We start from the raw sequence: 115343 nt of genomic DNA, 5'->3' as shown, positions 1-115343 counted from the left end.
GCCGATCCGTGCCTTCATCGACGATCTCGTCGCCGGTGCCGAAGGTCCGCGCGGGCGCAATTTCAACATGCGCTGGATAGCCTCTCTGGTGGCCGAAACCCATCGCATCATCTCGCGCGGCGGCGTCTTCCTCTATCCGGGCGACGACCGCGACGGCTACGAGCACGGCCGTCTGCGCCACGTCTATGAATGCGCACCGATCGCGATGCTGATCGAGCAGCTCGGCGGCGAGGCCACCGACGGTGCCGATCCCATCATGTCCGCGACACCCGACCGGCTGCATGCCCGCACGCCCTTCGTCTTCGGCTCGGCCAGCAAGGTCGCCCGCGTCGCCGCCTATCACGACTTGCCGCAGGATGAAGCCCACGCGCTCTTCAACACCCGCGGCCTCTTCCGGAGCTAATCCATGTCCAAGAAACACCCCATCATTTCCGTCGTCGGTTCTTCCGGTGCAGGCACCTCGACGGTGAAATCGACCTTCGATCAGATCTTCCGTCGCGAAGGGATTTCCGCGGTCTCGATCGAGGGGGACGCCTTCCACCGCTACAACCGCGCCGACATGAAGGAAGAGCTGCAAAAGCGCTATGACGCGGGCGATCAGGGCTTTTCCCACTTCTCCTATGAAGCCAATGAACTCAGGGAGTTGGAGCGCGTTTTTCGTGAATATGGCGAAACCGGCAAGGGCAAGACCCGCCATTACGTCCATGACGATGCCGAGGCCGAGAAATGGGGCACGCCGCCCGGTCATTTCACCGAATGGAGCGATTTCGAGGACGAATCCGACCTGCTTTTCTACGAAGGTCTGCACGGCTGCGTGGTCAATGACGAGGTGAACCTCTCGGCGCTGGCGGATCTGAAGATCGGCGTGGTTCCGGTGATCAACCTCGAATGGATTCAGAAAATCCATCGCGACCGCGCCTCGCGGGGCTACACGACGGAAGCGGTCACCGACGTGATCCTGCGCCGCATGCATTCCTACGTGAACTGCATCACGCCGCAATTCACCGAGACGGATATCAACTTCCAGCGCGTGCCGGTCGTCGACACCTCGAACCCGTTCGTGGCGCGGTGGATTCCGACGGCGGATGAGAGCCTCGTGGTGATCCGCTTCAAGAACCCGCGCGGCATCGATTTCCCCTATCTCACCTCGATGATCAACGGCTCCTGGATGAGCCGCGCCAACTCGATCGTCATTCCCGGCAACCGTCAGGATCTGGCCATGCAGCTGATCCTCACCCCCCTCATCGAGCGCATCGTGCGTGAATCGAAGCGGGCTTGAGAAGGATGAACAAGGTGATGAAAGACATTCAAATCACTCAAGAAACGCGCATGGCGAATGCGATCCGTGCGCTTGCGATGGATGCGGTGCAAAAGGCCAATTCGGGCCATCCCGGGATGCCGATGGGCATGGCCGATGTGGCAACCGTTCTGTTCAACCGCTTCATCAATATCGATCCCACCGCGCCGAAATGGCCCGACCGCGATCGCTTCGTTCTGTCGGCGGGTCATGGCTCGATGCTGATCTACGCGATCAACCATCTGCTAGGTTATGAAGACATGGGCATGGACCAGATCAAGGCGTTTCGCCAGCTGGGTTCGCGCACTGCTGGCCACCCGGAATACGGTCATGCCGAGGGGATCGAAGTGACCACCGGGCCGCTCGGTCAGGGGATCGCCACCGCAGTCGGCATGGCGATTGCCGAGAAGATGAAGAACGCGCGCTATGGCACTGATCTGGTGGATCATTTCACTTATGTCATCGCGGGCGACGGCTGCCTTATGGAAGGGATCAGCCACGAGGCGATCGACCTCGCGGGGCATCTCGGGCTCGGCAAACTGATCGTGATGTGGGACGACAATTCGATCACTATCGACGGTGACACGGATCTGTCGACCTCGATGGATCAGAAAGCGCGTTTCGCGGCGGCGGGCTGGCACGTGCTCGAATGCGACGGTCATACGCCGACCGAGATCGCCGATGCGATCGAGACTGCCCGTCAGGATCCGCGCCCCTCGATGATCGCCTGCCGCACCATCATCGGCTTCGGCGCGCCGAACAAGCAAGGCGGCCACGATGTCCACGGCGCACCGCTCGGCGACGCGGAAATCGCCGCCGCGCGCAAGCAGCTGCATTGGGATCATCCGCCCTTCGACATCCCTGCGGCGATTTACGACGAATGGGGCCGGATCGCGTCGCGAGGCGCGCGGGCGCGGGCGGAGTGGGAACAGCGGTTGAACACCGCAACCGCCCGCGCCGAATTCCTCGCCGCCGAAGAGGCTGACACCAGCCCTCTGACCGCCGCGATCGCCGCCTACAAGCGCAAGCTGTCGGAGGACAAGCCCAAGGTCGCGACCCGAAAGGCGAGCCAGATGGCGCTGGAAGTGGTCAACGCCACCCTGCCCTTCACCGTCGGCGGCTCGGCCGATCTGACCGGTTCGAACCTGACGAAATCCTCGGGCATGAAATCGATCACGCCCACGGATTTCACCGGCGATTACATCCATTACGGCATTCGCGAGCACGGCATGGCCGCCGCGATGAACGGGATCGTGCTGCATGGCGGGCTGCGGCCCTATGGCGGCACCTTCATGGCCTTCGCCGATTACTGCCGCCCCGCAATTCGTTTGTCGGCGCTGATGGGCGTGCCGACCTGCTATGTCATGACCCATGACTCGATCGGCCTCGGCGAGGACGGTCCCACCCATCAGCCGGTAGAGCATTTGGCCTCGCTCCGAGCCATTCCAAACTTGCTCATCCTCCGGCCGGCTGATGCGGTGGAGACCGCCGAGGCCTGGGAAATCGCCATGACCTCGACGGCCACGCCGACGATGATCGTGGCCTCGCGTCAGGGTCTGCCGACGGTTCGCACCGAACACACGGACGAGAACCTCACCGCCCGCGGCGCTTATCTGCTCCGGGCACCGGAAGCCCGCGACGTGACGCTGATCGCCACCGGGTCCGAGGTCGAGATCGCGATGGCGGCAGCCGACCAGCTGGCCGAGCAAGGGATCAAGGCGGCGGTCGTCTCCGCACCGTGTTTCGAACTCTTCGAGAAACAGGACGCGGCGTATCGCGCCGAGGTTCTGGGTGATGCCCCGCGCGTCGGCTGCGAAGCGGCGATCCGTCAGGGCTGGAATCTCTTCCTGCGCCCCGAGGACCGCTTCGTGGGTATGACCGGCTTCGGGGCCTCGGCCCCTGCCCCGGCGCTCTACAAACACTTCAACATCACGTCCGAAGCGATTGTTTCGGATGCAAAAGAACTGATCTGAAGGACTAACGAGAATGACGGTTAAAGTTGCCATCAACGGGTTTGGACGTATCGGCCGCAACGTGCTGCGCGGGATCATTGAATCGGGTCGCACCGATATCGAAGTGATCGCGATCAACGATCTGGGCCCGGTCGAAACCAACGCCCATCTGCTGCAATTCGACAGCGTCCACGGCCGCTTCCCGCAGGAGGTCACCACCGGCGAGGACTGGATCGACGCAGGCCGCGGCAAGATCAAGGTCACCGCGATCCGCGATCCCAAGGACCTGCCCTGGGGCGACGTGGACATCGCGATGGAATGCACGGGCATCTTCACCGCGCGGGAGAAAGCGGCCTTCCACCTCGAGAACGGCTCGAAGCGCGTGCTGGTCTCCGCCCCGGCAGCCGGTGCCGACAAGACCATCGTCTTCGGCGTCAATGACGGTGCGCTGACCAAGGACGATCTGGTCGTCTCGAACGCGTCCTGCACGACGAACTGCCTCTCGCCGGTCGCCAAGGCGCTCAATGACGCCATCGGCATCTCGAAAGGCTTCATGACGACGATCCACAGCTATACCGGCGACCAGCCGACGCTCGATACGATGCATTCCGACATGTATCGCGCCCGCGCCGCTGCGCTGTCGATGATCCCGACCTCGACCGGCGCTGCGAAGGCCGTTGGCCTCGTGTTGCCGGAGCTCAATGGCAAGCTCGACGGCGTCGCGATCCGCGTGCCGACGCCCAATGTCTCCGTGGTCGATCTGGTCTTCGAGGCCGCGAAGGACACCGCCGTCGAAGAGGTCAACACGGCTATCCGCGCGGCCGCTGACGGCCCGATGAAAGGTATCCTCGGCTATACCGACAAACCCAATGTTTCCAGCGACTTCAACCACGACCCTCACTCGTCGGTCTTCCACATGGACCAGACCAAGGTGATGGACGGCCGGATGGTGCGCATCCTCAGCTGGTACGACAATGAATGGGGCTTCTCCAACCGCATGGCCGATACCGCCGTCGCGATGGGAAAGCTTCTCTAACCGCGGTTCGAACCGTTTGGCCCACAACGTAAGGAACACCTGATATGGCATTGATTACGCTCAGACAATTGCTCGATCACGCCGCGGAATACGGCTACGGCGTGCCGGCGTTCAACATCAACAACATGGAACAGGGTATCGCCATCATGAAGGCGGCGGCGAAATGCGACGCCCCCGTCATCATGCAAGCCTCGCGCGGCGCGCGGAGCTATGCGGGCGACATCATGCTGCGCCACATGATCCAGGCGCTGTCGGAGATGTATCCCGATATCCCGCTGTGCATGCATCAGGACCACGGCAATAACGAGGCCACCTGCCTCACCGCGATCCGCCACGGCTTCACCTCCGTCATGATGGACGGTTCGCTGAAGGAAGACATGAAGACCCCCGCCGATTGGGACTACAATGTCGCGATCACCAAGCGCGTGGCCGACATGGCTCATTGGGTCGGCGCTTCGGTCGAGGGCGAGCTGGGCGTGCTCGGTAATCTCGAGACCGGCGAAGCGGCGGAGGAAGATGGCTCGGGCGCGGTTGGCAAACTCAGCCATGACCAGCTGCTGACCGATCCCGACGAGGCGCTCGATTTCGTCAAGCTGACCAAGGTCGACGCGCTGGCGATCGCCTGCGGCACCAGCCACGGCGCCTACAAGTTCTCGCGCAAGCCCACGGGCGACATCCTCGCGATCAGCCAGATCGAGAAGATCCACGCGAAGATCCCGAACGTCCATCTCGTGATGCACGGCTCGTCCAGCGTTCCGCAATATCTGCAGGACCTGATCAACGAGTCCGGCGGCGAGATGCCCCAGACCTACGGCGTCCCGGTCGAAGAGATCGAGCGCGGCATCAAGTCGGGCGTGCGCAAGGTGAATATCGACACCGACAACCGGATGGCGCTGACGGCTCAGTTCCGCAAGGTCGCGCAGGACAAGCCGACCGAATTCGACCCGCGCAAATTCATGATCCCCGCGATGGAAGAGATGGAGAAGCTCTGCCTCGACCGTTTCCAGCGTTTCGGCACTGCCGGGAATGCCAGCAAGATCAAGGTGATCGACCTCGACGACATGGCCAAGCGCTATGCCGACGGATCGCTCGACCCGGTGATTTCGGCTGCAAAAGCCGCCTGACACACCCGCGATCCCGGCAGTCGAGCGCCCGGGGCCGCAGATATCGGATTTAGGGAGACAAGGAGACCCCGATGAACCAGCATGCAAATCCCGGTAAATACAGCGCCGGCGTCAAAGAGTACCGTGAAACCTACTGGGAACCGAACTACACGCCGAAGGACAGCGACGTGCTCGCCGTCTTCAAGATCACGCCGCAGGCGGGTGTTCCGCGTGAGGAAGCCGCAGCCGCCGTCGCCGCGGAATCCTCGACCGGCACCTGGACCACCGTCTGGACCGATCTTCTGACCGATCTCGACTACTACAAGGGTCGCGCCTATGCGATCGAGGACGTGCCGGGCGACGACGAGAGTTACTACGCTTTCATCGCCTACCCGATGGGCCTGTTCGAGGAAGGCTCGGTCGTCAACGTCTTCACCTCGCTCGTGGGCAACGTGTTCGGCTTCAAGGCCGTCCGCGCGCTGCGCCTTGAAGACGTTCGCTTCCCGCTGTGGTTCGTGACCACCTGCGACGGCCCGCCCCACGGCATTCAGGTCGAGCGCGACAAGCTCGACAAATACGGTCGCCCCTTCCTCGGCTGCACGATCAAGCCGAAGCTGGGTCTGTCGGCGAAGAACTACGGTCGCGCAGTCTATGAGGCGCTGCGGGGCGGTCTCGATTTCACGAAAGATGACGAGAACATCAACTCGCAGCCCTTCATGCGCTGGCGCGACCGTTTCGAGTTCTGTCAGGAAGCGATCGAGAAAGCCGAGCGCGAGACCGGCGAGCGCAAGGGCCACTACCTGAACGTCACCGCGCCGAACATCGAAGAGATGTATAAGCGCGCCGAGTTCGCCAAAGAGATCGGCTCGCCGATCATCATGTCGGACTACCTCACGATGGGCTGGGCCGCGCAGGCCTCGCTGAGCCGCTGGTGCCGCGATAACGGCATGCTGCTGCACGTCCACCGCGCGATGCATGGCGTGATCGACCGCCACCCCAAGCACGGCATCAACTTCCGCGTTCTCGCGAAGATGCTGCGCCTTCTTGGCGGCGACCACCTGCACTCGGGCACCGTCGTCGGCAAGCTCGAAGGCGACCGCGAAGCGACGCTCGGCTGGATCGACCTGATGCGCGACAAATACGTCAAGGAAGACCGCTCGCGCGGCATCTTCTTCGATCAGGACTGGGGCCAGATGCCGGGCGTGCTCCCGGTGGCCTCGGGCGGCATCCACGTGTGGCACATGCCCGCGCTGGTCAACATCTTCGGCGATGACAGCTGCCTTCAGTTCGGCGGCGGCACGCTGGGCCACCCCTGGGGCAACGCAGCCGGCGCAGCGGCAAACCGCGTCGCGGTCGAGGCCTGCGTCAAGGCACGCAACGAGGGTCGCGATCTCGAGAAGGAGTCGAAAGACATCATGACCTCGGCCGCCAAGCACTCGCCCGAACTCAAGATCGCCATGGAGACGTGGAAAGAGATCAAGTTCGAGTTCGACACCGTGGACAAGCTGGACGTGGCGCACCGCTAAGGCGCGCCCCTCCCACCAACGCCTGAGAAAGGACTGACACCATGAGTGAAATGCAAGATTACGGCTCGCGTATTTCGGACCCGAACAGCCGCAAGATGGGCACCTTCTCCTATCTGCCCCAGCTCAACGACGATGAGCTGCGCAAGCAGGTGGAGTACATCGTCTCGAAGGGCTGGAACCCGGCCATCGAGCATACCGAGCCCGAGAATATGCGGTCGAACTTCTGGTATATGTGGAAGCTGCCGATGTTCGGGGAAACCGATGTCGATGCGATCTTCCGCGAGATCGAGATGTGCAAGAAGGCGAACCCGGGCAACCATGTCCGCCTCGTGGGCTACGACAACTTCAAGCAGACGCAGGGCACCTCGATGGTGGTGCACCGCGCCGACATGTCGGCCTCTGCCTGATCTGACACGAGGGGCGGGCTGCCGATCGCGGCGGCCCGCCCTGCCCCATTTTCCTTGGATTTTCCTGCGCGACGGAGAGCCGCCCATGAGCGATATCGACCCAGACCAGTTCCGTGTGAAGACCGAGCCCTATTACCGGCCCGTCGGCAACGAGATCGAGCAATATGCCGCCGCGTATGACGTGCGGATGCCGGTGATGCTCAAGGGCCCCACGGGCTGCGGCAAGTCGCGTTTCGTCGAATATATGGCGTGGAAGCTGCAGCGCCCGCTGATCACCGTGGCCTGCAACGAGGACATGACCGCCTCCGACCTGATCGGGCGGTTCCTCTTGGATATCAACGGCACCAAGTGGCAAGACGGCCCGCTGACCGTGGCCGCGCGGATCGGCGCGATCTGCTATCTCGACGAGGTCGTCGAGGCCCGTCAGGACACCACCGTCGTGATCCACCCGCTGACCGACCACCGCCGCCAGCTCCCGCTGGAAAAGAAGGGCGAGCTGGTCGACGCGCATCCCGATTTTCAGGTCGTGATCTCGTACAACCCCGGCTACCAGTCGATGATGAAGGACCTCAAGCAATCGACCAAGCAGCGCTTCGGCGCGATGAGTTTCGACTACCCGCAGGCCGCGACCGAGGCCGAGATTGTCAGCCACGAGGCCGGGATCGACCTGAAGACTGCCGAACGGCTCGTGCAGGTGGCCGAACGCTCGCGCAACCTCAAGGGCCACGGGCTCGATGAGGGCATGTCGACGCGCCTTCTGGTCTATGCAGGCCAGCTGATCTCGCAGGACATTCCCGCGCCCGCCGCCTGCCAGATGGCGCTGGTGGAGCCGCTGACCGATGACGCGGATATGCGCGACACGTTGCAGGCGGCCGTCCAGACCTTCTTCCCCGAGATCACCGACAGTTCGAAGGTGGCGTAAGGAGCGCGTCCGATGAAGGTCGATCTCGACGATTACGCCGCCGATCTGATCAAATCCGCGCCGGAGCTGGAGGAGACCCTCGACGGGCTCTTCCACGAGGCGGCCCGGATGATGTCGCCCGCCGGGCTGAAGGATTACATGGACGGCGCGAAGGCCATGACCTCGCTCGGCAAGGGGCCGCGCCTGCTGATCTCGTATCTCGACGAGATGCCGCAGGTCGCCAAGGAATGCGGCGAGGACGTGATCCGCGACGTGGTGGGCGCGGTGCTAAAGCTGGCTTCGATGGTGTCGGGCGAAATTCTGGTGCTGATGCTCGACACGCTGCCCGGCGCCGCCAACCGCTTCGGCGATCCGGAACTGCTGCGCGGCTATCTCGCGCTGTTGCACCGTCTGGCCGCCCGCGCGCCGCGGGGCTTGCGTCCGATGTTCGGCGTGCTCGAAGAGCTGCTGAGCAAACTCACGCTTTCGGGCCTACGCCGCTGGGTGGATTTCGGCGCCGAAGCCTATCGCCGCGACCTGCCGAAACAGGCGGATTACTTCGGTCTTGTTTCGGAAGACAGCCGAGCGGTCCTGAAACAGGAACGCCGCGGTACGCTCTTCATCGACAGCCAGCGCCGCTTGAACTTCTACCTCCGCGCCTTCTGGGCCCGCGATTTCTTCCTGCGTCCCTCTGCCGCCGACTTCGAAGGGTTCCGCCCCTTCATCGAGGACGGCGCGCTGCATCTGCCCGATGCCGTGGACGGGATCAACGGTGCCTCCGGCCTCGATCTCTACCGCGCGATGTGCGCCCATATGGCGGCCCATATCGTCTATTCCGATCATGGGCTGGGGCAGGAAGCGCTCAACCCCGCGCAGATCTTCCTGATCGGCATGATCGAGGATGCCCGCGTCGAATATTGCGCGACGCAGGCCTTTCCGGGGCTGCGCGCGATGTTCGACCGGCTGATGCCGGAAACGCCGCAAGGGCAATACGAACACGAGACGATGTATCTGCTGGAAAAGGTGGCCCGCGCGCTCAACACGCCCGGCACCCGCACCGGCGATCTGGAGATCGACAATCTCGTCGAGACCTTCCACGGCGAGATTGCGGGCAATGCGCGCGAGACGATGTTCTCCTGGTCGCTGGGGGTCGAGCTGTTCAACCTGCTCGCGCAGCGCCGCGCGGTGCCGTCCCTTCGCATTCTCGAATCTCTGAAAATTCCGTATCGCGACGACAACCGCTTCATCTGGTCGCTCTCGGATTACGACTGGTCGAACCAGAACGCCTACCAGCCTGCCCAAGGACAAGTGCGCAAGCGCGTGGGCCTGATGGAATTCGTCAACGAGGTCGATGTCGAGACCGCGGGCGACGATGCGCAGGAGGTCTGGGTGCTGTCGTCAGAGCTGTTCCCCTACGAGGATGAAGGCGTCAGCTATAACGAGATGGAGGGCAAGGCCCCGATCTCGGACCCGTTCCATTATGGCGAATGGGATTACAAGGTGCAGCTGATGCGCCCGTCGTGGTCGACCGTCTATGAACACCGCCCGCCGATGGGCGACCCGGACGAGATCGACACGATCCTGACTGCGCATCGCGGCATCCGGCATCGCATCAAACAGATCGTCGACCGGCTGCGCCCGCAGGGTATCTCGCGCCAGCGGCGGCTGGAGGATGGCGACGAGTTGGATATCAACGCCGCCGTCGATGCGATGGTGATGCAGCGGATCGGGATGCAGCCCGACATGCGGATCACAATGCGCAACGTCATCAACCGGCGCGATCTGGCGGTCTGCATCCTGCTCGACCTGTCGGAGAGCACGAACGAAACCGTGCGCGGCTCGGACAAGACCGTGCTGGAGCTGACGCGCGAAGCCTCGGCGCTGGTGGCCTCGGCAATCTCGGGCATTGGCGACCCGTTCGCGATCCACGGCTTTTCCTCGGACGGTCGCCACGACGTGCAATATCAGCGCTTCAAGGATTTCGAGCAGAAGCTCGACCCCGAGGTCAAAGGCCGCCTCGCGGGCATGAAGGGCGGGCTCTCGACCCGGATGGGCGCCGCGATGCGTCATGCCGCCCATCACCTGTCGCTGCGTCCCGAGGCGCATAAGCTGCTACTGATCGTCACCGATGGCGAACCCGCCGATATCGACGAGCGCGACCCGCAATATCTGCGCATGGATGCCAAGAAGGCGGTTGCGGAACTCCAGCAGATCGGCATTAACAGCTATTGTCTGACGCTGGACCCCGAGGCCGACGCCTATGTGTCGCGCATCTTCGGGGCCAACAACTTCACCGTGATCGATCAGGTCGAGCGCCTGCCCGAGAAACTGCCGACCCTGTTCGCGCAACTGACGAAATGATCCCCGGAGGACCCCATGAGCTTTGACCGTTCCATCAAGATCGCGCCCTCGATCCTGTCGGCCGATTTCGCCAACTTCGGCGCCGAGATCCGCGCCATCGAAGATCAGGGGGCCGATTGGGTCCATGTCGACGTGATGGACGGGCATTTCGTGCCGAACCTCACCTTCGGCCCGCCCGCCGTGAAAGCATTCCGCCCGCATGTGAAGACCTTCATGGACGTCCACCTGATGATCGCGCCGGTCGACCCTTACATCGAGGCCTATGCCGAGGCTGGCGCCGACATGATCGTCGCCCATTGGGAGGCCGGTCCGCACCCGCATCGCACGCTGCAGGCGATCAAGGCGCAGGGCGTGAAATGCGGCATATCGCTGAACCCCGGCACGCCCGCGAACGTGATTTCGGAACTGCTCGACCTCGTCGATATGGTTCTGGTGATGAGCGTGAACCCCGGCTTTGGTGGCCAAAAATTCATCCCCGGCAGCGTCAACAAGGTCCGCCAAGTGCGCGAAATGATTGGCGATCGCGAGATTCACATTCAGGTGGATGGCGGCGTCGATCCGACCACGGTCGGCCCGCTGGTCGAAGCCGGTGCGGATTGCTTCGTGGCGGGCTCTGCGGTCTTCAAGGGCGGTTCGGTCGACAAACCCGAGGTCTATGGCGCGAATATGCGCGCGATCCGCGAGGCGGCTCAGGGCGCTCTCAAAGCGGCGCAATGACGGCCGGAACTGCGCGGGGCGGCACGGTCGCATTCTTGTGATCTGATCGCTTGCCCTGCCGCCGCCTCTCGTTCATATTCGTGGAATTGAATACCAGTAAGGGAGGACTGGCATGACTTTCACGCGACGCACCATTCTGCGCGGAGGGCTGGCGATGGGCGCCATGACCGCCCTTCCCCGGCTCAGCTTCGCCGCTCAGACCCTCGAAATGGGGTCGGCCCGGCTCGACACGCTGTCCGATGGCAATCTCGTCCTGCCGCTCAGCTTCGTGAGCGACAATCCCGACGCCAAGCCGATCCTCGAGAGCTACGGCATCACCGGAGACTCGGTCGAGCCACCCTGCAATGTCACGCTCTATCGCGACGGGACCAACACGGTGCTGTTCGACGTGGGCTCGGGCAATGATTTCATGCCCTCGGCGGGCAAGCTGATGGAAGCGATGGATGCGCTCGAAGTCGCGCCCGATGACGTGACCCATGTCGTCTTCACCCACGGCCACCCGGATCACCTCTGGGGCGTGCTCGACGATTTCGACGAGCCGTTCTTCGCCAACGCCCAGCACATGATGGGCAAGGACGAGTTCGAATATTGGCTGAATCCCGAGACGCTCGACACGATCGACGACGGTCGCAAGACCTTCGCGGCCGGCGCGCTGCGGCGCCTCGAAATCCTTGAAGATCAGATCGACACTTTCGGCGATGGCGCGGAAATCCTGCCCGGCATCATGGCGCAGATGACCCCCGGCCATACGCCCGGTCACATGTCCTTCCACGTCAAGAACGGCAACACGCAGGCCTTCATCATCGGCGATGCGATCGTGAACCACTACCTCGCCTTCGCGGCGCCGGGCATGGAGGCGGGCTCGGATCAGAACCCGGAGCTGGGCGCAAAGACCCGCGTGGCGCTGCTGGATCAGCTTGCGACCGATAAGCTGCCGATCATCGGCTATCACCTGCCCGAAGGTGGTCTGGGCCGGGTCGAGCGCGACGGCGACGCCTATCGCTACGTGCCGGAGGTCTGAGGGTGAAAAAACTTCTTTTGACCAGCGTCTTGGCGGGGCTTCTTCATGTAAGCCCCACGCTCGCCTCGGAGGACGTGCCGGACATGTATCCCGGCTCCGTGCTCTATTCGAAACCCTATGAGGTGATCCCCGGCGTCTGGACCTCGATCGGCGCGACCGCACCGCCGACCTATGAGAATGCGGGCCATAACAACAATCTCAGCTTCATCGTCACCGGCGATGGCGTGGTCGTGGTGAATTCCGGCGCGTCCTATCAGCTCGCCCGCGCGCTGCATGATGAGATCAAGGCGGTGACCGATCAGCCGGTGAAGCTGGTGATCAACGAGAACGGTCAGGGCCATGCGATGCTCGGCAATAATTACTGGATCGAACAGGGCGTGCCGGTGCTCGCCCATGTCGATGCGGCGGCCGAGTTCGAGCATGACGCGGGCGGTGCTTTCGAGGCGCTGAAAAATTACGGCAAGGAGACCGCCGAGGGCACCGATCCGAAGCTGCCCACCGAGACCTTTGAGGACAAGCGCGTCATCGAGATGGGCGACATGACCATCGAAGTGATGCATCTCGGCCCTGCGCACAGCCCCGGCGATACGCAGGTCTGGCTGCCCGAACAGAAGTTCATGATCGCAGGCGATATCGCTTTCTCTGAACGGATGCCGCCGATCTTCTCGGGCACCTGCACGAGCTGCTGGATCGAGACCTTCGAAACCAAATTCGCACCGCTGGAGCCCGCCTTTATCATCCCCGGTCACGGCCATCCGACCAATCTCGACAAGGTCACGCGCGGCACGACGGGTTATCTGAAATATCTGCGCGACAAGATCGGTGAGCATATCGACAATGGTGGCGATCTGGCCGAGGCCTACTACGTGGATCAGAGCCCCTACAAAAACCTCGACACGTTCGAGGAACTGGCGACGAAGAACGCGGGCGTCGTCTACGAGGAAATGGAATTCGAATAGGAGGCCTCATGGCTGTCACACCCCCCGTCTGCGATTTCGGCTGGAAGGCTCCGGGCTTCACCCTGCCCGGCACCGATGGCAAGCAATACAGCTTCGATGACATCCGTGGCCCCAAGGGCACGCTCGTGATGTTCATCTGCAACCATTGCCCCTATGTCCAGTCGATCCTCGACCGCATCCTGCGCGATGCAGCCGAGTTGCAGAAGGCGGGGATCGGGGTCGTGGCGATCTCGGCCAACGATGTCGACGACTACCCCGAGGACAGCTTCGAGAACATGGCCAAACTGGCCGAGGAGAAGGGCTTCCCCTTCCCCTATCTCTATGACGAAAGCCAGGCGGTCGCGAAGGCCTACGGTGCCGCCTGCACCCCCGATTTCTTCGGCTTCAACGCCGAGGACGAACTGCAATACCGCGGGCGTCTCGATGCCTCGACCAAGCAGGCGGCTTCGGCAGATGCCAAGCGCGAGCTATACGAGGGCATGATGATGGTCGCGGAAACCGGCGAAGGCCCGCGCGACCAGATCCCGTCGATGGGCTGCTCGATCAAGTGGAAAGCCGCATGAGCGACGCCCCCTCCGTCATCTTCGACCTCGACGGGACGCTGATCGACTCCGTGCCCGCGATCCATGCAGTCTCGAATGCCGTGCTGACCGAGATGGGCTTCGAGCCGCTCTCGCTGCCGATGATCCGCAGCTTCGTCGGCAAGGGCGTGCCCAACCTCGTGCGCCAGTTGCTGATCACTTCGGGCGAAGATCCGGACGGGCCGCTTTTCGCCCGGGTGGAGCATGCCCTGATCGCGCGCTACGAGACGGACGTGGAGGGCAACGTGCCCTATCCCAACGTGATCGCCGCGCTCGACACGCTCAAGGAGATGGGCTGCCGGATGGCCGTGTGCACCAACAAGCCCTTCGCACCCGCCGAGGCCGCTCTGCGCCATGTCGGTCTCTGGGAGTATTTCGAGCTGACGCTGGGCGGGGATTCCATGCCGACCCGCAAGCCCGAGCCGCAGATGCTGCACCATTGCCATCAGGCGCTTGGCGGCGGCGCGATGATCTATGTCGGCGATAGCGAGGTCGATGCGGAGACGGCGGTGAACGCGCAGGCCCCCTTCGCGATCTATTCCGAGGGCTATCGCAAGACGCCGCTGACCGAAGTGCCCCATGACGTGGCCTTCTCGGATTGGGCGATGCTGCCCGGTCTGGTGGAGGGCTGGAAATGGTGAGCGCGCTGATCTTCGACGTCGACGGCACTTTGGCCGAGACCGAAGAAGCGCATCGCCGCGCCTTCAACGAGACCTTCGCGGCACGCGGTGTCGACTGGAACTGGTCGCAGGAAACGTACCGCGAACTTCTGAAGACCACCGGCGGCAAGGAGCGCATGGCGCGCCACCGCGAGGTCATGGGTTTCGGCCCCTCTGATGAAGAGATCGCCGATCTGCACAAGATCAAGACCCGGCGTTATGTCGAGATCATCACCGGCGGCGAGGTGCCGCTGCGCCCCGGCGTGGCGCGGCTGATCGCCAATTCGCGCGACGCGGGATTGAAGCTTGCCATCGCCACGACCACGAACCGGCCCAATGTCGATGCGCTGATCCGCGCGACGCTGGGCGCCGATCCCGATCACCTGTTCGACGCGATCGCAGCCGGAGACGAGGTGGAGGCCAAGAAGCCCGCGCCGGACGTGTTCGAACTGGCGCTGAACCGGTTGCATCTCCCGCCCGAGGCCTGCATCGCTTTCGAGGATAGCGAAATGGGTCTACAATCGGCGCAAGGGGCTGGGCTGCGCGTGCTGATAACCCCTTCGGCCTATACCGACGGGGGCGATTTCTCGAGCGCGGAGTGGGTTCTTCCCGACCTCTCGCATCCCTTACCGCCCGAGATCACGGAAGGGCTGGGACAGAGTGCCGCAATTTCATAAGATTATCCCCGGCACTATCTGCTGGGCAGGTTAACGGAGGCCGCCATGATCAAACCTGACGTCAAAGCGTTTTTCGACACCGCGACTTTCACCGTCTCTTACGTGGTGAAAGATCCGGGCAGCAAATCCTGCGCCGTCGTCGATAGCGTGCTCGATTTCGACTATTCCTCGGGTCGCACGGATACCAAATCCGCCGACGAGGTCATCGCCTATGTGCAAGAGCACGGTCTTGAGGTGGAGTGGATCCTCGAGAGCCACGTCCATGCCGACCACCTCTCCGCCGCGCCCTATATCCAGGAACGCGTCGGCGGCAAGATCGGTATCGGCGACCGCATTCAGGTCGTGCAGGACACGTTCGGCAAGATCTTCAACGAAGGCACCGAATTCCAGCGCGACGGCTCGCAGTTCGACAAGCTCTTCAAGGAAGGCGACACGTTCACCGTGGGCGCGCTTGAAGGCAAGGTTTTGCACACGCCGGGCCACACGCCCGCCTGCCTCACCTACGTGATCGGCGATGCGGCCTTCGTGGGCGATACGCTCTTCATGCCCGATTTCGGCACCGCGCGCTGCGACTTCCCCGGGGGGTCGGCAGAAACGCTCTATTCCTCGATCCAGAAGATCCTCACGCTACCCGACGAAACCCGCATCTTCGTGGGCCACGACTACAAAGCGCCGGGCCGCGACGAATACGCGTGGGAAACCAGCGTCGCCGAGGAAAAGGCCCGCAACATCCATATCGGCGGCGGCAAGTCCGAGGCCGAGTTCGTCAAGATGCGGACCGAGCGCGACGCGACGCTCGCGATGCCGAAGCTGATCATCCCCTCGCTGCAGGTGAACATGCGCGCGGGCCAGATGCCGCCCGCCGATGACGAGGGCAAGACCTATCTCAAGGTTCCGGTGAACGGGCTCTGAGACCATAAGCGAGCGGGCGGGCATGACCCGCCCGTCTCCACCTAAAGGCAGGATAACAGGACAGAATATGGAACTGCGCAAACTTACCGACGAGTTTTCCGTCGCCCCGCAGATCGAACCCGAGGACGTGCCGAAGATCGCCGAAATGGGCTTTCGCACGCTGATCATCAATCGCCCCGACGAAGAGATCGAGGACGCGGATCAACGCTCGGACGCAATTGCGGCGCTGTGCCAGTCGCATGGCCTCACCCCCTATTACCTTCCCTATTATCCCGGCGAACTGAGCCTGGAACTGGTCGACGATTTCGCGACGATCATGGATGCCGCGGAGAAGCCCGCCTTGGGCTATTGCCGCTCGGGCACCCGCTCGTCGCATCTGTGGGGGGTCAGCCAAGCGGGCGAGATGGAGATCGACAAGATCGTCGCCACGGCGGCCGAGGCGGGCTATGACCATTCCTCGCTGGTGCCGGTGATGCAGTATTACGCCAGCCGCCGCGATCAGGCCTGATCCGCGCCTAATCCGAAGACCGAGATGCTCAAACGCTACCTGCCGATCCTTAGCTGGGGGCGCGACTACGATCGCCCGACCTTCGAGGCCGACCTGATCGCGGCTGTGATTGTGACGATCATGCTGATCCCGCAATCGCTCGCCTATTCGCTGCTGGCTGGCATGCCGCCGGAATACGGGCTTTACGCCTCGGTACTGCCACTCTTGATCTACGCAGTCTTCGGCACCTCGCGGCCTCTGGCCGTGGGGCCGGTCGCTGTGATCTCGTTGATGACGGCGGCCGCGGTGGGCAAGGTTGCGGCGCAGGGCACGCCTGAATATATCGCCGCCGCCGTGGCGCTGGCCTTCCTGTCGGGCGTGATGCTTGTGATCATGGGCTTCCTGCGGATGGGCTTCATCACGGCCTTCCTCAGCCACCCGGTTCTGTCGGGCTTCACCTCCGCCGTCGGCATCCTGATCGCTGCGGGTCAGATGAAGCATTTCTTCGGCATTCAGGGTGAAAGCGGCGGGATATTCGACATTCTCGGCGGGCTTTGGGCACATCTCGGGCAGACCAACGGCTACACGGTCGTCATCTCGATCCTGTCGCTGGTCTTTCTGTTCTGGGCGCGGCGTGGGTTGAAACCGCGCCTGCTGAAGGCGGGGCTGTCCGAGCGGCTCGCGGCGATCCTGACCCGCGCGGCCCCCGTCTATGCCGTGGCCGCGACCATCCTGATCACCTGGCTCTTCGGGCTGGAAGGACGCGGCGTCCGCGTGGTGGGCACCGTGCCGCTGGGCTTCCCGACGCCGAGCCTTCCGCCCGCCGATCTCGCACTCTGGAAAGAGCTCTTCGTTCCGGCGCTGTTGATCGCGATCATCGGCTATGTCGAGACGATCTCCGTCGCCCAGACGCTGGCCGCGAAAAAGCGTCAGCGCATCGACCCCGATCAGGAATTCATCGCCCTTGGCGGCGCCTCCATCGGCTCCGCGATCTCGGGGTCCTTCCCGATCACGGGCGGGTTTGCGCGCTCCGTCGTCAGCTTCGAGGCCGGCGCCACAACGCCCGCCGCCGGGGCCTTCACCGCGATCGGCGTGGCGCTCGCGACCTTCACCCTGACCCCTGCCCTCTATTACCTGCCGCAAGCGACGCTCGCGGCGACGATCTTCGTCTCGGTGCTGACGCTGGTCGACACCAAAGCTCTCAAGCGCACGTTCAAATACGCACCGCGCGAAGGCATCGGCATGGCACTGACCGTGCTGGTCACGCTGATCTGGGGCGTCGAGGACGGCATCGCCTTCGGCGTCATCCTCTCGATCGCGCTGCGGCTTTGGGCCAGTTCGCGCCCGCATGTGGCAGAGCTCGGCCAGGTTCCCGGCACCGAGCATTTCCGCAATGTCCAACGCCACCGCGTCAGCTGCGCGCCGGGCATCCTCAGCCTGCGCATCGACGAGAGCCTGTGGTTCCCGAATGCCCGCTTCGTCGAGGAGATGATCTACGACCGCATCGCCAGCGACGAGTCGATCAAGCATGTCGTGCTGAACTGCCCCGCGATCAACCATATCGACATGTCCGCGCTCGAGGCGCTGGAAGAGGTGAACGACCAGCTCAACGATGCGGGCGTGCGGCTGCACCTGTCCGAAGTGAAGGGCCCGGTGATGGACCGGCTCACGCGTTCGGACCTGATCACGCATCTGACCGGGCAGATCTACCTCACCCATTACGACGCGCTGGCGACCCTTGCCCCCGAGACCACCCAAGGTTGCGCGCACGAGAGCCGCATCGAGACCCATCGCTAAACCGTTTCACCACCTAGATCGGCGCCCATGCGGGTTGCCATAACGCCCAGAAAATAGGACATTCGGATATATCTTCCGGAGCGGAGAATTCGCGCGCTGGAATAGTAGTAACGAGCTACGCGACCTACCTAAATGTGAGGTGAAACGCGATGTTATCCTTTTGCGAGGCAGTCTTACGCGCGAAATCGGTGCAGGAGATCTGGTCACGTCACTGCCAAGAAATGGAACGCTACGGGTTCCATCGTTTGATCTATGGCTTCACAAGTTTCCGAAAGGGCAACAATTTCGGCCACGAAGACGATTTGTTGATCCTATCGAACCACCCGAAGGAATATCTCGATATTTTTGTCGGGGAGGGAAAATACCGCAACGCCCCGATGGTTCAGTGGGCGGCGCAGAACGACGGCCCCTGTTCGTGGCGCGTGGTGGCAGACCGTGCGATGCGGGGCGAGCTCACTCCGGGCGAGATCGAAGTCATCGAAATCAACCACCGCTTCGGAATTCGTACGGGCTATTCGATCGGATTTTCCGATCCGCTCTCCTACGCGCGCGGCGCGATCGGCCTCGTCGGTCGGCCGGGGTTGAGCCAGGACGAGATCGACCGGATCTGGCGCGAGAACGAGCGCGAATTGATGGTGATGAACAGCCTCGTACATCTGCGCATCTCCACCATGCCCTATTCCACCGGGCGCCGCCCGCTGACGGATCGGCAACGTGAAGTGCTCGAATGGGTGGCCGAGGGGAAAACGACCGCCGATATCGCGATCATCATGGGGCTGACGCCGTCTACGGTGGAAAAGCACCTGCGGCTTGCGCGCGAAGCGCTCGATGTCGACACCACTGCGCAGGCGGTGATGAAAGCGTCGGTGCAAAAACAGATCTTCCTCAACACTTCGCATACGGCGGCCGCACGTTAAGATCGCCGCGCAACAGTCTGCCGAATAACGAAAAACGCCGCCCCGATCAGGGCGGCGTTTTCCGATTTCAAAGAAGAGGCGCGGGCTTAGTTGCCAGCTGCGGTCTTCGCCACTTCGGCGGCGAAATCTTCTTCTTTCTTCTCGATGCCTTCGCCGACTTCCATCCGGACGAAACCGGTGATTTCGACGCCAGCTTCTTTCGCAGCCTGACCGACGGTGAGGTCGGGGTTGACGACGAATTGCTGGTTCAGCAGCGTAACTTCCGCGGTGAATTTCTTCATGCGGCCTTCGATCATCTTCTCGATCACCTGCTCGGGCTTGCCCGATTCACGTGCGATGTCGATCTGAACCTGCTTTTCCTTCTCGAGGACCGCGGGGTCGAGATCGGCTTCGGACAGCGCGGCCGGGTTGGTCGCGGCGATGTGCATCGCGATCTGCTTGCCGATGCCGTTGTCGGCGCCGTTCAGCGCGACGAGCACACCGATCTTGCCCATACCGTCGGCGGCGGCGTTGTGCACGTAATGCACCAGCGTGTCGCCTTCGAGGATGTGCATGCGGCGCAGGTTCATGTTCTCGCCGATACGCGCGATGGCGTCGGTGATCACGTCTTCGACCTTCTTGCCGTTGAGATGCGCAGCCTTGACGACCTCGACATCTTCACCGGTTTCCAGCGCGACTTCCGCGATGTCCGAGACAAGCTTCTGGAAATCGGCGTTCTTCGCGACGAAGTCGGTTTCCGAGTTCATCTCGATCGCGACGCCCTTGCCGTTGTTCACGGCGACAGCGACGAGACCTTCAGCCGCGACGCGGCCGGATTTCTTCGCGGCTTTCGCGAGGCCCTTGGTGCGCAGCCAGTCAACGGCGGCGTCCATGTCGCCATCGGTCTCGGTCAGCGCTTTTTTCGCGTCCATCATGCCTGCGCCGGTAGCTTCGCGCAGTTCCTTCACCTGAGCGGCGGTAATCGCCATGGTCGGATCTCCTTCAAGAACTCTGCGAGGGCGGGATACCCCGCCCTCATGTCATCTGGGTGACGGTCGTGGCTTACTGAGCCTCAGCCTCGGTCAGCGCCTCTTCCACCGGGGTCTCGGTGAGGGCACCGACGTCCACGCCTGCGGCGCCCATCTGGGCCGACATGCCGTCGAGAGCCGCGCGCGAAGCGAGGTCGCAATAGAGCGCGATGGCGCGCGCCGCGTCATCGTTGCCCGGGATCACGTAATCCACGCCGTTCGGCGGGCAGTTGGTGTCGACCACGGCCACGACCGGGATGCCGAGCTTCTTGGCTTCCGCGATGGCGAGGTCTTCCTTGTTCACGTCGATCACGAACAGCAGGTCCGGCAGACCGCCCATTTCGCGGATACCACCGAGCGACGCCTGAAGCTTCGCCTGGTCACGCTCCATGCCGAGACGCTCTTTCTTGGTCAGGCCTTCAGCGCCTTCCGCGAGCTTCTCGTCAATCTCGTTGAGACGCTTGATCGACTGGGAGACGGTCTTCCAGTTGGTCAGCGTGCCGCCGAGCCAGCGGTGGTTCATGTAATACTGTGCGCATTTCTCAGCGGCTTCAGCGATCGGGCGAGCAGCCTGACGCTTGGTGCCGACGAAAAGAACGCGGCCGTTTTTCGCAACGGTGTCGCGGATGACCTGCAGAGCCTGGTCGAGCATCGGAACGGTCTGCGTCAGATCGATGATGTGGATGCCGTTACGCTCGCCATAGATGTACTGACCCATACGGGGGTTCCAACGCTGCGTCTGGTGGCCAAAGTGAACGCCAGCTTCCAAGAGCTGACGCAGGGAGAATTCAGGAAGCGCCATGTCCAATTCCTTTTCCGGTTTGCGCCTGAGCGGAGGGTCTCAGGGCAGATGCCCCAACCGGTGGACCTTTGAGGATGTCTCCCTCATTGGCCCGCCTCCGCCTGTGAAGTGCGCGCGATATAGACCCATCGCGCAGGCTTGGCAACCCCTACCGGTCACGGGCGTCCCCGGGAAAACCAAGGCGCGCGCCTGCTTCGGCTTGGTGAAAATATCCCGGGGGTGAGGCGGGCTCAGCGGCCTTCCTGTGGAAGGACGCCCGCCGAAAGCCCGAAGCGTAAGCAGAGGGCCGGCGAAGTCAGCGAAGAGGGGCAGCGCCCCTGCCCCGACCGACCCGTCTTACAGCGCCCGGAACCGGTTGCGCTGGCTGCCGGTCCATTCGACCTCGAAGGTCCAGCCCTCTTCGGTCTGGGTCTCGCCGCGGATCACGTTCTGCTCGTGCAGCCAGGCGCGCTTGCGCCCATCCGCGAAACGCAGCGTGATTTCCTCGTGGTAGCGTTCTTCGGAGAGCTTCTCGTCGATCGCCGTCAGAAGGGCGTCGAGTCCGTCCCCGGTCATCGCCGAGATCGCCTGCAGATCGGGCTCGCGGGCTTCCTGCACCATCAGCGCGCGGCGCTGATCGGGCGGGACGGCGTCCATCTTGTTCCAGACCTCGATCAGCGGCACTTCCTTGGCGACGCCGAGCTTGGCGAGAATGTCGTTCACATCCTCCGCCTGCTCCTCGGTCTCGGGATGCGAGATGTCGCGGACATGCAAGATCAGATCGGCTTCGAGCACCTCTTCCAGCGTTGCGCGGAAGGCCGCCACAAGCTGCGTCGGCAGGTCCGAGATGAAGCCCACCGTGTCGGAGAGGATCACCTTGCGGCCCGTGGGCAGCTCCAGCCCGCGCATCGTCGGGTCGAGCGTGGCGAAGAGCATATCCTTCGCCAGAACTTCCGCCCCGGTCACGCGGTTGAACAGCGTGGATTTCCCGGCATTGGTATAGCCCACCAGCGCCACGATCGGGAACGGCACCTTGCGGCGCGCGGCGCGGTGCAGCTCGCGGGTCTTCACGACCTTCGCAAGCTGGCGGCGCAGGCGCACGATCTGCTCGTCGATGGCGCGGCGGTCGGCCTCAATCTGCGTCTCGCCGGGGCCGCCGACGAAACCGAGCCCGCCGCGCTGACGCTCGAGGTGGGTCCAAGCCCGCACCAGCCGCGTGCGCTGATAGCTGAGCGCGGCCAGCTCCACCTGCAGCACACCTTCACGGGTGCGCGCACGGTCGGCGAAGATCTCGAGGATCAACCCGGTCCGGTCGAGGAGCTTCACCCCCCATTCCTTCTCGAGGTTGCGCTGCTGCACGGGCGTCACCGGCCCGTCGATGAAGACGAGATCGATCTCGTTCGCTTCCAGCCGCTCCTTGATCTCGGCGAGCTTGCCCTGGCCGAACAGCTTGCCCGGCTCGGGCTTGCGCAGCTTCACGATCTCCTCGCCGATGACCTGCAGATGCGGCAGGGCCGCGGCCAGCGAGACCGCTTCGGACAGCGCGAATTGGGGCAAGTGCCGTTGGCCCTCTCGCGACGGAATGTCGGGATGGATCACGTAGGCCCGCGTGTCGGGCGTCTCGGTAGAGGTCGTTTCGCTCAAGATATGTATCGCTAAAGCCGCGTGCCGCGACGCTTAGTCGTCGCCTTCGTAAAGCGAAATAGGCTGTCCCGGCATGATCGTCGAGATCGCATGCTTATAGACAAGCTGAGATTGCCCATCGCGGCGCAGAAGCACGCAGAAGTTGTCAAACCAGGTGATGACACCTTGCAGCTTCACCCCGTTGATCAGGAATATCGTGACCGGAACCTTCGTTTTGCGAACGTGATTGAGGAATGCGTCCTGCAGGTTCTGTCTATCGCCAGCCATATTGTTCTTGCCCTTGTTCGTGTCTCGCGTCCGGGTGCCTGCGTCAAAGACACCCATTTGATTCAAGTATGCAGTGCAGAGCGGGAGATTCCAGCCCAAAAAACAGTTTGTTAGGCCCTGAGCCAGAATTTGCGTATCAAATCCGGGATTCAGGAGCGCCAGAACTCGGGGTTGAAGAGCGCGATGATGGCCAGCGTCTCAAGCCGCCCAAGCACCATGGCGAAGGCGAATATCGCCTTGATGGGCTCGCTCAGATGGGCCCAGCTCAGCGGCACATCCGCCGCAATCCCCGCCAGCGGACCGGTATTCGACAGCGCCGCGATCGTCAGAATCGTCGCCGGTTCGAAAGACAGGCCGAACAGCGAGACCGCCATCATCACCCCGCCGATCGAAATCGCGAACAGCATGAACACGATCCAGCTGATATAAGCGCCCTCCCGGCGCAACCGGCGCGCCATCATGCCGCCGCCCGCGATGGAGTTCGGGTAGATCAGCTTGTCGAGCTCGCGCTCGCCGTGGCGCAGCAGCGCATAGACCCGCAGCAGCCGCACGCCGCCCGCCGTCGTCGCGACCCCGCCGCCGATGATCGCAAGCCCCGCGAGGATCAGGCCCGGCGTGCCCAGTCCCGACCAGTCGCGCGCGTCATGCCACGCGGACGATTCGAAGCCGGTTGTGGTCAGGAAGGACAGCGAGGTGAACAGCGAGCCCCAGATCGATTTGAAGATCGCGCCGAAATCGCCCGGCGTGCGCACTTCCAGCGCCGCGATCCAGTGACGGATGAACAGAAACAGCGGCACGAGGATCACCAGCGCCGCGGCCAGACGCAGTTCGGGATCGTCAATCAGCTTCGGCGAGGCGCGTAGCTCGCCCCCGCCCGGCCAGAGCCTGCGCGACAGCGCGGGCAGGAAGAACACGAAGATCACCATCTCGCCCGCCATGCCGGAGCGCGCATTGGCCATCCCGCCCACCGGCGAGATGCCCGAGGTCGACAGCGTCGACATCGCATGGATCAACGCCGTCAGCGACCGGTCCCCCGCCATCAGCAGGCAGACCCACAAGAGCACCGTCAGCCCGGTATAGATCGGGGCGAGCGACACCGCGTAATGGGCAATGCGCTCGGACATCTCCGCGCCGCCATCGGCCGCCGGGGCCGCCGCGGCCGGCGCGCCCGAGGGACCGCCCGAGAAAAACACCTCGAACCCGCCCAGCCGCATCGGCGCCAGCACCGCGATCGCCATCACGAGGATGAAGAACCCACCCATCCACGCGACCAGCCCGCGCCACAGATGGACCGACCCGACGAGCCGGGTGGGCTCGTAGAGCGTGCCGCCCGTGGTCGTGAAGGCCGAAACCATCTCCCACCAGCTGTTGAAGAATGAGGTGTCGCGCACCGCGACATAGAAGGGCACCGCCAGCATCAGCGGCAGCACGGTGAAGGCGGCGAGCATGATCAAAAGGCTCGCCCGCCCCGCGCGCGCAGGCCGCGGGTTCGACCCGTTGGCCAGACCGATCAGGGCCGTCGCGAAGAGGAACAGCGTGGCGGAATAGAAAAACGCCCGCGCCGTGTGGTGATGGTGGGTCAAAAGCGCATGGATCGCAGGCACATACATCGCCAGCGCCGAGACTCCCATCAGGAGGATCGGCAGCGGCAAGGCCTTGATCATGCGTTCCATCCGGAGCGGCCCTTAGAAGAAGTCGATGGAGACCTGCAACAGGCGCTCCACTTCGGGCACATCGGAGGTCAGCGCGAACAGGACCACGATATCGCCTTCTTCGATGCGGGTATTGCCGGTGGGTTTGACGATCTTGTCGCCCTTGCGGATCGCGCCGATCAGCACGCCTTCGGGGAAATCGACATCGCGCACCGCCTTGCCCGACATCGGCGAGGTGCCCATGACCTGCGCCTCGATCGCCTCGCCCTCGGCATCCCCGATCGAGTAGATCGCGCGCACCCGCCCATGCCGGATATGGCGCAGGATCGACGACACGGTCGTCGCGCGCGGGTTGATATAAGCGTCGATGTCGAGCGCCGACAGCAAAGGCGCCAGCGTCGGGTCGTTGATCAGACAGATCGCCATCCGGCAGCCCGCCTGCTTTGCGCGCACCGAGACGAGGATGTTGGTCTTGTCGTCATCGGTGATTGCCAGAACCGCATCGGCGGTGGCGATATTCGCCTCCTCCAGCAACTCCGAGCTCATCCCGTCGCCATTGAGCACGATGGTCCGGTCCAGCGCATCGGCGGCCTTCTCGGCCTGCGCGCGCGAGCGTTCGATGATCTTGGCGCGCACCCGCTCGGTCCGCGCTTCGAGCGCCTTGGCCACGCTGAGACCCACATTCCCGCCGCCGATGATGACGATGCGTTCCTGCTTCTGCGTCGACTTGCCGAAGATATCGAGCGTCCGGTTCACGTCCTCGACATGGGCAAAGACATAGATCTGATCGCCCGCGAAAAGCTGATCGCCCGGCTCGGGCGCAAACAGCCGCCCCTCACGGCGAATGCCGACCACGACCGCCCGCAGCGTCGAGAACAGATCGGTGAGCTGCCGCAGCGGCGTGTCGAGCACCGGGCAATCCGCATCGAGCTCGATCCCCAGAAGCTGCAACTGCTCGTCGAGGAAGCTTTCCGTGTCGAAGGTCGAGGGCGCCGCCAAGCGGCGCAGCGCGGCCTCGGCCACCTCGCGCTCAGGCGAGATGATCACGTCGATCGGCAGGTGATCGCGACGGTAAAGATCGGAATATTGCGGCTGCAGATAGCTTTGCGCCCGGATGCGCGCGATCTTGCGCGTGATCCCGAAGACCGACATCGCGACCTGACAGGTCACCATGTTGACCTCGTCGGAATGGGTCGCGGCGATCATCAGATCGCAGTCGCGCGCGCCGGCCTGCTCGAGAATGTCGGGATGCGAGGCGAACCCCACCACCCCCTGCACGTCGAGCGTATCGGCGGCGCGCCGCACCAGTTCGGGGTTGGAATCCACAACCGTGACGTCGTTGCGTTCGCCCGCCAGATGGCGCGCGATCTGCCAACCGACCTGACCCGCACCGCAGATGATGACCTTCATGGCAAATGCCTCCGCGCCTCACTTGGCCCCTATCTAGGCCGCGTTGCCGGGGGTGGTCAAATGGCAAACGTGCAAGGCGCACGTCGCGGCGAAAACCTAAGCCCCTTCCTCTTGGGTCAAATATCTCGGGGGGCTCCCGCAGGGAGCGGGGGGGCAGAGCCCCCTCTTTATTGATCGACTGTCGCCCTCGGGCAACGGGGGCAGCCCCCCTGCCCGGTTCACCGGAACAGCACCAGCGCCCCGGGCGACCATGCGACGCGGGTGCGGGTGCCGACCTCCAGCACGGGCCGCCCGAAGACGTTGCGCATCGAGATGCGGACCGGCTTTTCGGTCCCGTCCAGGCGCACGTCGTAATAGGTCATGTCGCCGTAATAGACGACTTCGTCGATCGTACCGGGCGCCTCGCGGTCCGAGGCCTGTTGACCTTCGTAAAGAAGCGTTAGGGTTTCCGGCCGGAAGCCCACCGCCGCACCATCACCAGCAGGCGCGCTCGAAATCTGGCCCGGCGCGACTTCGAGCCGACCGAGTCCTGCGACCTCGGCCGTGACCGCGTCGCCCGGCCCGTCCGTCACCGACGCGGGCAGGAAGTTCATCACCCCGATGAAATCGGCCACGCGGCGCGAATTCGGGCGACCATAGAGCACTTCGGGATCGGCGAGCTGGGCGATCTCGCCCTCGAACATCACCGCGATCCGGTCCGACATGACTAGCGCCTCTTCCTGATCGTGGGTCACCAACACGAAGGTAATACCGACCTCGCGCTGCAGCTTGATCAGCTCAACCTGCATCTGCTCGCGGATCTTGCGGTCGAGCGCGGAGAGCGGCTCATCGAGCAACAAAACCTTAGGCTTAAGGATCAGCGCACGGGCCAGTGCCACACGCTGCCGCTGCCCGCCCGAGAGCGCATGAGCCGCGCGGGCGCCATAGCCGGAAAGCCCCACCATCTCGAGCGATTCCTCGACCAGCTTGGCCTTCTCCGATTTCGAGCGAGGATCGCGGCGCAGGCCGAAGCCCACATTCTCGGCCACGCTCAGATGCGGGAAGATCGCATAGGACTGGAACACCATGTTGGTGGGCCGCTTGTTCGGCGGCACGCCCACCATCGTCTTGCCGTCGATCAGCACCGCGCCTGAGGAAATCTCCTCGAACCCCGCGATGGTGCGCAGAAGCGTGGTCTTGCCGCAGCCCGACGGACCGAGTAGCGAGAAGAACTCGCCCGCGCGTATCTCGGCGGTGATGCCGCGCAGCGCGTGATAATCGCCGTAATATTTATGAACGTCCTGAAAGGCGATCATCGGTTTATCGGTCACAGGAAACCTCCGGTATCCTTGGCGCCGGTCCGTTTGACCCCGCGCCGACGGAAGAATTCGGCCACGCTCAGAAGCAGGATCGAGGCCGCGACGAGGCAGGTGCCAAGCGCCATGATGACCGGGATCGCCGACGGGAAACGCAGCTGGGAAAAGATGTAGGTGGGCAGCGTGGGCTGGTTGCCCGCGAGGAAGAAGGCCACGATGAACTCGTCGAGCGAGATCGTGAAGGAGATCAGGAAGGCCGAGATGATGCCGGGCATCACCAGTGGCAGAACGATCAGCCGAAAGGTCGACATGCGGGTTTCGCCCAGATCGACCGCCGCCTCTTCCAGCGACTGATCGAGCGTGGCAAAGGCCGTCTGCAGCACCGCGATCGCATAGGGCAGCGAGATGATCACATGGCCCAAAATCACCGTCGCGATCGACAGGTTCACCTTCAGCACTTCGAGCATCACCAAGAGCAGCGACATCCCCATCAGGATATCGGGCAGCACCATCGGCAGCAGGATCAGCCCCATGATCCCGCCCTTGCCCTTGAAGCGGTAGCGCGTCGAGGCGCGGGCGGCGAAAATCGCAAGGATCGTGGCGCCGGCGGAAGAGGTCAGAGCGATGATCAGCGAATTCGACAGCGCGTGGCGCAGCGTGTCGTTCTCGGCCATCTTCGCGAACCAGTCGGTCGTGAACCCTTTCAGCGGAAAGGCGATAATCGTGCCGTCATTGAAGGCGAATAGCGGCAACAGGAAGATCGGCGCATAGAGGAAGATCAGGTAAGCGATCGCGTAGATCTTGAGGGACGGGATTTTCATGCGCGGCTCACTTTCCGACCTTCAGGAAACGGCGATTGAGCCACAGGAACACCAGCGACAGCGCAGCGACCACCAGAAGCGAGCTGACCGCGATCGCCGAGCCCATGGGCCGGTTGTCCAGCGGCAGCATCTGCGCCTGAATGAGGTTCGCGACCATCGGCATCTTGCCGCCCCCGATCAGCTCGGGCGTAACGTAATCGCCGACCGTCGGGATGAAGACGATCAGGGTCGCGGCCACCACGCCCGGCATCGCCAAGGGCAGCGTCACACGCAGGAAGGTGCGCCAGCGGCTCTCGCCCAAGTCTTGGCCCGCCTCCAGCAGCGACCGGTCGATCTTCTCGAGGCTCACGAAGATCGGCAGGATCGCGAAAGGCGCATAGGCATGAGCCAGCGTCAGCGCGATCGCGCCCACTGAGTTCAGCATCTGCAGCGGGTCCGCGATCAGCCCGTTCGGCCCGATGATCCCGATACTTTCCAGCGCCGAGTTGATGACGCCGTTATAGCCAAGGATCACCTTCCACAGGAACACGCGGATCAGATAGGAGGTCCAGAAGGGAATCGTGATCAGGAAGATCCACCGGGCCTTCTGGTTCGGTGCCAGACCGAAGCTCAGATAATAGGCAATCGGGAAGGCCAGCGCGACCGTGATCAGCGTCACCAACCCTGCCACGAAGAGAGAGCGGACCAGAATCACGCGAAAGATCGGATCGGTCCATGTGGCGATGTAATTCTGCAGGGTGAATTCATGCACCACCGTCAGATAGCCGTCCTGGAAGAAGGAATAGGCGAGGATCGTGACCAGCGGCGCGGCCAGCAAAAGAACGGCATAGAGGAAGGGCGGCGAGATCAACGCATAGCCCTGCGCGGACTCGCTGCGCAGCCAGCTCTCCCCTTTACCCGCCATCCATCTCTCCCGATTTGCACCCGTCTCGGGCGTCGTTGGATGTCACGAAAGCACAAGGTCGCGGGCGTGAAAAGAGGGCAACCGCCCCTACTCGCGTAAGAGCAAGGCAGGTGCCGTAAATTTGTGCACTAAGCTTCGGCGGCGCTGCGTGAGGCTTAGGCCATCAGACGGGCAGATCGTCGGGCATCCGCTCCAGCAGACCCGTCAGCGTGCGCAGCGCCGTGCGGAAGCGCTCCTCCGGCACCGACCCCGCCATCGCGATGCGCACCGCATTGGGCGCCTGCCCGTCCTGCACGACATATTCGTCGGCCGAGCGAAGCAGCACGCCTTCCATCTCCGCCATGCGCGCGAAGGTGGAGCCGCGCCAGCCCATCGGCAGCTTCAGCCAGAGGAAGCTCAGCCCCGGCAGCCAGTTGAAATCTTGACCCGCCAGCGATTGCACCGTCATCTGCAGCCGCCGCCCCATCTCCTCCTGCGCGGCGTAACGCAGGCGCATCGCCTCGCCGCTCTCGAACAGCAGCGCGACCATGTCGGTGATCGGACGCGCGAGACCGAAGAAGCTGTGCTGGGCGGCTAGCCGCCCCACCTCGCCCATGCCCTCGGGCGCGGCCACAATGCCGAAACGCATCCCCGCCGAGATAGTCTTCGACAGGGAGGTGACGTGCCAGCTGCGCTCGGGTGCGATGACGCGGAAGCTCGGCAGGCCGGTGACCGGCGCGGTGTAGCAATCGTCTTCGATGATCTGCAGATCGTGGCGGCGCGCGACCTCGGCCAGCGCTTCACGGCGCGCGGCATCCATCCGCCCCGCCGTCGGGTTCTGCGCATCGGGCGTGATGCAGACGATCTGGCCGCCATGTTTGCGACAGGCCGCGTCGAGCGCATCGGGGATCATGCCCTGCGCGTCAATCGCAACCGGATGCACCTCGGCGCGGTTGAGCCGCGCCGCGTGACGGAAACCGGGATAGGCCAGCTCCTCGATATAGACGCCGGGGCGGTCGCCGCGCAGGCAGGTCTGCATCACGAGGTTGATACCGTTCTGCCCGCCATGGGTCAGCACGAGGTCATCGGCATTGAGCTCCGACGCGAGCGAGCAATCTTTCGGGAACCAGTCCATCACCGCCTCGCGGCAATAGGCGTCGCGGCGCAGACCCGGATATTGCAGATAGGTCTTGCCGATGTCGCGTGCGGCTTCGGTCATCGCCCATTGTAGCGCTTTTGTCTGGCCGACATCGGGCAATTGTGGCGATCTGAGATTGACCAGATCGTCCGGGGTGGCGTCGATATCCTCTCCGGTATGGCGATAAAGGGGCTCGCGTGGGCCGAGTCGCTGCGTTTGTGTCGATACAAAGGTGCCGCGCCCCACCTTGGCCTCCAGCAACCCCTCCTGCGTGGCGATCTGATACCCCCGCGCCACGGTGCCTGGCGTGACCCCCAAGGACCACGCCAAGTCCCTGACAGTAGGCAGTTTTGTGCCAGGCTTGAGATCGCCGCGGCGGATACCTTCGCGCAGCGCGCGGACCAGCGCGAGATATTTCGGGCCGGAGATATGGGCGAGTTCGGGAGACCAGCTTGTATCAGTCACAATATTTCTCTGGTTGCCTAAAAGGAGTCATTGTATCCCTTCTATAGCAACAAAGATCACATTGTATCAATACAGAAAGGCATCGCAATGTTTACCCTGTCGCGGACCCGTCCCGTTCCCGCCCGTCATGGCCGTCTGAGCCTGATCGCGCGCGTTGCGCGCGTCCTCGAAGCGCGCCGTTCGCGGATGGCGCTGGGGAAACTCGATGACCATCTGCTCGAAGATATCGGAATTAGCCGGGAGATTGCCCGGCAAGAAGGGCGCCGCTTCCTGTGACGCGAACGATCCGGGCAATTCCCCTGACCGGAATCGTCTTTTGGCCGGGCCTCAGCGCCCGGCTCTTTTTTTGCCTTTTAGCGGAAGCTCACTCGCTGGACTGCATCTCGGCCGGTGCGGCCCCCGCATTGCGCCGCGACAGATCGGGGCGCAGCGACAGGAGCTCGGCCCGCTGCGCCGCATCGAAACCTGCCAGCATGGCGGTCTCTGGCCGGAAACTCTCGACCCACAAACCTTCGCAAAGCAGCATCTCCGGCGCATCGAGCAGCAGCTGGAGATAGCGCACGCCGCCCTCCGCGTGATCGACCTCGACCCCGTCCAACCCGACAAGCTCCTGTGCCATAACGACATTTCCGCGCAGCGGCGCAAGCAACCGGTGATTGGGCGAGACGCGCAATTCCTGCGCGGGATGCCCCTCGCCAAGCGCGCCCGCGCGAATGCACACCGGGCGCAGCAGCGGATTGAGCGCGAGATCGGTCTCGGTGAAGACGCGCGACCCGATCCAGCGCAGCACCTGAACGCCGGAATCCCGGGTCACGAGCCGGGCGCCGGGCCGCAGATCGCCCGACGCGACGCCCCCGGCCTCGGTCGCCACGCGCGTCTCGGGTGTCACGCAGGGAATGGCCGCGCGAAACGCCGCGATGGAGCCGGAAAACACCGTCTCGCCCGCCGCGTCATAGCCGCTGATATGGCCGTCGGCCTCGTCATGGCTGTCGAATTCGAGACGCAGAGCCTCGGTACGCGCCATCGCGGTGCAGCGCAGGCCCTGAGCCGGCGAATGCGCCAAAATCTCCGCGATATCCGTTGCGCGCATGCTCCGCGTCATCCGATCCTCCTGCCTCCCAACAGTCGAGATCCAGAATGACACGATAGCGACAAAACTCTAAGGCGAAAACGTGTTTTACCACCTCTACGTGTGGAGTAGCGGAAACGAAGTGTTCAAGTCGCGGAAACAACACAAAAAGCGCCGCGCCCGGGGAAACCCCGGACGCGGTCGCAATTTTCGCTCTGGCGCGGCCCCGATAGGGCGCGCGACTTAGCTCATCAGCAGCACGTTCGCTTCGTGCTTCTTCAGCGTCTTGCGCGCCGCGTGATAGGCATCGCGGCCCTTTGCGGTCTGCAGGTCGGGGAAGATCTCGAAGATTTCCTGACGCTGCGAGTTGCCCATGCCACCCAGAGTTTGATCGCCGGGCTGGAAGCTTTCGGTCCAGGAGCCGTTGGCGAGCAGAACTTCGTGACGGTCGAACATGAAATGCAGGTAGCTGGTGCCCAGCGTCTCCACCGTATCCACGCCCTGATTGGCGACGAGATGCTTGGCCGCGACGAGAACCTCATGCTCTTCGAAATAGAGCGCGGTCTTGTCGTTTGCGACGAGCATCCGGTGGTTCGGCGAGACCATCATGTCGCGCTCGGGCAGATCGTTGCCCAGCGAGCCTTTGCGGATCAGCACCGGCTTGAGATGCGGCGCGTGCTGCAGGCGCTCGCGGCTCATCTCGGCGCGGCCCGCCCAGCGAACCACCTGAATGCCGTTATCGCGGGTCAGGACCTTGTCGCCTTCGCGCAGCGTCTCGGCCGGAACCTCGCCGCGCGGCGTCGCGATCAGCGTGCCCGGCGTGAAGCAGGGAATGACATCCTCCATGTTGGAGAATTCGAGCGTGCCGGTGACATTGCCGCTGCCATCGAGGAAGTCGACCGTCCCGGCATAGGTGCTGACACCCGAGACCGGGTCGTAATCGGTGACCGTCGAGTGGACGCGCAGCGGGCCTGCGCCCTGCAGGTCGAGCGTGTCGTAATCGTCGCCACCCTCGCCACCGTCGAGCGTGTCGCCGATGCCGTCCTCGGACGAGCCGACGATGAACAGGTCGCGATCGTCACCGCCATAGACGGTGTCGGCATCCGCGCCGCCATCGAGCGTATCGTTACCTTCGCCACCGTCGAGATGGTCGGCCCCCGCGCCGCCTTCCAGCGTATCCTCGCCCTGCTGACCGTAGAGCACGTCATCGCCCAGACCGCCCATGATGCTGTCATCGCCGGGCTCGCCCGGGTCGTCTTCGACCGGGCAGGTGTCATAGGTCATGTCGGTGATCGAGATCGCCTGATCCGTATCGCCACCGTTCGAGTAGGCGATGGTCAGCTTCGCGGTCGGATCGTTGATCGTGACCTTGACCGAACCGATCTTGTCGTCCTGATTCAGATAGCCGGTATCCTGATCGCCACCGGTGATCGTATAGGTGCCGTCGCCATTGTCGGTGACGGTCTGGTTGCCCTCGGGGTCGATCGTGATGTCGACCGGATTGCCATCGGCATCCACCGCCGAAAGCGTCACGATATCAACGTGATCGTCATAGCTGTCCGAGCGGTCGAGATCGTTGATCCGGAAGCTCAGCCCCTGAACTTCGCCGGTGTAGTCGCTGTTGTCCGACGAGAAGGTCAGAACGGTCGTCGAGGTCGGCGACACGCCGTCCCCGCAATCGCCGCCCGCACCATAGAGTTGCAGCGCCGAGCAGCTGTCGAAGTTCTCACCCGCTTCGGTATATTGCGCGGCGGTGGTCAGCGTCGCCTTCGCCCCGGCATCCTGCGACTGGAAGTCGAAATGGACCTTGGTCTCGCCCAGATCGACGGTTTGATCCTTCACCTCGCCGCAATCGGTCTGGAAATGGCTCCAGTCCACGGTCTCCGAGACCGGATCGCAGGCCGGGCCGCCCGCGGGATCATTGTCGCCATAGATCGTGTCGTTGCCGTCATCGCCTTCGAGCGTGTCGTTGCCGCCCTCGCCGAAGATCAGGTCATTGCCATTGCCACCCTCGACGGAGTCGTCGCCCTGACCGGCATAGACCGTGTCATTGCCGTCGCCCGCGATGATGTAGTCGTCATTCGGCGCGGCGCCCGGAAGGATCGCGTCGTTATTGTCGACCATGTCGCCTTCGGGATCGCCGGTATAGTCGTCATCGATCAGATCGCCGCCGGAGGTGCCTTCGACGATGCCGTCGGGCGCGCTAACGTCGATCGTGACGGTCGCGGTGTCGTAGCCGCCCTGCCCGTCATAGATCTGATAGGTGAAGCTGTCGGTGCCGGAATAGTTGGGATCGGGCGTGTAGGTGATCGTGCCATCGGCATTCACCGTGACCGAGCCATGCGCCGGATCGCTCGCCCAGGTCACCTTGAGCGGATCGCTGTCGGGATCGCTGTCATTCGAGAGCACGGCAATCGTCTGCGCGGTGTTGTACTTCACGTTCGCGCTGTCGTTGACAGCGTTCGGATCGGAGTTCTTGTCGCAATCATCGTCGTCGTGATGATAGTAATAATAAGTCATCCCCAACTCTCCTTTACCGTCCGCTTGGCTCCGTGGCCCCGCGCCGTGTCTTCCCTTTGGCGCAAAGCGGCAGCGCCATGACGTGGCCGGACCCGAAGTCCGAACGTGAATGTCGAGAAGAATTGGCCAGCGTCAGCGCGCGCGGGCGCTGCCAGCAAAGTCGCCGCAGATCGCTCCGCGTCTCCTTTGCCCTAAAGGTCGAGGCCGTTATGGATCGGTCCCCTTGGCAGCGCCGGGCGAGCTCTCTTTCGACAACTCTTCTCTTCGGCCACCCCCATGGCCAAAAGCCCCCCAGCAGGGCTTGGCCTCAATTTGCCCATCTGGTCGCCACAAAGAAAAGGAGAATTTGCCGCTTTCTTGCCTCATTTCGGGGGATTGCTTGGAAAATGAGCACCAATAATCCGAATCGCGAAGTTCCTGTTTTCAAACGACGTTTCGATTTTGCAAAAGATCTACCTATCTTTTCGGCGGAAAACTTGCCAAAGTTTTGCCACATTTAAACTACCGGTTGTGTGGCGATTGGATGACCGGTGTCAGAAGGCGAAAAACTGTTTTCAAATAAGCGACAATACCTGAATCGATTTGTTTCCCGGAGAGGCCCAAATCGCGACCATATTTCTGCCGTGAATATGTCCCAATTGTCCTCAAGATCGCCGCAATGCGGCATCTGGTGCCCGTTTGTTCTGAGAACGAAACGAGATTTCTCCGAATCATCTTTTGATAACCACGTTTCACGATGCCGGGGTCTGCCCCAATTTCGCCCGATTTGGACAGAGGGGCCCCGGACACGGAAAACACCCGCGCAGGACATGGCAAAACGCGCCGGTCGGATCACCGTCGGCGCATGGATCTGTCATTTTCGGAAGGTCTGGTGCCCGAGGTCGGATTCGAACCGACACGCATTGCTGCGGCGGATTTTGAATCCGCTGCGTCTACCATTCCGCCACTCGGGCCCAGTTCGAACCCTCTAGCGCGCAGCCGCGCCCGAGGCAAGTACGCTTAGAGGTTACGCGTTGAAAACGTGTCGCATTGCTTGAGATCGCCGCTCTGATAGCCCCGCTCGAACCAGCGCTGCCGCTGGGCGGAACTGCCATGGGTGAAGCTGTCGGGCATCGGCACCCGGCCCGCCTCGCGCTGCAGCGTATCGTCGCCGATTTGCGCGGCGGCGTTCATCGCCTCCGCGATATCGCCCGGCTCGATCGCGCCGATCTGATCCTCGGCGCGGCGCGCCCAGATCCCCGAGAAGCAATCGGCCTGCAATTCGATCCGCACCGAGAGCGCGTTGGACTGCGCCTCGGAGCTTTGCGCGCGCACTTCATTAACCTTACCGAGAATCCCCAGCTCATCCTGCACGTGATGGGCCACCTCATGCGCGACCACATAGGCGGCGGCGAAATCGCCCCGCGCGCCGAGCTGCTGGCTCAGCGTGTCGAAAAACGCGGTGTCGAGGTAGACCTTCTGATCGCCCGGGCAGTAGAACGGCCCCGTCGCGCCGCTCGCGTTGCCGCAGGGCGATTGCGTGATGCCACTATAGAGGACCAGCACCGCCGGATCGTATTGCCGCCCCAACTCGGATTCGAACACGCCCTGCCAAACCTCCTCGGTATCGGCCAGCGTCACCGAGACGAAATCGCCCATCGCCTTCTCGCGATCGCTCAGCTCACCCGATTGCGTGACCACCTGCCCCGAGCCACCCGATCCGCCGTCAAGCAGCGGCGTCAGATCGATCCCGAGAAAATAGGCCACGACGACGATCGCGACGACGCCCAGGCCGCCGCCACCCAGACGGATCGCGCCGCCCCCTGCCCTGCGCTGGGCGCGCCGGTCCTCGATATTGCGGCTGCCGCGCCGTCCTCGCCATTGCATTCGCGAATGCCTCCCTCGCTTTTATGTGAAGTCTAGCGTGAGGTCGGGAAAAGCAAAGGTGCGACGCGCGTGACTTGACCTTGCGCCCCGCGCGGGAGATGAAGCGAACCGAGCAGCAAGGAAAAGGATGCCGCCATGATCCGCCGCATCTACGACTGGACGATGGCCCGCGCGAGCCACCCGCATGCGATGTGGTATCTCGCCGCTGTCGCCTTCATCGAAGCTTCGGTCTTTCCGATCCCGCCTGACGTGCTGATGATCCCGATGATCCTCGCGCGGCCCTGGGCGGCATGGCGCATCGCGCTGGTGGCGACCCTGTCGTCGGTCGCGGGCGGCTGTCTGGGCTATCTGATCGGCTATGGTTTCATGGATGCGATCGGCAAGCCGGTGCTGGATTTCTACGGCAAAGCCGACGACTTCAACTCGCTCGCCGCCCGGTTCAACGAGATGGGCGGATGGGCTGTGCTGATCGCGGGCGTCACGCCCTTCCCCTATAAGGTGATCACGATCTTCGCCGGCGCCACGAACCTGAGCCCGGTGCTCTTCCTCGGCGTCTCCTTTGTCGCCCGTGCGCTACGCTTCTTCGTGGTCGCGGGGCTCTTGTGGAAATTCGGCGAACCGATCAAAACCTTCATCGAGCGCTGGCTCGGCCCGCTCTTCACCATCTTCGTCATCCTGCTGATCGGCGGGTTCTATCTTCTGAAATATCTCTGAGGCCCCCGATGCAAGACCGCATGCAAACCCTGACCTCCTTCCGCAGCCTCGTGGGCTTCGCCGCCGCGGGCTCCGCCTTCGTGCTCGCCGGGGCCTTCGTCTTTCAGGCGTTCGGCTACGCGCCCTGCCATCTGTGCCTGCTGCAACGCTGGCCGCATCTGGCCGCCGCGATCATCGGGATCGTGATCCTCACCTTCCGCCTGCCCGGCTGGACCGCGCTTCTCGGCATGCTGGCCGCGCTGACCACCTCGGTCATCGGCTTCTATCACTCGGGCGTGGAGCGGAAGATTTTCGAAGGGCCCACCGATTGCACCTCGAGCGCCGTGGACACGACCGTCTCCGCCGCCGATCTGCTCAAGCAAATCAACGACGCCCCGCTGGTGCGCTGCGACGAGATTCCGTGGGACATCTTCGGCATCACCATGGCCAACCTCAACGCGGTCGGCTCGCTCGTGCTGGCAGGCATCTGGCTCTGGGCGTTCCTGAAATCGCGCCGCGCCTGAGCGGGGGCAAAGCCCCTTGCTCCGCCCGGGAAACCGCGCCAAGAACCGCGCATGAGCGAATCCAGACCTGATATTCTGTGCATCGGTTCGGTCCTGTGGGACATCATCGGCCGCGCCTCGGTGCATATGCATGAAGGCTCCGACGTGCCGGGGCGGATCGAACGGCTGCCCGGTGGGGTCGCGATGAATATCGCGATGACCCTGCGCCGCTATGGGCTGAAGCCTGCGGTGCTGACCGCTTTGGGGCGCGACAGTCAGGGCAACGACCTGATCCAATCCGCCGAGGTGCTGGGCGTCGATTGCAACTATCTGTATCGCTCCGACGATCTGCCGACCGACCGCTATATGGCGATCGAAGGCGCGAACGGGCTGATTGCGGCCATCGCGGATGCGCATTCGCTCGAGGCTGCGGGCGAGAAGATCCTCGCACCGCTCGCGGATGGGCGGCTCGGCACGGAAAACGAGCCGTGGACCGGCGCCATCGCGCTCGACGGCAATCTCACCGAGGCGCTTCTCAGCCAGATCGCGCATTCTCCGCTTTTCGCCAAGGCCGATCTGCGCGTGGCCCCCGCCAGCCCCGGCAAGGCGGAACGGCTGACGCCGCTTCTGGCCCATCCGGCGGCGACGCTTTACGTCAATCTCGAAGAGGCGGGCATCCTGTGTCAGGGCAGTTTCGACAGCGCTGAACATGCAGCCGAGACCCTGCTGGAACGCGGAGCTCAACGCGTGCTAGTGACCGATGGCGGCAAGGCGGCCGCCGACGGCAGTGCGGCCGCAGGCAATGTCATCGCCTCGGCCCCGCCCCCCGTCCTCGTGACCCGCGTGACTGGCGCGGGCGATACTTTCATGGCCGCGCATCTCGTGGCCGAACAGCGCGGCGCGGACCGCATGGAGGCGCTCGAGAGCGCCCTGACCGCCGCCGCGCGCTATGTTTCCGGAGAACTCGCCACATGAGCGCCCCCCTCACCTTCGCCGCCGAAGTCGCTAACGCGAAAGCCGAAAACCGTCCCATCGTCGCACTGGAATCGACGATCATCACGCACGGGATGCCCTATCCGCAGAACCTCGAGACCGCGCAGGCGGTCGAGGCCGAGATCCGCAAGGCGGGCGCAGTGCCGGCCACGATCGCGGTGATGGGCGGGAAGATCCATATCGGGCTCGAGCCCGAGGAGCTGGAGGCGCTCGCGCAGACCAAGGACGCGATGAAGGTCAGCCGGGCCGATCTGGCCGTCTGCCTTGCGAAGGGCGCGACGGGCGCCACGACGGTCGCGGCGACCATGATCTGCGCGAACCTCGCGGGCATCGACGTCTTCGCCACCGGCGGGATCGGCGGCGTCCATCGTGGCGCGGAAGACAGTTTCGACATCTCCGCTGACCTTCTGGAACTCGCGCAGACCCCGGTCAGCGTGGTCGCGGCGGGCGCCAAGGCAATCCTCGACCTCCCGAAGACGCTCGAAGTGCTGGAGACTCACGGCGTGCCGGTCATCGCCTATGGGCAAGACGCCTTCCCCGCCTTCTGGTCGCGCAATTCCGGCCTGCCCGCGCCGCTGCGCGCAGACAGCGCAGCCGAGATCGCCAAGTCGCAGCTCGCACGCGCAGCCCTCGGCCTGCCGGGCGGCCAGCTGATCGCGAACCCGATCCCCGCAGAGGCCGAGATCGCCCGCGAGGAAATCGTTCCGGTCATCGAACAGGCGCTGCAAGAGGCCGAGGCGCAGGGCATCGCCGCCAAGGCGGTCACGCCCTTCCTGCTGTCGCGCATTTTCGAGCTGACCGAAGGCCGCTCGCTCGAGGCCAATATCGCCCTCGTTCTGAACAACGCCCGTCTGGCTGCCGCAATCGCGGGCGAAATCATCACAGCGCGGGCCGCCTGATACGCGGCCCATTGCCCATCGTGGCGGCGCTGCCTAGATAGCAGGCAACGCATCGCCACGAGAGGGCGCATCCAGATCATGACAAAAGACGACCCCCATCCGCGCCGCCGCTCGCGCTTTGCCGCGCTGCGTGCCTCCTTCTTTACCGGGTTGATCGTCGTCGCGCCGATCGGTCTGACGATATGGCTCATGTGGACGATGGCCGGCTGGGTCGATGGCTGGGTGCTGCCGCTTGTCCCGCCCGAACTGCGCCCCGAGCGCTATATCGGCATCAATGTGCGCGGGCTCGGCGTCATCATCTTCCTTGTCTTCACCGTGATCGTCGGCTGGCTCGCCAAGGGCTTCTTCGGGCGCACGATGCTGCGCTTCGGCGAGAGCATCGTCGACCGCCTGCCCTTCGTGCGCACGGTCTATAGCGGGCTCAAGCAGATCGCGGAAACGGTGCTCAGCCAGTCCGAAGGCAAGTTCGACCGCGCCTGCATGATCGAATATCCGCGCGAGGGGCTAAAAGCGGTCGCCTTCGTCTCCTCGACCGCGAAAGGCGAGATCGCGGCGAAGGCCGAAGACGACGACCCGCTGATCTCGGTCTTCCTGCCGACGACGCCGAACCCGACCTCGGGCTTCCTGCTGTTTGTCCCGCAATCGCAGGTGACCTATCTCGACATGTCGGTCGAGGATGCGGCGAAGCTGATCATCTCGGCGGGGCTCGTCTATCCGCAGCCGAAAGAGGCGAAGCCCGCGAAGAAAACCAAGGTGAAACTTCAGTCGAACAAGGCCTGAAGATCGGTCGACGCCTCTTTGCCGATCTTGTCGGCATGGGCGTCGAGCCAACGATCCGCCGCCGCCCGGCCCGCCAGTTTCAGCTTCGCGAGCATCCCCCATTCGGGCAGGATCTTCGACTTCGCGCTCAGCTCGCCCATGACGTCGTCATCGGCGATCATATGGATCAGCACATCCTTCATCGCCCCTTCGGGGAGGCGGTCCTCGCGGATCAGCCGATGCACGAAATTGATCGCTCGCAATTCGCGCAACAGCGAGGAGTTGAAGCTGATCTCGTTGACCCGCTCGTCGATCTGCGCGGGCGTTTTCGGGATCTCGTCGCGCCAGAGCGGGTTGATCGAAATCACCACCACGTCGCGCGGATAGGCCGGTTCGAACAGCGGGAAAAGCGGCGGATTGCCGGTATAGCCGCCATCCCAATAGGCCTCCGTCCGGCCCGTCTTCGGGTCGTCGATCTCGACCGCCTGAAAAATCTCCGGCAGACAGGCGGAGGCGAGGATCGCGTCTGCCGTGATCTCTTCACCGGTGAAGACCCGAATCTTGCCGGTGCGCACATTGGTGGCCGAGACATGCAGCCGTGGACCCTCGCTCGCACAGACGTCACGATAGCGAAACCGCTCCACCACCGAACTCAGCGGATTGACGTAGAACGGTCCCGCGTCATAGGGCGAGAAGACCCGCGACATGCCGTCGATGAAAGCCGCGGGCGTGAAGGCGTCGAACCAGCGCGTCAGCGCCTCGGTGCCGGGCAGTTGCGCGGGCATCAGCCGCTCGAGCCGCAGATCGACGCTTTCGGCGACCTGGCTCCAAAGCTCATCCAGAGACGCGCGTGCGCCCTGACGACCGGCACGGGCATAGCCTGCCTTGAACGCAGCTCCGTTCAGTGCCCCGGCCGAGGTGCCCGAGATCGCCGCGTAGTCCAGCCAGTCTTCATCCAGAAAACGGTCGAGAACGCCCCAGGTGAACGCGCCATGCGCGCCCCCACCTTGCAATGCGAGGTTAATACTCTTGCGGTTCATCGGCTCGGCCCTTTCGCTGCCTGCCTCCCTGCCGCAGAGTTATGCTGCATCGCAGCAAAAGCAAGTCCCCTCGCCGAGCGGCGCTCTTAACCTAGCAGATCGTGGCACAATTCGAGCGCAGAAATCAGCGCATCGGCCTCTTCACGGGTGTTGTACATCCCGAAAGACGCGCGCGCCGTGGCCGTGACGCCAAGCCATTCCATCAGCGGACCGGTGCAATGCTGCCCCGCACGCACCGCCACGCCCCGCTTGTCGAGGATGGTCGAGATGTCATGCGGATGGGCCGGACCATTCAGCGTGAGCGAGAAGATCGCGCCCTTATCCGCCGCGGTGCCCTGCTGGTTGAGCCAGTTCAGCCCGTTCAGTTTCTCGGCGGTGTAGTCGCGCAGGTCGCGCTCGTGCTCGGCGATATTCTCCATCCCGATCCCCATCAGGTAATCAAGCGCGACCCCCATGCCGATCTGCTGCACGATGCCGGGCGTGCCCGCCTCGAACTTCATCGGCGGCGTGTTGTAGATCACCGTGTTGCGGGTGACGGTGTCGATCATGTCGCCGCCGCCAAGGAAGGGACGCATCTCCAGCATCCGGTCGCGGCGGATGAAGAGCGCCCCGGAACCGCTTGGTCCGTATAGCTTATGCCCGGTGATGACGTAGAAATCGCAGCCCAGATCGTCGACATCGACGGGGCCATGCACCGCCGCCTGCGAACCATCGACCAGCGTCGCGATCCCGCGCGTCCGTGCAGCCTGCGCGATCGGTTTCACATCGACCCGTGTGCCCAGCACGTTCGACATATGGGTGATCGCGATCAGCTTGGTGCGCGGCGTGATCGCCTCCAGCACCTTCTCGGGCGGCAGCGAGCCATCGGCTTCGGGCTCCACCCAGACCAGCTTAACGCCCTGACGTTCGCGCAGGAAATGCCACGGCACGATATTGGCGTGGTGCTCCATCACCGACAGGATGATCTCGTCGCCCGGCTCGAGGTTCGGCGCACCCCAGGCGTAGCTCACGAGGTTGATCCCCTCGGTCGAGCCGGTGGTGAACACGATCTGCTCTTCATCGGCGACATGCAGGAAGCGCGCGACGATCCCGCGCACGCTCTCGTATTTCTCGGTCGCGATATTGGACAGAGTATGCAGCCCGCGATGCACGTTGGAATAGTCGTGCTCATACATCCGCGTCATCGCGTCGATCACGACGCGCGGCTTTTGCGCCGAGGCCCCGTTATCGAGGTAAACCAAGGGCTTGCCGTTCACTTCTCGCGTCAGGATCGGGAAATCCGCGCGGATTTTTTCGATATCATACATGGAGCACCTCAGAGTGACGCGGGGTCTGCGGGCATTTGCACGAGGCCGGTCGACACCAGCACGATCCCCGCGATCATCGCCGAGCCCAGAAAGGTCAGGATAACCCCGAAGCCGGTCGCCACGGGGTTTTCGAACCCGTGCAGAACCATCGTGAACTGCACCAGCAAATAGAACATCAGCGCCACCAGCAGCACCGACATCAGCGTGGCCGAGATCGGGAAGAAGACCATCAGCACGACCTGAATCATCTGACCGATCATCAGAACGAATTCGATCCAGGTCAGAAGCAGCAGCGCATCCGGGAATTTCCCATGCCCGCCAAAGCGTTGGCCGACGAAAGACATGGCGAAAGCGCCATAGACCAGAAGCGCGCCCTGCAGCCCCACCACGGTCAGCGGCGGCGTCACCGTGCCGATATCCACCTTGGTGATGAAGGAGAACACGAGCTGCGCGAGCGTGCCGAGGATCGCGGTCATCACGACCACCAGAACCATCGCCATGAACCGCGCATTGGCGTTCAGATTCAGCCCGATCAAATCGCGCGCAACCGATTTCGGATCGGTGAAGCTACGGATAAGCCATTCTTTAAGATCGGGCTGCATCAGTTTGTTTTTCCTTCGAATTCTACCACGCGCAACGCTGCGCCCCATAGCAGGACGAAGGCTACCGTCACAAGCGCGGAGACCAGCGAAAGTTCCGCCCCGCGCCCGATGAACCCCGCCACGAGCCCTTGCAGCAGCATCAGCGGCGAGACCGCCAGAAGCGACCAGAACAGCGCGACGCGCGCACCATACCAGCTTCCCTGCCCGCCGAGGAGCCTCAGCACAAGGTGGCTCAGTGCCGCAATCGCGTAGAAGACGGGCACGGTCGCGAGCAGCGCCAGCACCGTGCCCATCATCAGCCCGACCATCGGCTGGTCGGGCATCTCATGGGCAATCCGCGACAGCCGGGGCCACTGCGCGATGAAGATCACGGTCAGCGCCGCAAGCAGGAAGACCAGCGCGCGCGGCTCGGAGGCCGGGCGCGCGAGATGCTCGCGCATCACCACGCGCGGACGCCGATAGCTGCGCCGGATATCGTCTGTCGCGGACATCGCAGCGCCTCAGCCGCGATGGCGTGCAAGCCACCCTTCCAACCGGGTCAGGATCGCATCGCGGAACCGCTCTTCCTCAATCTCTTCAATGGCATCGGCCACAAAGCTCAGAACCAGAAGCGCGGTGGCTTCCTCTTCCGGCACGCCGCGCGAACGCAGGTAGAAAAGCGCAGTCTCGTCGATCGCGCCGGTGGTCGAGCCGTGCGAACACTGCACGTCATCGGCATAGATCTCGAGCTCCGGCTTGGCGAGGAACTGGCTGTTCTCGTCGAGCAGCAGCGACTGGCTGATCTGGTAGCCATCGGTCTTCTGCGCGCCCGGCTTCACGAGGATCTTGCCCTGGAAGATGCCCTCGGCACCGTTCTTCAGCACCTTCTTGAAGACCTGACGGCTCTCGCCGCGCTCGGCCCCGTGCGTGATGAAGACGGTGTCGTCGTGGTGGAACTTGCCGGTCTTGCCATCGCCAAGAGCCGCGCCCGCGACATGGGCATTCGCGTCATCGCCCACGATGTCGATCACGCATTCATTGCGCGTCAGCACCCCGTTCGAGGTCAGCGTGAAGCTCTTGAACAGACCTTCTTCCGCGACGCGGGTGAAGATCGAGGTGATCGCCCGACGCTCATGGTCGCGGCCCTGCACCCGGATGTGGTGGAATTTCGCGCCCTTGGCGACATCTACTTCCATCAGTTTGTTGAAGCGCGCACCTGCCGGGCCGTTCTCCAGAACCGTGATCTCCGCGCCCTCTTCCAGCTTCACGAGATGATGCAGGATCGGGTCGGAAGTCTCTGATTCATGGGTGTAAATCAGGCTCACGGGTTTCTCGGCGGCACCGGTCACGCGGATCAGAACGCCATCGGTCGCCGACGCCGTGTTGAGCGCTGCGAAGGGACGTTTCACCGGGTCCTGACCGTTGGCCTCCAGTGTGCCATAAAGGCTGCTGGCCCAGCTCACGTCGGGCGCATCGGCGAGGCGCAGGATTTCGACGCCGGACATCGACAGATCGTCGGAGGCCTCGGCATCGAACACGCCGTCGCGGAACACGATCTTCAGACGATCGATCTCGCCGAAAATCTCCGGCTCGTCATCGCTGAACGGCGCTGCGGGCACCGGATCGGGCGCGATGAAATCGGTCGGGTTGGTCCAGCGCCAGTATTCGTCGCGACGGCCCGGCAGGCCCATCGCGTTCAGACGGTCCAGCGCGGCGCGGCGTTGCGGCCCGAACCCGTCGGGCAGAGAAACGCGCGCCAGCCGCGTCTCGGCGGGGGTCATTTTCTCGACTGCCGACATTACGCCATCACCTCCGAGATCCCGTGTTTCGCGAGCAGGTCGGCATAGCCGTTCTTCTCGACTTCGAGGGCCAGTTCCGGTCCGCCGGTTTCGATGATGCGGCCATCCGCCATGATGTGGACGACATCGGGTTTGATGTGGTCGAGCAGGCGCTGGTAGTGGGTGATCACGAGGAAGGAACGGCCCTCGTCGCGCAGCGCGTTCACGCCTTCGGCCACCAGACGCATCGCGTCGACATCGAGGCCGGAATCGGTCTCGTCGAGGATGCACATCTTCGGCTCGAGGATCGCCATCTGGAGGATTTCGTTGCGCTTTTTCTCACCGCCCGAGAAGCCGACATTGACCGGGCGCTTGAGCATGTCCGCGTCGATCTTGAGCGATTTCGCCTTGCCGCGCACCAGTTTCAGGAAGTCGCCAGCCGAGATTTCCTCCTCGCCGCGCGCCTTGCGCTGCGCATTGAGCGCGGTGCGCAGGAAGGTCATGTTGCCGACGCCGGGGATTTCCACCGGGTATTGGAACGCGAGGAACAGGCCCGCGGCCGCGCGCTCTTCGGGCTCGGAATCCAGCAGGTCGGTGTCGTTGAGATGCGCCTCGCCTTCGGTGACCTCGTAGCCATCGCGACCCGAGAGCACATAGGACAGCGTGGACTTACCCGAGCCGTTCGGCCCCATGATCGCATGGACCTTCCCGGACTCGACGCTCAGGTTGACGCCCTTGAGGATCTGCTTGTCCTCTTCTTCCAGTTTGACGTGCAGGTTCTTGATATCAAGCATGGTTCTTCCTCAGGATACGGTTACAGCGGTGCCGGAGGCCGACACCATAAGCATGGATTGGCCGACGACCTCGTAGTCGAGATCGACGCCGACAACGGCATTCGCGCCCAGCTCGCGGGCGCGGTCTTCAAGCTCGCCGAGCGCCGTGGCGCGCGCGTCTTGCAATTTGGATTCGTACGCGCCGGAGCGGCCACCGATGATGTCGGTGACTTGCGCGAAGATATCGCGGACGACATTGGCGCCCATGATGGCTTCGCCCACGACGATGCCATGATAGGTCGCGATCGGGCGACCCTCGATGCTGGGGGTGGTGGTGACGATCATGCGCGCCCTCCCGTTTGGCGACCCATGCGGGCCGCGGCGGGCGCGGGCGCGCGAAGGGTCAGAAGCGGATAGTGGTCTCGGCGTAGCGCAGGGTGCGCGGCTCGAATTGCGCGGTCTGCTGCTCCACCCAGTCGGGCGTGAAGGCCAGCGCCGCCATATCCGGTTGCCAGAAGGCGATATTGTGCAGCCCCACGAAGGCCAGCGCGACGCCCAGCAACTGCACCGCCATCAGTTTCACCGAGGCGAGCCGCAGCATCATACCCAGCCCGAAGGCGGTCAGCACTGCCGCAACCACGAGGACCAGATCCGGGTTGGAGCCCACTTTCTCGGCCAGTTCCGGCGTCAGAAAGCGCATTTTCAGCGCGGTGACGACCATCATTCCGATCGCGCCGACCATCAGCGCCGGCAGAACCTTGAAGACGGCCAGCCGCGAGTGACGCGTCTTGGCGATGACCTGACGCAGCATCGCTGAATCGTTGGCCACCCAGGCTTCCTGATCCCCGATATGCAGCTGAATCCGGCCCTTCGCCGATTTCCGCGTTTTCTCGATCCGCGCGAGGCGATCGTTGAAGCTGGCGCTCGATACCGTCATGGCCCTCACCTATCCATTTGGACAGGTTAAGACATGCATAAGAATTATGCCCGAAATGCGGCAGATCCTCGGCAATTTCGATATTTGCGCGCGTGAAGATCACCCGACGCTCCCCTCCAGCGAGATCGCCACAAGGCTTTGAGCTTCCATCGCGAATTCCATCGGCAGCGCCTGAAGGACTTCGCGGCAGAACCCGTTGACCACAAGCGCCACGGCCTCTTCCTCGTCCATCCCGCGGGCGCGGCAATAGAACAGCTGGTCGTCATCAACCTTCGAGGTGGTGGCCTCGTGCTCGACCCGGCTCGAGTTGTTCTTCACCTCGATATAGGGAACTGTGTGCGCGCCGCATTTGTCACCGATCAGCAGCGAGTCACATTGCGTGTAGTTGCGCGAGTCGGTCGCTTTCGGGTGCATCGAGACGAGACCGCGATAGGTGTTCTGCGCCTGACCGGCCGAGATCCCCTTGGACACGATCCGCGAACGGGTGTCCTTGCCCAGATGGATCATCTTGGTGCCGGTGTCCGCCTGCTGCCAGTTATTCGCGATGGCGATCGAGTAAAACTCGCCTTGGCTTTCCTTGCCGCGCAGGATGCAGGACGGGTATTTCCACGTGATCGCGGAGCCGGTTTCGACCTGCGTCCACATCACCTTGGCGCGGTCACCGCGGCAATCGGCACGCTTGGTGACGAAGTTGTAGATGCCGCCCTTGCCGTCTTCATCGCCCGGGAACCAGTTCTGCACCGTGGAATATTTCACCTCGGCGTCTTCCTCGACGATGATCTCGACCACGGCCGCGTGCAGCTGCGCAGTGTCGCGCTTGGGCGCGGTGCAGCCTTCGAGATAGGACACGTAAGAGCCCTTGTCGGCGATGATCAGGGTGCGCTCGAACTGCCCGGTGTTTTCCGCGTTGATGCGGAAATAGGTCGACAGTTCCATCGGGCAGCGCACGCCCGGCGGCACGTAGACGAAGGAGCCGTCCGAGAACACGGCCGAGTTCAGCGCAGCGTAGAAGTTATCCGCCTGCGGCACGACCGAACCGAGATATTTCTTCACCAGCTCCGGGTGTTCCTGGATCGCTTCCGAGATCGAGCAGAAGATCACGCCCGCCTCGGCCAGCTTGTCCTTGAAGGTGGTCCCGACGGAGACGGAGTCGAACACCGCGTCGACGGCGATCTGGCGATCTTCGAGGTTGATGTCTTCCGCGCCTTCGACGCCCGCGAGGATCATCTGTTCCTTCAGCGGAATGCCGAGCTTTTCATAGGTGGCGAGCAGCTTGGGATCGACCTCGTCGAGCGATTTGGGCTTCTCGACCATGCTTTTCGGGCGCGCGTAGTAATACTGGTCCTGAAAGTCGATTTCCGGAACCTTCAGCAGCGCCCAGTTCGGCTTCGGCATATCTTCCCAGCGCGAGAAGGCCTGCAGACGCCATTCGGTCATCCACTCCGGCTCTTTGTTCTTGTCCGAGATGAGGCGGACGATATCCGTGTTCACGCCTTTCGGCGCGTATTCCATCTCGATATCGGTGTCCCAGCCGTATTTGTAGGTGCCCATATTCTGGACGGTCTCGACCGTCTCGCGATCGACGCCTTCACGTACTTCCACCTGATCAACGCCCGCCATATCCGGCTCTCCCATCTCTTACCCGCGCCGTGCGCGGTGTTTCGCTTCGCATTTCAGCCAGTGTTCGGCGAAACGCATGACATCTTCTTCGCGGCTCTGCGGCCCCAGCGAGACCCGCAAGGCCGATCCCGCCTCGGTTTCCGAAAAGCCCATTGCGACCAGCGCAGCCGAGCTTTTGACCTTCCCGCTCGAACAGGCGGAGCCTGCGGAAACCGCGAACCCGCCCAGGTCCATCTGCATCACCTGCGTCTCGCCCTTCCAGCCGGGCGTGATGAAGCAGGAGGTGTTCGGAAGCCTGTGCGATTCATTCCCGACAAAAATAGTCTCGCTTGCCCGATCCGCAATGGCGTTTTCTAGAATGTTTCTAAGTTTTTCGATCTCGCGCCAGATTCCGCCCTCAAGATCACGCGAGGCGGCTTCGGCTGCCGCACCGAAGCCCGCGATGCCGATCAGGTTCTCCGTACCGGCCCGCCGACCCATCTCCTGACCACCACCTTTGAGCTGCGCCGCGATATCCGTGCCGCGCTTCACGATCAGCGCGCCCACGCCTTTCGGCCCGCCCAGCTTATGCGCCGAGACGATGCCGCAGGTGGTGCCGAGCCAGTTGAACGCAAACGGGATCTTGCCGAAACCTTGGGTGAGATCGCTCAGATACAGCCCCTCGGGCAGTTCCTGCACCACGCCGGTCTCGGAATTGGCCAGCTGCAGGGCCGAATTTGCCGGATCGGTGACGGTGATCCGCCCTGCCCGATCGACGGGCAGATCCTCGACGCACCAGCTGCGGATCGCGTCATGCTCGACGCCCGCGCAATGCACCTCGCGCCCGCCAAGCGCCAGCGCCGCCGCCTCGGTCGCGCCGGAGGTGAAGATCACATCCTGCCCCTCGGCCCCCAAAGCCGCGGCAACCTGAGAGCGCGCGCGCTCCATCAGCGCTTTCGCCGCGCGCCCTTCGGAATGGACCGAGGACGGGTTGCCCACCACATCCATCGCTTCGATCATCGCCTGACGGGCTTCTGCCCTCAGCGGCGTTGTCGCGTTCCAATCGAGATAGCTGCGCGCCATGATACGCTCCGCTTGGTTAAATGTCGGATACCTGCGGCGGGGATAGGGCAGCCGCGCCCCAGAAGAAAGGGCGTGCCTTCGACTTGGCAAAAATATCCCCCGCGGAGCGTCCGCGAGTGCCCCTCAAGCCCCGGCGGTCGAACTTACTCGTCGACGACCGAAAACAGGCTCGGCACGGCCGGACAGGGTTTCATGCGGTTCTTCACCACATCGTCCAGCGTCGTCTGGTGCAGGAAGACGAAGACCTGTGCCGACAGGCTCTCCCACAAACGGTTCGCCATCGACTGCGCCCGCGAGCCCGAAATCGCCCCTGACGCACCAGCGCCCACATGCATCGCCGAGACGGTCTCGTCCACGGCCTCGAAGATCTCCGAGATGCGGATTTCCGACGGGCAACGCGCCAGCCGGTAGCCGCCGCCCGGACCGCGCACCGAATTCACCAGCCCCGCCCGGCGCAGCCGCACGAAAAGCTGCTCCAGATAGGGCAGTGAGATATCCTGACGCTCCGACAGCGCCGCCAGAGAGGTCCGGCTGCCTTCGCCCGCCAGCGCCAGATCGACCAGCGCGACCACCGCGTAACGGCCTTTCGTCGACAGTTTCATGCACCCTCCTCGGCCCGAGACCCATCCGAACCCGTATTTAGCCGAAAATCGGCCCGAAAACACCGCCCGCGCTGGAGTGAATCATTGCTAAAGCATTGACGCAAGCGCGAGGGCCGATTACCTCCACCAATGCCCGATCTCCCGGCATGGCGCCGGGGGAGGCTTTCTCCTAGGCCAGCCGCGCCGACCCGTCAAGAAAGGCAGGAGCGCAGGCGCCCAAGGAACCCAGAGCTGGCGCAATAAAAACGAGAGACGATGCCCGAAGTCATTTTTCCCGGTCCCGAAGGTCGCCTCGAGGGGCGCTACCACCCGCAGCCCGCACCCGACGCGCCGATCGCGATCATTCTGCACCCCGATCCGCAGTTCGGCGGCACGATGAACAACCGCGTCGTCTATAACCTGCACTACGCCTTCTACAAAATGGGCTTCACCGTTCTGCGCTTCAACTTCCGGGGCGTGGGCCGCAGCCAGGGCGAATACGATCAGGGCGTGGGCGAATTGTCCGATGCCGCCTCGGCGCTGGACTACCTGCAGACGATGAACCCCAACTCGAAGCATTGCTGGGTCGCGGGCCATTCCTTCGGCGCGTGGATCGGCATGCAGCTTCTGATGCGCCGTCCCGAGATCACTGGGTTTATCTCCGTTGCCCCGCCCGGCCCCTCGTCGCCCGGCCCCGGCAATTACGATTATTCCTTCCTCGCGCCCTGCCCGTCCTCGGGCCTGATCATCAACGGCACGAACGACCGGATCGCGCAGCCCAAAGAGACCGAGCAACTGGTCTCCAAGCTGCAGGAGCAGAAGGGCATCACGATCACCCATGAGGTCATCGAAGGCGCGGATCACTTCTTCAAGAACGAAGAAGCCCATATGCAGCCGATGATCGACACGGTTCAAACCTATGTCCGCCGCCGCCTGACGGAGGGCACGCGCTAATGGCGCTGATCGACGAACTGGCCGAGAAGCTCGCCACCGACACGATGGAGGCGATGCGCAAATACGACGACGATCGCCTCTTCATGGAGGTGAGCAACTATATCGGCACGTCGTCGCCCTCGCTGCAGGAGGCCTTTATCACGGCCTGTCGCCTGCATATGGCCGAGCAACGTGGCCGCGAATTCTTCGAGCGCAAGCTGGTGGAACTGGAAAAGCGGGCGCAGGCAGCGGCGAAGACACCGGATTCCGGGACCGGGTCATGAGCCCGGGGGCCGCGCGCGTCGTTTTCGCAGCAGCCCTCTCCCTCGCCCTGTCGCTGATCATCGCGACAGCCTTTCATGCAAGCCACATGATTTGCGACGGAGAGTGGAGCGGCGCGTCCTCGCGCGGCGAAGCGCTGATCCGGGGCCTGGGCGAATTGCTCGCGAACCCGATGCATATGATCATCGTGGTCGTCCCGCTCTGGCTGGGCTGGACCGGGTTGTTGCTCGCAGCTGCGAACCGCGCGATCCCGCCGGTTCTGGGGATGGGCATCGTCGTCTTCTCGATCCTTGCCACGGTCCTGTTCTACGCTTTCGCGGCACCGAACCTCGACTGTTCCGGCTATACCGACCGCGCGTTGAGCTGGCGCGCCGGCGGTCTCTTCGCCTTCGTGGCGCTGCTTCTGCTTCTGCCCCGGCTCTGGAGACGTACATGACCCGGCTCGATCAGCAATTCACCTTCCTCGCCGAGGCCGAGAAACTGAAATCGGTGACCCGTGCGACGCCGATCCACGACGCCTCGCGCCCCGAAAACTCGGGCGAGCATAGCTGGTCGCTCGCGCTCTATGCGCTGACGCTGGCCGAACAGGCACCCGAAGGCGTCTCGATCGACCGGGTGATCCGCATGCTCCTGCTGCACGATCTGGTCGAGATCGACGTGGGCGATGTGCCGATCCATTCCAAGGGCGGCACGGCGCATGGCGCGGAAGACATCCTGAAAGCAGAAGCCGCCGCCGCCGAACGTATCTTCGGGTTGTTGCCCGGGGATCAGGGAGCGCAAATGCTGGCGCTCTGGCAGGAATTCGAGGCCAACGAGACCCCCGACGCGATCTTCGCGAAATCGCTCGACCGGGTGCAGCCTGTGCTGCTCAACCACCAGTCGGGCGGTGGCTCGTGGATCGATTACGATGTCAGCTTCACCCAACTCGAAGAGCGCATCGGCACCAAGATCGCCCGCGGCGCGCCTGCGGTGTGGGACTGGGTACGGGATCGGGTCGAAGGCTGGTTCGCCGCACGCAGCTAAGCCACACTCGGCCCTTGCCCCCTATTCCGAGGCGTTCCTCCGGGATTTCGCGGAACCTCCGTATACAATCGCATACCGTCTAGCCAAGCGCATCTGAATCGGGTAAGAGGCAGCAAACCGAGGCTTCAACCGAAGAGGGCTGTGCCATGAGCGACAAGAACACTCCTGACATCATTTACACCAAGGTCGACGAGGCCCCGGAACTGGCGAGCGCATCGCTGCTGCCGATCGTGCGCAAATTCGCGCAAGCGGCCGGGATTTCGGTCGGCACCAAGGATATCTCGCTCGCGGGCCGTATCCTCGCCACCTTCCCCGAAGCGCTTACCGAAGAGCAGCGCCAGTCGGACGATCTGGCATGGCTCGGCGATTACGTAAAGACGCCGCAGGCCAACGTCATCAAGCTGCCGAACATCTCGGCCTCGGTGCCGCAGCTCGTCGCCGCCGTGCGCGAACTGCAGGGTCAGGGCTACGCCCTGCCCGACTACCCGGAAGAGCCGAAGACGGATGAGGAAAAAGCCGTCCGCGCGAAATACGACTCGATCAAGGGCTCGGCCGTGAACCCGGTGCTGCGCGAGGGTAACTCGGACCGCCGCGCCGCCGCTGCCGTGAAGAAATTCGCGCAGAACAACCCGCACCGCATGGGCGAGTGGACCGCCGACAGCAAGACCCGCGTGGCGACCATGTCGGAGGGCGATTTCTTCTCGAACGAACTCTCGGCCACCCTGCCGAAAGCGTCCACCGCGAAGATCGTTCTGGAAGGCGCAGATGGCGAGACCGTTCTGAAGGACGGCGTGAGCTATCCCGAAGGCACCGTGGTCGATGCGACCTACATGTCCGCTGACAAGCTCGACGCGTTCCTCGCCGAGGAAATCAAGAAGACCAAGGACGAAGGCGTCCTGTTCTCGCTGCATATGAAAGCGACGATGATGAAGGTCTCCGACCCGATCATCTTCGGTCATGCGGTGAAGGAATGGCTCAAGCCGGTCTTCGAGAAATACGGCGACAAGATGAAGTCGCTCGGCGTCGATCCGGCTTCGGGCATGGGCGATCTGCTGGAGCGCGTCAAAGGCGAGCCGGAAATCCTCGCTGCGATCGAAGAGGTCCGCGACCAGCGCCCGCCGATGTATATGGTGAACTCGGACAAGGGCATCACCAACCTGCACGTGCCCTCCGATGTCATCATCGACGCCTCGATGCCCGCGCTGATCCGCGCCGGCGGCAAAGGCTGGGGCCCGGACAACAAGGAACACGACTGCGTCTGCGTGATCCCGGACAGCTCCTACGCACCGGTCTACGATGCGACGATCGAGTATTTCAAAGCCAACGGCAAACTGAACCCCGCTACCGCGGGCACCGTTCAGAACATCGGCCTGATGGCGCAGAAAGCCGAGGAATACGGCTCGCACCCGACCACCTTCGAGATCCCGACCGACGGCACCGTGAAGATGGTGCTCGACGACGGCACCGTTCTGCATTCGCATGACGTGAAGAAGGGCGACATCTGGCGTTCGGCTTCGGCCCGCAAGGCGCCGATCGAAGACTGGGTGAACCTCGCCATCGACCGTCAGAAAGCAACCGGCTACCGCGCGATCTTCTGGCTCGACGCAAGCCGCGCCCACGATGCGGAGCTGATCTCCTTCGTGAAGCCGATCTTGGAGGCCAAAGGCGTGGCCGACAAGTTCGAGATCATGGCCCCGCGTGAGGCGACGATTGCCTCGCTCGAGACCATCACCAAGGGCGAGAACACGATCGCGATCACCGGCAACGTGCTGCGCGACTACCTGACCGACCTGTTCCCGATCCTCGAGCTGGCCACCTCGGCCAAGATGCTCTCGATCGTGAAGCTGATGCAGGGCGGCGGTCTGTTCGAGACTGGCGCGGGCGGCTCGGCGCCGAAACACGTCCAGCAGCTGGTGGAAGAAAACCACCTGCGTTGGGACTCGCTGGGCGAATTCTGCGCATTGGGCGAGAGCTTCAAGTTCTTCGCCGACCAGACCGACAACGCCAAGGCGCGCGTGCTGGGCGAAACCGTGGAGACCGCGACGCAGGGCATCCTCGACAACGATCGCTCGCCCTCGCGCAAGGTCGGCGAGCCCGACAACCGCGCCAGCCACTACTGGTTCGCCCGTTACTGGGCCGACGCGCTGGCGGCGCAATCGAGCGATGCCGAGCTGGCCGCCGAATTCGCCCCGATCGCCAAGGCGCTGGCCGACGGCGAAGCGAAGATCGTGGCCGAACTGGCAGAGGTTCAGGGCAAGCCCGCCGATATCGGCGGCTACTACCACGCCGATCCGAAAAAGCTCGCAGCGGTGATGCGCCCGAGCGAAACGCTCAACGCCATCATCGGCTGAGAGCACTGAGACAGAAGGGGCGGCGCGGGCCGCCCCTTTCGATTCCCGGCCTCCCCGGAACACAAACCCGTGAATTTTGGAAGGAACGCGCATGACCAAGATCAAGGTAGACAACCCCGTCGTCGAACTCGACGGCGACGAGATGACCCGCATCATCTGGGACTTCATCAAGCAGAAGCTGATCCTGCCCTATCTCGATATCGACCTGAAATATTACGACCTCGGCATCGAGAGCCGCGACGCGACCGACGACCAGATCACCGTCGACGCGGCCGAGGCGATCAAGCAATACGGCGTCGGCGTCAAATGCGCGACGATCACCCCCGACGAGGCGCGGATGGAGGAATTCAACCTCAAGCGCATGTATCGCTCGCCCAACGGCACGATCCGCAACATCCTCGGCGGCGTCATCTTCCGCGAGCCGATCATCTGCAAGAACGTCCCGCGCCTCGTTCCGGGCTGGACCAAGCCGATCGTCGTGGGCCGTCACGCCTATGGCGACCAGTACAAGGCCACCGATTTCCGCTTCCCCGGCAAGGGCACGATCACGCTGAAATTCGTGGGCGACGACGGTGAGGTGATCGAGAAGGAAGTGTTCAAGGCCCCCGACGCAGGCGTCGTGATGGGCATGTACAACCTCGACAAGTCGATCATCGACTTCGCGCGGGCCTCGCTGAACTACGGTCTGCTGAAGGGCTGGCCGGTGTATCTCTCGACCAAGAACACGATCCTCAAGGCCTATGACGGGCGCTTCAAGGATCTCTTCCAACAGGTCTTCGAGGAAGAATTCGCCGAGAAGTTCAAGGAAGCGGGCATCTGGTACGAGCACCGCCTGATCGACGACATGGTGGCGAGCTCGTTGAAATGGTCGGGCGGCTATGTCTGGGCCTGTAAGAACTACGATGGCGACGTGCAGTCGGATACGGTCGCGCAGGGCTTCGGCTCGCTGGGCCTGATGACCTCGATCCTGATGACGCCCGATGGCCAGACGGTGGAAGCCGAGGCCGCCCACGGCACGGTGACGCGTCACTATCGTCAGCACCAGCAGGGCAAGGAGACCTCGACGAACTCCATCGCCTCAATCTTCGCCTGGACCGGTGGCCTGAAGCACCGCGCCAAGCTGGACGGCAACGCGCAGCTTCAGACTTTCGCGGAAACGCTCGAGAAGGTCTGCGTGCAGGCGGTCGAAGACGGTCACATGACCAAGGACCTCGCGCTGCTCGTCGGCCCCGATCAGAAATGGCTGACCACGATGGGCTTCCTCGAGAAGATCGACGAATACCTGAACAAGTCGCTGTCGCTCTGAGCGCTGCGAGATGGACTGAGGAAGGCGGGGGGCTCCCCGCCTTTTTTCGTTTCTGGCGCGGGGCGACCAGCCCCGGGGCTGCGCCCACCCGAGGTCGGGCGCGTCCCTCAATCCTTAGTCGGGCCGGGCGCATCACACGCCCGGCCCTTTCTCTTACCGCATCATGCTCCACGGCTCTGGCGGAGGCTCGGCGGGCCCGAGCCCGATATCTCTGCGCAGATGGTCGCTGAGCTGCTCCGCATCGAGCGGACGCGGCTTGCCGCCACGCGCGATCAGCGCAAACAGTGCCGCACGGAGAACTTTGCCTGCGCCGAATTTGGCGATGGCGGCTTCGATGGTGAACGCGTCGCTCGGACGCTCGAGAGTCTGGATCATGTCATGTCCCGGCGCGGGACTCCGCCCGCAACCGGCCTTTCTTCTACTGATGTGAAAGAAGACCCGACGGGGACCGCGAGAGCGCGGCCAAGATGCGTCGCGACAGGATCGGGACGCGGAAATCGGGTCAGTTTGCGGGAGTGGGGCCTAGGCCCCGGGGCGTATCGGGAGGGTCAGTCCTGGCGTCGTGCGACGCGAGTGGTGACCGAAAAGCCGATACGAGTTTCGCACTGCGATGCGAGGGCTTGGCGATATGACATCATGGCGGCCCTCCTCTTGTCTTGGGCATTGCGAATGGCGCCAATTGGCCCGATCCCGGAAGCGGCGGCAACTCACGCGACTGTGATCCGCAGGTATTGGAGCACCTCTGTTGCCGATGCGCCTCAGTTCTTGCGCTTGACGTTGCCTCGTGGCATCTGAGCGCCATGAGCGAGACCCGTATCCAAGACCCGCACCGCCACACCCTGCCCGAGGACACCCAAGGGCTTCTCACTGGCACCTTGCTGGTGGCGCTGTCGGTGTCGCTGCTGCATGGCGCGGGGCTGTTCACCGGGCAGATCGCGGGCCTGTCGCTGGTGCTGTCTTACGTCACCGGATGGAGCTTCGGCGCGATCTTCTTCACGCTCAACCTGCCCTTCTACTGGCTGGCCTTCCGCCGCATGGGCGCGCGGTTCACGGTGAAGACGGTGCTCTCGGTCGCGCTTCTGTCCGGATTTACCGAAATATTCCCGCATCTTCTGAGCTTCGCCATTCTCCACCCCGGCGCGGCCGCCGTTCTGGCGGGCGTGACCGCAGGCGCGGGCCTTCTGGCGTTGTTCCGCCACGGCGCAAGCCTCGGCGGCGTGGGGATCGTGGCGCTTTATCTGCAGGACAAGACCGGTTTCAAAGCTGGCCGCACGCAGATCCTGTTCGATTGCGGCGTGTTCCTCTTCGCGCTCTTCGTGCTGCCGCTCGACAAGGTGCTGTGGTCGCTGCTGGGCGCGATGGTTCTGAATGTGATCATCCTGATCAACCACCGCCGCGACCGCTATATCGCCACCTGATCGGGGCGTGATCTGCGGGCAACGGGTCCGCGCACCCTGCCCCGACCCTTTCGCGCGATGCAAAGCCGACCTGCGCCCAGCGATTTGGTAGGTCAGCTTTTATGCCCTATTATTAGGTCATGACCACTGACGCACATATCACCGCCGACCAGATCGCAGCCAAAGAGGCGACCCGTCCGCATTACTCGAAGCTCGAGGATCTGCAGGGCCTTGTCGTGGCCGCCGCACAGGCCGCGCTGGGGATTCACCTGCTGCGCGCCGCAGGCCTCGTGACCGGGGGCACCGCAGGAGCCGCGCTGATCCTGTCCTATATCACCGGGTTCAGCTTCGGGGTCGTGTTCTTCGTGATCAACATCCCCTTCTACGCCTTCGCCTATTTCGCGCGCGGCGCAGGCTTCGCGCTGAAAAGCCTCGTGACCGTGACGCTCGTGTCGCTGATGGCCGAGGCGCTCAAACCCGTCCTGCATGTTGCCGAAATCCACCCCGCCGTGGCCGCCGTTCTGTTCGGCATCTCGGCAGGCGTAGGCCTTCTTGGCCTCTTCCGCCACAAGGGCAGCCTCGGCGGCGTCTCCATCGTCGCCGTGATCCTGCAAGACAAGTTCGGCTTCCGCGCTGGCTGGACGCAGCTGATCCACGACCTGTGCCTGTTTGTCATCGCGAGCTTCATCCTTGCGCCGCCGCTGGTGCTCTACTCGCTTCTGGGCGCGCTGGTGCTGAACTTTATCGTCGCGATGAACCACCGTCGCGACTGGTATATCGCCGAGTGATCCGGCAGACTGCCGGACATGTTCAACACCTATCTCTTCCTGCTCATAGCGGTCGCCTTCGAGACCTTCGGCTCGGCCTGTCTGCAGGCGAGCCAGCAATTCTCGCGGTTCTGGCCGACGGTGGGCGTCGCGGTGGGCTTCATCGGCGGGCTCTATTTCTTCACGCTGGTGCTGAAAGTGCTGCCGCTCGGGATCACCTATGCGCTGTGGTCCGGGATCGGCATGGTGCTGATCGCGGGCGTGGGCTGGCTGATGTTCAATCAGCGGCTGGATTTGCCCGCCCTGATCGGGATCGCGCTGATTCTGACGGGGATCATCGTGATCAACCTGTTCTCGAAATCGCATTTCCACTGACGTGATGCCGCATCGCGGCGCGATTGCCGCGCTGGGGGCTAGCCGAGAGGCGATCTTTCCTTTATGGGCGGGGCAACTCAAGAACAGGACGACCTCCCATGGACCTTCGCAACATTGCGATCATCGCTCACGTGGACCACGGCAAGACGACGCTCGTGGACCAGCTTCTGCGCCAATCGGGCGCTTTCCGTGAAAACCAAGCCGTCGCCGAACGCGCGATGGACAGCAACGACATCGAACGCGAACGCGGCATCACCATTCTCGCCAAGGCCACCTCGGTCGAGTGGAAAGGCACCCGCATCAACATCGTCGACACTCCCGGCCACGCCGATTTCGGCGGCGAGGTGGAGCGTATCCTGTCGATGGTGGACGGCGTTGTGCTGCTGGTGGACGCAGCCGAAGGCCCGATGCCGCAGACCAAGTTCGTGACCTCGAAGGCGCTCGCGCTCGGCCTCAAGCCGATCGTCGTGCTCAACAAGGTCGACAAGCCCGCCGCCGAGCCCGATCGCGCGCTCGACGAGGTGTTCGACCTCTTCGCGAACCTCGACGCCGATGAAGAGCAGCTTGACTTCCCGCATCTCTACGCTTCCGGCATCGGCGGCTGGTGCGACGAAGAGCTCGACGGCCCGCGCGAGAACCTTGACGCGCTGTTCGATCTGATCCTGAAGCATGTCGAGCCGCCGAAGCAGGAATTCCGCGCCGACGAGCCCTTCCAGATGCTGGCCACCACGCTCTCGGCCGACCCGTTCATCGGGCGCATCCTCACGGGCCGCATCGAGGCGGGCACGCTGAAGGTCGGCGATCAGCTCAAGGCGCTCTCGCGCAAGGGCGACCGCATCGAAGCCTTCCGCTGCACCAAGATCCTCGCCTTCCGTGGCCTGTCGCAGCAGCCGATCGACGAAGCCGTCGCAGGCGACATCGTCACCGTCGCGGGCATGACCAAGGCGACCGTGGCCGACACGCTCTGTGCGCCCGAAGTCGACACCCCGATCGACGCGCAGCCGATCGATCCGCCGACGATCTCGGTGACCTTCGGCATCAACGACTCGCCGCTCGCCGGTAAGGACGGCTCGAAGGTCCAGTCGCGCATCATTCGCGACCGCCTGATGAAAGAGGCCGAAACCAACGTCGCGATCCGCGTCGAGGACACCCCCGGCGGCGACGCCTTCGTGGTCTCGGGCCGCGGCGAACTTCAGATGGGCGTTCTTATCGAGAACATGCGCCGCGAAGGGTTCGAGCTGTCGATCTCGCGCCCGAAGGTGATCTTCCGCGAGGAAGACGGCCAGCGCATGGAGCCGATCGAGGAAGTCATCATCGACGTGGATGAGGAATATTCCGGCGTCGTGATCGAGAAACTGACCGGCTACCGCAAGGGCGAGCTGGCCGAGATGCGTCCCGCTGAGGGTGGCAAGACCCGCATCGTGGCCCATGTCCCGTCGCGCGGCATGATCGGCTATCAGGGCGAGTTCCTGACCGACACGCGCGGCTCGGGCGTGCTCAACCGCCTGTTCCATGGCTGGACACCTTACAAGGGCCCGATCGACGGCCGCCGTCAGGGCGTGCTGATCTCGATGGAGAATGGCGTATCGGTCGCCTACGCGCTGTGGAACCTCGAAGAACGCGGCAAGCTGTTCATCGGCGCGCAAGAGCAGGTCTATACCGGCATGATCATCGGCGAGCATTCGCGCGAGAACGATCTCGAAGTGAACCCGCTCAAGGGCAAGAAGCTGACCAACGTCCGCGCCTCGGGCACGGATGAAGCGGTTCGCCTGACCCCGCCGACGCGGATGTCGCTCGAGGAAGCCATCGCCTATATCAACGATGACGAACTCGTCGAGGTCACGCCGAAATCGATCCGCCTGCGCAAACTGCACCTCGATCCGCACGAGCGGAAGCGCGCCGCGCGCGAAGCGTGATCGGTTGCGGCCCGCGCCGCACCGGAACACCGCAAGCTGACGTCACGAAGAAGGCCCCGCGCACCCGCCGGGGCCTTCTCCATGATTGCACCCGCCGCTTGCGGCCTTTATAAGGTTCCACAACAATATCTAGAATATCGAGGCGCGCGTGACCGACACTCCTGAACCGCCGGAAACCGAAGAAGAAGGCCCCGGGCGGCCCGCTTATCTCGGCCCCACTGTGTCCATCGCGGACGAGATGAAAACCGCCTATCTCGATTACGCGATGAGCGTGATCGTGAGCCGCGCGATCCCCGATCTGCGCGACGGCCTGAAGCCCGTTCACCGGCGCATTCTCTTCGCGATGCACGAGACCGGGAACACCTTCGACAAGCCCTATCGCAAATCGGCACGTCCGGTCGGCGACGTCATGGGTCAGTATCACCCGCATGGCGACGCCGCGATCTACGACGCGTTGGTGCGGATGGCGCAGCCCTTCTCGATGTCGCTGCCGCTGCTCGACGGTCAGGGCAACTTCGGCTCGATGGATGGCGATAACGCGGCAGCAATGCGCTACACCGAAGTGCGCATGGCGAAACCGGCCAATTACATTCTCGCCGATATCGAGAAAGACACGGTCGATTTCCAGGACAACTACGACGGCAAGCAGGAAGAGCCGACGGTTCTGCCCGCACGCTTCCCGAACATGCTGGTCAACGGCGCGGGCGGTATCGCTGTCGGCATGGCGACCAATATCCCGCCGCATAACCTCGGCGAGGTCTGCGACGCGACGCTGGCGCTGATCGACAACCCGGACATGTCGGACGAGGCGATCATGGAGATCGTCCCCGCTCCCGACTTCCCCACCGGCGGCCTGATCATGGGCCGTGGTGGCGCACGCAAGGCCTACCTTGAAGGTCGTGGCTCGGTCATCATCCGGGCGAAAACCCGCGTCGAGGAAATCCGCAAGGACCGCTTCGCGATCGTGCTGGACGAGATTCCCTATCAGGTGAACAAGGCGGCGATGATCGAAAAGATCGCCGATCTGGTGCGCGAGAAGAAGCTCGAAGGCATCTCGAACATCGCCGACGAATCCGACCGCGTCGGCGTCCGCGTCGTGATCGAGCTGAAGCGCGACGCGACCCCGGATGTGGTGCTCAACCAGCTTTTCCGCTTCACGCAGATGCAGACCTCGTTTGGCTGCAACATGCTGGCGCTGAACGGCGGCCGCCCCGAGCAGCTGACGCTTCGCCAATTCCTCAGCTATTTCATCAGCTTCCGCGAGGAAGTTGTGGCTCGTCGCACCGCGTTCGAGCTGCGCAAAGCGCGCGAGCGCAGCCACGTCCTGTGCGGTCTGGCCGTGGCAGTGTCCAACGTGGACGAAGTCGTCGCCACCATCCGCTCCTCGGCCGATGCGGCAGAGGCCCGCGCCCGCCTGATGGAGCGCCGCTGGCCCGCGCATGACATCGTCGAATATCTCAAGCTGATCGACGATCCGCTGCATCCGGTCAACGACGACGGCACCTACAACCTGTCGGAAACGCAGGCCCGCGCGATCCTCGATCTGCGCCTGCAGCGTCTGACCCAGATCGGGGTGAAGGAAGTCACGGACGAACTCGCCCAACTGGCCGAGAAGATCCGCGAATACCTCGCCATCCTCGCCTCGCGCGAGCGGATCATGGCGATCATCGCCGACGAGCTGCGCGAAGTTCGCGAGCTGTTTGCCGTGCCGCGCCGCACCGAGATCATCGACTGGGCCGGCGACATGGCCGACGAAGACCTGATCGAGCGCGAAGACATGGTCGTGACGGTCACCCAGGGCGGCTACATCAAGCGCACGCCGCTCGCCGATTTCCGCTCGCAGAAGCGCGGCGGCAAGGGGCTGTCGGGTGGCGCGCTGAAGGATGACGATACGGTCACCACGCTGTTCGTCGCCAACACCCATACGCAGCTTCTGTTCTTCACGACCGGCGGCATGGTCTACAAGATGAAGTGCTGGCAGCTGCCGCTCGGCTCGCGCCAATCCAAGGGCAAGGCGATCGTCAACATCCTGCCGATCCCCACCGGCGTCTCAATCGCGGCGATCACGCCGGTCGATCGCGACGAGACGGAATGGGACGACCTGCAGATGGTCTTCGCGACCTCCAAGGGCACCGTGCGCCGCAACCGCCTGTCGGATTTCACCAACGTCATGCGCAACGGCAAGATCGCGATGAAATTCGAGGACGAGAACGAAGGGATGCGCCTGATCAATGCGCGCATCTGTTCCGAGGATGACGACGTGATGCTGGTCACCGCCAGCGGTCGCGCGATCCGCTTCCCGGTGCCGGAAGTGCGCGTGTTCAACTCGCGCAACTCGGTCGGTGTGCGCGGCATCAAGCTGAAGGGCGATGACGAGGTCGTCTCGATGTCGGTCATCCGCCACTTCGAGGCCACTTCGGAAGAGCGCGTGGCCTATCTCAAGCAGCGTCGCCTGATGGCGGGCGTCACCGAGGAAGAGATCGAGCCGGACGAGGACGAGGAAGCCGTGGCCGAAGGTCAGCTTTCGACCGAACGCTACGCCGAGATGTCCGCCGCCGAGGATCTGATCCTGACGATTACGTCCAAGGGCTCCGGCAAGATCTCGTCGTCGCACGACTACCCGACCCGCGGTCGTGGCGGTCAGGGCGTGACGGCGATCGACAAGGCGATGCGGGGCGGCCCGCTGGTGGCCTCCTTCCCGGTCGAGATGAGCGATCAGATCATGCTCGCCACCTCGACGGGTCAGTCGATCCGATGCCCGGTGGAAGACATCTCCTTCCGCTCGCGCTCTGCCGGTGGCGTGCGTGTGTTCAACACCGCCAAGGGCGAGGTCGTGGTCTCGGTCGCGCGGATCGCCGATCAGGGTGAGGACGACGATCTGGAGCCGGACGCCGAAGGGTCGACCGATGCGCCGGACGCGCCGGACACGTCGGGTGACGGCGGCACGCCGGATAGCGAAAGCTGAACCGCCGAGGCTGCTCCCAATTCCGGACGGCTTCGCAAAAAGCAATGAAATCAAGCCCCCGCTCCGCAAGGACGGGGGCTTTTTCTTGTTACAGCACGGATTCGACGTCTGGAACTTCGCCCTACGTGTGGCGCTCTGCAAAGGCTCGAACAAGAAGCTGCTCCGCTACCGATCCACCTTCTGATTGCAGACGCATTCCGATGTTGCGGCCCGGCCACGCGCCGGGCCGTTTCCATTTTTTCTTTCCTCCAATGTCCCGTCTGCGCGGAACCACCCCTGAAGCCACCCGTTGCGGTTGCACTATTAGAAACAGGGAGAGTTTCATGAAAGCCTTTGCAGACAGGCTCGGCCTACGAACCGACCCCACCATTTTTTTCGTATCAGCAGGCTTCACGATCCTCTTCGTGCTCGCGCTTGTCATCTTCCCCGGCCCGATTGGCGATGCGTTCGCCACGGGCCGTTCTTGGATTGTCACCAATCTCGGCTGGTTCTTCATCCTCGGCGTAAACATCTGGCTCGGGTTTCTGATCTGGGCCGCACTCTCGCGCCACGGCCACATCCGGCTGGGTCCGAAGGACAGCCGCCCCGAGTACGGCAACCTGTCGTGGTTCACGATGCTCTTCGCGGGCGGCATCGGCACGGTGCTGATGTTCTGGGGCGTGGCCGAGCCGATCAGCCATTTCTCCAAGCCGCCGCTACCGGGCGTCGCGCCCTATTCCGACGAGGCCGCGAAAGACGCGATCTCTATCGCGGTCTATCACCTCGGCCTGCATACCTGGACGATTTTCACGCTGCCGGGGCTTGGCTTCGCCTATTTCATCAACCGCTACGACCTGCCGGTGCGGGTGTCTTCGGTGTTCTATCCGCTGCTGAAAGAGGGCATCAACGGGCCGATCGGCAAAGCGATCGACATCGCCTCGATCCTCGGCACGCTGTTCGGCGTCGCCGTCTCGCTCGGCCTCGGCTCCAGCCAGATCGCCGCTGGCCTGGACGCGCTTCTGGGTACGGGCGACGGCACGTTCGTCAAGATCGCGATCCTGACGGTGCTGACCGCCGTGGCGATCACCTCGATCGTGGCGGGGCTCGACAAGGGCGTGAAGCTGCTGTCGAACATCAATATCGGCATGGCCGTGGGCCTCATGGTCTTCGTGCTGATCTTCGGCTCGACCCTGTTCCTGCTGCGCGGGATCGTTCAGACCTTCGGGCTCTATTTCGACAACCTGCTGCATCTCGCCTTCTGGAACGACATGCTGGCCAATGAGAACCCCGACACGCCCGGCTGGGGCTGGCAGGGCTCGTGGACCGTGTTCTACTGGGCCTGGACGGTGACTTGGTCGCCCTTCATCGGGTTGTTCGTGGCCCGCATCTCGCGCGGCCGCACGGTGCGCGAATTCGTCTTTGGCGTGCTGCTGGCGCCCTCGCTCTTCACTCTGATCTGGTTCGCGATCTTCGGCTGGCAGGCGATGGAGTTCGACGGCATCGGTCAGGCCGCCCGCGATGCGATGGGCGATCAGGCGGGGCAATTGTCGCAAGCGGTCTCGGATAGCGTTCCGCTCGCGATGTTCGCCTTCTTCGAGCACTTCCCCTTCGTCCATATCGTCCAAGGCATCGCGGTGATCGTGGTCGCGATCTTCTTCGCAACCTCGTCGGACTCGGCGTCCCTCGTGGTCGATATGCTCTGCACCGGCACACCGACGCCGGGCCCGGTCCATCAGCGCGTCTTCTGGGGCGCAGCAGAGGGCCTCGTCGCGGCGATGCTGATCGTGCTCGCAGGCGATGCGGGGCTAACGGCGCTGCAACAGGTCATCACGGTCGTAGGCCTGCCGATCTTCATCCTCGTGTCGATGATGATCCCCTCGATCATAAAGGGCTTCGCGCTGGAGGATATCGACCACGTCTCGATCGGCAAGCGGCCCAAGCTGGACGATTTCTGATCGCGCGATCCCGAGGGCAGACCCTATCGAACGGCCCGGAGTGGAAACGCTCCGGGCCGTTAACCCATTAGAAAGTTTAACCCTTCCTTAAGACCCACCCGCCTGCCAAAAGAGATCAAAGCCGCAGCGGAGCATGGGCCCGAAGCGCAGCCGGCGAAGATCGGCCTTGTTCAGTTACCGCGTCACGAGGTCCGATCATGCGCCACACTCCTGTCTCTGCCCTGCGGGGCGCCGTATTCTGTCTCGCCGCAGCCGTCAGCGCTGCCCCCGCGCTTGCCCAAAGCGCGCTTGGCTTCACCGGGGCCGAACTGACGATCCAAAACACCACCGGCGACTTTGGAGCCGCCCGCGCCGATCTGAGCGCCGATTTCGCCCTGACCCCGGCGCATGGGCTGCAACTCGATCTCGGCGCAAATGATGCCGGTCCGCGCTGGCGCGGCGATCTCGCGGCGCATCTCTACATGGCGCCCACGGAGCGCGCCAAATACGGGCTCTTCGCCGCCGTCTCCGACACCAGCCACGCCAGCCAGACGGCCTATGCGCTCGGCGCCGAAGCGATCTGGGCCGTGGGCACGCGCGGCAGCGTCTCGGCGCGCGGCGGGCTCGGCACCGTCAAACCCGGCAGCAACGATTACGTCTTCGCGGGCCTCGCCGCACGGTGGGACGTCAGCCCGCGCACGACGCTGACCGCAGGGCTTTCCGTCGTCGACATCTCCGAACTTGCCTTCAGCGCCCGCGAGACCATCGCCGCGCTCGGGTTGCGCCACCGGCTGGGCGACGGCCCCGCGATGCTCTTCACCCGCATCGAGCGCGCCCATTTTACCGGCCGCCCCGACAGCCGCGACGAGACGAGTCTCGCCCTCGGCCTCACAGTACGCTTCGGCGCGCGCGGCCACGGCGTGCGCAACCAGAGCTTCGCGCCGATCCGCCCGCTCGACGGCCTCTTCGCGCGCGGTACCTTCGCCCTGAACTGAGCAGCTGCGATCGGCCTTCCCTTTTGCCGCTTTGACCACTACATGAGCGGCCATGACAGAAGAACTACATATCGTCGGCGGTGGCATGGCGGGCTCGGAAGCGGCCTGGCAAGCGGCGAATGCCGGAATCCGCGTGGTGCTGCACGAAATGCGGCCCAAGGTCGAAACCTTTGCGCACCAGACGGGCAACTATGCCGAGATGGTCTGCTCGAACTCGTTCCGCTCGGACGATCACGAGCGCAACGCCGTGGGCCAGCTCCATTGGGAGATGGGGGCTGCGAACGGGCTGATCATGGACACGGCGCGCAAGCATCGACTGCCCGCAGGCGGCGCGCTCGCCGTGGACCGCGAGGCGTTTTCGCAATCCGTGACCGAGGCGCTGCGTGCCCATGAGAATATTTCCTTTACCGAGGAAGAGGTTACGGAGCTTCCTTCAAGTGGCAAATGGATCTTCGCGACCGGCCCGCTGACCTCGGAATCCTTGGGCAAAGCGATCCTGCAAGCCACCGGCGAAGAGCGTCTGGCCTTCTTCGACGCCATCGCCCCCATCGTCTATGCCGACACGATCGACATGTCCGTCGCATGGCGTCAGTCGCGCTACGACAAGGGCGAGACCGAGGAAGAGCGCACGGCCTATATCAACTGCCCGATGACGAAGGACGAATATGAGGCCTTCATCGACGCGCTTCTCGCGGCCGACAAGACCGAGTTCCACGAGGGTGAAACCGCAGGCTATTTCGACGGCTGCCTGCCGATCGAAGTGATGGCAGAACGCGGCCGCGAAACCCTGCGCCACGGGCCGATGAAGCCCGTCGGTCTGACCAACGAACACGATCCGCAGACCAAAGCCTGGGCCGTGGTGCAGCTGCGTCGCGACAACGCGCTTGGCACGCTTTACAATATCGTGGGTTTCCAAACCAAGATGAAGTACGGTGCGCAAGCCGATGTTTTCCGCATGATTCCGGGACTTCAGGATGCCAAATTCGCGCGTCTCGGCGGCATCCACCGCAACACGTTCATCAACTCGCCGACGCTGCTCGATGCGCAGATGCGGCTGAAATCGCACCCGAACCTGCGCTTCGCCGGACAGATCACCGGCGTCGAAGGCTATGTCGAGAGCGCCGCGATGGGGCTGCTGGCCGGCCGTATGGCTGCTGCCGAACTTCAAGGCCGCGAACTGCCGCCGCCGGGACCCGAAACCGCGATGGGGGCGTTGATCACCCACATCACCGGCGGGGCCGAGGCGAAGACGTTCCAACCGATGAACGTCAATTTCGGGCTCTTCCCGCCGATCGACGCCAAGGGCGGGCGGCGTGGCCGCAAAGACCGCTACAAGGCCTATACCGATCGCGCCAAGACGGTCTTCGGCGACTGGCTGGCGCAGCAAGGAGAGACTGTATGAATTACGTTCTGGCCCTGTTTCTGCCGCCGCTTTCTATCGTGCTGATCGGACGCATCTTCCTTGCGATCCTCGTCTTCGTGATCTGGATTCCGGCGATCATCTTCTCGGGCGGGTTGACGCATCCGATGTTCATCGCACTCGCCTGGATCCTGATCTATCAGGCGCATGCGGATCGCCGCGCGGGCGGCTGATTTGGCGGGGTGCGCGCGTCGATGATCACACGCTTCGCCCCCTCGCCAACGGGCCCGCTGCATCTGGGCCATGCCTATAGCGCGATCCTCGCGCATGACATGGCGCGCAAGGCCGGCGGCCAGTTCCTGCTGCGCATCGAAGACATCGACCAAAGCCGCGCGCGACCGCATTGGGAGGAGCAGATCTACGACGATCTGCGCTGGCTCGGGCTGACTTGGGACGGGCCGGTTCTGCGTCAGTCTGACCGCTTGAACATCTATCGCGAAGCCCTTGAAAGACTTTGGGAAAGCGACCTTCTCTTTGCCTGCACCTGCACGCGGCGCGATATTGAGGCGGCAGCCTCCGCACCGCAGGAAGGCGTGCAATACGGGCCCGACGGTCTGATCTATCCGGGCACCTGCCGCGAGCGCGGCGCGCGCCGCCCCGAGGCTCCGCTGCCTGACAGCGCGTTGCGCCTGAACATGACACGCGCCGCCCGCGATATCCGTTTCGAGGAAATCTGCGCACTACACAAAGGCACGCATAACGTCTCCCGCGCCGATCTGATCGACAAGGTGGGCGATGTCGTGCTGGCGCGGCGCGAGATGGGCACGTCCTACCACCTCGCCGTGGTGCTCGACGACGCCGCGCAAGGCATCACCCATGTCACCCGCGGCGCGGATCTGTTCGACGCCACGCAGATCCATGTTCTGCTTCAAACTCTACTTGAACTCCCGACGCCAACCTATTGCCATCACGAGTTAATCCGTGACGATAATGGCAAGCGCCTCGCCAAGCGCGACGACGCCCGCGCCATCGCGAAATACCGCGAGGACGGGGCGAGCCCCGACGACATTCGCCGCATGGTCGGGCTGCCAGCTTCCTCTTGACGGAAATATCCTCCCCGAAGGGCCGGTCTCAATCTTCCATCGGCGTGAGAATTTCGACCTCTTCGCCATCGCGGATCGCCGTATAGAAGCACGACCGGCGATTGGTGTGGCAGGCCGGGCCTTCCTGCTCGACCAACACCAGCAGCGTGTCGCGGTCGCAATCGACCCGCATCTCGCGCAGGCGCTGCACATGACCCGAGGTCTCGCCCTTCACCCAGAACGATTTTCGCGAGCGCGACCAATAGGTTACGCGCCCTGTTTCAAGTGTCTTCGCTACGCTTTCCGCGTTCATCCATGCCATCATCAGGATATCGCCCGAGAGCGCATCCTGCGCGATCGCGGGGATCAAACCGTTGGCGTCATAGGTCAAGCTGGCGGGATCGAATGGCATCGGCTCTTTCCTTCCTGTGGCTCAGGTCCTATCTACGCCGGACGGGCCGAAGGGGAAAGAGATGAGCGACACCGATCTGATCAAGCTCTATTCGCAGCGTATTCTGGCGCTCGCCGCCGATATGCCGGGCACCGATCCGCTCCCCGCGCCCGATGTGACCGTGCGCAAGCGCGCGCCGCTGTGCGGCTCCACGGTCGAGGTTTCTCTGACCTGCACGGACGGCCGCGTCTCGGGCTATAGCCAGACCGTGCATGCCTGCGCGCTGGGTCAGGCCTCGGCTGCGATCTTCGGGGCGCAGGTCGTGGGTCGCACGCGCGACGAGGTCGCGAAGCTGCGCGATCAGCTGGCCGAGATGCTCAAGGGCGGCCCCGTCCCCGATGCGCCTTTCGGCGAATACGAGGTGCTGCAAGCCGCGCGCGACTACCCCAACCGGCATGGCTCGATCCTGCTCGCCCCCGAGGCGACGCTCGAAGCGCTCGAGCAGTGCTGAGCCGCTAACCTCCACCTCTCTCGCGATAAAAAAAAGCCGCCACTCGAAAGAGCGGCGGCTGAAGTTGCGCTTTACGGACAGGCGGGCCTGGGGGACAGGCGAAGCCGCAGGTTTGGGACAGGTGCGGCAGCCAAAAAGCGCGAGGCAGTAACGATGAGACAGGTCGGGCTTAGAGGAGCCCCGGCAGCCAAAGCGCCATGATGAAGCTTGCGCAAAGCGCGATACCCCCCACGGCGTCGGCCAGCAGTGTGCTGTGATTGCGGTCGAGAAGTTCCTTGATTTCCTTGGCCATCTGGCACCTCCAATCCCTCTGTTGCTACTTTGTTCTCACATTTGACGTCGCGTGTAAAGAACTTTTTAGGAACATTTGAGAACACTGGGGGAGAACGTGAGTCGAACGGGGCTCAGCCGATACCGATCAAACGGATCGCGCGGTCCTGTTCCATCAGCCACAGCAGCACCCGCGCCGCCTGTCCGCGCGGGCCGCTCAACTCGGGATCGTCGGACAGGAGCTTGCGCGCATCCGACTGCGCCACCGCCATCAGACCGGCCTGGCGTTCGAGGTCAGCCACGCGAAAGCGCGGCAAGCCCGATTGCGCCGTGCCGATCACATCGCCCGCCCCGCGCATGGCGAGGTCTTCCTCAGCGATGCGGAACCCGTCCTCGCTTTCGCGCAGGATCGACAGGCGGCGTTCGGCCGTCTCGCTCAGGGGCGTCTGGTAGATCATCAGGCAGGTCGAGGCCGCGGCCCCACGCCCGACCCGCCCGCGCAGCTGATGGAGCTGCGCGAGACCGAAGCTCTCGGCCCGCTCGATCACCATGATCGAGGCGTTGGGCACGTTTACGCCCACCTCGATCACCGTCGTCGCGACGAGCACCCGGGTCTGCCCCTTCACGAAGGCCGCCATGGCAGCGTCTTTCTCGGCCGACGGCATCTGGCCGTGAACCAGCCCCACGACATCGTCGCCAAGCGCCGCGCGCAGCGCCAGAAAACGGTCGGTCGCAGAGCTCAGATCGACACGCTCGCTTTCTTCGACCAGCGGGCAGACCCAATAGGCCTGCCGCCCCTCGGCCACCGCTTTGCGCAGATGTTCGACCACCTCGCCCATCCGCTCCATCGCGACGAGCGCGGTCTTGACCGGCGTCCGGCCCGGCGGCTTCTCGTCGAGAAGGCTCACATCCATGTCGCCATATTGCGCCAGTGCGAGCGAGCGCGGGATCGGCGTCGCGGTCATCACCAGCACGTCGACCGCCTGCCCCTTGGCGCCCAACTCCATCCGCTGCGCCACGCCGAAGCGGTGCTGCTCGTCGATCACGGAAAGCCGCAAATCCTGAAATTCCACGTCTTTCTGAAAAACCGCATGGGTCCCGACAAGGATCCCGATCGCGCCCGAGGCCAGATCGGCGAGCTTGCGCGCGCGTTCCGCCCCCTTGTCGCGCCCGGTCAGGATCTCCAGCCGGACGCCCGCCGCCTCGGCCAGCGGCGCCAGACCTTCGAGATGCTGGCGCGCGAGGATTTCCGTGGGCGCCATCATCACGCCCTGCCCGCCAGCCTCTACCGCCGTCAGCAGCGCCATGAAGGCGACCAGCGTTTTGCCCGCGCCGACATCGCCCTGCAGCAGCCGGTTCATCCGCCGCTCGGAGCCCAGATCACCCGCGATCTCGGCAATCGCGCGGGTCTGTGCGCCGGTCGGCTTGTAAGGCAAGCTCGCCAGCACCTGCGCCGAAAGCTTGCCCGTCCCGCGCGTCACGCGGCCCTTCTTGCGCCGCGACTGGCGCCGCGCGAGCGCGAGGGTCATCTGGTGGGCGAAAAGCTCGTCATAGGCGAGACGCGCGCGCGCCGGCGCGGTGGACGAAAGATCGTCAATCTTTTCAGGGTGATGCGCCGCTCGCACCGCGTCCTGCCAATCCGGCCAGCCCTCGCGGCGCTTCAGCGCATCGTCGATCCATTCCGGCAGGTCGGGCGCGCGCGCCAAGGCCCCCTCCGCCGCCTTCGCCATCAGCTTTTGCGTGACGCCCGCGGTGAGCGGATAGACCGGCTCGAACCGGGGCATCTCACCCGCATTTTCGGGCGGCAGGATGTAGTCGGGATGCACGATCTGCGCCTGCCCGTCATATATCTCGAGCTTGCCCGAAATGATCCGCCGCGCCCCGTTGGGCATCTGTTTCGCGAGCCAGTCGCCGCGCGCCCGGAAGAAGACCAGCGTGATATCGCCCTGCGCGTCATGGCACAGAACCCGATCGGGCGCGCCTTGTTTGCGCGCGGGGCTATGAGCGCCGATGGTCACTTCGACGGTGACGGTGGTGCCCGCGGGCACGCCATGCACGGTCGCGACGGGGCGGCGATCGATCACCGAATAGGGCAAGGTGAACAGTACATCGCGCGGGCGGGTGATCCCCAGCCCCTCGAAATGCTTAGCCGTTTTCGGGCCGACGCCCGCAAGACTGTCGAGCTCGGCAAAAAGCTCGAAAAGCTCTGCGGGCCGCGTGCTCATGCGCCCCCCGCGAGCGCGATCCATTCATCCTCGTCGATGACGCGGATGTTCAGCTCGGCCGCTTTCTTGGCTTTCGAGCCCGCGCCGGGCCCTGCGACGAGCAGGTCGGTCTTGGCGCTGACCGAGCCCGAGACCTTGGCGCCAAGCGCCTCGGCCCGCGCTTTCGCCTCAGCCCTGGTCATCTTCTCCAGCGTGCCGGTGAAAACCACCGTGAGGCCCGAAACCGGACTGTCGGATTTCGGCTTCTCGGCCTCCTCGACACTCAGATGCGCGGTGAGGCGGTCGATCGAGGCGCGCTCGGCCTCTTGCTGGAAGGTTGTCACGACGGATGTTGCGAGCGTCTCGCCGACCCCGTCGATCGAGATCAGATCGTCCCATTCCTGGCCCTGCCCGCACTCGGCCTGGGTCATCGCGGTCTCGAACGCCTCCCACGTGCCGTAATGAGTCGCGAGCATTCCGGCGCTGGTTTCGCCGACATGGCGGATGCCGAGCGCGAAGATCAGCCGTTGCAGCGGGATCGTGCGTTTCTCGGCGATCGCGGCAAAGAGGTTGCGCGCGGATTTCTCCCCCCAGCCCTCGCGGTTCTTGAGTTGCTGGAGGCCCTGACCGTAGCGCTCTTCCAGCGTGAAGATGTCGGCGGGCTCCTTGATCCAGCCGTCCTCGTAGAATTGCTCGACCTGTTTCGCGCCGAGCCCTTCAATGTCGAAAGCCGCGCGGGATACGAAATGTTTCAGCTTTTCCACAGCTTGCGCGGGGCAGATCAGCCCCCCCGTGCAGCGGCGCACCGCGTCGCCCTCTTCGCGGATCGCCTCGGATCCACAGCGCGGGCAATGGGTCGGGAAGTCGTAGGGCACCGCATCGTCGGGGCGGCGCGTGAGGTCCACATCGGCGATCTTCGGGATCACGTCCCCCGCGCGATAGACCTGCACCCAATCGCCGATGCGGATATCCTTGCCGCCGCGGATCTCGGCGCCCTTGGAATCGCGCCCGGCGATGTAATCCTCGTTATGCAGCGTCGCGTTCGAGACGACGACGCCGCCCACGGTCACCGGCGTCAGCCGCGCGACCGGCGAGAGCGCCCCGGTGCGACCGACCTGAATGTCGATCCCTTCGAGCTGCGTCCAGGCAAGCTCGGCGGGGAATTTATGCGCGATCGCCCAACGCGGCGTGGTCGAGCGGAAGCCCAGACGCCGCTGCAGCGCGAGGTCGTTCACCTTGTAGACGACGCCGTCGATATCGTAGCCGAGCGTGGCGCGCTTGGCCTCGATCTCGCGGTAATGGCTAAGCATATCGGCGGGGCCGTCGCACAGCTCAGTCATCGGGTTGGTCTGGAAGCCGAGCGATTGCAGCCGCGCGATGGCGTCGATCTGGGTCTCGGCAAGCGGCGCGGCCAGCTCGCCCCAGGCATAGGCGAAGAATTTCAGCGGGCGCGCGGCGGTGACTTTCGGGTCGAGCTGGCGGAGCGATCCGGCGGCGGCGTTGCGTGGATTGGCGAAACGCTTCTCGCCCGCGGCCTCGTTGCGGGTGTTGAGCGCCTCGAAATCGGCGTGGCTCATATAGACCTCGCCGCGGACTTCCAGCACGTCTGGCGCATCCGAGATCGACGTCGGAATATCGTCGATGGTGCGGGCATTTTCGGTGACGTTTTCGCCAACCGCGCCGTCGCCGCGCGTGGCCGCATGGATCAGCTTGCCGTGTTCGTAGCGGATCGACAGCGAGAGACCGTCGATCTTCGGCTCGGCTGTGTAGTTGAGCGGCGCGTCGGATTTCAGACCGAGGAAGCTGCGGATACTCTCGTCGAATTCGGTCACGTCCTCGTCGGAGAACGCGTTGGCGAGGCTCATCATGCGGACGGCATGGGTGATCTTGCCGAAGCCTTCGGCCAGCTGCCCGCCCACCTGTTCGCTGGGCGATTGGTCTGATTTCAGCGCGGGGAATTTCGCCTCGATCGCCGCGAGCCGCTGCTTGAGCGCGTCATACTCCGCATCCGAAATCTCGGGCGCGTCATGGGTGTGATAGGCAGTATTGGCCGCCGCGATCTTCTCGATCAGCTCGGGCAGCTCGGCGCGGGCCTCGGCCTCGCTCAGCGCGTCGATCTCGGTGCGGCTTGGCTCGGACATAAAAAGACCCCCTCGTGCTGACCTTGGTTTAGGCAAGCGCCGAGGGGGCGTAAAGAGCCGTGACGACGGAGATCATCGGCTTGAGGGAAGTCAGGCACCCATAGCGATGCGACGTTCCAACTCGGACGGGTCGGGATCGCGCAGCACATAGCCGCGGCCCCAGACGGTTTCGATGTAATTTTCGCCCTCGGTGGCATCGGCCAGCTTCTTGCGCAGTTTGCAGATGAAGACGTCGATGATCTTCAATTCGGGCTCATCCATGCCGCCATAGAGGTGGTTGAGGAACATCTCCTTCGTCAGGGTCGTGCCCTTCCGGAGGCTGAGCAGTTCGAGCATCTGGTATTCCTTGCCAGTCAGATGCACCGGCTTGCCGTCGACCTCGACCGTCTTCGCATCGAGATTGACCGAGATCTTGCCGGTGCGGATGATCGATTGGGCATGACCTTTGGACCGGCGGATGATCGCGTGAATGCGCGCCACCAATTCCTAGCGATGAAACGGCTTGGTCATGTAGTCATCGGCGCCGAAGCCGAATCCCTTGATCTTGTTCTCGGTGTCGTCCGCGCCGGTGAGAATCAGGATCGGCGTGTCGATCCTGGCCAGACGCAATTGCCGTAGCACCTCGTGCCCGTTCATGTCGGGAAGATTGAGGTCGAGCAGGATCAGATCGTAATCGTAGAGCTTCGCGAGATCGATTCCTTCCTCCCCCAGATCGGTGCAGTAGACGTTGAGATTCGCGTGCGTCAGCATCAATTCGATACTGCGCGACGTCGTCGGGTCGTCTTCCACCAATAAAATCCGCATCCTGGGTTCTCCGCATTAATCCCTCGATCGGGGTCGAGACTTACACCAAATGGTTAACACCGGGTTACCTTGTCACGATTCCGTTACACCGCAATCTAAAGTTGTTTCAACTTCTGGATCGCAGTGACTTTAAGTCCCTGAATCCCGTGCCTTTCGACACCCTCGATCCAGAGATCCAATTCCTCGTCAGAGAGCGCGTAACGCTCCAGAACTTCGTCGCGGGCGATCAACCCATGCGCGACCGCCTGCACGATCACCGCTTTCCGGCTCGCCACCCATCGTCGGGTTTTCGGAGAGGGCAGATCCGCGCGCGTCAGGATCGTGCCGTCGGCGAGGGTCACCGCGCGCGGACCATCGACTTTCTTGAGATACATGGGCTCACCCCTTCAAGCTCTTCACGCCGGCCACACTGGCGCGCGGGGCCTTAACACTGCGTGAAACGCGGGGTTGAGAGTGGGTCGCATTTTCCTATATTGCTGCACGTCTCGTTAAAGGACGCTTCATCATGCCCAAGGATCTGCCGCTCAATTCGCTCGGTTTCGCCAAACCGCCCGCGGACACCCGCGTCGTCGTCGCCATGTCGGGCGGCGTCGATAGCTCGGTCGTGGCCGCCAAACTGGCCGAGGAAGGCTATGACGTGGTGGGCGTGACGCTGCAGCTTTACGACCATGGCGCGGCGCTGGCCAAGAAAGGCGCGTGCTGCGCCGGGCAGGACATCCACGATGCGCGCCGCGTGGCCGAGGAGATGGGCTTCCCGCATTACGTGCTCGATTACGAGAACACCTTCCGCGAGGCGGTGATCGACGAATTCGCCGACGCCTATCTGGGCGGCGCAACGCCGGTGCCCTGCATCCGCTGCAACGAGCGCGTGAAGTTCAAGGACCTGCTGGAGACGGCGAAGGACCTCGACGCCGATTGCATGGCGACGGGCCATTACATCCAGCGCAAGGACGGTGCGGCCGGGCCCGAGCTGCATTGCGCAGCCGATGCGAACCGCGATCAGAGCTATTTCCTGTTCTCGACCACGCCCGAGCAGCTCGATTACCTGCGTTTCCCGCTGGGGCACCTGCCCTCGAAGGATGCGACGCGCGAGCTGGCAGCGAAATACGGGCTGGCGGTGGCCGACAAGCCCGACAGTCAGGATATCTGCTTCGTGCCGAACGGGAATTACGCGAGCGTCATCGAGAAGCTGCGCCCCGGCGCGGCCGATCCCGGCGATATCGTGGATATGGAGGGCAATGTGCTCGGCCAGCATCGCGGCGTGATCCATTACACGATCGGCCAGCGGCGGGGGCTTGGCATCGGCGGTCTCGAAGACCCGCTTTACGTCGTGAAGCTCGATCCGGACACGCGCCACGTGGTCGTCGGCCCGAAAGAGGCGCTCTCCACCCGCACCATCCCGGTGCGCGAGATCAACTGGCTCGGCGACGAGCCCTTCACCTCGCGCAAGGAATGGCATCTGAAGGTCAAGGTCCGCTCGACCCGCCCGCCGCGCGAAGCGATCATCCGACCGATCTCGGAAACCGAGGCGGAAGTCGAGTTGGTCGTGCCGGAGGAAGGCGTCAGCCCCGGTCAGGCCTGCGTGTTCTACGCGCCCGAAGACAGCCGCATCTTCGGCGGTGGCTGGATCTACAAGAAGTAAGCGCCGAACAGGCCCGCAAACAGCACTGCGCGCGGCGAGCCCGTCTAGCTTGCCGCGCCTAACTATCTGTCGGATCACTCAGACCGGCACGTCTCCGAGGCTCACCCCGTGCTTGCCGACCCGAGTCGTCACTTTTTTCCGACCGCCTTGGCGAGCGCTTCGCCCTCTTCGGTGGCCGAGCGCACCGCGCGCTCCGCAATCCCCGTCATCGAGGTCGCGAGCTTCGTCATCTCGGCGGTGTAATCGCTCGCCGTGCGCTGCCAGAATTCGCCCCAGAGGCTCATCGCGCGCATCGGATCGGGCGTTTCCGCCAACTGCGTGACCATCTCCTGATCGCGCTCGAAGCGGGTCTTCAGAAACTCAAGCAGCTCGATATTCTGCGCGATCATCGATTCCATCATCTTGAGCTGCGGTGCCATCACCGAGCTTACCGACCCCATATCAGGCACTGGCATGCAGCCAGCCATGTTCATCCCGGGTGCGGATTTCTTCTGTGCCATGTCAGCCTCCCTTGTGACTGGATGGCGCGAGACTAGCATGGGTCCGGCGCACAGCGTTTGATTTGGAACAATCGCAGCGCGAAAAGCTTGGCTCAAGGCAAATGCCGAAAATTTGGGCCGAGATCGCGCGCCCGCGTATGCATTTCGAGCGTTAGCGTAAGTGAAGGACCGATGGCCGAGCCGCTTCTGATCCCGCGCCCCGAGGGGCTCTACTGCCCTAGCGGCAATTTCTACATCGACCCGAGTCGCCCCGTGGCGCGCGCGCTGATCACGCACGGCCACGCCGATCACGCGCGCGCAGGCCACGGGCATGTGCTGGCCACGCGCCAGACGCTGGAGATCATGGCGATCCGCTATGGCAAGGATTTCGCGGGCCTGCGGCAAGCCAATGAGGGGCCGCTCTCCGTAGGCGGCGTGGATGTCAGCTTTCACCCGGCGGGACATGTGCTGGGCTCGGCGCAGATCGCGATCACGCATCGCGGGCAGCGGATCGTGGCGTCGGGCGATTACGCGCGCGTCTCGAACCCCTCCTGCGCGCCCTTCGAGCCGGTGCCCTGCGATACGTTCATTACCGAGGCGACCTTCGCGCTCCCGGTGTTCAAACATCCCGACCCGGCTGACGAGATGGCCAAGCTGATGGCTTCGATGCGCGCAGCCCCCGAGCGCCCGCATCTGGTGGGTGCCTATGCACTGGGCAAGGCGCAGCGGGTCATCATGCTCGTACGCGCGGCGGGCTATGACGCGCCGATCTACATCCACGGAGCGCTGCAAAAACTCTGCGACTATCACATCGAGCAGGGCATCCCCTTGGGCGATCTGCGCCCCGCCACGATGGACAAGGCCGAGGCGCGGGCGCTGCGCGAGGCGCTGGTGATCGCGCCGCCCTCCGCCTTTTCCTCGCCTTGGGTGCAGCGCTTTGCCGATCCGGTGATCTCTTTTGCCTCGGGCTGGATGCAGATCCGCGCCCGTGCCCGCCAGCGCGGCGTCGAACTACCGCTGGTGATCTCGGACCATATCGACTGGGTGGACCTGACGCGCACCGTGCGCGAGGTCGATCCGTCCGAGCTATGGATCACCCATGGCCGCGAAGAGGCACTGATGCGCTGGGCCGAACTGGAGGGGCGCGTGGCTCGTCCGCTGCACCTCGTGGGCTATGAGGAGGAGCCGGAATGAGAGCCTTCGCGGTCCTTCTCGAACGGCTCGCCTTCACGCCGGGGCGCAATGCCAAGCTCGACGTGCTGGGTGATTACCTGCGCCATGCGCCCGACCCCGAGCGCGGCTATGCGCTGGCGGCGCTGACCGGAGAGCTGGAACTGGGCCGCGCGCAGCCTGCGGTCCTGCGCGCCATGGTGGGCGAGCGCGTCGATCCCGAGCTCTTCGCGCTGTCCTATGACTACGTGGGCGATCTGGCCGAGACGATCGCGCTGATCTGGCCGCAGGAGAACACCGCCCAGGACGTCGATCTGGTCGAGATCGTCGAGACCTTGCAGGACACGCCCAAAACCCGCGTCGGGCCTCTGATCGCGGGTTGGCTGGATCGGCTGGAACCCTCGGAACGCTATGCGCTCTTGAAACTCGCGACCGGGGGGCTGCGCGTGGGCGTCTCGGCGCGGCTCGCGCGGGTGGCGCTGGCCTCGGTCGGCACGCCAGAGCTGGAGGAGATCGAGGAAATCTGGCACGGGCTCTCGCCGCCCTATCAGCCGCTTTTCGACTGGATCGAAGGCGGCGAGAAACCCGAGCGCGCGGGCTTTGCGCCGTTCCGGCCCGTGATGCTCTCGACGCCGACCGATCTCGACGCGCTGACCGATCTGCCGCCGGCCGATTTCGTCGCCGAGTGGAAATGGGACGGCATCCGGGTGCAGGCCGTGGCGGAGGGCGGCGAGCGGCGGCTCTATTCGCGCACCGGCGAGGATATCTCCGGCGCCTTTCCCGATGTGGTCGCGCATATGGCGTTCGAGGGCGCGCTCGATGGCGAGTTGATCGTGCGTCGCGGCGATCAGGTCGCGCCCTTCGGCGATCTGCAAAAGCGGCTGGGGCGGAAGTCTCCGGGCAAGGCGATGCTGGCTTCGCATCCGGCGGCGCTGCGCCTCTACGACATCCTGACCGAAGGCGAGGAGGACCTGCGCCCCCTGCCCTTCGAAACCCGCCGCACGCGGCTGGAGGCCTTCGTTGCCGATCTCAATCCCGAACGGTTCGACGTCTCGGAGTTGCTACCCTTCGAGACGTGGGATGACCTTGCGAGCCTACGCGAAGCGCCGCCCGAAGTGGTCATCGAGGGCGTAATGCTCAAACGCCGCGACACGCCCTATATGGCGGGCCGCCCCAAGGGGCCGTGGTTCAAGTGGAAACGCGATCCGCGCATCATCGATGCGGTGATCCTCTACGCTCAACGAGGGCATGGCAAACGCTCGGGCTTCTATTCCGATTTCACCTTCGGCGTCTGGGACGGTGACCGGCTCGTGCCCGTGGGCAAGGCCTATTCCGGCTTCACCGACGAGGAGCTGCGCAACCTCGACCGTTTCGTGCGCAATCACACCGTGGAACGCTTCGGCCCGGTGCGGTCCCTGTCGCCCGATCTGGTGGTGGAGGTCGCATTCGAGGGGCTCAACCGCTCCACCCGGCACAAATCCGGCGTCGCGATGCGTTTCCCGCGCATCTCGCGCATCCGCTGGGACAAGCCCGCCGCCGAGGCCGACCGGATCGAGACGCTGCGCGCGATGCTGCCCGATGTGACCCAGCCCTAGCGGATCAGCACATACTCCCCCGGCGCGTCGCAAAGCGGGCGATACTTGCGCCCCTTGCCCATGGGCGGCGGCTCGATCTCCTGCCCGTCGCCGGTCTTGCGCAGCCATTTCGCCCACGGCTCCCACCACGACCCTTCGCGCGGCGCACATTCCGCAGCCCAGTCCGACGCGGAGGGGTGCAGCATTCCGGGGCGGTGCTCCATCAAGCGATAGCTCGCGCGCGGTGCACCCGGCGGGCGCACGATCCCGGTATTGTGCCCGCCCGAGACCAACGCGAAGGTGACGGCGCCCGGCAGCGACCATGTCAGCTTGAAGACCGAATGCCACGGCGCGATGTGATCGGTCTGGGTCGCGACGGCGAAAACCGGCGTCTCGATATCCTGCAGGAAGACCGGCGCGCCGCGCGTGTCCATCCGCCCCTCGGCCAGATCGTTGTCGAGGAACAGCCGGCGCAGATATTGCGAATGCATCTTGTAGGGCATCCGCGTCGCGTCGTGGCTCCACGAGGCCATCGCGCCATCCGTCTCGCGCTCGCCCATCAGGTAGGTGTGGACCGCCTGCGACCAGATCAGGTCCTTCGATTTGAGCATGGTGAAAGTGCCCGCCATCGCGGTCTTGTCGAGATAGCCCTCCTCCCACATCATGTCTTCGATCAGGCTGAGCTGGTCTTCGTTGGTGAACAGGCTCAATTCCCCGGCCTCGGTGAAATCGACCTGCGCCGCCAGCATCGTCAGCGAGGCCAGCCGTTCGTCTCCGTCGCGTGCCATCGCCGCCGCCGCGACCGACAGAAGCGTGCCGCCAAGGCAATAGCCCAGCCCGTGAACCTTCTCCGCCCCGGTGATCTCGCAGACCGCATCGAGCGCCGTCATCACGCCCTCTTCGCGGTAATCGTCGAAGCCCAGATCGCGGTCGCCCTCGTCGGGGTTCTTCCACGAGATCGCGAAGACGGTGAAACCTTGCCCCACGAGCCAGCGGATCAACGAATTCGTCTCCTCCAGATCGAGGATGTAATATTTCATGATCCATGCCGGGACGATCAGCAGGGGCACCGAATGGACCTTCGGCGTGCTGGGCTCGTATTGCAGCAGCTCGATCAGATCGTTGCGCAGCACCACCTTGCCCGGCGTCAGCGCCACGTCGGTTCCCGGGATCAACGTGGGCTCCGGCTTGGTGTCGCCGGTCATCACCTTGAACGCATCCTCGCCCCAATAGCGCGCCCCGCGCATGAGGTTCACGCCGCCCTCTTTCAGCGTCTGGGCAAGGACCAGCGGATTGGTCGCGATGAAATTCGTGGGCGACGCCATGTCGAGCCATTGCCGCGCATAGAACTGCATCATCTGTTCATGGCGCGCCTCGACCCCGCGCACATCCGTCGTGGCGTTGTGCCACCATTGCTGGGCATGGAGGAAACTCTGCGCATAGAGGGAATACGGGAACTTCTGCCAGTCGGGCGCAGAGAAGCGGCGGTCCTGCGGCAGCGGGTCGAGCGGCTGCGCGCCCTCGTCGTCGCTCCGGTGCGGCGCCATCTCGCGCATCAGGTGCATCCATTTGCGGCCCGCTTTCCAGCCCAACTCGGCCTGCTTGCCGGGGCTGAGCGCAAGATGGGTCGCCCAATCGGAAAACGCGAGCCCGAGCGAAATCGGAGACAGCCCGCCTTCGGCCCGGCCCATCAGCGCGTGAGACAACCGATCGAGACGTTCGAACGAGGCCAGCGCCGCGCTGTGCTCCTCGGCCTGAGGCGTGTCGGCCTGTGCAGATTTGCCCGCAGCTTTCCCTGCGCCCTTGCGCGTCGGCGTCTTGTCCCCGGCCAGATCCTTCATCCCGCAGCCTCCTAGCGTTGCGATTCCGCGCAGAACTTACCGCATAAACGATGACAGCGGTTTGACCTGACGCAAGAGAACGCGCCCTCGCGACTCTTCACGCAAATAAGAGCCAATCTCACATAGGCGGGAGGCGCATGAAATATCGGAACTGAGGCATTGCTGCATCGGTTCACCCTGCACATCTCGAGACGCAGAGGCAAAGGCGAGATGGCAAACCGGGACACGCCACCCCCGGGGACCGCTGTCCGCTGCCGATGCCCCGCGACATACGGATACGACATACGGAAAGGCCGGGTTTCTCTCTCCACCCTTCCCTCTGCCCGGGTTTCCGGCACGACCTGCTTCCGGGTTCTCCTGTCTCTCTTGCCCGGAAGCAGGCCCTATCACTCCCAACTCCCCGCCCCTCTCGGGCGGGGCTTTTCTTTGCCCGCCTCACCTGCGCGATAGAGCACGCAAGCCTGCGCGCGGCCGCGGGGTGACACCGTGCGCTTGCGTGCTAGCTATGCCCGGTCATGTTGAGCAGGCTTCGAGACAATATCATTCCGCTGACGGTGGCGCTGTCGCTCCTGATGGAGCTGATCGACGCGACCGTGCTGGCGACCGCGATCCCGGTGATCGCGCGGGACCTTTCGGTGCCGGTGCTGTCGCTCAAGATGGCGATGGCGACCTATCTGATCGCGCTCGCCGCTTTCGTGCCGATCTCGGGCTGGATCGCGGACCGGATCGGGGCGCGGCGGACCTTCCTCGCGGCGATGGGCGTGTTTCTCGTGGCCTCGCTACTCTGTGCGATCCAGACGAGCCTGACCGGGCTGGTGCTGGCCCGCGCGTTGCAGGGCATCGGAGCCGCGATGATGAGCCCCGTGGGCCGCCTGATCGTGCTGCGCCACACCTCCAAGGAGGAGATGACCCGCGCGATGGTCTATGTCACCCTGCCCGCGCTGATCGGCCCGGCGCTGGGCCCCTTCGTGGGCGCGACGGTGACGACCTTTCTCGGCTGGCGCTCGATCTTCCTGATGAACTTGCCGCTCGGCGCGCTGGCGATCTGGCTGACGCTGCGCCACATGCCCGCCGACGGCCCGCCCGAGCCGAAGCCGTTCGATTTTCCGGGCTTCCTGCTGTCTGCCGTGGGGCTGGCGGCGGTGATGACTGGCTTCTCCGCGCTGGGCGAGCATATCCTGCCATGGCAGGCCGCCGCGGGCCTTAGCGTTGCGGGTCTGGCGCTGCTCGTCCTCTACTGGCTGCGCGCGCGCAACACAGAGGAGCCGCTTCTCGATCTGCGGCTGTTCCGGCACCGCACCTTCGATGTCTCGATCACCGGCGGGTTGATATTCCGACTGTCGAACGGGGCGATCTCGCTTCTGCTGCCGCTGTTCTTCCAACTGGGCCTCGGTGCCTCGGTGATGGTCTCGGGCGCGCTGACGGGTCTGAACGCGGTGGGCGCGGTCAGCCTGCGGACCTTCGTGCCGCGCATCCTCGACCGGTTCGGCTTCAAATGGGTGATGATCTGGGCGGCGGTGATCCGCGGCGCGACGATCTTCGGCTTCCTCACCGTGACGAGCATCCATGACTGGCAACTGATCCCGCTTCTGCTGATCGGCGGCGCCGCGCAATCGGTCGTCTTCACCGCGATCAACTCCATCGGGTTCGCCGATCTCGATACGCGCGAGATGAGCCCCGCCACCGCCTTCACCGCGATGAGCCGTCAGGTCTCGCTCGCGCTCGGCATCGCGCTGGCGGGCGTGGTGCTGGAACTGACCGCAGGCTCGGCGGCGACCACGACAGGGGCCGAGATGATCCCGATCCACGCCTTCCTCTGGGGCTTTGCGATTGCGGGCGCGACGGGGCCGCTCTCGGCGCTCTATTTCCTGCGCCTGCGCCGGGGCGATGCCGACGGGCTGCGCCGCAAGCGCCGGACGGTGGAGCCCTATGGTTCGGCCAAGGAGCGCTTCCGCGCCCCGCAATCCAAGCAACGCGAACCAGCCGAATGAGCAGTGCTGCACCGGACCCGAAAAATCGGGGATGCGCAGGGCGTTAACCCGGTGTAGCGTGGCGCCATGATCAAGCTCGACCCCCGCGATATCGAAATTCTGCGCGTGCTGGCGCGCGAGGGCCGCATCACCAAGGCGGCGCTGGCCGAGAAGATCAACCTCTCGCCCACGCCCGCCTGGGACCGGCTGAAAAAGCTGGAGAAAGCGGGCCTGATCGCGGGCTATCGCGCGACCTTCAACCTCAAGAAGCTCGGGCCGCATGTGACGCTGTTCGTGGCCGCAGAACTGGCCGATCACACCGCCGCCAGTTTCCAAACCTTCGAGCGTTCACTGGATCAGCACCCCGAGGTCGTGGGCTGCTGGGCTTTGGGGGGCGGCTTCGATTACCTGATGCAGATCGTGACCCGCGATATCGACGCCTATCAGCGGCTGATCGACTCGATGCTGGACGCCCGGATCGGCATCGCGCGCTACTTCACCTATATCGTCACGAAAGAGGTGAAGAACGCCGCCATGCCCCCCTTCGATCTCTTCGCAGACCAAATGGACTGACGGACGGCGCTATTTCAGCCCAAATCCGGGGCCCGCGCAGTCCATTCGGACTATTACCCTGTGAAATCGGGCGCAGAGTGATCTCAACCAAGGAGGTCTCTCATGCTCGATACCGCCATTTCCGCCCGCCCCGATATCGCCGACAAGCGGCTGCTGCGCAGCTTTGCCTATGTGAATGGCCGCTGGATCGCGGGCGAGACGGGCGAGGTCATCCCAGTCACCAACCCCGCCAATGCCGAACGTCTGGGCGATATCACCGCGCTCAACCGCAGCCAGTCGCGCGCGGCGGTCGATGCCGCCCAAGCCGCCTTCCTCGACTGGTCGATGACGCTGCCGCAGGAGCGCTCCGCCATTCTGCGCCGCTGGTTCGACCTGATCATCGAGGCGAAGGACGATCTCGCCCGGATCATGGTGCTCGAACAGGGCAAACCGCTCAGCGAAGCAATGGGCGAGATCGACTACGCGGCGAGCTTCATCGAATATTACGCCGAAGAGGCCAAGCGCCCGAATATCGAGGGCGTCACCTCGCATCTGCACGACGCAGAGGTGGAGCTGTGGCTCGAACCCGTGGGCGTGGTGGGCCTCGTGACGCCGTGGAACTTCCCCGCCGCGATGCTGACGCGCAAGGCCGCCGCCGCCATCGCGGCTGGCTGCACCGTGGTCGCGCACCCCTCGCACGAGACGCCCTATTCGGCGCTGGCGCTGGCGGAACTGGCCGAACGCGCGGGTCTGCCCGCAGGCGTGTTCAACGTGCTGACCGGCCACGCCCCGGAAATCATCGAGCCGTGGTGCGACGACACCCGCGTCCGCGCGCTCTCCTTCACCGGCTCCACCGAAGTGGGCCGCCTGCTCTATCGCCAATCGGCGGAAACCGTGAAGCGGCTCATCCTCGAGCTGGGCGGCCATGCCCCGGTGATCGTCTTCAAGGGCGCCGATCTGGATCAGGCCGTGGAAGAGGTCATCAAGGCGAAATTCGCGACCTCCGGTCAGGACTGCCTCGGCGCGAACCGGATCTATGTCGAGCGCCCCGTCTACGAAGAGTTCTGCCGCCGCTTCACCGAGGCCACGCAGGCACTCACCGTGGGCATCGGCATGGAGGATCCAGATATCGGCCCGCTGATGAACGAAAAGGCGGTGGCCAAGCAAGAAGAGCATGTCGCCGACGCGCTGGCGAAAGGCGCGAAACTCGCCTGCGGCGGCAAGCGGCTCGATCGCGGCCCGCTGTTCTTCGCGCCGACCGTGCTGACCGACGTGCCTGATAACGCAAAGATCATGCACGAAGAGACCTTCGGCCCGGTCGCTCCGATCACCGTCTTCGACACGGAAGAAGAAGTCTTCGCCAAAGCCAACGCGACCGAATACGCGCTGGTGGCTTACGTCCACAGCCAGAACCCGAAACGCATTTACCGCGCCACCCGCGCGCTGCAATTCGGCATGGTCGCGGTCAACCGCACCAAGGTCACCGGCGCGCCGATCCCGTTCGGCGGCATGAAGCAATCCGGCCTCGGCCGCGAAGGCTCGCGTCGCGGAATGGAAGAGTTCATGGAAATCAAATACGTCTGTCGCGACTGGGGTTAACTCCCTCGCCCGCCCGGACGCCCAAGACAAGAAGAAGGAGAGAAAATTGCTGACCAATGACCAACTCGACAAGTGGGATCGCGAAAGCTTCTTCCACCCCTCGACGCATCTCGCCCAGCACGCGCGCGGCGAGTCCCCCAACCGCATCGTCACCGGCGGCAAAGGCGTGTTCATCGAGGATCGCGACGGCAACAAGCTGCTCGACGCCTTCGCGGGCCTCTACTGCGTGAACGTGGGCTACGGGCGCACCGAAATCTCCGAGGCCATCGCCGAGCAGGCGAAAGAACTGGCCTATTACCACGCCTATGTCGGCCACGGCACCGAGGCTTCGATCACGCTGGCACATATGGTCCTCGACCGTGCGCCCGATCACATGTCGAAGGTCTATTTCGGTCTGTCGGGCTCGGATGCGAACGAGACCAACATCAAGCTGGTCTGGTATTACAACAACATCCTGAACCGCCCCGAGAAGAAGAAGATCATCTCGCGCTGGCGCGGCTATCACGGCTCGGGGCTGATGACCGGTTCGCTGACGGGTCTGGAACTGTTCCACAAGAAGTTCGACTTGCCGCTGAGCCAGGTGGTCCACACCGAGGCGCCCTATTACTACCGCCGCCCCGATGAGGCGATGTCGGAAGAGGCCTTCACCGCCTATTGCGCCTCCGAGCTCGAGCAGCTGATCGAACGCGAAGGCCCCGACACCATCGCCGCCTTCATCGGCGAGCCGGTTCTGGGCACCGGCGGCATCGTGCCCCCGCCCGCGGGCTATTGGGAAGCGATCCAGAAGGTGCTGAACAAATACGACATCCTGCTGATCGCCGATGAGGTCGTGACCGGCTTCGGGCGTCTGGGGAGCATGTTCGGCTCGGATCACTACGGCATGAAGCCCGACCTGATCACCATCGCGAAAGGCCTGACCTCGGCCTATGCGCCGCTCTCGGGCACCATCGTGAGCGACAAGATGTGGAAAGTGCTCGAGCAAGGCACCGACGAGAACGGCCCGATCGGCCACGGCTGGACCTACTCGGCGCACCCGATCGGGGCTGCGGCCGGTGTCGCGAACCTCGAGCTGATCGACAAGCTGGGCCTCGTCGAGAATGCGGGCTCGGTCGGCAAATACCTCAACGACCAGATGCGCGCCGCTATCGGCGAGCACGCGAATGTCGGCGATATCCGCGGCGAAGGAATGCTCTGCGCGGTGGAATTCATGGCCGATCGCGACAACCGCAGCTTCTTCGACGCCTCCGACAAGATCGGCGCGAAGATCGCGGGTGCGATGGTCGAGCGTGGCGTGATCGGGCGCGCGATGCCGCAGGGCGACATCCTCGGCCTTGCCCCGCCGCTGTGCCTCACCGAGGCGGAGGCCGACAAGATCGTCGAAGTCACCGCCGATGCCGTGAAATCGGTTCTGGGCTAAGGCCCCTCGGCAGGGGTCGTCTTACGAGGCGATCCCTGCCAGCCATTCGGCAATCGCCGCGCGGCTGTCTGCATCGGGTGAATGGTGACGCACCATGAAATCGTCGAACCAGTCGCGCCGCGCCTCGGGCGTCTGATTATCCGCGGACCAGTCGATCTTTGCGACCATCCGCTCTGCATCGCGATGACAGCGCCCGCAGGATTGCGCGAAAAGCTGCGCCGGATCGGTCTCGGCCAAGGCGGCCCCGGCCCAGATTGTCAGAAAAACAGCCAAAAAGACGCGCATCACGCCCTCCCGAGAAACTCCAGAACCGAACGCGCCGCGCGCAGGCCGGGCGGCTCGCCCCCCTCGCCCAAACGGCGCATCACCTCTTCCATCGCGGCCATCTGCTCATCCCGGGCCGCGTCTTCTTCCAGCAATTCCAGCATCTTCGCCGAGATGTCACGCGGTTTGCAGTCGGGGCCGAGGAATTCCGGGATCACCCGCGTCTCGGAGACCAGATTGACCAGCGTCACCGTGTCGATCTTGAGCATCCGCGAGATCACGTGCCAGGTCAGGAAATTCGCGTCATAGGCGATCACCATCGGCACCCGGTTCGCCGCCAGTTCCAGACTGACCGTGCCCGAGGCCGCCAGCGCGATATCGGCGGCGGCAAAGGCCGCGCGCTTGTCATCGGCATTCTCGACCACGATCGGCGCGACCGGCCAGCGCGCGGTCATCTCGCGCACCATCGGCGCGACGCCCCGCACCGTCGGCAGCACGACACGCAGCCCCGGCTCGCGGTCGCGCAGCTGCATCAGCGCCTCGTCGAAGCGCGCCCCAAGCCGCTTGACCTCGCCGCGCCGCGAGCCCGGCAGACACAGCGCGAGCGGTTGGTCTTCGCCGATCATATGGGTCTCGCGGAAGGCAGCGGCATCGGCCCCGGTCGCGCGCGGTTCGGCCACGACGGGATGGCCCACAAAATCGCAGCTCATCCCGGCGGCTTCCATATAGGGCGGCTCGAAGGGCAGCAGCGCGAGGACATGATCGACCACCTGCGCCATCTTCGTCGCGCGCCCCGGACGCCATGCCCAGACTGAGGGCGCGACATAGTGGATCACCTTGAGATCAGGGCGCTTTTCCTTCACCAGCCGCGCCACGCGGAGGCAGAAATCGGGGCTGTCGATGGTGACCAGAGCCTCGGCGCCGCTTTCGATCACATGTTCCGCGGTCTCGGCGATGCGCCGTTTCAGATGGCGGTATTTCGGCAGGACCTCCATCAGGCCCATGACCGAAAGTTCTTCCATCGGGAAAAGACTGGTGAGCCCCTGCGCGCCCATCTCCTCGCCGCCGATGCCGGACCACTCGACGCCCGGCGCAAGCCCGTTGATCCCCGCCATCAGGGCGCCGCCGAGCTTGTCGCCCGATGCTTCGCCCGCGATGACGTAGAGCCTCATGGCTCTCGCGCCCAGAGAAAGAGGCCCGCGGCCTCGGCGGCCTCGATAACCGCGTCGCGATCAAGAAGCATCACGCCGCCCGCCTCGAAGGCGATTCCCGAGAGGCCGGCCGCGGCGGCGTTCTTGACCGTGTCGACACCAATCGCAGGCAGATCGGCACGACGGTCCTGATCGGGTTTCGGCGCCTTGTAGAAGACCCCTTTCACCGCTTTAAGATCGCCGCGCAAGCCTTTGTGGTGCTGCACGAATTCCAGCATCGCATCGGTACCCGGCAGGGTCTCGACCGCAAGGCAAAGCCCGCGCCCGACGACCGCGCCCTGACCGATATCCGACGCCCCAAGCGCGGCCACGATTTCGGCCCCACGCTCGGCGTCTTCTTCGTCCACGACGGACGGCTTGCCGCACAGTACGCCCGCCTCGGGCAGCAGCGCGGGCGCGATCTCATGCGCGCCCACGACCTCTAGATCGAACTCCTCGAAGACTTCGATCACCGCGCGCAGCGTCGCATCGTCACCTGCCTGCATCGCCATCGCGAGCCGCGGCACCAGCTGCGCCGAGCGGGGATCGAACTGCTCGGGATCGATTGCCGGACGCTGCATCGCGCCTGCGAACACCACCCGCTCGATCCCGCGATCGGCCAGTTCGTCGAGAAACGGCACCAGACGCTCGATCCGAAAGCGCAGATGCTCGCCGTCCAGATCGCAAGGCGCCCCGATCATTTCGCAAACCAGAATATCCGGTGCGGCCTCGGTCAGGATCGCAGGCAGACGGCCAGCCCCGGCGATCAGCGCGGTATGCGTGCCCCCGCTCATTTGCCGGGCGTCAGGAAGCTGCGGTCGGACGGGCCGAGGATGAAATCGAGCACTTCGCGCGCCAATTCGCCCTCGACGCCCTCTTCCGAGAGGGTTCGCGCGCTTTCGCGGAAGCTGCCCTGACCGAGCGCCTCGACGGTTTTACGCAGCGACGTGATTTCCTCGCGCGGCGTGCCACGACGCTTCAGCCCCACGAGGTTGAGCCCTTCGAGCCCCGCGCGCGGTCCCGCGACCAGCGCGTGTGGGATCACATCCGCCGTCACCATCGACAGCGCGCCGATGATCGCGCCGCGTCCGATGCGGACGAATTGGTGCACGCCCGACAGACCGCCGACGATGACGTCATCCTCAAGCTGACAATGCCCCGCGAGCGCTACGGAATTCACAAGGATCACACGGTCGCCGATCTTGCAGTCATGCCCGACATGGCAGGACGACATGAACAGCCCGTCATCACCCACCTGAGTGAGCCCACCGCCGCCGTCCGTCCCGGTGTTCATCGTGACGTATTCGCGGATGCGGTTGCGCTTGCCGATCTTGAGCCGCGTCTTCTCGCCCTTGAATTTGAGATCCTGCGGGATCTGCCCGAGCGAGGCGAAGGGAAAGATCTGCGTCTCCTCGCCGATCTCCGTCGCGCCCTGAAGCACGACATGGCTTTGCAGCGACACCCCCCGGCCCAGCACGACCTCGGGACCGACCACGCAGAACGGGCCGATCCGGCAGTCCGGACCGATCACCGCGCCGGGTTCGATCACCGCGGACGCGTGGATCTGCGCGCTTGGGTCAATGCTCATGCATTCAGCCCTGAAGGTCCATCATGGCGGTGAACTCGGCTTCGGCAGCCAATTCACCATTCACCGTACCCCGGCCTTCGAATTTCCAAATCTTGCCGCCGCCGCGCTTCACGGTGACATGCAGTTCGAGCACGTCGCCCGGCACCACCTTGCGGCGGAACTTGCACTTGTCGATGCCCATGAAATAGGTCAGCAGCGGCTTGTCGATCACGTCGAGCGAAATCCCCACCACCACGGCAGAGGTCTGCGCCATCGCCTCGACGATGGTGACGCCGGGCATGATCGGCTCTTCCGGGAAATGGCCCTGGAAATGCGGCTCGTTCGCGGTGACGTTCTTGATGCCGACAGCGCCCTTGTTCGGGACGATGTCACGCACCTTGTCGATCAGCAGGAACGGATAACGATGCGGAATGATGCGCTTGATGAGCGACAGATCGGCTTCGGTATAGGGGGCGGGTTCGGTCATGAGCTGTCCTCGTTCTTGGGCGCACTGCGCCTGCGGCGGTATCAATTTGCCGCATCACGCGATCATCGCTTTTGGATTGTTGCTAGCAATCGCGGCCCCGCTTGGCAAGCAGCGCGCGTCTGCTATTGCGCTGGTGCGGTGTCGGTCGGCGCAACCTGATTGTTATCTTCGACCGGCAGACCAAGCGGCAGCCCCGGCGCATCTCGTGTCGCGCCGTCGAGCGTGGAATTGCCGCCCGATTTGCCTGCGGAGTTGGGGCTGCTGTCGACAAATACACCCGCCTCGCCGCTTTGATCCGGGTCTGCGCCGCTTGACGATTGGCCCGAAGCGGGCTGGTTCGAACCAGGCTGGTCCGGCGTCGCGGGCGCACCTCGAGCCGCATCCGCCGAGTTCCCGTTCGACGTCGGCGGAACCAAGGGCGTCACGCGCCCGGCCCCGTCCCCGATCTCCTTGTCGACGCGCGCGCCCAGTTCAGCCGTTACATCGGCCTGCGCGAGCCCGCGAATGATCGCGCGGGAATCGAGCACCACGACTGCGCCGCGCGCCTTCAGAACTTCGTCGAGCAGCGGCACCACGGTCTGCACGAAGGTCTGGTGCTCCTGATTCAACTGGCGCTGGATCGCATCGGCCTTGGCCTTCTGGGCCTTGCGGATATCGGTCGCCCGCGTGTCGAAAGCATCGGCGGCTTGCTGGAACTGATCCGAGGGCATCGTCAGCCGCTCCTCGGTGAGCTTGCGCTCTTCCGCCTCGAGTTGACTGGCGATCCGGTCGTTTTCCTTGCGCAGCGCGCTCGAAGCGGACTCGATCTCGGATTGCACCCGCTTGCCCCACAGCGAGTTGTCGTAGAGCCGCTCCCAATCGAGGGTGAGGACCGCGCTCTGCTGGACGCGCGGCCCGGCTGCGGGCGCCTGCGTGTGGGGTGTCTGCACCGCCGATTGCGCGACAGCCGCGCCGGGCCCGAAGGCCAGCGCGGCTGCAATGAAGGAAACGGTGACGCTGCTCAGACGCATCGCGCGCCCTTAGAACTGCGTGGAAAGCGACAGATCGAAGTTCTGCGTCTTGTCGTAGCTTTCTTTTTTGATCGCGCGCGAGAAGTTCAGACGCAGCGGACCGATCGCGGATTTCCAGAAGATCGAGACGCCGACCGCCGAGCGGACATGCATCGAGTCGTCGACTTCGTTGCCGCCGGTCCCGGTCGTGTCGTCCAGACCCCAGACCGAGCCCACGTCCCAAAACACGCCGCCGGTGATGCCGTACTCTTCGGGGAGACCGATCGGGAATTCCGCTTCGACCTTGCCGACCCAATAGTAGTTACCGCCGAGCGCGTCGGTATTGCCCGCATTGAGGTCACGCGGACCGATACCGTAGCTTTCGAAGCCGCGGATCTGGCTGCCCGAGAAGCGTTGCAGGATCGTCGAACCATCCGTGGCATCGACCGCGCCGCCTTCGAGCGAGGCGCGCAACGTCGCTTCCTCGTTGAAGATCTTGCGCTCGCCGACGATCTTCGCAGTGGTCTGGCCGCCTTTCACGTCGCCGCCGACGCCCCAGAACTGCTGATCGACGTTGAACCGCCAGGTGAAGCGCGGGTCGATCTGTTCGCGCGCGGTATCATAGCTGTAGCGCAGGCCCGGGCCGCTGTAACGCTGCGTGCCCTTGTCGGCTTCTTCGTTCAGCAGGATGTCCGAGGAGTCGCTCGGCACGTTGTTCAGCGTGTCTTCGCCGATCTTGTAGCTCACCTGCAGACGGCCGCGCTCGGAGACCGGGAATTCCAGTGCCGGCTCGACGCTGATGCGGCGCGTGTCGTAAGCGGTGTTCGACGCCGAGCTCGAGGTCGCATAGGCGGCCGAGAACTTCAGCGCCACGTCACGTCCGAGGAACGCCGGCTCGATGAACCGGAAGCTGGAGCTGTTATTGTCCTTGGTCGTGCCGATCGACACGCCGAGATACTGCCCGCGACCGAGGAAGTTTTTCTCTTCCAGCGAAGCGTTGAAACCGATCCCGTCCGAATTCGAATAGGAGGCGCCGAAGCCAAGCGAGCCGGTGGGCTGCTCTTCGACATTCACGTCGACGACGACCTGATCGGAGCTCGAGCCCGGCTTCGTGTTCACGTCGACCGACTTGAAGTAGCCGGTGCCGCGGATGCGGTCGGCAGCGTTCGAGATCTCGCGCGGGTTGTAGGGGTCGCCTTCAACCGTCCGGAACTCGCGCCGGACCACCCGGTCGAGCGTCGCGGTGTTGCCCTCGATGTCGATGCGCTGCACGAAGACGCGCGGGCCACGGACCAGCACGAAATCGACATTGACCGACTGCGTGCGCGGGTCTTGGGTGATGCGCGGCTCGACGCGGGCGAATTGAATGCCCTTCTTGATCGCAAGCTGCTCCATCCGGGTCACGGCCAGTTCGATCGCTTTCGGCGAGAAGGTCTGTCCTTGGCGGATCTTGGTGAGCGGCGCGAAATCGTCAGGTGCGACCCCGTCGATCTCGGAAGTCGTGTTGATCGAGTTGAAGTGGTATTTCTGCCCTTCGATGATGTTGAAGGTCATGAAGAACGCATCGCGCTGGCGCGACATCTGCGAGGACACGCCCGTGACCTGCACGTTCTTGTAGCCGCGCGCTTGGTAGAAATCGATCAGCTTCTGACGATCCACCGGGATCCGGTTCGCGTTGAAGGTGTCGTTCTTCACGAAGGTGCGGAAGATCCCCGCCTGCTTCGTCTCGAGCACCTGACGCAGGCGACGGTCCGAATAGGAGCGGTTGCCGGTGAAGGTCACACGCTCGATCGAGGTGACCTTGCCTTCCTTGATCTCGAAGGCGACGTCGACGCGGTTATTGTCGCGGCGAATGACCTTCGGCACCACCCGGGCGGCCATGCGGCCATCCTCGGAATAGGCGCGCGCCAGACGCTGGGCATCGGCTTCGATCTGGGCCGGGTTATAGACGCGGTTCGGCTTCGCCTGAATGATCGTGGCGAGCTGCTCGTCCTTGATGATCTTGTTGCCTTCGAAATTGATCACGCTGATCGTCGGATATTCGGTCACGGCGATCTTGAGCGTGTTGCCCTGCGGCGTGATTGCAACGTTCTCGAACAGGCCGGAATTCGTCAGACGCTGGTAAGCGGCGTTCAGATCGGCGGCGGTCACGGGCTGATTGCGGGCGATTCTGGCGAAGGACAGAATCGTCGCCGCGTCGACGCGCTCGTTACCGGTGATCACCACCTGGGAGAAACTGTATTGCTGCGCTTGAGCGATCACGGGAACCGCAAGGCAACTCATTGCAACTGCTGGAAATACTACGCTGGCCCGCAGTGCCTTTCGCGTCGCACAGAGTCTCAGCATAGTTTGCACGCTCATAGACATCGCCCTCTCCCGCCGGAAGTTCACTTTTTCCCTTTGATAAGGGTCGTACCGAAGGGCGTAAGCGATGTCAAAGCTGGGATGGGGGCTCAGACCCGAGATTTTGTGGAGCGCGATCATCTTGCCACGAAAGAAAGGGCCGCGAAGGCGGCCCCGGGATCGACGATGAACGGGTTTTGCGGGCGTTTCGTGCCCTTTTCGGTCCGGCTCAGATGCGCTGGAAGCTGGAAGCGTCGCCGCCGAGAATGTCGATCAATTGAATGCCGATCAGCGCCGCGCCGAACAGCGCGACCAGAACCGCTGCGATGAACAGCAGCCGGTCCCCGACGATTTCCACCAACGGGCGAAGTTCGCGATAGTGATGCGCGATGATCTCGGACATGAGCGGTCTCCTTCGCGCGATTTGCGCTAAGAGTTCCCTACCCTGTCTTCATGACCGCATTGCGAGGCAATTGTGGCGAAATCTGGGCCGCCACCGCCGTCACGGGCCCCGGCCATTCCCCGCTCAGCAGGTCAGGTCGTTCCAGAGCCCGAAGACCATCAGCGTCAGTACCAGCGCCAGCCCGATCGACATGAAGACATTCATCAGCTGATCGGAGGGCGGCTTGCCCGTGATTGCCTCATAGAGGTGGAACATCAGATGCCCGCCATCGAGCACCGGGATCGGGAAGAGGTTCAGGAAGCCCACCGCCGTCGACAGAACCGCGATGAACCAGATGAAATCGAGCACACCCGATTTCGCAGCCGCCGCCGAGGTCTCGGCAATGCGCAGCGCGCCGGTCAGGTTACAGCTGGAAATCCGCTGCGCGATCATCGCCTGAATGCCCGAGACCGATTGCGTGATGATGCCCCAGGTCTGTCTTGCACCGCCCAGCAGCGCATCGACCGGACCGACCGATTGCGTCACCGGCTCGAACATGAACGAACCCGTCGCCCCGATCAGGAAGCGCGTCTCGAACTGCCCGTCGCCCACCGGCAGATCGGTGCGGCGCGGCGCCAGCGTCACGGAGAAGGTCTCGCCGCCATCGCCCTCGGGCCGCCAGATATCGAGCGAGACCGCCTTGCCCTCGCCCGCCTTCACCGCGTCCTGCAGATCGACGAAGCGATAGACCGGCTTGCCGTCGATCGCGGTGATCACATCGCCCGCGCGCAGCCCGGCATCATAGGCGGCAGAGCCCGGCTGAACGCCTGCAAACCGCGCCGGGAAAAGTTGCGGCCCCGTCGCGTCGGTTTTGCTGCCGTCGCGGGTCACGGTGTAATCGAGCGTCGGCCCTGCGGGCAGCTGATCGACCACATCGGAGAGCGCCTGATAATCCGGCGTAGGCTTGCCCGCCACCGCATCGATTACGTCGCCCTGCTGCAGATCGCCCGAGCCGCCGGGCAGCGCCACGACAGTCTGGATCGCGGGCGTGTCGGTCGCCTGCCCCGTCCAGAGGCTCAGCCCCGCGATCACGCAGATCGACAGGATGAAGTTGAAGACCGGCCCGGCCGCCACGGTGGCCGCGCGTGCCCAAAGCGGCGCGCCATGCATCGTGTGGCGGCGTTCCTCGGGGCTCAGATGGGCCATTTCCTCGGAATCGACCCCGGCAGAGGCCGCATTCGCATCGCCCAGAAACTTGACGTAGCCGCCAAGCGGCACGGCGGCGATCTGCCAGCGCGTGCCATGCTTGTCGACGCGGCTGATCAGCTTCGGCCCGAAGCCGAGCGAGAAGACCTCCGCCTTGATCCCGGAAATCCGCCCGATGATGTAATGGCCGTATTCATGCACCGCGACGATGATCGAGAGCGCGACGACGAAGGCCACCACGGTATAGAGCAGATTGCCGAATTGGGGCAGCAGGTCCAAAACTCAGATCCTTCCGTGTTCACAAATCGCCATCGCGCGCGCCCGCGCTTCGGCGTCGCAGCTCAGAACCATATCGAGGTCTTTTGCGGCGATTCCAAGACCCTGGTCCCGCGACATCTCGCCCAGAACCTTCTCGACCAGCGTGGCCATGTCGAGAAATCCGATCCGACCGGCGATGAACAGATCGAGCGCGACTTCCTTGGCGGCGTTGAACACGGTGCCCGCCAGACCGCCCGTCTCCATCACCTCGCGCGCCAGCCGCAGGGCGGGGAACCGCTCCAGATCCGGGGTGCGGAAATCGAGCTGTCCGATCTTCGCCAAGTCGAGCTTCTCGACCGGCAGAGGTTTACGCGCGGGCCAGTTCAGCGCATAGCCGATCGCGTGGCGCATGTCGGGCACGCCCATATGCGCCATCAGCCCGCCATCGTGGAACCCGACCAGCGAATGGACGATGCTCTGCGGATGGACGAGGACTTCGATCTGCTCCGGCGCGAAGCCGAAGAACTCTTTAGCCTCAATGACTTCCAAAGCTTTGTTAAACATCGACGCGGAGTCGATCGTGATCCGCTGGCCCATGTTCCAGTTCGGATGCGCCGAGGCCTCGGCCACCGTGGCATGGGCGAGTTTCTCCATCGGCCAGTCGCGAAACGCGCCGCCCGAGGCGGTGATGATCACCCGCTCGACCGCGGCGATATCCTCGCCGACGAGGCCTTGGAAAATCGCGGAATGCTCGCTGTCGACCGGCAGGATCGTCGCGCCATGTGCGCGCGCCTCAGCCATCAGCAAGGGGCCCGCGGTCACCAGAGATTCCTTGTTGGCCAGCGCCAGCGTCGCACCTTGCGAGAGCGCCGCAAAGCCGGGCGCGAGCCCCGCCGCGCCGACGATCCCCGACAGGACCCAATCGGCCGGACGATAGGCCGCCTCGATCAGCGCCTGCGGCCCGGCGGCCACCTCGATCCCGGTCCCGGCCAGCGCATCGCGTAGCGCGGGCAGACACTCGTCGAAGGCCGTCACGGCCAGATCGGCCTTCAGCGCCACGGCCTGCTCGGCCAGTCGCGCGACATTGCGGCCTGCGCTCAGCGCGACCACGTCGTAGGCCTCCGCCCCGCCCTGTGCCATCAGCAGATCAAAGCAGCTTTCGCCGATCGAGCCGGTCGCCCCGAAGACCGAAACCTTCCGCATCGTTCAGCCTTCCGTCAGCGGCAGGGTCATCACCTGCGAGATCAGCATCAGGAACACGACCGCGCCGGTCAGCGCGTCGAAGCGGTCCAGCACACCGCCATGGCCCGGGATCAGCGAGGAACTGTCCTTCACGCCGGTCGCGCGCTTGATCGCGCTTTCGGCGATGTCGCCCAGCTGGCCTGCAAAGGCCAGAAGCGGCGAGATCCAGATCATCGCGAGCCCGCCGCCCATCTGGGCGAAGAGAAAGCCCACCAGCGCCGCACCGACCCAGCCGCCGACCGTGCCCGACCATGTCTTCTTCGGGCTGACCTTGGGCCAGAATTTCGGCCCACCCATCGTGCGGCCCACGAAATATCCCATGATATCAGAGACAACGACCACCGCGACGATCCAGGTGATCGCGCCGAGCCCCGCGCCTTCGCGCAGTGCGACAAGCCCATAGCCCGTCAGCATGATCGCCAGCGCATAGCCCGCGCCAAGCCAGCGTCGCCCGGTGCAGATCACCGCCGCCATGATCGGCACGATCAGCAGATAGATCAGCCCATAAGGCTCATGGATGGCGAGGACGAAAGTCAGCGCAGCCGCCGCCACCAGCCCCAGACCGATCGCCTTGCCGGGACGTTCGGGGCGCAGCATCGCGGTGAGTTCCCAGATCATCAGCCCGGTGACGAGCACCGAGAGCGCCGCGAAGACCGGACCGCCCCACCAGATCGCAGCGAGGCCGATCGCGACCATCGCAAGCCCGGAGGCGAGCCGCGGGACGAGATCGCCCCATTTGCCGGACCGCGGCGTCTCCGTCACGAGGCAACCCCGCCGAAGCGCCGCTCGCGCCCGGCAAACCGATCGAGAATGTCGGACAGCTCATCCGGCGTGAAATCGGGCCAGAGCGTCGGCGTGAATTCATATTCCGAATAGGCCGCCTGCCATGGCAGGAAATTCGAGGTCCGCGTCTCGCCCGAGCTGCGGATCACCAGATCGGGGTCGGGCATGCCCGCGCTGTCGAGCCGCGACGAGATCATCGCCTCGTCCACCTCGTCGGCCGTGATCTTGCCCTCGGCGACGTCGCGCGCAATCGACTGCGCTGCGCGTTTCAGCTCGTCGCGCCCACCGTAATTGATCGCAACCGCGAGCGTCAGCTTGGAATTGCCCTTGGTGCGGGTCTCGATCGCGTCCATCGTCTCGCGCAGCAGCGGGTCGAGCGGCGTGCGATCGCCGATGAAGCGCAGCTCGACGCCCTGACGCGACAGCTCCGCCGCCTCGCGTTTGATCATCAGCCGGAACATCTTCATCAACCCGAGAACTTCCTGCGTCGAGCGCTTCCAGTTCTCCGTCGAGAAGGCGTAGATCGTCATGTAGCGGATGCCCAGATCGGGCGCGGCTTGCACGACCTTCTTGATCTGCTCGGCCCCTTTGCGGTGACCGGCAAGACGCGGCCAGCCGCGCTGGGTGGCCCACCGCCCGTTGCCATCCATGATGATCGCGACATGCAGCGGCGCCGGGGCGCCCCCCTCATGCCCCTGCGGGGTCTGGGCGATGTCGGGAATGCTAGGGGCCATCGGCAATGTGATCCTTTTCGCTCAAGACGCAGGGGGGCTGAGGCAAAAGCCTCAGACCTGCATGATCTCGGCTTGCTTGTCTTCGAGCGCCTTGTCGACCTTGGCGATATGCGCGTCGGTCATGTCCTGAACCTCGCTCTCCCAGATCTTCACGTCGTCTTCGGACATGCCGTCGGCCTTGGCCTTCTTGATCTGGTCCATGCCGTCGCGGCGCACGTTGCGGATCGCGACGCGGGCGTGCTCGGCATATTGGGCGGCGACCTTGGTCAGCTCGCGGCGGCGCTCTTCGTTGAGCTCCGGGATCGGCAGCATGATGATCGTGCCATTGGTCTGCGGGTTGATGCCCAGACCGGATTCGCGGATCGCTTTCTCGACCTTGCCGACCATCGACTTGTCCCAGACGTTGATCGTGACCATCCGCGGCTCGGGCACGTTCACGGTACCGACCTGATTGATCGGGGTCATCTGGCCATAGGCTTCGACCTGAACAGGCTCCACCATCGAGGCCGAGGCGCGGCCCGTGCGCAGCGACGCGAATTCATGCTTGAGCGAGCTCATTGCGCCATCCATGCGGCGGGCAAGGTCATCGGTGTCGATCTCGATATCGTCGGACATTGGGTATTTCCCCGTTCTTGTTGAGCCTCGGGCCGAGCTTTAGCGCAGCTCGCAGGCGAAAACTAGCATTTGTGACCGTCGCGCGGCGCTCAGCCCTGCACTTTGGTGTAGGTGCCTTCGCCTGCCAGAATGCCGCGGAAGCCACCCGGCTCGTCAAGCGAGAACACGATGATCGGCTTGTTGTTATCGCGTGCGAGCGCGATTGCCGAGGCATCCATCACGCCGAGGTTCTTTTGCAGAACTTCATCGTAGCTGACGGTGTCGTAACGCTTGGCGTCGTCGAATTTCACCGGGTCCTTGTCATAGACCCCGTCGACCTTGGTGCCCTTGAAGATCGCTTCACAGGACATCTCGTTGGCGCGCAGCGTGGCCGCCGTGTCGGTCGTGAAATAGGGGTTGCCGGTGCCGGCAGCGAAGATGCAGACCCGCTTCTTCTCGAGGTGGCGCACCGCGCGGCGGCGGATATAGGGCTCGCAGACCTGATCCATCGGAATGGCCGAGATCACGCGGGTGAAGACGCCAAGGCCTTCCAGCGCGGACTGCATCGCCAGCGCGTTCATCACCGTCGCGAGCATCCCCATGTAATCGGCCGTCGTGCGCTCCATCCCCTGAGCCGAGCCCGCAAGCCCGCGGAAGATGTTGCCGCCGCCGATCACCATGCAGATCTCGACGCCCAGATCGCGCACCGATTTCACTTCATGCGCTATACGCGAGACGGTCGGCGGATGCAGGCCATAGCCCTGATCGCCCATCAGCGCCTCACCCGAGATCTTCAGTAGCACGCGATTGTATTTGGCCGCGGGATGCGTCTCGGTGCTCATCTGATCCTCCGATGGGCTGTTGTCATTGGCGCGCAAAATGATCCAAATAGAGCCGGGGTTCAACCTCTTGCGAAAGCGTAGAGCCCCGAGCCCGCCAGAAAGCCTGCAAGAGCCGCCGATGCCGACTGCCCTGCCCGACATATCGCCGCGAACGCCCGTGCTGATCGCGGGAGCGACGGCGAGCGGAAAATCGGCGCTGGCGCTGTCGATCGCCGAGGCCGAGGGCGGCGTCGTGATCAATGCCGACGCGCTGCAAGTCTGGTCGTGCTGGCGAGTGCTGAGCGCGCGCCCCTCGCCCGAGGAAGAGGCCCGCGCGCCGCATGCGCTCTACGGTCATCTCGATCCCGGCGCCGACTATTCCGTCGGCCATTGGCTGCGCGACGTCACCCCGTATCTGGAGGCCTTTCACGCAGGCGGGCAGCGCCCGATCATCGTGGGCGGCACCGGGCTCTATTTCACCGCTCTGACGCAAGGCCTGGCGGAAATCCCTGAAACGCCACCGGAAATTCGCGCCGAGGCCGATCATCGGCGGCTCTCGGAGGGCCATGCCGGGATGCTGGAGGAACTCGACGGCGCGACCCGCGCAAAGATCGACGCGCAGAACCCGATGCGAGTGCAGCGCGCGTGGGAGGTGCTGCGTGCCACCGGTGAGGGGCTTGCCGTGTGGCAGGCCCGTACGCCGCCACCGCTCCTGCCGCTCGACACCGTGGCGCCGCTTCACCTCGATCCGGATCGCGACTGGCTGGCAGACCGCATCGACCGTCGCTTCGATCTGATGCTCGAACAGGGCGCGCTCGACGAGGTCCGCGCGGTGGAGCCGATCTGGGATCCGAACGCGCTCTGGGCGAAGGCGATCGGGGCGCCGGAATTGATCGCGCATCTGCATGGCGAGCTCGATCTGAGCGAGGCGCGAGAGCGCGCACAGGCGGCAAGTCGCCAATATGCCAAGCGGCAGCGCACTTGGTTTCGTGGCCGCATGAAGGCGTGGCACAAGATCGCGTAGACTGTGACCCTGCGGCAACTGGGCGCTTGGGCTTCTGTGGAAAATTCCTTGGTCCACGAGAGTGTTGCGGTCTATCCTCCCGCCGACATCGCCTAGGATCAATGCATCGTGAAGCTCTTCTCGACACCGCCCCTTTCGCAGCTCTCGCAGGCCAAAACCGTGAAGCCCGGCGCAGGCGGCACGCCCGGCCCGGCATTGACCGCGACCGACCTGCCGGCTCCCCCGAGCGAGCCGCGGCTGGTGCAGATCGCGCATCTCGCCAAGGGCGGGCGCTGGCGGGTCGAGGCGATGCGCGCCCATTCCGAACCCTGCCTGCTGTGGTTCTCGCGCGGGCAAGGCCGGATCACGCTGGGCGGCGTGACGCGCGGCTACGGCCCAAATAACGCGATCTTCATCCCGCCGGGCGTGATGCACGGCTTCGAGATTTCCAACCAGACCCACGGTCAGGCGCTGTTCTTCGGCCGCGACACCGACATCACTCTGCCGCCTGCCGCCCATCACCTGCGCATCCGCGAAGCTATTGCGCAGGGAGAGATCGGCTCAATCTTGGAGGCGATCCAGCGAGAGAGCGAGAGCACGCGCCCCGCCGCCGACCGCGCGCTGCGCAGCCATCTGGGTCTCTTGAGCGTCTGGCTCGAGCGACAGATCGCAAGCAACGCGAACGAGGCGATCCGCCCGAGCGCTGCGCGCCGTCTGGTCACGCGCTATGCCGTTCTGGTCGAGCGCGAGTATCGCGCGGGCACCCCGGTCGCGGATATCGCGCGCGAACTGGGCGTCACGCCCACGCATCTGTCGCGCGCCTGCCGCGATGCCTGCGGGAAATCGGCGCTGGAGCTGATGCAGGAACGGCGTCTGTATGAAGCGCGCCGCCTGCTGCGCGACACGCCTGTCCCGATCAAGGATATCGCACAGCTTCTGGGCTATCGGAGCCCGGGCTATTTCTCCCGCGCCTTTCAGGCCGGCACCGGCAGCACGCCGAACGCCTTCCGCCGCGCAAGCTGACCCGCGCCGCGACCGACCGCCTGCCCGATCTTCCCCGACCCTAGACACGAAAAAGGGCCGCGCCTTTGCAGACGCGGCCCGGGGTTTGGGGAGGTAAACCCTATCAGAAGAACCCGAGCTTGTTCGGGTTGTAGCTGACCAGCATGTTCTTGGTCTGCTGGTAGTGATCGAGCATCATCTTGTGGGTCTCGCGACCGATGCCCGATTGCTTGTACCCGCCAAAGGCCGCATGGGCCGGATAGGCGTGGTAGTTGTTGACCCAGACGCGCCCGGCCTCGATCCCGCGCCCGAAGCGATAGGCACGCGAGCCGTCACGGGTCCAGACGCCGGCGCCAAGGCCGTACATCGTGTCATTGGCGATCTCGAGCGCCTCGGCCTCGTCCTTGAAGGTCGTGACCGACACCACCGGGCCGAAGATTTCCTCCTGGAAGACCCGCATCTTGTTGTGGCCCTTCAGGATCGTCGGCTGGATGTAGAAGCCGTTCGCCAGATCGCCGTTGAAGCGTGCGGCATCACCGCCGGTCAGCACCTCGGCCCCCTCTTCGCGACCGATGCTCAGATAGGACATGATCTTGTCATGCTGCTCCTGGCTGGCCTGCGCACCGACCATCGTCTCCATCGCGCGGGGATCGCCCTGCTTGATGGCTTCGACGCGGGCGATGCAGCGCTCCATGAACTTCTCGTAGATGTCTTCCTGAATGAGCGCACGGCTCGGGCAGGTGCAGACCTCGCCCTGGTTGAAGGCAAACAGCACGAAGCCCTCGACCGCCTTGTCGAGGAAGGCATCATCTTCGGCCATCACGTCCGAGAAGAAGATGTTGGGCGATTTGCCCCCCAGTTCCAGCGTGACCGGGATCAGGTTCTCGGTTGCGGCCTGCATGATCTTGCGACCCGTCGCGGTGGAGCCGGTAAACGCGATCTTGGCGATGCGCGAGGAACTCGCGAGCGCCGCGCCGACTTCCGCGCCATAGCCGTTGACGATGTTCAGGACGCCATCGGGCAGCAGGTCGGCGATGACTTCCATCACCACGAGGATCGCTGCCGGGGTCTGCTCGGCCGGTTTCAGCACGATGCAGTTGCCCGCCGCCAGAGCCGGCGCCAGTTTCCATGCCGCCATCAGCACCGAGAAGTTCCACGGGATGATCTGGCCGACAACGCCCAGCGGCTCGTGGAAGTGATAGGCGACGGTGTCGTTGTCGATCTCCGACATCGTGCCTTCCTGGCTGCGCAGAACGCCCGCGAAATAGCGGAAATGGTCGACGGCGAGCGGAATGTCGGCCGCCGTGGTCTCGCGGATCGGCTTGCCGTTGTCCCAGGTCTCGGCGGCGGCGATCAGGTCGAGATTTTCCTCGATCCGGTCGGCGATCTTGAGAAGCACGTTCGAGCGCTCGGCAGCCGAGGTCTTGCCCCACGCGTCTTTCGCGGCATGCGCGGCGTCGAGCGCGGCTTCGATATCCTCCGCCGACGAATGGGCGACTTCGCAAACCTTACCGCCGGTGATCGGGGTGATGTTGTCGAAATACTTGCCGTTTTTCGGGGGCACGAATTTGCCGCCGATGAAGTTGTCATAACGGTCGCGGAACGGCGAAACCGAAACGCCCTTGAATTCAGGTGCCATATCGTTGGCCATTGGTCTTCCTCCCAGATTGAACGCAACCGACAGGGCTGCGCGCCATGGAGATCAGACTGCCCAACCGCGCGCCCTGCGCATAGCCGCTCTGCGCTGGTGGAATGCATCATCTGTCTCGCGCCTGAGACAGGTGCAGCCGCAGCATTGAGAATTTGCCGGGGCGCTGAGACTATCGAAGACGGCGTGTGTCGCGCGCGTCAGGAAGCGAAGTTCTGAGACGAGTCGAGATCGCGACGGCAAGTCGTTCAGGACCGCCCAAGCCGGATCAGAAACGCGCCGTCCATCCCAGCGAAACCCCCATCGCCGAACTCTGCCCCGGCTCGTAGACGAGCCCCGCACCGAGCCGACCGATCCCGGCCTTGCGCGAATAGCCGATCTGCAGGTCGGGCTGAGGGGCCGCGCTTTCGATATTCACCGAGGCTGTCGTCATCACGACCTTTTCGGAGCGCGTATTTCCGATGGCTGCGCCCACAGCGGTCGGAACGCTCATCGTCAATTTTCCCGAGGCGAGCGCGATCGGCGTCGAAACCCCGACAGAGATGCGGTCATCCCCGGTCAGAAAACCGGTCTTGCTCAGGCCAATGGCATAGGCGTTCGACCTCAGCCCGCTCCCGGATTGGAGCAAACCGTTCCCGGAGAAGCTGGAGTTGCCATTCGCTGCGGTAAGCTCGAGAGTCGTCCCGTCGCCGAGAGAGACATTCATCCCGAGCTGTACGAAATGGGTATTGCTCGAAAGCCCGCCGCCGAACGCGCCCCCCACCGAGGTGCCCAGGAAACCGCCGTCTTCGTGCAGGTTGCCGACGGTCATCGAAAGCGTGCTGGCGCCGAACCGGGCATTGAGCGAACCGGCGATATATTGCGAGGTAACATCGCCCGCGCCGCCGCCTGCCTGCGAAATCGAGGCCGACACGCCATCGCCGAGACCGATTTCGTAGTGAATCGCGGAGGCGGTGTCGAAAGATTTCAAATAAGGCGCGGCCATCGCGGCACTGTCGACCCATTTCGTTCCGGCAATCGCGGAGCTATCGCCATGCGACAGCGACAGGGTGCCGGTGCCCGCGCTGAAATTGACCGGAGCGGTCGCCCCCATCGCGAAAGTCTCGGTGGAGGCCTGCGCGGCGCGGGCGTCGGCATAGTCGGCCACGAAGCTGCTCGCCGCCACGTGATAGCCGCGATCATAGGCATCCGTGACGATCATCCGCTGATTGGAGAGTGTCGCGCGCAGGGCGCCTGCGACGCCGCGGGTTGCGCTGATCGTGCTCTGGGTGGCCGGCACGGAGGGACCGTCGAGCGAGCTGGTCGTCTCGACTTTCAGCGTTCCGGCCGGTGCCTGAGCCTGCCGGAGATTGAGCTCGCCCCAACCATAGATCGGGTCGATCCCCACCGCACCGAGATCGGTTGCGCTGTTTTCGAGGATCTGCACGATCTGCTGACCGGTGAGCTCGGGGAACTCGCTCTTGAGCACCGCAACCGCGCCGGTGACATAGGGCGTCGCCATCGAGGTCCCGCTCATATAGGCGTAATCGCTTCCAAGATCGCTCGGATAGGTCGAGAGGATATCCACGCCCGGCGCGGCGAGACAGTAATTCATCGCCTCGCCACAGCGGTTGGAAAAACTGGCGATCTGGTGGTTGCTGTCCACGGCCATGACGCCAAGTATCGAGCCTTCCATTTCCGGGAAATACTCCGGCAGGCCCGCCATCAGGCTCGGATTGGCTCCACCGTCATTGCCCGCGGCGAACACGCTGACCATGCCCGCCTTTGCCGCCGCGTCGAGCGAGTCGATGGTGGCCGACCCAAGCTGTTGGCGGATCTGGTCGGCGCTCGAAAACTGGTCGATCGTGAGCGTCTTGTTATTACCGTCGACATAGGCCCAGCTGTTGTTCATCGAGACCGCACCGGCATTGACCGAGCGCGTGACCGCATCGGCGTAGCTGCCCGCAGGCACCGAGCCTCCGACGCCTTGCAGGATCATCAGCTTGGACCCCCAGGCGATCCCCTCGATCCCCTGCCCGTTCTGCACACCGGCAACGATCCCGGCCACATGCGTGCCGTGCCCGTCGGTGTCGGTGACGTCAGAGGTGTTGTCGAAATAGCTGTAGGAGAGCGCGCCATCGATGTTGTCAGCGAGATCGGGATGGGTCACATCCGCGCCGGAGTCGTAGATCGACACGAGCGTTCCCAGCCCATAGGCCCCCTCGGCATAGCGATAGGCTGCCTCGGTCTGCGCAAGGCCGCCGCTTGCATAATACTCGTCGGTCTCGAAACTGCTGACGCTGCCGCCAGTGCCGGTATACGGCGCGTTGCCCGAGGGCGGCGGCTGGGTGTTGCTCGAGGAGCCGGATGAGCTCGAGGACCCGCCTCCTCCTCCCCCCGCAGCGGCGGCCAGCCCCACCACACCAAGGCCAAGGAGCAAGAGCATGCTGTTGGAGCCGGTCACCGATGTCGTGCTGGCCGCGGCAGTGTCCGCAGTATTTCCCGAAGTGGTATCAGGCGAACCGGGCGCGGCGGCGGGAGCCTGCGCGAGACCGTAGGAGACCGTCGTGCGACCCGCGAGCGCGATCCGTTGAGTGAGATCATGTGCATGCACCTGTGTGACGGCAAGCGAGGTCAAAGCCGTCGCCGCCAGAATACGTCCCATCGTCATCAAGATCCCTTTCGCGGAAAAATGCCTGCTTCGCGGAGGTCCGGTCTTCTTTTTGTCTGGATAGCCTCAGCGATACTGTGCTTCTCCCCTTGCTTCAACGACACTTGAGTTAAGCATCGGTTAAACGCGCTGGCATGTGTCGATAGCGACGCAGGGCGCCCTCGGAAAATTCATCAGGGCGCACTTGGAAACGCAGGAGACACGGTGCGAAATCTCAATGTTTCTTGGCCCTACTTCACGAAGTCGCAGATGGTGGGAGGTCGGATGCGCTGCGCCTCGCAAGCATGCCGGTCGCTTCGGATACACGAACAATTGAAACGTCATCGCGGCGCTCGGTCGGGTTGCATCGGCCCCTTTCGGCACAATCTGCAGCGTAGCGAGTCGCGTACCGCGGCGCGCGACGTTGAGCGAACCGCGCGCATCTATGCGAGACGAGGCGGCCAAATGACCCGCGACTGAACCGCTTTGATCTGCGCTCAACCAAGCTCCATCGTTGCGATGGCCTGCAAGGATGCCGTCGTCTTCGGAGCGGTGCCGCGATACATGCGCGCCGTCTCGAAAGCCGGGGTGAAGCCGCAGTCCGACAGACGGGCCCTGAGCATCGCGTTGCTCTCAGGCAGATCGATTGAGACGGGCGCAGTCGGAAAGCGGTGCGCCGCGGCGCGTGCCAGCCGCATTGCATCGTCACTCCGCACGGCAATGATCGGCCCGATCTTGAGCCCCTCGCGACATTGCCGCACGGTCGCGAAGCCTGTGCCATCGCTGAGCCGGACGGTCTGACGGGATGGGCCGGGCGCGAGCCAGCGGCTCAGAAAAGCGTCCCGCCGCACGCCACCTGCCCGCGCATCAAGCGCAATGAGCTGCTCGAGGTCAGCATGCTCGGCCGGCACGATGCCTGTGTCGTCTTCGCGCGAAAGCAAGCCCGTGAGCCGCAAGCTCGCGCCCTGACGTCGGAACCCGGAACGCGCGTAATTGTCCTGCTGCGCGGCCACGCCATCGAGGCCGACGCCGCGATCTCCCGCATGGCGCAGCGCATGTTGCCACAGGGCGAACCCGATGCCCTGCCCCCGGACTTCGGGCTTGCAGATATAGAGACCCAAGAAGGCGTTCTTCTCATCATGATTGACGACTGAGATCGCGGCCACAGGCGCACCATCCACCTCCGCGACGAAGAACCCTTGGGGATCGGCTGCGTAGAAAGCCTCGGCATCCGCGAGGCCGGGATTCCAGCCCTCGGCGGCGGCCCAGTCGAGCACCGTCTCCAGCTCTGACAGATCGGCATGGCGCAGGATCATGCCCCCAAGGCCTCACGCAGGCTCGCAGGGGCGGAGGTGCGGTTTCGCAAGTCGAGCGAGCTGAGGAGGTCGAGAAGGTGGTTTTTCATCAGCTCCTCCGCCAAATCGGCATCGCGTTCCGCAAAGGCGCGCATCAGGGCATGGTGGGCGTGGCTTTCGCACAGGGCCCCGCGCCGGTGCCAATAAAGCGCGATGATCAGCGAAGACCGCGCGACCAGCTGGGTGATGAATTCGGTGATCGTGGCCTGATCGGCAATCCGTGCGATCTCGAGATGGAACTGCCCCGACAGAAAGAGCGCCCGGCCCGCTTCGCCATCGTCGATCGCCGCGTGCTCTTCGTCGATATGACGTTGAAGCGCCGCGAGGTCGTCCTCGGTGATCCGCTCGGCGGCCGAGCGCGCGGTGCGCGGCTCGAGCAGAGCGCGCGCCTCGAACACCTCGCGCGCCTCGCGCACCGTGGGCTGCGCGACATAGGCCCCGCGGTTGCGCTTGAGTTCCACCAGCCGGTCATGGGCCAGCCGCTGCAGCGCGGCGCGGATGATGGTCCGCGAGACACCGTATATCTCCCCCAGCTCCTCTTCCGACAGCTTTGTGCCCGGCATCAGCCGATGCTCGTGAATCGCGAGCGCCAGATCATTGGCGATCGTATCGGGCATCGGGGCGGCGGGGAGCGGGTCGTTCATCTTGAGTTCCTTTCGTTCACACGATGCCCCGGGCGATCCGCGGAGGACAAGCTGGATCGCTTCGATTCGGATTGTATACAATGTTGTGTCGTAATTTTGCGCATGCAGAAAATTTTTCTGCTCAAATTCGAGGCAAGGTCGGATTCACGGCACCGTGAGTTCGGAAAATGATGGCGAGCGGTCCGGTTCGCACCGAAGGCTGAACCCAGATCGAAGGGAAGCGATGCGATGCGAACGGCACATGATCTCGAGCTGGTGAACCTGACGAAGCGCTACGGCGACACGGTCGCGGTGGACGCGATCAACCATGTCTTCGCGCCGGGCAGCTATGTCTGCCTGCTCGGCCCCTCGGGCTGCGGCAAGAGCTCGACGCTGCGGATGATCGCGGGCCATGAAAGCGTGAGCGAAGGCGCGATCCGCCTGAACGGCGTTGATGTCTCCGCCCTGCCCCCGGCCAAGCGCGGCACGGCGATGATGTTTCAGAACTACGCGCTCTTTCCGCACCTTTCGGTCAAGGACAATGTCGCGTTCTCGCTGCGGATGAAGGGCGTCGACAAGACCGCGCGCCATGCCAAGGCGATGGAGCTTCTCGAACTCGTCGATATGGCGCATCTCTCCGAGCGTCTTCCCACGCAGCTCTCCGGCGGGCAGCAGCAACGCGTCGCGCTGGCGCGGGCGCTGGTCACCGAACCGGAAGTGCTGCTGCTCGACGAACCGCTTTCCGCGCTCGACCCCTTCCTGCGGGTGCGGATGCGTGCCGAGCTCAAGCGGCTGCAGCGTGAGCTCGGCATCACTTTCCTTCATGTCACCCACGGGCAGGACGAAGCGCTCGCGCTCGCCGACGAGGTCGTGGTCATGAACAATGCCGTCATCGAACAGGCCGGACCCGCGCGCGAGGTCTTCAACACGCCCCGGACCGAATTCGTGGCGCGCTTCATGGGCGGTCACAACGTGGTCACGCTCGACGGGCAGCTCCATGCGATCCGTTCGGATGCGGTGCGCCTTGGCGCCGAGGGGATGCCCGCGACGGTCAGTGCGATCGAATATCAGGGCGACCGCGTCGCGGTGACGGCCCAGGCCGAGGGCCAAGAGCCGATCATCGCGCTGATGAGCGACGAGGCCTTCTATTCCAACGACATAAACCCGGGCGAGCAAGTGCGTCTTGCTTGGGATGAGGGGCGGCTGCACCGCCTCCGTGCCTGAAATCGACACTCCAACAGAGGGATAAGTGACAATGTCGAAAACCGGTTATACCCGCCGCTCGATTCTCAAAACCGGGGCGGCCGCGCTTGGCGCCTCCGCCCTGCCCGCGCCGATGATCTGGGCGCAGGAAATCAAGAACATCACGCTGCGCCAGTTCGGCACCGGCGTGTCGAACCTCAACGACGTGGCCAACAAGGTGAAGGAAGACCTTGGCTTCACGCTCGAGATGACCGCGCTCGATTCCGACGCGGTGACCCAGCGCGCGGCCACCCAGCCCGACAGCTTCGACATCGCCGATATCGAATACTGGATCTGCAAGAAGGTCTGGCCGACCGGCAACCTGCAGGCGATGGATACCTCGAAGATCAAGAATTACGACAAGATCGTCGGCATCTTCAAATCCGGCAAGCTGACGCCCGAGAGCGTGATCGCCCAAGGCACCGCGCCCTCGACCGTAGGCTTCGTCGAGGGCCCCGGCGGCACCACCTTCGCCGATCAGGAAACCGGCTGGATGACGCTGATCCCGACCATCTACAACGCCGACACGCTGGGCATCCGCCCCGACCTGATCGGTCGCCCGATCGAGAGCTGGACCGAACTTCTGAACCCCGAGTTCAAGGGCAAGGCCTCGATCCTCGACATCTCCTCGATCGGCATCATGGACATGGCCATGGTCTGCGAAGCGATGGGCGAGATCCAGTATGGCGACAAGGGCAACATGACCCGCGAAGAGATCGACAAGACCATGGCGATCTTCACCGAGGCGAAGAAGAACGGCCAGTTCCGCGCCTTCTGGAAGACCTTCGACGAGAGCGTGAACCTGATGGCCTCGGGCGAAGTGGTCATCCAGTCGATGTGGTCGCCCGCGATCACCGCGGTGAAATCGCGCGGCATCGACTGCGTCTACCAGCCCCTGAAAGAGGGCTATCGCAGCTGGGGCGGCGGTCTCGGCCTGTCCAAGTCGCTCTCGGGCATGGAGCTCGATGCGGCCTATGAGTACATCAACTGGTATCTCTCGGGCTGGGTCGGCGGCTACCTGATGCGTCAGGGCTATTACTCGGCCGTGCCGGAAACCTCGAAGGACTTCATGTCCGACAACGAGTGGGGCTACTGGTTCGAAGGCAAGCCGGCGACCGATGTGATCACCAGCCCGACCGGCGACAAGCTGGCCGAAGCCGGCGAGACCCGCGACGGCGGCTCCTTCTACGACCGAATGGGCCATGTCGCGTGCTGGAACGCCGTGATGGACGAGAACCAGTACATGGTTCGCAAGTGGAACGAGTTCATCGCCTCGTGATGACCGTGGTGGGGGGCTATCCGCCCCCCACACCCCCCGAGGATATTTGAGCCAAGTCGAAGGGCAGGATCGCGATGAAAGTGACCCGCGAGACGGTGACGGGATGGTTGCAGGCGGCACCCCTGACGGTGGTGTTGTTGGGCTTTCTGGTCGCGCCGATCATTACCATCGTGATCGTCAGCTTCTGGCAGGCGACCGAATTCTCGATCATCCCCGCCTTCAGTCTTGAGAATTACGAGTTCCTGTTCGGCTCGCCGGTGACCTACAAGGTCTTCGCCGCGACCTTCAAATACGCCTTCCTGACATGGGCGATGACGCTCGCGATCGGCTTCACGGTCGCCTATTACCTCGCCTTTCAAATCCGCAGCCAGACGATGCAGATCGCGCTGTTCCTGCTCTGCACGATCCCGTTCTGGACCTCGAACATCATCCGCATGATCTCATGGATCCCGTTCCTCGGGCGCAACGGGATTGCCAACCAGACGCTGATTTCATGGGGCGTGATCGACCAGCCGCTGGAGTGGCTGCTCTATTCCGATTTCTCGGTGATCCTCGCCTTCGTGCATCTCTACACGCTGTTCATGGTCGTGCCGATCTTCAACACGATGATGCGGATCGACCGCAACCTGATCGAGGCGGCGCGCGACAACGGTGCGAGCGGGTTCCAGACGCTGGTTCATGTGATCATCCCGCTGACCAAACCCGGCATCATGATCGGCACGATCTTCGTGCTGACGCTGGTGATGGGCGACTTCATCACCGTGCGCTTCATGTCAGGGTCGCAGCGGGCCAATGTGGGGCGGCTGATCTCCAACGACATCGCGCTGCTGCAATACCCGTCTGCGGCCGCGACGGCGGTGGTGCTGCTCTGCACCGTGCTGATCGTGATCGGAATCCTGCTGCGCTTCGTCAACATCCGCAAGGAGCTTTGAGCCATGGAGAAACGTCCGCGCAGCTTCTATGTCCTGACCGTCATCTTCGCGCTTTTCGTGCTGTTACTTTACGGGCCGACGATCACGATCGGCATCCTGAGCTTTCAGGGGCCGGAAGGCGGGCTGACCTTCCCGATGCGGGGCGTATCGCTCAACTGGTTCCACGAACTGTTCCAGCAGCAGGCCGTGGGCGATATCTGGGGCGCGTTCCGGCGGTCCTTCATGCTCGGCCTGTTGGTCATGGTGACGACGGTCGTCGTCTCGGTCATGGCGGGCCTCGCATTTCGCAAGAAATTCCCGGGCTCCGGCATCCTCTTCTACCTGACGATCGCCTCGCTGGTGATCCCCTCGATCCTGATCTCTCTGGGCGTGGGGCTGATCTTCAACCAGCTCGGATTGAAGGTGCATTGGGCAACCTCGGGTTTCGGCTCACAGCTGACATGGACGCTGCCCTTCGGCCTGCTGATCATGTTCGCCGTCTTCAACCGGTTCGACAAAAGCTTCGAGGAAGCCGCGCGCGATCAGGGCGCGAGCGCATGGCAGACGATCCGCTTCGTGGTGCTGCCGATCATCGCGCCGTCGCTCATCGGGGTGGCACTGTTCGGCTTCACGCTGAGCTATGATGAATTCGCGCGCACGCTTCTGACGGCGGGCAGCTACAACACGCTTCCGCTCGAGATATTCGGGATGACGACGAATGTGACGACGCCCGTGGTCTATGCCCTGGGCACCCTGACCACGGCGTTTTCACTGCTGATCATCGGGGCGTTCCTGATCGCCGCCTGGGTGATGGCACGGCGGCGCGCCCGGCTTGGCTCGGATGCCGGGAAAGGCGTTTGATCCCAGATGCGCATTCTGTACATCAACCCGAATTCGACGGCGTCGATGACCGATCAGATCGTGGGCATCGCGCGGGCCGCTTTGCCTGACGCCGAGATCGTCGGCTGGACGAATGCGGAGGGGCCACCCGCCATCGAGGGGCCCGAGGATGGCGCGAATGCCGTGATCGGGCTAAAGAAACTGTTGCCCGAGGCGAAGGTGCTTGGCGCCGATCTGATCGTGATCGCCTGTTTCGACGATACCGGGCTTGAGGAGCTGCGCGCCGCCGCGCATTGCCCGGTGATCGGGATCGGTCAGGCCGCCTATGTGATCGGTGCGCTGGCGTTCGGGGCGTTCTCGGTGGTAACGACCTTGCCGGTATCCGTGCCGGTCCTCGAGGAGAATATCGCGCAGTACGGGCTTGCGGGCGCGTGCATCGCGGTGCGCGCGAGTGGGATCCCGGTGCTGGCCGTCGAAGAGGGATCCGAGCCGGTCCGCGCGCGCCTCTCCGAGGAGATCGCCGCAGCCGGGAGAGAGGGCGCGCGCGCGGTCGCGATGGGATGCGCAGGCATGTCGCATCTGCGCGCCGATCTCTTCGAGAGAACCCGCGTTCCGTTGATCGACGGGGTCGTGGCCTCGGCGCATCTGGCGCGCGCGATCAGGGCGACCCTGAGTTGAGAGCAAACGTGTTCCTGAGGCTAGGCACCCTGCCCGTTCCCCTGCCGCTCAGACGCCGAGATTGAGTGCCTTGGCCTTGCGGTAGAAGGTCGCCCGCCCGATGCCGAGATCGCGCGCCGCCGCCGAGACATTGCCGCCGTTGCGGGCCAGTGCGCGGGCCATTTCGGAGCGTTGCGCCTCTTCCAGCCCGTTGCGGATGCCGTGTTCCAGCAGGTCCGACGCCGGAAGCTGGCCGATCTGGCCCGCCTCGATGCCAAGGTGCCGCCGCGCGGCGCGGGTGGCGCCGACGACCAGATCGTCGCGGTCGAGCGCCAGCAGCATCACGCCCTGCGCCCCGGTCTCGCCCGAGCCGGTCGAGAGGATGCGCGCGCCGTCATAGGAGGCGCGGAACAGGTCCGCCTCGATCCGGTGCGCCGCATCCTGCACGGTCAGCGCCACGAGCCGCGCATAGCCCTCGGTCATGTCCGAACGCGCGGAGCTGACATCGATCACCCCCGCCAGATCGCCCTGTGCGCCGAAGATGGGCGAGCCCATGCAGGTCAGCACGGTGTTGCGGGTGCGGAAATGCTGATCGCGCCAGACGGTGACGGGGCGCGCCTCGGCCACGCAGGTGCCGATGCCGTTGGTGCCCTCGACCCCTTCGGACCAGTCCGAACCGGGCGCGAGGTTCGAGGAATGAAAGTCATCGACATCGGCGTCGCGCAGACGTTCATCCAGCACCAGCCCGCCCGCATCGGACAGCAGAACCGTGCAGCCCGCATCGCCTGCCGCGCGCGACAGCCGGTCGAGCACCGGCGAGGCGATCCGCATCATCAGACCCGCCCGCTCGCGGCGCTCGCGCATCTCGGCCTGGGTCAGACGCTCGTTGCGCCCGCCGGTTTCGGGGTCGATGCGATGATGGATCATCGAGCGGCGCCAGCTGGCCGCGAACCCCGCCCGCGTGGCGGATTTCGGCGAAGAGACGACCTCGCGCACGATATCGGCATGTTGGCGCGGAACGCCTGTATGCAGTGACGGCATGCGAAAGCCTCCCTCTCTTGCGCAGCCTATGAAAGCCCAAGCAGGTTAGGCCGATTCGGACCTTACACAACGTAAATTCCCGCTGAGCGGCCCGGCACCTGTCTCGGGGGTGAGACAGTCGCGGCTCAGTCCTCCTCGTGCCGCCGCCCGCGAAATCCTTGGGCGACCACGAATTTCTCCGAGCTGTCCGAGCGCGAAGCCGGTGGTTTCACATTGGCGACCTTGGTGAAGTTTTTCTTCAGGATCGTCATCAGCCCCTGCTCCGCACCGCCTGCGAGGACCTTGGCGACGAAAGTGCCGCCCTCTTCGAGCACGTCGAAGGCGAACTCCGCCGCCGCTTCGCACAGCGTGATGATGCGCAGGTGATCGGTGTTCTGGTGCCCCGAGGACGAGGCCGCCATATCCGACATCACCACATCCGCAGACCCGCCGAGCCATTCCTTGACCTTGTCGTCGGCGCCTTCCTCGAGGAAATCGAGCACATGGATCTCGGCCCCCGGGATCGGATCGACCTCCTGCAGGTCGACGCCCAGAACGGTGCCGACCTTCTTGCCCGATTTCTCGCCCAAGGCGTTCACGCGCTTGACGGCCACCTGACACCAGCCGCCGGGCGCGCAGCCCAGATCGACCACCCGCGCGCCGGGCACGAGAAAGCGATACTTGTCGTCCAGTTCGAGGATCTTGTAGGCCGCGCGTCCGCGATAGCCCTCTTTCTTCGCGCGCTGCACGTAAGGGTCGTTGAGCTGCCGCTCGAGCCAGAGGGTCGAGGACAGCCTGCGCCCCTTCGCCGTCTTCACGCGCACGCGCAGGTCGCGCTGCCCGCGTCCGGAAGTGTTCTTGCCGCTGGGTGTCTTCGCCATCATTTCATCTCTTCTAACACGCCGTCTCCGGCCATTTGCGCATAGAGGAGCCCCTCGCGCAGGCCACGGTCGGCAATGGACATCTGGTCGGTGGGCCAGACCCGCATCAGGGCCTGCAGGATTGCAGCCCCCGACATAATCAAAGTGTGCCGGTCGCGCCCGATCCGCGGATCCGAGCGCCGCCCGGCGGGGCCGAGTTGCAGGAAGGAGCGGATCACCGCGTCGATCTCTCCCGAGGTCATCGTCAGCCCGTCGACCCGGTTGCGGTCGTAACGCTTCAGGTTGAGGTGGCAGGCCGCAACGGTGGTGACGGTGCCCGAGGTGCCGATGATCTGGAACCCGTCCTGCGGGCTGCCCGCCGCATAGGGCGTGAAGTCCGCGAGCTTCTCCTCGAAGAACCAGCTCATCAGCGCAAAGCGCGCGGCATCGTCCTCGACATCGGCGAATTGATCCTTGAGCGTCGCGACCCCCAGCGGCACCGAAATCCAGTCCACCACCCGCGCCGCCGG

109 protein-coding genes, 1 tRNA gene and 1 pseudogene (2 of these 111 cut by a window edge) are annotated in these 115343 nt (G+C 64.0%); 56 read left to right on the top strand and 55 right to left on the bottom strand.

Features of this window, described 5'->3' with window-relative positions; all coding sequences use genetic code 11:
* The 19 genes from BMI88_RS16130 to BMI88_RS16040 all read left to right on the top strand — a co-directional run.
* Window positions 1-403: the 3' portion of a class 1 fructose-bisphosphatase gene (locus tag BMI88_RS16130; protein ID WP_078550362.1), read on the top strand. 593 nt of this gene lie to the left of the window's left edge; 403 of the gene's 996 nt are visible here — the last part of the coding sequence; its start codon lies off the left edge, out of view; the stop codon is at window positions 401-403.
* Between the two features lie 3 nt (window positions 404-406).
* Window positions 407-1279: a phosphoribulokinase gene (locus BMI88_RS16125; protein ID WP_078550360.1), complete on the top strand. Its 873-nt coding sequence runs from the start codon at window positions 407-409 to the stop codon at window positions 1277-1279.
* Between the two features lie 17 nt (window positions 1280-1296).
* A complete protein-coding gene (gene tkt, locus BMI88_RS16120; protein WP_078550713.1) occupies window positions 1297-3270 on the top strand; it encodes a transketolase in 1974 nt (657 codons plus the stop codon).
* Window positions 3271-3283: 13 nt separating this feature from the next.
* Window positions 3284-4285 carry a type I glyceraldehyde-3-phosphate dehydrogenase gene (gap, locus tag BMI88_RS16115; protein WP_078550358.1) on the top strand — a complete coding sequence of 334 codons (1002 nt, stop codon included), beginning with the start codon at window positions 3284-3286 and terminating at the stop codon, window positions 4283-4285.
* 44 nt (window positions 4286-4329) lie between these two features.
* Window positions 4330-5409, top strand: a complete 1080-nt coding sequence (gene fba / locus BMI88_RS16110) for a class II fructose-bisphosphate aldolase (RefSeq protein WP_078540936.1) — start codon at window positions 4330-4332, stop codon at window positions 5407-5409.
* A 71-nt stretch (window positions 5410-5480) separates the two neighbouring features.
* Window positions 5481-6914: a form I ribulose bisphosphate carboxylase large subunit gene (locus BMI88_RS16105; RefSeq protein WP_078540934.1), complete on the top strand. Its 1434-nt coding sequence runs from the start codon at window positions 5481-5483 to the stop codon at window positions 6912-6914.
* A 41-nt stretch (window positions 6915-6955) separates the two neighbouring features.
* Window positions 6956-7321 (top strand): ribulose bisphosphate carboxylase small subunit, encoded by a 366-nt coding sequence (locus tag BMI88_RS16100; RefSeq protein ID WP_078520682.1) that lies wholly within the window; start codon window positions 6956-6958, stop codon window positions 7319-7321.
* An 85-nt stretch (window positions 7322-7406) separates the two neighbouring features.
* Window positions 7407-8243: a CbbQ/NirQ/NorQ/GpvN family protein gene (locus BMI88_RS16095; RefSeq protein ID WP_078550355.1), complete on the top strand. Its 837-nt coding sequence runs from the start codon at window positions 7407-7409 to the stop codon at window positions 8241-8243.
* Window positions 8244-8255: 12 nt separating this feature from the next.
* Window positions 8256-10583 carry a VWA domain-containing protein gene (locus BMI88_RS16090; protein WP_078550352.1) on the top strand — a complete coding sequence of 776 codons (2328 nt, stop codon included), beginning with the start codon at window positions 8256-8258 and terminating at the stop codon, window positions 10581-10583.
* 15 nt (window positions 10584-10598) lie between these two features.
* On the top strand, window positions 10599-11300 hold the full coding sequence (rpe, locus tag BMI88_RS16085; protein WP_078550350.1) for a ribulose-phosphate 3-epimerase: 702 nt from the start codon (window positions 10599-10601) through the stop codon (window positions 11298-11300).
* A 112-nt stretch (window positions 11301-11412) separates the two neighbouring features.
* Window positions 11413-12321 carry an MBL fold metallo-hydrolase gene (locus tag BMI88_RS16080; RefSeq protein WP_078550347.1) on the top strand — a complete coding sequence of 303 codons (909 nt, stop codon included), beginning with the start codon at window positions 11413-11415 and terminating at the stop codon, window positions 12319-12321.
* A gap of 83 nt (window positions 12322-12404) precedes the next feature.
* Window positions 12405-13280 carry an MBL fold metallo-hydrolase gene (locus BMI88_RS16075; RefSeq protein ID WP_078550345.1) on the top strand — a complete coding sequence of 292 codons (876 nt, stop codon included), beginning with the start codon at window positions 12405-12407 and terminating at the stop codon, window positions 13278-13280.
* Between the two features lie 8 nt (window positions 13281-13288).
* Window positions 13289-13843, top strand: coding sequence for a thioredoxin family protein (locus tag BMI88_RS16070; RefSeq protein WP_078550343.1), 555 nt, complete (start codon window positions 13289-13291; stop codon window positions 13841-13843).
* Entirely contained in the window at window positions 13840-14502 is a 663-nt protein-coding gene (locus tag BMI88_RS16065) for a phosphoglycolate phosphatase (protein ID WP_078520689.1), read from the top strand. The genes BMI88_RS16070 and BMI88_RS16065 overlap by 4 nt, the downstream gene beginning before the upstream one ends.
* A complete protein-coding gene (locus BMI88_RS16060) occupies window positions 14496-15197 on the top strand; it encodes an HAD family hydrolase (RefSeq protein WP_078550340.1) in 702 nt (233 codons plus the stop codon). The genes BMI88_RS16065 and BMI88_RS16060 overlap by 7 nt, the downstream gene beginning before the upstream one ends.
* A gap of 48 nt (window positions 15198-15245) precedes the next feature.
* The gene (locus tag BMI88_RS16055; protein ID WP_168174014.1) at window positions 15246-16109 is read left to right on the top strand and encodes an MBL fold metallo-hydrolase; all 864 of its coding nucleotides are present in this window, start codon (window positions 15246-15248) and stop codon (window positions 16107-16109) included.
* 67 nt (window positions 16110-16176) lie between these two features.
* The gene (locus BMI88_RS16050; protein WP_168174006.1) at window positions 16177-16617 is read left to right on the top strand and encodes a TIGR01244 family sulfur transferase; all 441 of its coding nucleotides are present in this window, start codon (window positions 16177-16179) and stop codon (window positions 16615-16617) included.
* Window positions 16618-16641: 24 nt separating this feature from the next.
* The gene (sulP, locus tag BMI88_RS16045; protein ID WP_078550334.1) at window positions 16642-18393 is read left to right on the top strand and encodes a sulfate permease; all 1752 of its coding nucleotides are present in this window, start codon (window positions 16642-16644) and stop codon (window positions 18391-18393) included.
* A gap of 149 nt (window positions 18394-18542) precedes the next feature.
* Window positions 18543-19310, top strand: coding sequence for a LuxR family transcriptional regulator (locus tag BMI88_RS16040; protein ID WP_078550332.1), 768 nt, complete (start codon window positions 18543-18545; stop codon window positions 19308-19310).
* An 86-nt stretch (window positions 19311-19396) separates the two neighbouring features.
* On the opposite strand, the gene tsf is transcribed toward BMI88_RS16040, so the two are convergent.
* The 10 genes from tsf to BMI88_RS15990 form a co-directional block, all read right to left on the bottom strand.
* Window positions 19397-20278: a translation elongation factor Ts gene (tsf, locus tag BMI88_RS16035; protein ID WP_078520695.1), complete on the bottom strand. Its 882-nt coding sequence runs from the start codon at window positions 20276-20278 to the stop codon at window positions 19397-19399.
* 73 nt (window positions 20279-20351) lie between these two features.
* Window positions 20352-21119, bottom strand: coding sequence for a 30S ribosomal protein S2 (rpsB, locus tag BMI88_RS16030; protein WP_078540912.1), 768 nt, complete (start codon window positions 21117-21119; stop codon window positions 20352-20354).
* Window positions 21120-21455: 336 nt separating this feature from the next.
* The gene (hflX, locus tag BMI88_RS16025; protein ID WP_078550330.1) at window positions 21456-22742 is read right to left on the bottom strand and encodes a GTPase HflX; all 1287 of its coding nucleotides are present in this window, start codon (window positions 22740-22742) and stop codon (window positions 21456-21458) included.
* Window positions 22743-22775: 33 nt separating this feature from the next.
* Window positions 22776-23009, bottom strand: a complete 234-nt coding sequence (gene hfq, locus BMI88_RS16020; RefSeq protein ID WP_078521029.1) for an RNA chaperone Hfq — start codon at window positions 23007-23009, stop codon at window positions 22776-22778.
* Between the two features lie 149 nt (window positions 23010-23158).
* Window positions 23159-24673 carry a potassium transporter TrkG gene (locus BMI88_RS16015; RefSeq protein ID WP_347431723.1) on the bottom strand — a complete coding sequence of 505 codons (1515 nt, stop codon included), beginning with the start codon at window positions 24671-24673 and terminating at the stop codon, window positions 23159-23161.
* A gap of 21 nt (window positions 24674-24694) precedes the next feature.
* Window positions 24695-26071: a Trk system potassium transporter TrkA gene (trkA, locus tag BMI88_RS16010; RefSeq protein ID WP_078520699.1), complete on the bottom strand. Its 1377-nt coding sequence runs from the start codon at window positions 26069-26071 to the stop codon at window positions 24695-24697.
* Between the two features lie 218 nt (window positions 26072-26289).
* A complete protein-coding gene (locus BMI88_RS16005) occupies window positions 26290-27366 on the bottom strand; it encodes an ABC transporter ATP-binding protein (protein ID WP_078550711.1) in 1077 nt (358 codons plus the stop codon).
* 11 nt (window positions 27367-27377) lie between these two features.
* Window positions 27378-28187: an ABC transporter permease gene (locus tag BMI88_RS16000; protein ID WP_078540909.1), complete on the bottom strand. Its 810-nt coding sequence runs from the start codon at window positions 28185-28187 to the stop codon at window positions 27378-27380.
* A 7-nt stretch (window positions 28188-28194) separates the two neighbouring features.
* Window positions 28195-29091 (bottom strand): ABC transporter permease, encoded by an 897-nt coding sequence (locus BMI88_RS15995; protein ID WP_078520701.1) that lies wholly within the window; start codon window positions 29089-29091, stop codon window positions 28195-28197.
* Window positions 29092-29254: 163 nt separating this feature from the next.
* On the bottom strand, window positions 29255-30673 hold the full coding sequence (locus BMI88_RS15990) for a PLP-dependent aminotransferase family protein (protein ID WP_078550326.1): 1419 nt from the start codon (window positions 30671-30673) through the stop codon (window positions 29255-29257).
* A gap of 30 nt (window positions 30674-30703) precedes the next feature.
* Between BMI88_RS15990 and BMI88_RS15985 the strand changes: the two genes are divergently transcribed.
* Entirely contained in the window at window positions 30704-30949 is a 246-nt protein-coding gene (locus tag BMI88_RS15985) for a DUF1127 domain-containing protein (protein WP_246831909.1), read from the top strand.
* A gap of 88 nt (window positions 30950-31037) precedes the next feature.
* Here BMI88_RS15985 and BMI88_RS15980 read toward each other — a convergent pair whose 3' ends face one another.
* The 4 genes from BMI88_RS15980 to BMI88_RS15965 all read right to left on the bottom strand — a co-directional run bounded on the left by BMI88_RS15980 (window position 31038) and on the right by BMI88_RS15965 (window position 36128).
* Window positions 31038-31775, bottom strand: coding sequence for a Hint domain-containing protein (locus BMI88_RS15980; RefSeq protein ID WP_078550321.1), 738 nt, complete (start codon window positions 31773-31775; stop codon window positions 31038-31040).
* A gap of 210 nt (window positions 31776-31985) precedes the next feature.
* On the bottom strand, window positions 31986-34262 hold the full coding sequence (locus BMI88_RS19940; RefSeq protein ID WP_078550319.1) for a Hint domain-containing protein: 2277 nt from the start codon (window positions 34260-34262) through the stop codon (window positions 31986-31988).
* An 869-nt stretch (window positions 34263-35131) separates the two neighbouring features.
* Window positions 35132-35215, bottom strand: a tRNA-Leu gene (locus BMI88_RS15970).
* A 46-nt stretch (window positions 35216-35261) separates the two neighbouring features.
* On the bottom strand, window positions 35262-36128 hold the full coding sequence (locus BMI88_RS15965) for a neutral zinc metallopeptidase (RefSeq protein WP_078550317.1): 867 nt from the start codon (window positions 36126-36128) through the stop codon (window positions 35262-35264).
* 135 nt (window positions 36129-36263) lie between these two features.
* Between BMI88_RS15965 and BMI88_RS15960 the strand changes: the two genes are divergently transcribed.
* The 5 genes from BMI88_RS15960 to BMI88_RS15940 all read left to right on the top strand — a co-directional run bounded on the left by BMI88_RS15960 (window position 36264) and on the right by BMI88_RS15940 (window position 39996).
* The gene (locus BMI88_RS15960; protein WP_078520707.1) at window positions 36264-36842 is read left to right on the top strand and encodes a YqaA family protein; all 579 of its coding nucleotides are present in this window, start codon (window positions 36264-36266) and stop codon (window positions 36840-36842) included.
* An 8-nt stretch (window positions 36843-36850) separates the two neighbouring features.
* Window positions 36851-37345 (top strand): disulfide bond formation protein B, encoded by a 495-nt coding sequence (locus tag BMI88_RS15955; RefSeq protein ID WP_246831908.1) that lies wholly within the window; start codon window positions 36851-36853, stop codon window positions 37343-37345.
* Between the two features lie 51 nt (window positions 37346-37396).
* Window positions 37397-38299 carry a PfkB family carbohydrate kinase gene (locus BMI88_RS15950; RefSeq protein WP_078520708.1) on the top strand — a complete coding sequence of 301 codons (903 nt, stop codon included), beginning with the start codon at window positions 37397-37399 and terminating at the stop codon, window positions 38297-38299.
* Window positions 38296-39216: a pseudouridine-5'-phosphate glycosidase gene (locus BMI88_RS15945; RefSeq protein WP_078550315.1), complete on the top strand. Its 921-nt coding sequence runs from the start codon at window positions 38296-38298 to the stop codon at window positions 39214-39216. Before BMI88_RS15950 ends, BMI88_RS15945 begins: the two co-directional genes overlap by 4 nt.
* Window positions 39217-39294: 78 nt before the next feature.
* Window positions 39295-39996, top strand: coding sequence for a DUF502 domain-containing protein (locus BMI88_RS15940; RefSeq protein WP_078540889.1), 702 nt, complete (start codon window positions 39295-39297; stop codon window positions 39994-39996).
* Here BMI88_RS15940 and BMI88_RS15935 read toward each other — a convergent pair.
* From BMI88_RS15935 to BMI88_RS15885, 11 genes are all read right to left on the bottom strand, one after another.
* Window positions 39978-41015 (bottom strand): patatin-like phospholipase family protein, encoded by a 1038-nt coding sequence (locus tag BMI88_RS15935; protein WP_078550313.1) that lies wholly within the window; start codon window positions 41013-41015, stop codon window positions 39978-39980. The two genes, BMI88_RS15940 and BMI88_RS15935, sit on opposite strands and share 19 nt — an antisense overlap.
* An 86-nt stretch (window positions 41016-41101) precedes the next feature.
* A complete protein-coding gene (locus tag BMI88_RS15930) occupies window positions 41102-42322 on the bottom strand; it encodes a cysteine desulfurase (protein ID WP_078550311.1) in 1221 nt (406 codons plus the stop codon).
* A gap of 8 nt (window positions 42323-42330) precedes the next feature.
* Entirely contained in the window at window positions 42331-42924 is a 594-nt protein-coding gene (locus tag BMI88_RS15925) for a YIP1 family protein (protein WP_158522163.1), read from the bottom strand.
* Complete coding sequence (locus BMI88_RS15920) at window positions 42924-43415, bottom strand: Yip1 family protein (protein ID WP_078520714.1); 492 nt, start codon at window positions 43413-43415, stop codon at window positions 42924-42926. The genes BMI88_RS15925 and BMI88_RS15920 overlap by 1 nt, the downstream gene beginning before the upstream one ends.
* A gap of 9 nt (window positions 43416-43424) precedes the next feature.
* Window positions 43425-44702 (bottom strand): Fe-S cluster assembly protein SufD, encoded by a 1278-nt coding sequence (sufD, locus tag BMI88_RS15915; RefSeq protein ID WP_078550307.1) that lies wholly within the window; start codon window positions 44700-44702, stop codon window positions 43425-43427.
* Window positions 44702-45475, bottom strand: a complete 774-nt coding sequence (gene sufC, locus BMI88_RS15910) for a Fe-S cluster assembly ATPase SufC (protein ID WP_075774850.1) — start codon at window positions 45473-45475, stop codon at window positions 44702-44704. The genes sufD and sufC overlap by 1 nt, the downstream gene beginning before the upstream one ends.
* 9 nt (window positions 45476-45484) lie before the next feature.
* Complete coding sequence (locus BMI88_RS15905) at window positions 45485-45799, bottom strand: heavy metal-binding domain-containing protein (RefSeq protein ID WP_078520716.1); 315 nt, start codon at window positions 45797-45799, stop codon at window positions 45485-45487.
* A 58-nt stretch (window positions 45800-45857) separates the two neighbouring features.
* Window positions 45858-46391 (bottom strand): hypothetical protein, encoded by a 534-nt coding sequence (locus tag BMI88_RS15900; RefSeq protein WP_078550305.1) that lies wholly within the window; start codon window positions 46389-46391, stop codon window positions 45858-45860.
* 99 nt (window positions 46392-46490) lie between these two features.
* Entirely contained in the window at window positions 46491-48011 is a 1521-nt protein-coding gene (sufB, locus tag BMI88_RS15895; protein WP_078550303.1) for a Fe-S cluster assembly protein SufB, read from the bottom strand.
* 18 nt (window positions 48012-48029) lie between these two features.
* Window positions 48030-49073, bottom strand: a complete 1044-nt coding sequence (locus BMI88_RS15890) for a cysteine desulfurase family protein (protein WP_078550301.1) — start codon at window positions 49071-49073, stop codon at window positions 48030-48032.
* Between the two features lie 143 nt (window positions 49074-49216).
* Window positions 49217-49675: an Rrf2 family transcriptional regulator gene (locus tag BMI88_RS15885; protein WP_078550299.1), complete on the bottom strand. Its 459-nt coding sequence runs from the start codon at window positions 49673-49675 to the stop codon at window positions 49217-49219.
* 255 nt (window positions 49676-49930) lie between these two features.
* On the opposite strand from BMI88_RS15885, the gene BMI88_RS15880 reads away from it, so the two are divergent.
* The 6 genes from BMI88_RS15880 (at window position 49931) to BMI88_RS15855 (ending at window position 55549) form a co-directional block, all read left to right on the top strand.
* Complete coding sequence (locus tag BMI88_RS15880; protein WP_078550297.1) at window positions 49931-50608, top strand: alpha/beta hydrolase; 678 nt, start codon at window positions 49931-49933, stop codon at window positions 50606-50608.
* Entirely contained in the window at window positions 50608-50871 is a 264-nt protein-coding gene (locus BMI88_RS15875; RefSeq protein WP_210402039.1) for a hypothetical protein, read from the top strand. The genes BMI88_RS15880 and BMI88_RS15875 overlap by 1 nt, the downstream gene beginning before the upstream one ends.
* A complete protein-coding gene (locus BMI88_RS15870) occupies window positions 50868-51305 on the top strand; it encodes a hypothetical protein (protein WP_078540871.1) in 438 nt (145 codons plus the stop codon). The genes BMI88_RS15875 and BMI88_RS15870 overlap by 4 nt, the downstream gene beginning before the upstream one ends.
* Window positions 51302-51892, top strand: coding sequence for an HD domain-containing protein (locus tag BMI88_RS15865; protein ID WP_078550295.1), 591 nt, complete (start codon window positions 51302-51304; stop codon window positions 51890-51892). Before BMI88_RS15870 ends, BMI88_RS15865 begins: the two co-directional genes overlap by 4 nt.
* 146 nt (window positions 51893-52038) lie before the next feature.
* On the top strand, window positions 52039-54243 hold the full coding sequence (locus tag BMI88_RS15860; protein ID WP_078550293.1) for an NADP-dependent isocitrate dehydrogenase: 2205 nt from the start codon (window positions 52039-52041) through the stop codon (window positions 54241-54243).
* Between the two features lie 91 nt (window positions 54244-54334).
* Entirely contained in the window at window positions 54335-55549 is a 1215-nt protein-coding gene (locus BMI88_RS15855) for an NADP-dependent isocitrate dehydrogenase (protein ID WP_078550291.1), read from the top strand.
* Between the two features lie 153 nt (window positions 55550-55702).
* Here the strand turns inward: BMI88_RS15855 and BMI88_RS15850 are convergent, their stop codons facing one another.
* The gene (locus tag BMI88_RS15850; protein WP_078550289.1) at window positions 55703-55924 is read right to left on the bottom strand and encodes a hypothetical protein; all 222 of its coding nucleotides are present in this window, start codon (window positions 55922-55924) and stop codon (window positions 55703-55705) included.
* Window positions 55925-56349: 425 nt separating this feature from the next.
* Between BMI88_RS15850 and BMI88_RS15845 the strand changes: the two genes are divergently transcribed.
* From BMI88_RS15845 to gluQRS, 10 genes are all read left to right on the top strand, one after another.
* Window positions 56350-56967, top strand: a complete 618-nt coding sequence (locus tag BMI88_RS15845; RefSeq protein WP_078550287.1) for a YitT family protein — start codon at window positions 56350-56352, stop codon at window positions 56965-56967.
* A gap of 119 nt (window positions 56968-57086) precedes the next feature.
* Window positions 57087-57734: a YitT family protein gene (locus BMI88_RS15840; protein ID WP_078521032.1), complete on the top strand. Its 648-nt coding sequence runs from the start codon at window positions 57087-57089 to the stop codon at window positions 57732-57734.
* A gap of 18 nt (window positions 57735-57752) precedes the next feature.
* On the top strand, window positions 57753-58088 hold the full coding sequence (locus BMI88_RS15835) for an SMR family transporter (protein WP_078520728.1): 336 nt from the start codon (window positions 57753-57755) through the stop codon (window positions 58086-58088).
* Between the two features lie 98 nt (window positions 58089-58186).
* A complete protein-coding gene (gene typA / locus BMI88_RS15830; RefSeq protein WP_078540857.1) occupies window positions 58187-60004 on the top strand; it encodes a translational GTPase TypA in 1818 nt (605 codons plus the stop codon).
* A 148-nt stretch (window positions 60005-60152) separates the two neighbouring features.
* Entirely contained in the window at window positions 60153-62969 is a 2817-nt protein-coding gene (gyrA, locus tag BMI88_RS15825; RefSeq protein ID WP_078550285.1) for a DNA gyrase subunit A, read from the top strand.
* A gap of 323 nt (window positions 62970-63292) precedes the next feature.
* Entirely contained in the window at window positions 63293-64903 is a 1611-nt protein-coding gene (locus tag BMI88_RS15820; RefSeq protein WP_078550283.1) for a BCCT family transporter, read from the top strand.
* Window positions 64904-65100: 197 nt separating this feature from the next.
* Window positions 65101-65877 carry a hypothetical protein gene (locus BMI88_RS15815; RefSeq protein WP_078550281.1) on the top strand — a complete coding sequence of 259 codons (777 nt, stop codon included), beginning with the start codon at window positions 65101-65103 and terminating at the stop codon, window positions 65875-65877.
* A 52-nt stretch (window positions 65878-65929) separates the two neighbouring features.
* Entirely contained in the window at window positions 65930-67279 is a 1350-nt protein-coding gene (gene trmFO / locus BMI88_RS15810; RefSeq protein ID WP_078550279.1) for a methylenetetrahydrofolate--tRNA-(uracil(54)-C(5))-methyltransferase (FADH(2)-oxidizing) TrmFO, read from the top strand.
* Entirely contained in the window at window positions 67276-67470 is a 195-nt protein-coding gene (locus BMI88_RS15805) for a hypothetical protein (protein ID WP_078540846.1), read from the top strand. The genes trmFO and BMI88_RS15805 overlap by 4 nt, the downstream gene beginning before the upstream one ends.
* Window positions 67471-67491: 21 nt before the next feature.
* Window positions 67492-68340: a tRNA glutamyl-Q(34) synthetase GluQRS gene (gluQRS, locus tag BMI88_RS15800; protein ID WP_078550277.1), complete on the top strand. Its 849-nt coding sequence runs from the start codon at window positions 67492-67494 to the stop codon at window positions 68338-68340.
* Between the two features lie 28 nt (window positions 68341-68368).
* On the opposite strand, the gene hisI is transcribed toward gluQRS, so the two are convergent.
* Window positions 68369-68731, bottom strand: coding sequence for a phosphoribosyl-AMP cyclohydrolase (gene hisI / locus BMI88_RS15795; RefSeq protein WP_078520736.1), 363 nt, complete (start codon window positions 68729-68731; stop codon window positions 68369-68371).
* A 61-nt stretch (window positions 68732-68792) separates the two neighbouring features.
* Here hisI and BMI88_RS15790 point away from each other — a divergent pair, with 61 nt between their 5' ends.
* Entirely contained in the window at window positions 68793-69221 is a 429-nt protein-coding gene (locus BMI88_RS15790; protein WP_078550275.1) for an iron-sulfur cluster assembly scaffold protein, read from the top strand.
* Window positions 69222-69390: 169 nt separating this feature from the next.
* On the opposite strand, the gene BMI88_RS19935 is transcribed toward BMI88_RS15790, so the two are convergent.
* The 5 genes and pseudogenes from BMI88_RS19935 to BMI88_RS15770 form a co-directional block, all read right to left on the bottom strand.
* The gene (locus BMI88_RS19935) at window positions 69391-69513 is read right to left on the bottom strand and encodes a hypothetical protein (protein WP_255266459.1); all 123 of its coding nucleotides are present in this window, start codon (window positions 69511-69513) and stop codon (window positions 69391-69393) included.
* Between the two features lie 112 nt (window positions 69514-69625).
* Window positions 69626-71716: an ATP-dependent DNA helicase RecG gene (gene recG / locus BMI88_RS15785; protein ID WP_078550707.1), complete on the bottom strand. Its 2091-nt coding sequence runs from the start codon at window positions 71714-71716 to the stop codon at window positions 69626-69628.
* Window positions 71713-73836 carry an NAD-dependent DNA ligase LigA gene (gene ligA / locus BMI88_RS15780; protein ID WP_078550273.1) on the bottom strand — a complete coding sequence of 708 codons (2124 nt, stop codon included), beginning with the start codon at window positions 73834-73836 and terminating at the stop codon, window positions 71713-71715. The genes recG and ligA overlap by 4 nt, the downstream gene beginning before the upstream one ends.
* 90 nt (window positions 73837-73926) lie before the next feature.
* Window positions 73927-74640: pseudogene (locus BMI88_RS15775) on the bottom strand (response regulator transcription factor).
* A 95-nt stretch (window positions 74641-74735) separates the two neighbouring features.
* The gene (locus BMI88_RS15770; RefSeq protein WP_078520740.1) at window positions 74736-75014 is read right to left on the bottom strand and encodes a DUF1153 domain-containing protein; all 279 of its coding nucleotides are present in this window, start codon (window positions 75012-75014) and stop codon (window positions 74736-74738) included.
* A 131-nt stretch (window positions 75015-75145) separates the two neighbouring features.
* Between BMI88_RS15770 and mnmA the strand changes: the two genes are divergently transcribed.
* Entirely contained in the window at window positions 75146-76282 is a 1137-nt protein-coding gene (gene mnmA, locus BMI88_RS15765) for a tRNA 2-thiouridine(34) synthase MnmA (RefSeq protein WP_078550271.1), read from the top strand.
* Window positions 76283-76410: 128 nt separating this feature from the next.
* On the opposite strand, the gene BMI88_RS15760 is transcribed toward mnmA, so the two are convergent.
* The gene (locus BMI88_RS15760; RefSeq protein WP_165756948.1) at window positions 76411-76782 is read right to left on the bottom strand and encodes a phasin family protein; all 372 of its coding nucleotides are present in this window, start codon (window positions 76780-76782) and stop codon (window positions 76411-76413) included.
* 171 nt (window positions 76783-76953) lie between these two features.
* Between BMI88_RS15760 and BMI88_RS15755 the strand changes: the two genes are divergently transcribed.
* Entirely contained in the window at window positions 76954-77955 is a 1002-nt protein-coding gene (locus BMI88_RS15755) for a ligase-associated DNA damage response exonuclease (RefSeq protein WP_078550269.1), read from the top strand.
* Window positions 77952-79526, top strand: coding sequence for a cisplatin damage response ATP-dependent DNA ligase (locus tag BMI88_RS15750; protein WP_078550267.1), 1575 nt, complete (start codon window positions 77952-77954; stop codon window positions 79524-79526). The genes BMI88_RS15755 and BMI88_RS15750 overlap by 4 nt, the downstream gene beginning before the upstream one ends.
* Here the strand turns inward: BMI88_RS15750 and BMI88_RS15745 are convergent.
* Window positions 79523-81346: an alpha/beta fold hydrolase gene (locus BMI88_RS15745; protein WP_078550265.1), complete on the bottom strand. Its 1824-nt coding sequence runs from the start codon at window positions 81344-81346 to the stop codon at window positions 79523-79525. The two genes, BMI88_RS15750 and BMI88_RS15745, sit on opposite strands and share 4 nt — an antisense overlap.
* A 515-nt stretch (window positions 81347-81861) precedes the next feature.
* Here BMI88_RS15745 and BMI88_RS15740 point away from each other — a divergent pair.
* From BMI88_RS15740 to BMI88_RS15725, 4 genes are all read left to right on the top strand, one after another.
* Window positions 81862-83337, top strand: a complete 1476-nt coding sequence (locus BMI88_RS15740; RefSeq protein WP_078550263.1) for an MFS transporter — start codon at window positions 81862-81864, stop codon at window positions 83335-83337.
* A 69-nt stretch (window positions 83338-83406) separates the two neighbouring features.
* Entirely contained in the window at window positions 83407-83889 is a 483-nt protein-coding gene (locus BMI88_RS15735; protein ID WP_075775114.1) for an Lrp/AsnC family transcriptional regulator, read from the top strand.
* A 102-nt stretch (window positions 83890-83991) separates the two neighbouring features.
* A complete protein-coding gene (locus BMI88_RS15730) occupies window positions 83992-85467 on the top strand; it encodes an NAD-dependent succinate-semialdehyde dehydrogenase (RefSeq protein WP_078550261.1) in 1476 nt (491 codons plus the stop codon).
* Window positions 85468-85513: 46 nt separating this feature from the next.
* The gene (locus tag BMI88_RS15725) at window positions 85514-86884 is read left to right on the top strand and encodes an aspartate aminotransferase family protein (protein ID WP_078550259.1); all 1371 of its coding nucleotides are present in this window, start codon (window positions 85514-85516) and stop codon (window positions 86882-86884) included.
* A gap of 21 nt (window positions 86885-86905) precedes the next feature.
* Here BMI88_RS15725 and BMI88_RS15720 read toward each other — a convergent pair whose 3' ends face one another.
* The 14 genes from BMI88_RS15720 to pyrH form a co-directional block, all read right to left on the bottom strand.
* On the bottom strand, window positions 86906-87169 hold the full coding sequence (locus tag BMI88_RS15720; protein WP_078550257.1) for a hypothetical protein: 264 nt from the start codon (window positions 87167-87169) through the stop codon (window positions 86906-86908).
* Window positions 87169-88320 (bottom strand): lipid-A-disaccharide synthase, encoded by a 1152-nt coding sequence (gene lpxB, locus BMI88_RS15715; RefSeq protein ID WP_078550255.1) that lies wholly within the window; start codon window positions 88318-88320, stop codon window positions 87169-87171. The genes BMI88_RS15720 and lpxB overlap by 1 nt, the downstream gene beginning before the upstream one ends.
* Window positions 88317-89132 (bottom strand): UDP-2,3-diacylglucosamine diphosphatase LpxI, encoded by an 816-nt coding sequence (gene lpxI / locus BMI88_RS15710; protein WP_078550253.1) that lies wholly within the window; start codon window positions 89130-89132, stop codon window positions 88317-88319. The genes lpxB and lpxI overlap by 4 nt, the downstream gene beginning before the upstream one ends.
* Window positions 89129-89926, bottom strand: coding sequence for an acyl-ACP--UDP-N-acetylglucosamine O-acyltransferase (lpxA, locus tag BMI88_RS15705; protein WP_078550251.1), 798 nt, complete (start codon window positions 89924-89926; stop codon window positions 89129-89131). Before lpxA ends, lpxI begins: the two co-directional genes overlap by 4 nt.
* 4 nt (window positions 89927-89930) lie before the next feature.
* Window positions 89931-90392, bottom strand: a complete 462-nt coding sequence (fabZ, locus tag BMI88_RS15700) for a 3-hydroxyacyl-ACP dehydratase FabZ (protein ID WP_078520753.1) — start codon at window positions 90390-90392, stop codon at window positions 89931-89933.
* A gap of 122 nt (window positions 90393-90514) precedes the next feature.
* Complete coding sequence (locus tag BMI88_RS15695) at window positions 90515-91402, bottom strand: OmpH family outer membrane protein (RefSeq protein ID WP_078550249.1); 888 nt, start codon at window positions 91400-91402, stop codon at window positions 90515-90517.
* A 9-nt stretch (window positions 91403-91411) separates the two neighbouring features.
* On the bottom strand, window positions 91412-93664 hold the full coding sequence (gene bamA, locus BMI88_RS15690; RefSeq protein ID WP_146673605.1) for an outer membrane protein assembly factor BamA: 2253 nt from the start codon (window positions 93662-93664) through the stop codon (window positions 91412-91414).
* Between the two features lie 289 nt (window positions 93665-93953).
* On the bottom strand, window positions 93954-94127 hold the full coding sequence (locus tag BMI88_RS19795; protein WP_166741394.1) for a hypothetical protein: 174 nt from the start codon (window positions 94125-94127) through the stop codon (window positions 93954-93956).
* Window positions 94128-94250: 123 nt separating this feature from the next.
* Complete coding sequence (rseP, locus tag BMI88_RS15685) at window positions 94251-95591, bottom strand: RIP metalloprotease RseP (protein ID WP_246831907.1); 1341 nt, start codon at window positions 95589-95591, stop codon at window positions 94251-94253.
* Window positions 95592-95594: 3 nt separating this feature from the next.
* Window positions 95595-96773, bottom strand: a complete 1179-nt coding sequence (gene dxr / locus BMI88_RS15680; RefSeq protein WP_246831906.1) for a 1-deoxy-D-xylulose-5-phosphate reductoisomerase — start codon at window positions 96771-96773, stop codon at window positions 95595-95597.
* Between the two features lie 3 nt (window positions 96774-96776).
* Entirely contained in the window at window positions 96777-97574 is a 798-nt protein-coding gene (locus BMI88_RS15675; RefSeq protein ID WP_281480299.1) for a phosphatidate cytidylyltransferase, read from the bottom strand.
* Window positions 97571-98329 (bottom strand): polyprenyl diphosphate synthase, encoded by a 759-nt coding sequence (gene uppS / locus BMI88_RS15670; RefSeq protein WP_093477136.1) that lies wholly within the window; start codon window positions 98327-98329, stop codon window positions 97571-97573. Before uppS ends, BMI88_RS15675 begins: the two co-directional genes overlap by 4 nt.
* 51 nt (window positions 98330-98380) lie before the next feature.
* Window positions 98381-98944, bottom strand: coding sequence for a ribosome recycling factor (gene frr, locus BMI88_RS15665; protein ID WP_078550245.1), 564 nt, complete (start codon window positions 98942-98944; stop codon window positions 98381-98383).
* A gap of 89 nt (window positions 98945-99033) precedes the next feature.
* Window positions 99034-99765, bottom strand: a complete 732-nt coding sequence (pyrH, locus tag BMI88_RS15660; RefSeq protein ID WP_078550242.1) for a UMP kinase — start codon at window positions 99763-99765, stop codon at window positions 99034-99036.
* Between the two features lie 118 nt (window positions 99766-99883).
* Between pyrH and miaA the strand changes: the two genes are divergently transcribed.
* Together miaA and BMI88_RS15650 are read left to right on the top strand one after the other, a co-directional pair.
* On the top strand, window positions 99884-100768 hold the full coding sequence (miaA, locus tag BMI88_RS15655; RefSeq protein ID WP_078550240.1) for a tRNA (adenosine(37)-N6)-dimethylallyltransferase MiaA: 885 nt from the start codon (window positions 99884-99886) through the stop codon (window positions 100766-100768).
* Window positions 100769-100876: 108 nt separating this feature from the next.
* Complete coding sequence (locus tag BMI88_RS15650) at window positions 100877-101770, top strand: helix-turn-helix domain-containing protein (protein ID WP_078550238.1); 894 nt, start codon at window positions 100877-100879, stop codon at window positions 101768-101770.
* A 103-nt stretch (window positions 101771-101873) separates the two neighbouring features.
* Here BMI88_RS15650 and adh read toward each other — a convergent pair whose 3' ends face one another.
* The 4 genes from adh to BMI88_RS15630 form a co-directional block, all read right to left on the bottom strand.
* Window positions 101874-103400 carry an aldehyde dehydrogenase gene (gene adh / locus BMI88_RS15645; protein ID WP_078540815.1) on the bottom strand — a complete coding sequence of 509 codons (1527 nt, stop codon included), beginning with the start codon at window positions 103398-103400 and terminating at the stop codon, window positions 101874-101876.
* Between the two features lie 265 nt (window positions 103401-103665).
* Window positions 103666-106047 carry a S8 family peptidase gene (locus BMI88_RS15640; protein WP_078550236.1) on the bottom strand — a complete coding sequence of 794 codons (2382 nt, stop codon included), beginning with the start codon at window positions 106045-106047 and terminating at the stop codon, window positions 103666-103668.
* Between the two features lie 476 nt (window positions 106048-106523).
* Window positions 106524-107342, bottom strand: coding sequence for a GNAT family N-acetyltransferase (locus tag BMI88_RS15635; RefSeq protein ID WP_078550234.1), 819 nt, complete (start codon window positions 107340-107342; stop codon window positions 106524-106526).
* The gene (locus BMI88_RS15630) at window positions 107339-108025 is read right to left on the bottom strand and encodes a GntR family transcriptional regulator (RefSeq protein WP_078550232.1); all 687 of its coding nucleotides are present in this window, start codon (window positions 108023-108025) and stop codon (window positions 107339-107341) included. Before BMI88_RS15630 ends, BMI88_RS15635 begins: the two co-directional genes overlap by 4 nt.
* A 228-nt stretch (window positions 108026-108253) precedes the next feature.
* On the opposite strand from BMI88_RS15630, the gene BMI88_RS15625 reads away from it, so the two are divergent.
* The 5 genes from BMI88_RS15625 to BMI88_RS15605 all read left to right on the top strand — a co-directional run bounded on the left by BMI88_RS15625 (window position 108254) and on the right by BMI88_RS15605 (window position 112954).
* Window positions 108254-109228: an ABC transporter ATP-binding protein gene (locus tag BMI88_RS15625; RefSeq protein WP_078550230.1), complete on the top strand. Its 975-nt coding sequence runs from the start codon at window positions 108254-108256 to the stop codon at window positions 109226-109228.
* Between the two features lie 31 nt (window positions 109229-109259).
* Complete coding sequence (locus BMI88_RS15620) at window positions 109260-110525, top strand: extracellular solute-binding protein (protein ID WP_078550228.1); 1266 nt, start codon at window positions 109260-109262, stop codon at window positions 110523-110525.
* Window positions 110526-110599: 74 nt separating this feature from the next.
* The gene (locus tag BMI88_RS15615) at window positions 110600-111457 is read left to right on the top strand and encodes an ABC transporter permease (RefSeq protein ID WP_078550226.1); all 858 of its coding nucleotides are present in this window, start codon (window positions 110600-110602) and stop codon (window positions 111455-111457) included.
* Between the two features lie 3 nt (window positions 111458-111460).
* Window positions 111461-112297 carry an ABC transporter permease gene (locus tag BMI88_RS15610; RefSeq protein WP_078550224.1) on the top strand — a complete coding sequence of 279 codons (837 nt, stop codon included), beginning with the start codon at window positions 111461-111463 and terminating at the stop codon, window positions 112295-112297.
* 6 nt (window positions 112298-112303) lie between these two features.
* Entirely contained in the window at window positions 112304-112954 is a 651-nt protein-coding gene (locus BMI88_RS15605) for an aspartate/glutamate racemase family protein (RefSeq protein WP_078550222.1), read from the top strand.
* 48 nt (window positions 112955-113002) lie between these two features.
* Here BMI88_RS15605 and BMI88_RS15600 read toward each other — a convergent pair whose 3' ends face one another.
* The 3 genes from BMI88_RS15600 to BMI88_RS15590 all read right to left on the bottom strand — a co-directional run.
* The gene (locus tag BMI88_RS15600) at window positions 113003-113974 is read right to left on the bottom strand and encodes a GAF domain-containing protein (protein ID WP_078520769.1); all 972 of its coding nucleotides are present in this window, start codon (window positions 113972-113974) and stop codon (window positions 113003-113005) included.
* 125 nt (window positions 113975-114099) lie between these two features.
* Window positions 114100-114834 carry an RlmE family RNA methyltransferase gene (locus BMI88_RS15595; protein WP_078520770.1) on the bottom strand — a complete coding sequence of 245 codons (735 nt, stop codon included), beginning with the start codon at window positions 114832-114834 and terminating at the stop codon, window positions 114100-114102.
* A protein-coding gene (locus BMI88_RS15590; RefSeq protein ID WP_078520771.1) for a Ppx/GppA phosphatase family protein crosses the window boundary here: on the bottom strand, window positions 114834-115343 show its final stretch. The gene runs 636 nt beyond the window's last position; only the last 510 of its 1146 coding nucleotides appear in the window; its start codon lies off the right edge, out of view; its stop codon occupies window positions 114834-114836. Before BMI88_RS15590 ends, BMI88_RS15595 begins: the two co-directional genes overlap by 1 nt.

The organism is Thioclava sp. F36-6 (genome assembly GCF_002020305.1).
GTDB lineage: Bacteria > Pseudomonadota > Alphaproteobacteria > Rhodobacterales > Rhodobacteraceae > Thioclava > Thioclava sediminum.
This window is presented reverse-complemented; position numbering and strand designations above follow the sequence as displayed.

Coding starts and splice junctions, on each gene's coding strand:
- hisI (WP_078520736.1), bottom strand. CDS start 68,731: ATGCCATTCGATCCCGCCAGCTTGACCTATGACGCCAACGGTTTGATC.
- BMI88_RS15635 (WP_078550234.1), bottom strand. CDS start 107,342: ATGATCCTGCGCCATGCCGATCTGTCAGAGCTGGAGACGGTGCTCGAC.
- BMI88_RS15850 (WP_078550289.1), bottom strand. CDS start 55,924: ATGATCCAGACTCTCGAGCGTCCGAGCGACGCGTTCACCATCGAAGCC.
- BMI88_RS15815 (WP_078550281.1), top strand. CDS start 65,101: ATGCGCCACACTCCTGTCTCTGCCCTGCGGGGCGCCGTATTCTGTCTC.
- trkA (WP_078520699.1), bottom strand. CDS start 26,071: ATGAAGGTCATCATCTGCGGTGCGGGTCAGGTCGGTTGGCAGATCGCG.
- BMI88_RS15720 (WP_078550257.1), bottom strand. CDS start 87,169: ATGCGCGTCTTTTTGGCTGTTTTTCTGACAATCTGGGCCGGGGCCGCC.
- BMI88_RS16070 (WP_078550343.1), top strand. CDS start 13,289: ATGGCTGTCACACCCCCCGTCTGCGATTTCGGCTGGAAGGCTCCGGGC.
- lpxA (WP_078550251.1), bottom strand. CDS start 89,926: ATGAGCATTGACCCAAGCGCGCAGATCCACGCGTCCGCGGTGATCGAA.
- BMI88_RS15935 (WP_078550313.1), bottom strand. CDS start 41,015: ATGAACCGCAAGAGTATTAACCTCGCATTGCAAGGTGGGGGCGCGCAT.
- lpxI (WP_078550253.1), bottom strand. CDS start 89,132: ATGAGCGGGGGCACGCATACCGCGCTGATCGCCGGGGCTGGCCGTCTG.
- BMI88_RS15770 (WP_078520740.1), bottom strand. CDS start 75,014: ATGTATCTCAAGAAAGTCGATGGTCCGCGCGCGGTGACCCTCGCCGAC.
- BMI88_RS15860 (WP_078550293.1), top strand. CDS start 52,039: ATGAGCGACAAGAACACTCCTGACATCATTTACACCAAGGTCGACGAG.
- BMI88_RS16080 (WP_078550347.1), top strand. CDS start 11,413: ATGACTTTCACGCGACGCACCATTCTGCGCGGAGGGCTGGCGATGGGC.
- BMI88_RS15740 (WP_078550263.1), top strand. CDS start 81,862: ATGTTGAGCAGGCTTCGAGACAATATCATTCCGCTGACGGTGGCGCTG.
- BMI88_RS15745 (WP_078550265.1), bottom strand. CDS start 81,346: ATGAAGGATCTGGCCGGGGACAAGACGCCGACGCGCAAGGGCGCAGGG.
- BMI88_RS15920 (WP_078520714.1), bottom strand. CDS start 43,415: ATGTCCGCGACAGACGATATCCGGCGCAGCTATCGGCGTCCGCGCGTG.
- BMI88_RS15930 (WP_078550311.1), bottom strand. CDS start 42,322: ATGTATGATATCGAAAAAATCCGCGCGGATTTCCCGATCCTGACGCGA.
- BMI88_RS15900 (WP_078550305.1), bottom strand. CDS start 46,391: ATGACGGTATCGAGCGCCAGCTTCAACGATCGCCTCGCGCGGATCGAG.
- fabZ (WP_078520753.1), bottom strand. CDS start 90,392: ATGACCGAACCCGCCCCCTATACCGAAGCCGATCTGTCGCTCATCAAG.
- hfq (WP_078521029.1), bottom strand. CDS start 23,009: ATGGCTGGCGATAGACAGAACCTGCAGGACGCATTCCTCAATCACGTT.
- BMI88_RS16015 (WP_347431723.1), bottom strand. CDS start 24,673: ATGATCAAGGCCTTGCCGCTGCCGATCCTCCTGATGGGAGTCTCGGCG.
- gluQRS (WP_078550277.1), top strand. CDS start 67,492: ATGATCACACGCTTCGCCCCCTCGCCAACGGGCCCGCTGCATCTGGGC.
- BMI88_RS19940 (WP_078550319.1), bottom strand. CDS start 34,262: ATGACTTATTATTACTATCATCACGACGACGATGATTGCGACAAGAAC.
- BMI88_RS15595 (WP_078520770.1), bottom strand. CDS start 114,834: ATGGCGAAGACACCCAGCGGCAAGAACACTTCCGGACGCGGGCAGCGC.
- BMI88_RS16105 (WP_078540934.1), top strand. CDS start 5,481: ATGAACCAGCATGCAAATCCCGGTAAATACAGCGCCGGCGTCAAAGAG.
- BMI88_RS15965 (WP_078550317.1), bottom strand. CDS start 36,128: ATGCAATGGCGAGGACGGCGCGGCAGCCGCAATATCGAGGACCGGCGC.
- BMI88_RS15885 (WP_078550299.1), bottom strand. CDS start 49,675: ATGAAACTGTCGACGAAAGGCCGTTACGCGGTGGTCGCGCTGGTCGAT.
- BMI88_RS15610 (WP_078550224.1), top strand. CDS start 111,461: ATGGAGAAACGTCCGCGCAGCTTCTATGTCCTGACCGTCATCTTCGCG.
- BMI88_RS15960 (WP_078520707.1), top strand. CDS start 36,264: ATGATCCGCCGCATCTACGACTGGACGATGGCCCGCGCGAGCCACCCG.
- BMI88_RS16050 (WP_168174006.1), top strand. CDS start 16,177: ATGGAACTGCGCAAACTTACCGACGAGTTTTCCGTCGCCCCGCAGATC.
- BMI88_RS16090 (WP_078550352.1), top strand. CDS start 8,256: ATGAAGGTCGATCTCGACGATTACGCCGCCGATCTGATCAAATCCGCG.
- BMI88_RS15880 (WP_078550297.1), top strand. CDS start 49,931: ATGCCCGAAGTCATTTTTCCCGGTCCCGAAGGTCGCCTCGAGGGGCGC.
- recG (WP_078550707.1), bottom strand. CDS start 71,716: ATGAGCACGCGGCCCGCAGAGCTTTTCGAGCTTTTTGCCGAGCTCGAC.
- BMI88_RS16000 (WP_078540909.1), bottom strand. CDS start 28,187: ATGAAAATCCCGTCCCTCAAGATCTACGCGATCGCTTACCTGATCTTC.
- BMI88_RS15905 (WP_078520716.1), bottom strand. CDS start 45,799: ATGATCGTCACCACCACCCCCAGCATCGAGGGTCGCCCGATCGCGACC.
- BMI88_RS16005 (WP_078550711.1), bottom strand. CDS start 27,366: ATGATCGCCTTTCAGGACGTTCATAAATATTACGGCGATTATCACGCG.
- BMI88_RS16125 (WP_078550360.1), top strand. CDS start 407: ATGTCCAAGAAACACCCCATCATTTCCGTCGTCGGTTCTTCCGGTGCA.
- BMI88_RS15835 (WP_078520728.1), top strand. CDS start 57,753: ATGTTCAACACCTATCTCTTCCTGCTCATAGCGGTCGCCTTCGAGACC.
- BMI88_RS15890 (WP_078550301.1), bottom strand. CDS start 49,073: ATGGCGCGCAGCTATCTCGATTGGAACGCGACAACGCCGCTGAGGGCA.
- bamA (WP_146673605.1), bottom strand. CDS start 93,664: ATGAGTTGCCTTGCGGTTCCCGTGATCGCTCAAGCGCAGCAATACAGT.
- BMI88_RS15870 (WP_078540871.1), top strand. CDS start 50,868: ATGAGCCCGGGGGCCGCGCGCGTCGTTTTCGCAGCAGCCCTCTCCCTC.
- BMI88_RS16100 (WP_078520682.1), top strand. CDS start 6,956: ATGAGTGAAATGCAAGATTACGGCTCGCGTATTTCGGACCCGAACAGC.
- frr (WP_078550245.1), bottom strand. CDS start 98,944: ATGTCCGACGATATCGAGATCGACACCGATGACCTTGCCCGCCGCATG.
- BMI88_RS16040 (WP_078550332.1), top strand. CDS start 18,543: ATGTTATCCTTTTGCGAGGCAGTCTTACGCGCGAAATCGGTGCAGGAG.
- BMI88_RS15605 (WP_078550222.1), top strand. CDS start 112,304: ATGCGCATTCTGTACATCAACCCGAATTCGACGGCGTCGATGACCGAT.
- mnmA (WP_078550271.1), top strand. CDS start 75,146: ATGCCCAAGGATCTGCCGCTCAATTCGCTCGGTTTCGCCAAACCGCCC.
- BMI88_RS15805 (WP_078540846.1), top strand. CDS start 67,276: ATGAATTACGTTCTGGCCCTGTTTCTGCCGCCGCTTTCTATCGTGCTG.
- dxr (WP_246831906.1), bottom strand. CDS start 96,773: ATGCGGAAGGTTTCGGTCTTCGGGGCGACCGGCTCGATCGGCGAAAGC.
- BMI88_RS15940 (WP_078540889.1), top strand. CDS start 39,295: ATGACAAAAGACGACCCCCATCCGCGCCGCCGCTCGCGCTTTGCCGCG.
- ligA (WP_078550273.1), bottom strand. CDS start 73,836: ATGTCCGAGCCAAGCCGCACCGAGATCGACGCGCTGAGCGAGGCCGAG.
- BMI88_RS15615 (WP_078550226.1), top strand. CDS start 110,600: ATGAAAGTGACCCGCGAGACGGTGACGGGATGGTTGCAGGCGGCACCC.
- BMI88_RS19935 (WP_255266459.1), bottom strand. CDS start 69,513: ATGGCCAAGGAAATCAAGGAACTTCTCGACCGCAATCACAGCACACTG.
- typA (WP_078540857.1), top strand. CDS start 58,187: ATGGACCTTCGCAACATTGCGATCATCGCTCACGTGGACCACGGCAAG.
- BMI88_RS15600 (WP_078520769.1), bottom strand. CDS start 113,974: ATGCCGTCACTGCATACAGGCGTTCCGCGCCAACATGCCGATATCGTG.
- BMI88_RS15950 (WP_078520708.1), top strand. CDS start 37,397: ATGAGCGAATCCAGACCTGATATTCTGTGCATCGGTTCGGTCCTGTGG.
- BMI88_RS19795 (WP_166741394.1), bottom strand. CDS start 94,127: ATGTCCGAGATCATCGCGCATCACTATCGCGAACTTCGCCCGTTGGTG.
- BMI88_RS15620 (WP_078550228.1), top strand. CDS start 109,260: ATGTCGAAAACCGGTTATACCCGCCGCTCGATTCTCAAAACCGGGGCG.
- BMI88_RS15695 (WP_078550249.1), bottom strand. CDS start 91,402: ATGCGTCTGAGCAGCGTCACCGTTTCCTTCATTGCAGCCGCGCTGGCC.
- fba (WP_078540936.1), top strand. CDS start 4,330: ATGGCATTGATTACGCTCAGACAATTGCTCGATCACGCCGCGGAATAC.
- BMI88_RS16095 (WP_078550355.1), top strand. CDS start 7,407: ATGAGCGATATCGACCCAGACCAGTTCCGTGTGAAGACCGAGCCCTAT.
- pyrH (WP_078550242.1), bottom strand. CDS start 99,765: ATGAGCACCGAGACGCATCCCGCGGCCAAATACAATCGCGTGCTACTG.
- BMI88_RS16075 (WP_078550345.1), top strand. CDS start 12,405: ATGTATCCCGGCTCCGTGCTCTATTCGAAACCCTATGAGGTGATCCCC.
- tkt (WP_078550713.1), top strand. CDS start 1,297: ATGAAAGACATTCAAATCACTCAAGAAACGCGCATGGCGAATGCGATC.
- trmFO (WP_078550279.1), top strand. CDS start 65,930: ATGACAGAAGAACTACATATCGTCGGCGGTGGCATGGCGGGCTCGGAA.
- BMI88_RS15955 (WP_246831908.1), top strand. CDS start 36,851: ATGCAAGACCGCATGCAAACCCTGACCTCCTTCCGCAGCCTCGTGGGC.
- BMI88_RS15945 (WP_078550315.1), top strand. CDS start 38,296: ATGAGCGCCCCCCTCACCTTCGCCGCCGAAGTCGCTAACGCGAAAGCC.
- rpe (WP_078550350.1), top strand. CDS start 10,599: ATGAGCTTTGACCGTTCCATCAAGATCGCGCCCTCGATCCTGTCGGCC.
- miaA (WP_078550240.1), top strand. CDS start 99,884: ATGCCGACTGCCCTGCCCGACATATCGCCGCGAACGCCCGTGCTGATC.
- BMI88_RS15625 (WP_078550230.1), top strand. CDS start 108,254: ATGCGAACGGCACATGATCTCGAGCTGGTGAACCTGACGAAGCGCTAC.
- BMI88_RS15760 (WP_165756948.1), bottom strand. CDS start 76,782: ATGGCACAGAAGAAATCCGCACCCGGGATGAACATGGCTGGCTGCATG.
- BMI88_RS15845 (WP_078550287.1), top strand. CDS start 56,350: ATGAGCGAGACCCGTATCCAAGACCCGCACCGCCACACCCTGCCCGAG.
- BMI88_RS16060 (WP_078550340.1), top strand. CDS start 14,496: ATGGTGAGCGCGCTGATCTTCGACGTCGACGGCACTTTGGCCGAGACC.
- BMI88_RS15630 (WP_078550232.1), bottom strand. CDS start 108,025: ATGAACGACCCGCTCCCCGCCGCCCCGATGCCCGATACGATCGCCAAT.
- adh (WP_078540815.1), bottom strand. CDS start 103,400: ATGGCCAACGATATGGCACCTGAATTCAAGGGCGTTTCGGTTTCGCCG.
- uppS (WP_093477136.1), bottom strand. CDS start 98,329: ATGGCCCCTAGCATTCCCGACATCGCCCAGACCCCGCAGGGGCATGAG.
- BMI88_RS15730 (WP_078550261.1), top strand. CDS start 83,992: ATGCTCGATACCGCCATTTCCGCCCGCCCCGATATCGCCGACAAGCGG.
- sufC (WP_075774850.1), bottom strand. CDS start 45,475: ATGCTTGATATCAAGAACCTGCACGTCAAACTGGAAGAAGAGGACAAG.
- BMI88_RS15755 (WP_078550269.1), top strand. CDS start 76,954: ATGGCCGAGCCGCTTCTGATCCCGCGCCCCGAGGGGCTCTACTGCCCT.
- tsf (WP_078520695.1), bottom strand. CDS start 20,278: ATGGCGATTACCGCCGCTCAGGTGAAGGAACTGCGCGAAGCTACCGGC.
- BMI88_RS15855 (WP_078550291.1), top strand. CDS start 54,335: ATGACCAAGATCAAGGTAGACAACCCCGTCGTCGAACTCGACGGCGAC.
- BMI88_RS15995 (WP_078520701.1), bottom strand. CDS start 29,091: ATGGCGGGTAAAGGGGAGAGCTGGCTGCGCAGCGAGTCCGCGCAGGGC.
- sufD (WP_078550307.1), bottom strand. CDS start 44,702: ATGTCGGCAGTCGAGAAAATGACCCCCGCCGAGACGCGGCTGGCGCGC.
- rpsB (WP_078540912.1), bottom strand. CDS start 21,119: ATGGCGCTTCCTGAATTCTCCCTGCGTCAGCTCTTGGAAGCTGGCGTT.
- BMI88_RS16065 (WP_078520689.1), top strand. CDS start 13,840: ATGAGCGACGCCCCCTCCGTCATCTTCGACCTCGACGGGACGCTGATC.
- BMI88_RS15640 (WP_078550236.1), bottom strand. CDS start 106,047: ATGACGATGGGACGTATTCTGGCGGCGACGGCTTTGACCTCGCTTGCC.
- gap (WP_078550358.1), top strand. CDS start 3,284: ATGACGGTTAAAGTTGCCATCAACGGGTTTGGACGTATCGGCCGCAAC.
- BMI88_RS15865 (WP_078550295.1), top strand. CDS start 51,302: ATGACCCGGCTCGATCAGCAATTCACCTTCCTCGCCGAGGCCGAGAAA.
- BMI88_RS15925 (WP_158522163.1), bottom strand. CDS start 42,924: ATGCAGCCCGATCTTAAAGAATGGCTTATCCGTAGCTTCACCGATCCG.
- BMI88_RS15790 (WP_078550275.1), top strand. CDS start 68,793: ATGAGCGACACCGATCTGATCAAGCTCTATTCGCAGCGTATTCTGGCG.
- BMI88_RS15980 (WP_078550321.1), bottom strand. CDS start 31,775: ATGACGCGGAGCATGCGCGCAACGGATATCGCGGAGATTTTGGCGCAT.
- sufB (WP_078550303.1), bottom strand. CDS start 48,011: ATGGCGGGCGTTGATCAGGTGGAAGTACGTGAAGGCGTCGATCGCGAG.
- BMI88_RS15840 (WP_078521032.1), top strand. CDS start 57,087: ATGACCACTGACGCACATATCACCGCCGACCAGATCGCAGCCAAAGAG.
- sulP (WP_078550334.1), top strand. CDS start 16,642: ATGCTCAAACGCTACCTGCCGATCCTTAGCTGGGGGCGCGACTACGAT.
- BMI88_RS15750 (WP_078550267.1), top strand. CDS start 77,952: ATGAGAGCCTTCGCGGTCCTTCTCGAACGGCTCGCCTTCACGCCGGGG.
- lpxB (WP_078550255.1), bottom strand. CDS start 88,320: ATGAGGCTCTACGTCATCGCGGGCGAAGCATCGGGCGACAAGCTCGGC.
- BMI88_RS15875 (WP_210402039.1), top strand. CDS start 50,608: ATGGCGCTGATCGACGAACTGGCCGAGAAGCTCGCCACCGACACGATG.
- BMI88_RS15820 (WP_078550283.1), top strand. CDS start 63,293: ATGAAAGCCTTTGCAGACAGGCTCGGCCTACGAACCGACCCCACCATT.